This is a genomic window from Aeromonas sp. 55A (genome assembly GCF_051919665.1).
GTDB lineage: Bacteria > Pseudomonadota > Gammaproteobacteria > Enterobacterales > Aeromonadaceae > Aeromonas > Aeromonas veronii.
Genome location: NZ_JBQBEH010000008.1, coordinates 1,819,903 through 1,935,245 on the forward strand (window position 1 = coordinate 1,819,903; position 115,343 = coordinate 1,935,245).

A 115,343-nucleotide genomic window follows, 5' to 3' on the forward strand; every position below is an offset into this window, starting at 1 on the left:
ACTCGCGCAGCACCGCCTTCTCGTTGAAGTCGAGGAAGCCGATCATCTGGGCCAGCTGGTCCTGCTGACGGCGCGCCTGCCACTCTTCGCATGCCCACTCCCAGGCGATCAGGAAGCCCTGACTGCAGAAGTAGGAGATGGCGATCAGCATGCCGACCCCCAGCCAGGCCGCATGATCCGCAGCCCACTGGCTGACGGCCCCTTTCATCAGCCCGGCCGGAAACAGCAGAATGATGCTGCAGCAGAGCAACAACCAGACCATCAGCCAATTGAGGCGGTTCAGTTGATAGAAATGTTGGATCCACCGTTTCATTGTTCATCCTTCCCAAACTGTTGTGGATAGTGAACTACCTACAGCAATCGGTGTGCCAACAGCGCAATAGCGGTGGGGAGGGGGCGCTGGCGAGGTTACATTCCCTTACAACTTATTGAATGAGTTGTCATTAACTTGCCTTGTGAAGCGGCGGTCGAGTTGCTAAAACGTCCCCTCAGTCATTGGGGAGTAGCAACCCGCCCGAATTCCGGGCCGGGCCCATGTCAACACTCTTGGATCCTCGCATCCATGGCATGGGCGGCGATAGGCACTATCGCTCTGCAAGACCTTTGGCCTCGATATGCACGCCAGCCGGGCGAGCCATGTCGGGTCCATCGGTTATTCTGCTCGCCTGGCGGTATCTATTATGTTGATTACCCTGCTGTTATTTCTCGTCTCTGCGGTCACCATCTACCTTGCCTGCGAATACTTCGTCAACGGCATCGAGTGGACCGGCCACCACTTCAAACTCTCCCAAAGCGCGACCGGCTCGCTGCTGGCGGCGCTGGGCACGGCCCTGCCCGAGTGTATCGTGACCCTCACCGCCCTGCTGATGGGCAACACAACCGCCCAGCAGGAGATCGGCATCGGTGCCGCCCTTGGCGGGCCGCTGGTGCTGGCGACCATCGGCTATGCGGCAGTCGGCCTCACCCTGCTGCTTTGCATGGGGCGTACCGAACGGGCCATCGATGGCGAGGTGCAGCGCGAGATTGGCCGGGATCAGCGCTGGTTTATGGGCATCTTTCTGGTGGCGACCGCGCTGGGGCTGGTCGCCTTCACCGGCAAGAGCTGGCTGGCCCCGCTCTTCCTGCTGGTCTACCTCGTCTATGTAAGGCGCGAGTTGAAACAGAGTGACAGCCACGAGGTCGAATTGCCGGAGCCCCTCAAGCTGGCCCCAGATGCGGTGATCCCGCCCGTTGGCAAGGTGCTGTTGCAGACGCTGGCTGCGCTGGTAGTGGTGGCGCTGGCGGCCCAGCTGTTCGTTCATCAGCTGGAGAGCGTGGGCGAACTGTTTGGCCTCTCGCCGGTGCTGGCAGCCCTGCTGTTGAGTCCGGTGGCGACCGAGATGCCGGAGCTGATGAACGTGCTGATCTGGGTGCGACAGGGCAAGAATCGGCTGGCGCTGGCCAATATCTCCGGAGCCATGATGATCCAGGGCACTATCCCCAAGGCGTTCTGTCTGCTCTTTACCCCCTGGTTGCTGGATGGCGCCATGATGGCCTCCTCGCTGGTGACGCTGCTGGCGGTGGGGTTGCTCTGGTGGGGGTTCAGAAAGGGGGCCATGACCGCCGGGCGGTTGGCGCTGGTCGGTCTGCTCTATCTCGGTTTTTGCGGCTGGCTGCTGGTGAGCTGAAGCGGGAAGCGCGGATATGAAAAAGCCCCCTTGGCAGGGGGCTTTGTTGTATCGGTTGGGGCTGTGCTTACAGCGCGGCGATCTCGGCCTGCTGGGCTTCCAGCTTGGTCAGCTGGAGACGGTAATCTTCCAGCTTTTCGCGCTCTTTGGCGATGACAGCTTCCGGCGCCTTGGCGACGAAGGCTTCGTTGCCGAGTTTGCCTTCGATACGACCGCACTCACCCACCAGACGGGCAACCTCTTTGGCCAGACGGGCCAGTTCGGCATCCTTGTCGATGAGACCGGCCATCGGGATCATCAGCTCGGTAGCGCCGATCAGCTTCTTCACTGACAGCGGGGCAGTTTCACCGTCCGCCAGTACGCGAATGGATTCCAGACGGGCCAGCGACTTGAGGAAGGCCTCGTTGTCAGCAGCACGCTGGGCATCCTTGGCATCGCACTGGAGCAGCACGTTGAGGGGCACGCTCGGCGCCACGTTCATCTCGGCACGGATGTTGCGGATACTGACGATGAACTCCTTCACCCACTCCTGATCCGCCATCGCGGCTTCGTCCACCTTGGCGGCGTCGAACTCCGGGAAGGCCTGAATCATGATGGTGTCGGCGTGTACACCGGCCAGCGGAGCGACCGATTTCCAGATGGTCTCGGTGATGAACGGGATGATCGGGTGTGCCAGACGCAGCAGGGTTTCCAGCACGGTCACCAGGGTGTGGCGGGCAGCGCGCTGCTCGGCCTCGGAACCCTTGGTCAGCACCGGCTTGGTCAGCTCCAGATACCAGTCACAGAACTGGTTCCAGATAAATTCGTACAGCACGCCAGCCGCGATGTCGAAGCGGTAGGTATCGAGGGCGGTACGGAAGTCACGGATGGCCACTTGCAGCTGGGACTGGATCCAGCGATCCGCCAGACTGAACTGCATTTCGCCACCGTTGAAGCCACAATCCTGATCTTCGGTGTTCATCAGCACATAGCGGGAGGCGTTCCACAACTTGTTGCAGAAGTTGTTGTAGCCGTCCAGGCGCTTCATGTCCCAGTTGATGTCACGACCGGTAGAGGCCAGCGCCGCCAGCGTGAAGCGCAGGGCGTCGGTGCCGTGGGCATCGATCCCTTCCGGGAATTGCTTGGCGGTACGCTTGGCGATCTTCTCGGCCATCTGCGGCTGCATCATGTTGCCGGTGCGCTTCTCCAGCAGATCTTCCAGCGAGATGCCATCGATCATGTCGAGGGGGTCCAGCACGTTGCCCTTGGACTTGGACATCTTCTGGCCCTCTTCGTCACGGATTAGGCCGGTGATGTAGACGGTCTTGAACGGGACTTGTGGCTGGCCGTTTTCGTCCTTGATGAAGTGCATGGTCATCATGATCATCCGGGCAATCCAGAAGAAGATGATGTCGAAGCCGCTCATCAGCACGTCGGTCGGGTGGAAGGTCTTGAGCGCCTCTGTGTTGTTCGGCCAGCCCAGGGTGGAGAAGGTCCACAGGGCGGAGCTGAACCAGGTGTCGAGCACATCTTCGTCCTGACGCAGGGTAGTCACGGACGGGATGCTGTGCTTTGCGCGCACTTCATCTTCGCTGCGGCCCACGTAGACGTTGCCGGCGTCGTCATACCATGCAGGGATGCGGTGACCCCACCACAGCTGACGGGAGACGCACCAGTCCTGAATGTCGCGCATCCAGGAGAAGTACATGTTTTCGTACTGCTTTGGCACGAACTGGATGCGGCCATCTTCCACCGCCTCGATGGCGGTCTTGGCCATCGGTGCCACGCGTACGTACCACTGGTCGGTCAGCATCGGCTCGATGGGCACGCCACCGCGATCGCCGTAAGGCTGCTGCAGCACGTGATCCTTGATCTCGGCCAAGAGGCCCAGCTCGTCCAGCTTGGCCAGAATCGCTTTACGGGCGGCGAAGCGCTCCAGACCGGCGAACTCGGCCGGCAGGGCGGCATCGTAGGCGGTGCTCGGGTTGCCGTTGGTATCGACCACTTCGGCCTCGGCACGCACGTGAGCGTCCAGGGTGAAGATGTTGATCATCGGCAGGCTGTGGCGCTTGCCCACTTCGTTATCGTTGAAGTCGTGGGCCGGGGTGATCTTCACGCAACCGGTGCCCTTCTCCATGTCGGCGTGTTCGTCGGCGACGATGGGGATCAGACGGTTCACCAGCGGCAGCAGGATGTGCTGGCCGATCAGCGCCTTGTAGCGCGGGTCTTCCGGGTTCACGGCCACGGCGGTATCGCCCAGCATGGTCTCCGGACGGGTGGTGGCGACAATCAGGTAATCCTTGCCTTCGGCAGTCTTGGCGCCGTTGGCCAGCGGATAGCGCAGGTGCCACATGTGGCCCTTGATCTCGCGGTTCTCCACTTCCAGATCGGAGATGGCGGTGTTGAGTTTCGGATCCCAGTTCACCAGACGCTTGCCGCGGTACATCAGGCCATCTTCGTAGAGACGAACGAACACTTCCTGCACGGCGGCGGAGAGCCCCTCATCCATGGTGAAGCGCTCGCGCTCCCAATCCACGGAGTCGCCCAGACGGCGCATCTGGCGGGTGATGGTGCCACCGGACTCTTCTTTCCACTGCCAAATCTTGTCGATGAAGGCATCACGGCCGTAATCGTGGCGAGTCTTGCCCTCTTCTGCGGCGATCTTGCGCTCAACCACCATCTGGGTGGCGATACCGGCATGGTCGGTACCTGCCTGCCACAGGGTGTTTTTGCCCTGCATGCGGTTGTAGCGGATCAGGGTATCCATCAGGGTTTGCTGGAAGGCGTGACCCATGTGCAGGCTGCCGGTGACGTTCGGCGGCGGGATCATGATGCAGAAGGAGTCTTTGCTGGTGTCGCCGTGGGGCTTGAAGTAACCCTGTGCTTCCCAATGCTGATAGAGCGCCTGTTCGATGGCGTTGTGATTAAAAGTCTTTTCCATGGTCTCGCCGTAATCTGGATGGATGGAGTCTGGTGTTGATTCTTTATGGATCAATTGGTTGCAGTCAGGGCTGCGCCGGATCCGGTGCGGCAAGGACGGGCTGATCCCTCATTTCGAGGGCATGGCCTGCCTGGCGATAGTGCTTGTAGCGCTCGCGAGCTTGCTGCTTTTGTGTTTCGTCAGTGGGGACAAAATCTACCACTTGAGCGAAGTGTCCTGCAAACAAAGGTGTCGCAGTGGCCAGATTGATGAGGCGGGCGTAGCGCCGTTTCGGTGGCTGATAGCCGATCTCCACCGGGGCCATGCCACTTTCGCCTTGCAGCTGGTGCGGCACGAAGCGCTCCGGTGGCAGTTGCCACAACAGCTCGTCCAGACGCAGGGCCTGGGCCTCATCGTTGCAGAACAGGTAGATATGGCCCGTGCCCCACGACTCGGCCGCAAGAGTACAGGCCAGTCGCTCGACCGCAGAGGCCTGCGTGTCATCCTGTTCGCTCATCAGGTAAAAGGTCACTTGGCTCATCAGGTTGATCCCGTTTTGCGGTGACGGAGTGTTGACCGCCTCATGAGGCTGACGGGGCGTTTCCCGTCCGCAACTCACTGATTCAAGAATGAAACAAGGAAGAGGCGGGCCTCTTCCTTGTGGTTCAGGGTAACGCCAACCCTTCCGATGCAGCCATCGGCAGGGGCCGGAGAGTTACTCTTTCTCTTCGATATCCACGCCAGCCCGGTTCAGCAGGAACTGGGTCAGCAGGGGCACCGGACGACCGGTAGATCCTTTGTCCTTGCCACTCTTCCAGGCGGTCCCGGCGATATCCAGGTGGGCCCAGTTGTACTTCTTGGTGAAGCGTGACAAGAAGGCGGCCGCGGTGATGGTACCGGCCGGACGACCGCCGATGTTGGCCATGTCGGCGAACGGGCTGTCGATCTGCTCCTGATACTCGTCAAACAGCGGCAGACGCCAGGCGCGATCACCCGCCTGCTCGGAGGCGTTGAGCAGCTCGTGGGCCAGCGGGTTGTGGTTGGCCAGCAGACCCGAGGTGTGGTGGCCCAGCGCGATGACGCAGGCACCGGTCAGGGTCGCCACGTCGATCACGGTTTCCGGATCGAAGCGGTCCACATAGGTCAGCGCATCACACAGCACCAGACGACCTTCCGCATCGGTGTTGAGCACTTCGATGGTCTGGCCTGACATGGAGGTGAGGATGTCACCCGGGCGATAGGCGTTGCCACCCGGCATGTTCTCGCAGCCTGCCAGCACGCCGATGACGTTGATCGGCAGTTGCAGCTGGGCCAGCGCATGCATGGTACCGAGCACGGAGGCGGCGCCACCCATGTCGTACTTCATTTCGTCCATGCCGTCGGCCGGTTTGATGGAGATGCCGCCGGAGTCAAATGTCAGACCCTTGCCGACCAGCACGATGGGCTTGGCATCCGGATGACCCTTGTATTCGATGATGGCCATCATGGCTTCGTTGTCGGAGCCGCGGGCCACCGCCAGATAGGAGTTCATGCCGAGCTCGGCCATCTCCTGCTCGCCCACCACCTTGGTGGTGATGTTGTCGTAGGCATCGGCCAGACGACGGGCCTGGGAGGCCAGATAGGCCGGGTTGCAGACGTTGGGCGGCATGTTCGCCACGTCGCGGCAGACCCGCACACCCTTGGCCACGGCCAGACCGTGAGCGATGGCTTTTTCACCAATGGTCAGTTCCCGACGCGTCGGCACGTTGAATACCAGCTTGCGCAGCGGGCGACGTGGCTCGGCCTTGTTGGTCTTGAACTGATCGAAGCTGTAGAGGCCCGCCTTGGTGGTTTCTACCGCCTGGCGTACCTTCCAATAGGTATCCCGACCCTTGACGTGCAGCTCGGTGAGGAAGCAGACCGCTTCCATGGAGCCAGTTTCGTTCAGGGTGGTGATGGTCTTGTTGATGATCTGCTTGTACTGGCGTTCGTCGAGTTCCCGCTCCTTGCCGCATCCGACCAGCAGTACGCGCTCGCTGAGCACGCCCGGTACTTGATGCAGCAGCAGCATCTGGCCTGGTTTCCCTTCCAGGTCGCCACGGCGCAGCAGCGAACTGATATAGCCATCGCTGATCTTGTCCAGTTGTTCGGCAACCGGAGAGAGGCGACGAGGCTCAAATACGCCGACTACGACGCAGGCGCTCCGTTGCTTCTCTGGACTGCCACTCTTTACACTGAACTCCATGGAATCTCCTACATCCTAAAGACAAAAGGCACCTTTTATTGAATAATGCGGTGCTTGTTGGGGTATCAGAGGCGGAGCGAACAGCCACAGGCTCCGCAGTTCAAACTGGTAAAAATCCAATATACGGCCCTATTTTTCAGGCATTCGACTAAAAACACAAGTTTACTTGGGAATGACTGTGATCGTTTTCCGATATTTGTTCAGGGAAACCCTGAAAACCCAGCTGGCAGTGTTATTCGTATTGCTGCTTATCTTTGTCAGCCAACAATTTATCAAGATCATCGGTGACGCCGCCGATGGCGAGGTGCCGACACGTCTGGTCTCCACCCTGCTGCTGCTCAACTTGCCCAATATGGCGCTGTTGATGCTGCCTATCAGTCTCTTTTTAGCCATTTTGTTTGCCCATGGTCGCCTCTACGCCGAAAGCGAGATGACGGTGATGCATGCGGTCGGCTTCAGCCACCGTTTTGTGATGCGCAGCGCCATGTTGCTGGCCTTGCTGACGGCGGTGGTTGCGGCGTTCAACACTGGCTGGATCGCCCCGCAGGCCAAGGAGCGCGAGTATCAGGTGATCGACGAGTTCAAGTCGGATCCGGGTATCTCCTTCCTGCAGGCTGGCCGCTTTATGGAGCTCGACAAGGGGCGTCTGGTTGCCTATATCCAGGATTTGAACGACAACGGCTCAAAACTGCAAAAGATCTTCGTGCTGCAGCGGGCGGAGGGGAACAATCCTCCCTCGGTGGTGGTGGCGACCGAAGGGGTGGTGACGGTCGATGAGAACGGCCTGCAGTGGCTGACCCTGATGGATGGCTCCCGCTACGAGGGGAACTTCTCCGGCAAGCAGTTCCAGATCTCCGATTTTCGCGAATATGGTCTGGTTATCCGCCAGCAAGAGATGGAGCGTTCCAACCGCAAGGCGGCAGCCAAGCCGACCATGGAACTGTTCGGTACCCAGGACAACGCCATGATGGCGGAATTGCAGTGGCGTATCTCGCTGCCCCTCTCCATTCCGGTGCTGACCCTGCTGGTGGTACCGCTGGCGCGGGTCAACCCCCGTCAGGGGCGCTACGCCAAGCTGTTGCCGGCCATCATGCTCTATCTCTCCTACTTCCTGCTGCTCAGCGCCGCCCGTTCGGCCATCGACAGCGGTCGACTACCCTACTGGCCGGGGATGTTCCTGGTGCCGCTCGGTTACCTGCTGTTTATCGGCCTGCCCCTCAATCTGCAGGGCACCAGCTGGTGGAACGGGGTGAAAGGGCGCTATTTCAACAGAAAATCAGCATGATGCTGCAACATAGGAACTTCTGCTGATGTTTGGCATTCTCGATAGGTATATCGGTCGGGTCATCTTTATGTCGATCCTACTGTGTGAAATCACGCTCGTTGGTCTGGCGGGGCTCATCAAGTATGTAGAGCAGCTCAAGTCGGTCGGTGACGGCAACTACGACATGATCAACGCCCTCTACTATGTGCTGCTCTCCATGCCCAAGGAGGCGGTGCTCTTCTTCCCGCTGGCGGCGCTGCTGGGTGGCCTGATTGGTCTGGGTCAGCTGGCGACCAGCTCCGAGCTGGTGGTGATGCAGGCGGCGGGTCGCTCCAAGATCAGTATCGTGATGGCGGCGCTCAAGACGGCGATCCCGCTGATGATCATGGTGGGGTTGATGGGGGAGTATGTGGCCCCCATCGCCAAGCGGATGGCAGATGACATCAAGGCGGGCGCGCTGTCCGAAGGTCGTCTGACGGTTTCCGCCTACGGGGTGTGGGCTCGCGATGGCAACAACTTCGTCAATATCAACGGGGTGCGTAACGATGGCGCCCTCACCGGCATCACCCTCTATCGCTTCACCCCCGAGCGCAAGCTGATCGACGTGGTGCAGGCGCAGGAGGGTGTGTTCGAGCGTCACCACTGGCTGCTCAAGCAGACCCAGGTTACCCGCTTCGACGATCCCGCGCAGATCCGCAGCGAGCAGCATGACAAGATGGAGTGGAGCTCAGAGTTGACGCCCAAACAGCTGGGGGTGGTGAGTATCGACCCCGAGAACCTCTCGGTCTCCGGTCTGCTCGATTACATCGGCTATCTCGATGCCAACAAGCAGGATGCCGGTCGCTACAAGCTGGAGATGTGGCGCAAACTGCTGTCACCGCTCTCGGTGGTGGCGATGATCCTGCTGGCCTCCTCCTTCATCTTCGGCCCGCTACGCTCGGTGAGCATGGGGGCACGGATGCTGATGGGGATCATGACCGGTTTCGCCGTCTATGTGAGTGATCGGGTGTTTGGCCCCATCAGTCTGGTCTATGCGGTACCACCGATTCTGGCGGCTATCGCGCCCAGCTTGCTGTTTGGCGGTATCTCCTTCTACATCCTCAGCCGCAAGCAGTAATCCCCACGAGGTTATGAGGAAATGCAAAGAGGGCTCCTGTTGGTGCCCTCTTTCGTTATTGCATTGCTCCGGGATTACTTGTTCAACAATTCCAGATTTGCCTCTTTGCTCAGCACAATCACTTCGCACTCGGCCCAGATATCCTGAAACGCCCGCGGACGCTGGCGGTTGAACAGGCACATCAGGTTGCCCAGACCAAAGGCGGCGGTAGCGAGACGGATCAACGCCTGGGTAACGCGGATGTGGCTGCCATCCTCGTTCTGAATGCGCAGCCGCCAGGCGCGCATGCCGACGGTCTGGCCAGCGCGGGTCCAGAACCAGGTGTAGAAACCGCAGATGACGAAGGCGAGCCACAGGGTGTAGAGCAGGCTCAGGTGGTGGCGGGTCAGCAACCAGACGGTATCTTCACCCGCCGGTACGCTGGCCATGCCGGTGACCAGCAACAGCTTGGCGACACCCATGCCGATAAAGCCGGCGATGATCAGCAGCGAAGTCACCACCAGCGCATCATAGATTAGGGCGCCGAGGCGACGCAGCAGACCCGCTGACGGGTATGGCTGAGTGGCGGTAGAAGTGGATTTTTGTTGGACTTTTTTAGGCTTGGCCATCGTTTTTATTCCATTAAGATGATGGCGGCATTCTATGTAACTGGCCCCGCATCGGCAAGGCGTTGAATAAATGAACAAACGGGAGTGTTCAATCGAAAAACACCTTGCATGGCATCGCGCCATTCGTATAATCCCTCGCAGTTGCCCGGGTGGCGAAATCGGTAGACGCAGCGGATTCAAAATCCGCCGGTGAATAACCGTGTCGGTTCGAGTCCGACCCCGGGCACCATTCTTTTCCCTGTTTGGTCAACAGGTTACAGCGCTCAAGAGCGCTCCTGCTCAAAGTTTCTGCGGTTGATAACTCTCATTCATGTGCAAATATGTGCAAGAGGCTTCAACCAATGGCAAGCATCCAAGTTCTCACTCGAAAAACCGGCAAGTCCTATCGCGTTCAGTTCATGCGTAACGGCAACCGTGTATCCAAAGTTTTTACCCGCAAAAAAGACGCAGAGCAGTTCCTGGCTCAGATTACTGTATCTGACGAGCTGGCGGATGCCTTAACCAACGTCACCCTCACCAGTACCACCATTCAACAAGCTATCCATGAGTACCTTGAACAGCACAAGGGACGGGACAAATCTGTACCACAGCGTCTGGGCTGGTGGGCTGAACATCTCGGCGACAAGACGTTGAACAAGGTAAATCGCCAGCGGATCAAAAACGCCATCTCGATTTTGGAGGCAGAGGGGAAAGCTCCTGCGACCCTGAACCGCTACAAAGCAGCGTTGTCAGCAGTCTTTGCCTACATGTGTGATCGCTATGACCTCAAAGTGAACCCTTGCCTAGAAGTGAAACAGAAGAGGGAAGACAATGCTCGCACACGCTTTTTGTCGACAGATGAACTTGCTCGATTGATGAAGGCCACAAAGTCGAGCAAGTGGGAGCGACTTCATATGCTGGTTCATATGGCGTTGACCACTGGTGCACGGAGGGGCGAGTTGATTGGCCTCCAATGGTCAGACATTAATTTCAACACGCGCACAGCTCACTTGGCGGTGACCAAGAATGGTAGTCAGAGGGTTCTATCTCTGACCGCTGACTTGCTTACTGAGCTCTCCAAGTTTCGCGAGATTGGTGCCAGCTTTGTGTTCCCTCATCCCTCTGGCCTCAATCGACCGTTTACCGAGTTTGATTACCATTGGCAGGCCGCGAAGAAAGCTGCGTTGCTCTCTGATTTCCATTTTCATGACCTTCGGCACAGCTGTGCCAGCTTGTTGGCGATGAACGGTGCCAGCATTCTGGAGATCGCAGAGGTGTTAGGTCATAAGTCGATTACCATGACCCAACGATATTCCCATTTGTGCAATGCCCACAAAGCCAAACTCACTGATCGGGTATTTGGTAATCTCATGGGTGGTTAATCAATTAGGCTGTGCAGCTTAGATGTATTGAACATGTTAGCCTGAGCCCCTCGCATCTATGGATGCGGGGGGCTTTTGTTTGTCTGGGGATGTAGTAGATGAGTGACCAATATATAAACAGCGATTTTCTGGAGGGTTTGGTCGTATGGCAAAAATCACCAGATGATGAACCCATCATTGTTGATGGAGAGGAAGGAATTCCGTACTTCTCCCTAAATGGTCGTCCGAGGTTGGCCATTACAAAAGATGGTCAATTAATAGACTCCGTATCAATCGACATTACAGCCAAAAAAGTAACGTCTGATGATGAAGTCGAGCGCCAAAATGACCAATGCCATATTGGGAGCTGGGAAAATAAAACACCTCGTCTGACGATAAAGCGTGAAGTCGCCAAAGAGGCCATCAATTATAGCGCAAAGTTGCGGAAAATTGGGTGGACTGATGAGCTACTGAATTTTGAACTGAATGCGCTTGAGCTCCGCTGGGCTGACTCAGACATCACAGTACCGTCAGTTGCTACTATCCGAGCTAGAAATAGGCTCTCTCCTCATAGATATAAGATTCCAAGACTGGCTGTGGCTGCCTACATTGAATATCACAAGATTGGCTTCCAAAAGGGATTCATGGCTCAAGTAACAGGGAAAAGTGAAGAAGAAATATCGTACGCTCTTGTTAGATTAGCCTTGGATATCGCATTGCTAAACCCTTGCCTGGGGAAAGTATGGGGGAGAGGGTATACCCGACAAGGAATGCGCAACAAGGATCTACCTCTGTCAGATTCCGAGATTACCTTGGAGTACCTTGAGGATCTGATTCAACACTTACACGCTCAGACAGCGAGCGAAGGTGGTTTTGAGTCACTGTATATTGATGATATCGCTTCTTTAGAGAGATCGATCAAACTCATTAAAGAAGATACTGAGCTTCAGAATCAGATGAAAGAATCTCAACTTGATGCTGTACAGGCCGCAAAAGTACTTCTGACTGCATCAGGAATCCCATGCAGGACAAATAAAGAAGATGAGCCATGGGCTCGGTTTGTTGCTGAAGCATGGGGAGTTATCCCTTCATATATCGTTAGTGCAGCCAAGATATTGAAAAAGTCAAGAACAGAAGTGAGCTGACTTCTGTTCTAAAAGAAAACCTATCACATCGCGTTAAATACTCCCCGACCAAACCGCAGAACGTTATGAGCAACAGGAAAGGGAGTATAAGCAGTATGCAAGACCTCAATCTCATCGCAATCAGCCAAGATCTAAACAACTGGCTGCCTGTGACCGAAATCCCCAAGCACTACCCCCAATTTAACTATCCCACACTGAAGGCCATGTTCTGGAAGCGAGCCGAGAAGCCCGGCTTGGAACGTTGCTGCCGAATTGTCGGCAAGCGGATGTTTGTGAACACCAAACTATTCGGCTTGTGGATGGCTGGTGGACTGCCTGAACAACACCCGACGGATGATTAAACCGCAGGGAACCCATCTGTTATCGGATATAGGCAAACATGGTGTGCAAACCCATGGGGAAAACATGAAAAAAAGCCCTTACCTGCGACAGTAAGGGCATTTCGGATTACTCACTGACTCTGACAGTTTGGCGACCAAGGAGCCAGTGAGTGCGAGGTAATTTTAACATGAAAGTTCACTTATTAATCCATAAAGGTCATCAAGGCTTGCTGGCCGAGATCCATGCTCTTTCTTCTGATTCGGAGGGCAAGCGATGATCTATTTTGCATGGGCCGCTGATAGCCAGACTGAAACCTTCTATGGACCACCCAATCCCAGAACCTGCAAACGCTCCCGTGTCGGAGTATTGAGTGCCTTCACCAGCCGAAAAGCGAGATCCGTTTTTATAGAGCAAAGCCAAGGGGCCGCTGCTGTTGTAACTCGCCCCTATGCTCGCCAAATGAAGGCAGGCTTAGACGAGCGGGCATTCAATGAGTTGGTTGCCGCTCTAGTTGGGGGCGAGGTATGAGCACTGTAAGGTTTGTTTCTGATGTGGCCGCCGCAGCTGTAGGGTATTGGCCGGATTTGCTGGCGGGTCTTGGCCTTGACATTCCGCGTCATGGCAAGCATGGCCCCTGTCCTGCCTGTGGCGGCAAAGATCGCTTTCGACTCGATGACAAGGAAGGGCGAGGGACTTTCATCTGTAGCCAGTGCGGTGCTGGGGATGGGTTGGATCTGGTATGCCGGGTGATGAGCAAGAGCCCCATGGAGGCAGCCGAGTTGATAGCGCCTATGGTGGGGTTGGCTGCCGGTGGGCTAGATCCTGTCGAACGGGGGCGCATCCACCAGCAACAACAGGCCAAGGCCAAAGAGGAAACCCGAAAGCGGGAAGATGGCCACAGGAAAGCTGCTGCACGCGCCTGCCGCATCATGAATGCTCATTCGCGTGGTTGTGGTAGCGCCTACCTATCAAGGAAAGGTTTTGCGGAACACCAGAGCGCGATCAGCGGTACCAAAGAAACGATAAACGGTGAGGTGTTCCCTGTCGGTAGCGTGATTGTTCCCTTGCTCGATGGTGCAGGGAATCTGGTTAACGTGGAGCTAATTCGCAACGAAGATGGTTTGAAACACACCTTGGGTGGTGGCCGCAAGGCTGGTGTATATCATCGCATTGATGGTGGGGCGCTGGTGGCAGTGGTGGAAGGCTACGCCACCGGTCTATCAGTCCAGCTGGCGACAGGGGCAACAGTCTATTGCGCGATGACTGCCAACAATCTGATGAACGTGGCTGAGATTGCTAGAAGTCAGAACCCAGACGCCGAAATCATCATCTGTGGTGATCACGATTTGGATAACGCAACAGGCCAGCGTAATGACTCTACCAAGCACCAGACTGAGCAAGCAGCACAAGCAGTGGGCGGGCGTGCAATATTTCCACCAGAGGCCGGGGATTGGAACGATTACCACCAAGCTCATGGGCTGAGCAAGACACAAGAGGCCATCATGAGCGCCAGCACCAGACTGGCGACCAGCCAAAGCCAAAACGCCAGCCAGAAGGGAGAGGAATCCAGGAAGATCGAGGTGAATCAGCTCCAACGGGTGCATGAGCCACCAGCCACCATGATCGACAAAATGAGTGCTAGTCAGCGGGCTGCACTACTGGTCGAACGATTGGGGCAAGTTGCTATCAGCCTTGAGGCCGAGCGTGTCTATCGCTATGACGGTAGCCTATGGGCACCATGGACAGATACCGAACTGCGCCGCGAAATGGCCGCCATCTTTACCGAGTATGGAGTTCCGTTCAGTGACAAAGGTATTGCCGCCACAGTTTCCACGATGAAGCTGATGATCCCAACCATGGGCCAGCCAACCAAAGAGCTGATCGGCTTTGCTAATGGGGTTTATGACATGGCAACTCGCCAGTTTCGGCCACATACGCCCAGCGATGGGCTGCTCACGCACAACGGAATCAACTATGCTCCGCCACTCGTTGATGAATGTCTCGAGCGGGATGCCCCCAACTTCACTAGGTGGTTATGTCACGCTGTCGATAACAACGCCGCCAAGATGGCTCGCATCAATGCCGCCCTATATATGGTGTTGGCAAACCGTTATGACTGGCAGCTATTCCTTGAGGTTACCGGTGAGGGGGGCAGCGGCAAGAGCATCTTTGCCAATGTGGCAATCCTGTTAGCTGGTGGAAAACGGAACACTGGCTCCGGCAACATGGCCTCACTGGACCACGCAAAAAGTCGCTACCAGTTTGTCGATAAACGGCTGATTGTTCTGCCTGACCAGCCCAAATACATTGGTGATGGCAGTGGTATCAAGGCGATTACCGGGGGGGATTTGGTCGAGATCGATGGGAAGTATGAGAAACAATTTGCCACTGTCATCCAGGCTGTTGTGCTGGCCACCAATAACGAACCTATGGTCATCACTGAACGCAATGGAGGCATATCCCGACGCCGGGTGATCTTTACCTTTGACCGGGTTGTGGCCGAAGCGGATAAAGATCCGTTGCTTGGCGACAAGATTGCCGCCGAGTTGCCGGTGGTGATCCGCCATCTATTAGCCCAGTTCGCCGAACCTGAGCATGCCCGTCACTTATTGCTGGAACAGCGTAACTCCGATGATGCCTTGACCATCAAACGAGCCACCGACCCCGTGATCGACCTTTGCGGGATGGTGCTCTTTCTGGATGAACCCAAGGGATTGATGATGGGGGGTAATCCGGAGATCAAGCGGGAACCCCGGCGCTATCTCTATCATGCCTACCTTGCCTTCATGGAGTACCACGGCCTGGGGCGCCCGCTATCAGTTCAAAAGTTTAGCCGCGCGCTCAAGGCAGCAGCCAAAGAGTATGGCCGCCAATACTGCAGTCGGGTGATCAAGGGCAAATCGCAAACCAACATTATGTTGACCGAGGTAGCGGAGATGTTCTTACCCCAAGCTGTCAATGTCGATCAGTAATGACGACCCATTGATGACAGAATGATGAGCTTGGCCGCTGTACCTGAGGATGCGTGGGACTTTCATCTACAAACCCTACCCTCCCTACCTAGCACAGTTGAAAGCCTTGTCGGGCAAGGGATGCAAAGAGGTAGGGTGAGTATTCCCTAACCCTACCCAAACCCTACTGGTCATCTTTATCCCTACCGTCATGGCTGATGTGGCTTGGTTGCAAACCTACTCTGTTCTGATTAACCAAACGGATGGGATCTTGCTGCCGGGGGAGGGTATGGGTAGGGAATGAATGTTAAACCCTACACGTCTCAAGCCAGTCTTGGTAAGGCCTGCAACGGAGGTAGGCTAGGTAGGCGCAAAAAGCGGTAAAACAATTCAGGGGGATTAGCGGGCCACGCCAATGATGATCCACCAAGCCCAACGTGAAGCAGAAGCGAATGATCGACGAAGTTCTGAAAATGTATGCCAAAGAGATAGCGAAAGAGGAAAAGCAGCGGCTAAAGGAGCAAAAACGAGCAGAGCGCCAGCGCAAGCAGCTAGAACGATTGTGCAAGCCAGCACCGGGAGTCGAAGACATCTTTCGGTATCGTAATGCCTGGGCTCGGAATGTCGGGCAGTCTAACCGTCGATTGATGGAGCGGGCAGAGCGAAACCGTGCCATTTCCCAGCTCGGGCCGATTGATCACTTGGCCGCTCTTGTCGTTGCAATGGGGTGGCACCCGCACCATGCCTACATTCTGGTCGTAGCAACACATCCCGGTGTGACTTGTGAGGCGCTGACGGACTTCTATAACCTGAGTCATTCAAATCACAGGATGGTGTTTCGTCGCTTGAACATAGTGTTGAAGCAGTTGGGTTGGCGTTTCGCCTCATACCCCAGAGGCGCACCAAATGAACCATGGGGTTGGGAGTTGGAGAAAATCCTTAGGTGATCACCCCTAAAATGATCACTTTTTGTGTTACAGGCGATCATTATTGCCCTGTATGAGCATAGAATTGGCATAACCCAATAAGAATGAGGGCTACAGACCAGCTTACGTTACAGAATGCGGGAAAGTGATCACTTTTGGCAGAGTGGTTTTGGTGAAAAAACAGGATCGCTTACTCTCGGCAAAGATCGCAGTAACTAACAGTAAAATAAGGGTTTTTATTAAAAGTGATCGTTTTGCATAACGATCCTTTTTCTCTACTATTGGCGATCCCTTTTCTGGCTAGCCAGGATCGCTTTTTATGGTTAATTCCCCCCTTCTGAAGCCTCCAGGCCAGTTCTGGCAAGGGATTGCTGGTAGGGGCTAGCGCACACGCCTCTTCGACCGCCCCCGAAAAATGAAAAACCCTTTGTCCTGTTACGAGTGATCATTTGCAGAGTGCCCTTGAACTTCGCTGTATCGAAAAGTGGTAGTGGATGGCCTCCGGGTTGTTATCGGGCCGCGTTTAGGTAAATCGAGCTAACTGAGGAGGTGGTGATGATCTGAGCCCCGCAATCGCCTGCGAATCACTAGCGGTCTGTGAAGTGGTTGCAAAGGGGGCCATTAAAGTCACATTTTGCCTTGAGCTACTCTGGAAGGTGTGCGGCCGCCACAGGGCTGCAAGAAGAGTGAGGTGATGAGGTCTATCTGCGATGGAAAAGCGAGGGTGAAGGTTCGCGCTAAGCAAAGTTTGGGGGGGCTCGTAAGCCCCGCCCGCTACACGCTGTTTAAAGTTTACTCGTCAGGTGCCATCCCTCGCCATGGGGACATTCATACACTCGAAGTAATACCCCCTGTTCTCGTTCCAGAATGAGTGCACGTCGCACCGCTGCACTTTCTGAGGCATACGCCTGCTTCAAACAGTCACAGCAGTGATGCCCTGGCGTGTGCCGATCTGTCGGACACAAGTGCCAGGAGCAGCATCGGCCGCAATGGTAGGGCATCATGCGGTTGCCATATGATACGAGAGCATATCGCGCGCCTTCTTCGGCACATTGCTGATTTGGGTAGGCGCGACGAGGTTTTCCTTTGGCGCTGAGACAGATTGAGTTTTTGAACATCGCTTCAGCCCTCGATGTCCATGACTACTCGAAAAGAGACCTTGATATTTTTGTAGGCACCCCAGGACGTTGATCCTATGTCGCCCTCCCAAAAACGGCCGCTAATGTGGCCCTTTTCTTGGCACCATTCGTAGGCGTCCCACGCATCAATGAACTCGAGGCCCTGATGTTCTGTCCATGGGATCTGCTCTTCCCATGCCGCATGTGGAGGAAAGTCCTTGATCCAGATTTTGCGAACTCCACCGTTGATGGCTTTAGAACTGCTGACATCAATTCCGCTGGGATGTGGGAATTCAGCGACGTCAGGATTGGGCTCCAGAAACCTTGGCTCAGACCACTTGACGGCCGAAGGCACAGCTTGGCGGATAGCCTGTTCGCTTGCTTCTACCAGTGGACGAGGTGGCCAGTTTTCCCACGGAAAATCACCAAACGCCATCGATTCGTAGTGCTTGGAGTAAGCCGGGCGAATAGCGCGAAGCTCTTTCTGGGTGAGTAGCCTGAGGCTGACACCAAGTTGCCGTTCACGCCATGCGCAATAGGCTTGAGCATCAACCCATGATGCGCCGACAGGAGCATCATCAGAGGCGCCTTCATTGGCGCGATCCCAAGGCTCGCTACGCTCGCCCTGTCGTTCATGGAAGCCTGTTTCCTCCAGCATCTGCCGGAACGAAGCGAGGTCTATCAGATCGCTGATAGCCAGCTTGCGGCCTCCAATCTCGACGAGATGGAAGCCGTTTGGTAGCGGCCCAGCCCATTTTGCTCGCTCTGGTGATCGCCAAATGCCTTGCTCTGTCAGCCATGTGCGGCGCACATCGACGGACGTTGTGAGTTGCCGCTCCATCATGCTTCCGCCTCGGTCGTAGAAGGCTTGCTCCGCTTTGTGGGCTTCGTCTTCGTCCCAGAACTCTTGGCGGAAATGAATGGCTCGACGCAAGTCGCTTTCACTCATCAACTTTGATGGCAAATCTGCAATCGCCAATTTGTATGAATCGGCCAAATTGTCCGGCTTGGGCGGTTCATGTTCCCTGTAATCACGCCACAACAGGTCCCAGCAACCGTCATGAGCGCGTAGGACGGTGAGTCGGTTGTTGTAAGGAAGTACGTCAATCCATCCTTCGGGCTGAGCGTCAAAAACGGCGCGGAACGCACGGACTGCGGCAAAAGTCTTTGCATGTTGTGCCGTCCGGTCCTCGGGGCCGTACTTTAGTTCCCAGTAGCGTTTGTCGACTATGGTGCTAAGCGGGCCATCAACCAACTTGTTATCCAGAAAGCCCCACTGGCCCATCAGGTCGAGCCGTCGTGCAAACAGGTCTTTGCCAAGCTGGGCTGCCACTTCCGGCAACGCATTGATGGACTTGATTGCAGCGGCTGGGACTTGATGGCCATTCCCGTTATCCCAAGCGGACCAGTCCACGCCGTATCCAAGAAATACCCGACGAGGCCGCTGCTCTTGGGGGCCGAAGAAGATGCGGTCAGCCAACTCACGAGGGGTGGGGCCGCCATGTTCTGAAAAATAAAGATCTATGCAGCCGCCATGATCTACCGGAAAGGTGCCAACCTGCTTGGTACAGCGGTGCTTTTTGAGGAAGGCTTGAAACTCGGGCCAGCCATTATTTTGATAAGTCCCGAAGTCTCCGGCGAAGCCCAAGCGATCGACAATAGCGTTGAGCGTCTGTCTATGTTTCAAGGGGTCAGCATCGGGATGAAGCACGCGTGATTTCGCGCCTTCTTTAATGTCCGCTGGTGATATTCCGCGCAGAGGAATGGCGTGGCCATCGCGCAAAGGGAGGTAGCCGAGGCGACGCCCAGCAAATTTGAGGTTATCAGACACTATATTCTCCTAACAAAATCATCCCCCACCCCAAGGCCGCCAGTATGGGATCGTGATTAAGTTGAGTTGTTAGTGTTTTGATAACTTGTCGTTCTGATTTTCGAAACGAGGAGAACTTGCTTTCGGCGTTGGCGGCGCCGACGACCCGGCAGGGCGTCTCCGAGCCCTTGAGATGAAGGTTAAACTAATCGACCAACGAGAGTCAACGAGGCAAAGTTGATCTGGGCTCGACCTCTCCACTCTCATTGGCAAAGCCATGCTGACCATGTTGGCTGCTGTTGCAGAATTGGAACGTTCAAACATCAAGCTCCGGCAGATGGCTGGGATCGCCAAGGCGAAGGCAGAAGGTAAGGCGCTAGGGCGCGAGAAGACAATTAACGATGCTGCCGTTGCCATCTGGCGCAAAGAGAATTCAGCTAGCATCAAGCTGACGGCTGAACACTTCGGGATCTCGCCTGCCAGTGTGAAACGAGCATGTCGGTCTGCGTAATTAGCCATATGCGCAGGTGTTTATGCCTTTGATAACGCTTCAGGTATGTTCCTGTTCAAGTTTTGGACTCATAACTCTCCCACACACCCCCGTATTCATGAGAACATCAGCACCAGTCCTCTTTCAAACCGGAGTGCGCTGTGTCGCCCATCAACAAAGCAACCCTCACCGAAGCCGACATCATCTCGAAATACCTGTTGCCTGCTATCAAGGCTGCCGGGTGGGATGACCTGACCCAGGTCCGCCAAGAGGTGAAGCTGCGGGATGGCAAAGTGGTGGTGCGCGGCCAGATGGCAGCACGCAAAAAGGTAAAATCGGCCGATATCGTGCTCTATCACAAGATGGGCTTGCCACTGGCGGTGATCGAGGCCAAAGCCAACAAGCATGAGATTGGCAAGGGAATGCAGCAGGGGCTCGATTATGCCCGTCTGCTTGATGTGCCGTTCGTGTTTGCCAGCAACGGCGATGGTTTCGTGTTTCATGACAAGACCAATCCGGCCAAGCTGGAATCCGAGATTGCACTGGAGGATTTCCCCAGCCCGGGCCAGCTTTGGGACAAGCTCTGCACCTGGAAGGGCTACACCTTGGCCCAGCTGCCTGTCATCAGTCAGGACTATTACTCCGATGGCAGCGGCAAGTCTCCCCGCTACTATCAGCTGCAGGCCATCAACAAGACCGTAGAAGCCATATCGAAAGGTGAGGATCGGGTATTGCTGGTGATGGCCACCGGCACCGGCAAGACCTACACCGCGTTTCAGATCATCTGGCGACTTTGGAAGGCTGGAGCCAAGAAACGTATCCTGTTCCTAGCTGATCGCAATGTATTGGTGGATCAGACTCGCATCAACGATTTCCAGCCCTTTGGCTCGGCAATGACCAAAGTCACAGGGCGTACTATCGATCCGGCCTATGAGATTCACCTAGCCCTCTATCAAGCACTAACTGGGCCAGAAGAGGCACAGAAGGCTTTCAAGCTGGTATCCCCTGATTTCTTCGATCTGATTGTGGTGGATGAGTGTCATCGTGGCAGCGCCGCCGAAGACAGCGCCTGGCGCGAGATCCTCGAATACTTCTCGTCAGCCACCCAGATTGGTCTCACTGCCACGCCCAAAGAGACTGAAACAGTCTCTAACACCGACTACTTCGGCGATCCCGTCTACAGCTACTCGCTCAAAGAAGGGATTGAGGACGGCTTCCTCGCCCCTTACAAGGTGGTGCGGGTCGATATCGATGTAGACCTGCAGGGCTGGCGCCCAACCAAGGGTCAGCTCGATAAAAAGGGTAACCAGATTGAAGACCGCATCTATAACCAGAAGGATTTTGACCGTACCCTGGTGATCGATGAGCGTACCCAGCTGGTGGCCGAGACCATCACCAACTACCTCAAGAAAACCGACCCGATGGCCAAGACCATTGTCTTCTGCAATGACATCGATCATGCCGACAGGATGCGCTGGGCGCTGGTCAACCTCAATCCAGAACAGATGGCCAAAGATGAACGCTATGTGATGAAGATCACCGGCGATGATGACCTCGGCAAAGCCCAGCTCGACAACTTCATCAACCCGAAAAAGCCCTATCCGGTCATTGCCACTACTTCTGAGCTGATGACCACCGGCGTCGATGCCAAAACCTGCAAGTTGGTGGTGCTGGACCAAAACATCCAGTCCATGACTAAGTTCAAGCAGATCATCGGCCGTGGCACTCGCATCGACGACAAGTACGGCAAGCTCTGGTTCACCATTCTCGACTTCAAGAAGGCCACCGAGCTGTTTGCCGATCCCCGTTTCGACGGCGAACCGGAGCGCGTCATGGTGGTCAAACCGGCAGACATCAACAATCCGGATGAAGGCCTGAGCGATATCATCGACGGCGCAGATCCACTGCCAACCGATGAACCCGGCGATAATGACGATCCGTTTGCCCCCGGGGTTGATGAACAACCCGGCAGCTACACAACCGGTAGTGACTGTGGCCAGAGTGGCGCAGGGGGCCAGGGCGCAGGCCCGCTGGGTGGCCCCGAGCCCGGGGTCAGCAAGTATTATGTCAACGGCGTGGCGGTCAGCGTCATCGCCGAGCGGGTGCAGTATTACGATGGCGATGGCAAGTTGGTGACCGAATCCTTCAAGGACTACACCAAAAAGACCCTGCTCAAAGAGTTTGCCACCCTCGATGCGTTCACCAAACGCTGGCAAGCCGCCGAACGCAAGCAAGCCATTATGGATGAATTGGCTCAGGCGGGCGTGCTGTGGGAGGTGTTGGAGCAGGAAGTGGGCAAGGAGCTCGACCCGTTCGACCTTATCTGCCATGTGGTATACGATCAGCCGCCACTGACCCGCCGCGAGCGGGCCAACAACGTCAAAAAGCGCAACTACTTCACCAAGTACAACGACACCGCCCAGCTGGTTCTTACCAGACTGCTCGACAAGTATGCCGATCAGGGGGTGACCGAGATTGAGACCAAGGATGCGCTAAAAGTCGCTCCCTTTACCGAGTTGGGTCGCCCGCTGGAGTTGGCCAAGAAGGGTTTTGGTGGCCCCAAACAGTTCGAGCAGGCTATCACCGAACTGGAGCAAGAAATTTACCGTGAGCAGCAGAGCGCCTGACGGCCTGACTGCTTCTGAACTACCATGCGGCCATTCCAATGATGGCCGCTTGTTTGATCGATCTTCCTGACGCATTCGCCCCTGTATTCGTCACCATTTTTGTAAAAAGCAGAGAATCCCATGTCATCCATCAGCTCAGTCATCAAATCCATTCAGGACATCATGCGCAAGGACGCCGGTATTGACGGTGATGCCCAGCGCCTCGGCCAGCTCTCCTGGCTGCTGTTTTTGAAAGTGTTCGACGCCCAGGAAGAGGAGCTGGAGTTTGAGCAGGATAACTACCGCTGCCCCATCCCCGAGCGCTTCCTGTGGCGCAATTGGGCGGCCGATAGTGAAGGGCTGACCGGCGATGCCCTGCTCGATTTCGTCAACAATGACCTGTTCGACAGCCTGAAAAACCAGCCAGCCAATATCGATCTCAATCCCCGTGGCTATGTGGTGAAAGAGGCGTTCAGCGATGCCTTCAACTACATGAAGAACGGCACCCTGCTCAAGCAGGTGATCAACAAGCTCAACGAGATCGACTTTACCGACAGCAGCGAACGCCACCTGTTCGGCGACATCTACGAGCAGATCCTGCGTGACCTGCAAAGCGCCGGTAACGCGGGCGAGTTCTACACCCCCCGCGCCGTCACCCGCTTTATGGTGAACCGCATCGACCCCAAACTCGGCGAGCGGATCATGGACCCGGCCTGCGGTACCGGCGGCTTTCTCGCCTGCGCCTTCGACCATGTCAAAGAGCACTATGTCGAGACCTCAGCCGACCATCAGACTCTGCAGCAGCAGATCCTCGGGGTTGAGAAGAAGCAACTGCCTCACCTCCTCTGCACCACCAATATGATGCTCCACGGTATCGAGGTGCCGGTGCAGATCCGCCACGGCAACACCCTCGACAAACCGCTGTCGAGCTGGGATAGCGATATCGATGTGATCCTCACCAACCCGCCCTTTGGCGGCACCGAAGAGGATGGCATCGAGCAGAACTTCCCCGCCGATCTGCGTACCCGTGAGACCGCCGACCTGTTCCTGCAGCTGATTATCGAAGTCCTTGCCCCGGCAACAAATGGCAAGGGCGGTCGCGCTGCCGTGGTGCTGCCCGATGGCACCCTGTTTGGCGAAGGGGTCAAAACCAAGATAAAGCAACTGCTCACTGCTGAGTGCAACCTGCACACCATAGTGCGGCTGCCCAACGGCGTGTTTGCCCCCTATACCGGCATCAAGACCAATATCCTCTTCTTCACCAAGGGCCAGCCCACCAAGGATGTCTGGTTCTACGAGCACCCCTATCCGGCTGGGGTGAAGAGCTACAGCAAGACCAAGCCGATGAAGTTCGAGGAGTTTGAAGCCGAGATTGCCTGGTGGGGCGATGAGGCGGACGGCTTTGCTGCCCGGGTTGAGAACGAACAAGCCTGGAAGGTCAGTATCGACACCATTATTGAGCGCAACTTTAACCTCGATATCAAAAACCCCCATGTCGGCGAGCAGATAAGCCATAACCCCGACGAGCTGCTGGCGCGCTATGCCACAGAGCAGGCCGAGATCCAGACCCTGCGTGACCAGCTAAAAGCCATTCTTGGCGACGCCTTGGGCAAAGGTGCGGCCAAGCAAGGGGGGCAGGCATAATGGCGATCGAGAATCTGATTACCGACCACCTGGATCTCTGGACTGCGGCGGTGCGCCCCAAAAGCAGTGCCGGGCGCGGCAGCAACAGCAAGCTGGAACTGACCGGCATCAAAAAGCTGCGTGAGCTGATCCTGGAGCTGGCCGTGCGCGGCAAATTGGTGCCACAAGACCCCAGTGATGAACCGGCCTCCGTGCTGTTGGAACGGATTACCGCCGAAAAAGCGCAGTTGGTGAAAGAGGGCAAAATTAAAAAGCCCAAGGCATTACCGCAAGTTAGTGAGCAAGATAAGCCGTTTGAACTGCCGGAAGGGTGGGTAATTACCCGTTTGGGAGAGATTGGCATATGGGCTACTGGAAACGGATTTCCTACCAATGAGCAGGGCCTTGAAGATTTAGAAATTCTTTTTTGCAAGGTTAGCGATATGAATCTTGATGGAAACGAAAGATTCATTCTGAAAACCATGAATACAGTCAGTGAAGATACTGCACGTAGAATAAAGTTAAATTTACACAAGGCTGGCACTGTTATATTCCCAAAGATTGGCGGGGCAATTGCAACAAACAAAAGAAGAATAATAGTCAAAGCAACAGCAATAGATAACAATTGTTTGGGCATTACTCCTTATAGTGAAGTAGTATCCGATTATTTATTCTTGTTTTTAACATCTATTGATATGACCAAGTATCAAGTCGGAACATCTGTCCCTGCATTAAGTCAAGGCACTTTGGAACTGATCCCAATTGGAATTCCCTCCATAGATGAGCAACATCGTATCGTTGCCAAAGTGGATGAGCTAATGGCCCTCTGCGACCAGCTGGAACTGCGCAGCGAATCGCAGTTGGCGGCCCATCAGACGCTGGTGGAGACCCTGCTCGCTACACTGACAGACTCCTGCGATGCCGACGAGTTGGCGCAAAACTGGGCGCGGCTAAGCACTCACTTTGATACCCTCTTTACCACTGAGGCCAGCATCGACGCCTTGAAACAGACTATCCTGCAACTGGCGGTAATGGGCAAGCTGGTACCGCAAGACCCCAGCGATGAACCCGCCTCCGCCCTGCTGGAACGCATCGCCGCTGAAAAAGCCCGCTTGGTGAAAGAGAAGAGAATTAAAAAAGAGAAACTGCTACCTGCGATTAGCGAAGACGAAAAGCCGTTTGAGCTACCGCAGGGATGGGAGTGGTGCCATTTAAAAGACATCATAACCATAATGGATGCAGGTTGGAGTCCGGCTTGTCCTCCTGAATCCTCACCAGATATTGATACTTGGGGTGTCCTGAAGACAACAGCAGTACAAACCTTGGAGTATCGAGAGTATGAGAACAAAGTTCTTGATAAAACAAAGACTCCGAGACCCGAGTATGAAGTTATGGTTGGCGACATCCTAATTACTCGTGCTGGCCCTAAAAATAGAGTAGGAATTTCATGCTTGGTCGAAAAAACAAGACCAAAACTGATGATTTCTGACAAAATAATTCGATTTCACTTGGTTGAAGTTGGTTTGTCTGAGCGTTTTATATCTCTATGCTTAAATGCTGGTGCAACAGCTATCTATATTGATGATTCCAAATCTGGCATGGCTGAAAGCCAAATGAATATATCTCAAGATAAGCTTAAACTTGCTCCTATTCCGTTGGGTCCTATAAAGGAGCAAAACCATATTATGGATAGAGTGGATCAGTTAATGACCCTCTGCGATCAACTTAAATCCCGCCTACAAACCAACCAGCAGACCCAACTTGCCTTGGCCGAGTCGCTGGTGGAAGGAGCCCTTGCCTGATGCCCTACGCTCGCCCCTGGCTTAGCTATCAACAGCAACTGGATCAGCTGATTGAGCGCGGCATCACGGTTACCGACCGGGATGCCGCACTGAGCTATCTGGAGCGGATCGGCTACTACCGTTTAAGTGGCTACTGGTACCCGTTTCGCCGCTTTGAGCCCGCGGCTGAGGGGGAAAGCAAGCGGGAGACCCGAGCAACCGACCAGTTTTGCCCCGATACCCATCTGCTGGATGCGGTGGAGCTCTATCTGTTCGACAAGAAGCTGCGCCTGCTGGTAGTGGATGCGCTGGAGCGGATCGAGGTGGCCTTGCGGGTCGATCTTGCCTATCTCCTTGGCAAGCGAAATACCTTTGCTCACCTCGATCGCAGCTACTTCCACCCCAGCTTTATCCGGCAGCCCGCATTCAGGGGGAGTCACCAGACCCGCTTTGAGGCGTGGATGGAGAAATACCGGGGGTTGGTAAAGCGTTCCAAAGAGGATTTTGTGCGCCACTACCATCAGCGCCATGGTGAGGAACTGCCGATCTGGGTGGCGGTGGAGGTATTTGATTTTGGCGCCATCTCGCAGTTGATCGGCATGATGAAGGTGTCGGATCAGCAGCATATCGCCAGCAAATACGGTTTGGACTGGCAGGTGTTTGCCAGCTGGATCTACGGTCTCAGTTACCTGCGCAATATCTGCGCCCATCATAGCCGCCTCTGGAACCGCAACGTGACGACGCAGGTGAAGTTGCCCAAGCCCAGAGAGGTAGCGTGGTGCGATTTCTTGGCAAGAGACGATGAGCGGCTGGCCAAGCCATTCGTGTTGCTGGCCATCACACGGCATCTACTCAAGGTGATTTGCCCGAATACCCAGTGGCATCTGCGCCTGCGGGATCATCTGCTGACGTTCCCCACACAAAAGTCTGTGCGCAAGCTCGGGTTGGCAAATATGGGGTACATAGAGAACTGGCAGGAGTGGTGGTAAATCCACCAAATAAGAACCCCAGCGTAAGTTGCGAAGCAACCAAGAGGCCGGGGTCGTGTTGCGAAGAAGAATAGGGGGGAACCTCCATTCAGTCAAACTTTTTTACCCCATTTTGTGACGGATAGAGTGGTAGTCGACTGGGTATTAACGCAGGATCTCGAAGGCTCTTCAGCTACGTGAGAGCTTGCTTGAAATATCAACATTACAAGGAGTTGCAATGCTACATGCAATCCTGCATGGCAAGGCTGGGCGTATCGAGCGGGAAGGGGAATCCCTGCGCTGGCGCGACCTGTTTAAAGGCAGCGAAGATCTGCTGACCGCCACCTTCTTCGGCCGTCTGCCCCACCTCTCGGACGGTGCTCTGGGTGCCGTGCTGCGCTTTCTACTCGGTGACAATCCGCTAGACCCGGCCACCTTTCAACGGCTGGAGCTGTGGCCAAAACTGGTATCGCTGCAGGATCGCCGTTATGTCGAGCCCGATGTGCTGCTCCACTTTGACGACGCGCTGGTGGTTATCGAGGTGAAGCCCCCGTTCGGTGGTGACCAGTATCGGGAGCAGTGGCTGGCCCAGGTCAATGCTGTGGTCAGCGAAGCCGAGTTTGGTGACTATGAAGACCGGCTCTATTACGTGGCGCTTGGCAATATCCCTGTCGCCCCGCTGATTCGCCCAGAGCTGTCCGAACGCTTTGTCCAGATGACCTTGCGTGAATGGGAGCCACTGCGCCGCTATCTGCAAACTGCCTCCGAGTTTGAATCCTGCCGTCAGGATCGCGCCATCCGCGATGAGTGGCTGCAGGCGTTTGAGCTGTTTGGCATGGCCCCGGTGGTGCCTGAATGGGCGCCGTTGTTTGCCTACGCAGGGCAGCTGGACCTGGATTGTGGGGTGATGTCTGAGCGGGAAACTCCCCCACCGGTTGAACCTACTGGTTGGGCTGCTCTGCTCGACTATGCCGGGACATTGCACCTCTCTCGCCCCGATTTCTCTTTTTTGAATCACTGACTTTGGCTAAGGATGCCGTCATGCAACACGATCTTGAACAGACCACCCAGCTGGTTACCCAACTTCAACAAGCTCACCGACTCGCCGCCGGTTTCTACCAGCGTATCCTCCCACTATTCGATCAGATCGCCAGTCAGGCGCTGGACGCCGAGTTCTGGTTTTGGGAGCCCAGCGAAACGAGCCGCCCCTGTCGCTCGGGAACCCGCCCATCCAGCAGTTGGGCATGGGACTATCTGCCACTGTTTGCTTCTACCCATTGTTACCGTGATTGGGGTGGCGATACGGCCGAAAAGAACGATATCACTCTGGCTTTCCGCCTTTACATTGATAGCGATTTTCGCCATACCTCAGTGCTGCGGGCAGGAGTAAAAGGCCAGCCAGACCCTCTGCAACTTGATGGCCAAGCCATTGTTGAAGTGAGTCTTTTCCGTTGTCTGGAAGATAGCGACAAGCATTTCGATGAGCTGTGGCGCCCGGTGCCTTGGCCCCTTCATCAACCGGATTGGAAGCAAAGTGAGGAGTGCGGCCAGCTCGCCTTGTGCTCCAACCATCTGCCGCTCGCTCAGCTGCTTGCCGATCCTGATGGCATTGGCCGTTGGATCAAAGAGATGAGCCATCGTTGATCCTGTGGTTGGCAGGTAATAGTGCCACAAGCCAGGGGCATGCAATAATCTGATGTTTAAATGGCCATCACCACGGGCTTTGAGAGCGTATGTAATGACACAGACTAATCTTGAGTTGCCGAACAGAATCCATGATATCGGTTCTTTAGTTGTTCAGGCGAAGGAATGGAGCTCAAAACCCTCGGTTGAAGATCTCTGGATGGCCTATCTTCTTGCGCGCATTCCTGCAGAGCGAACGAATGATGAAATTCATGCTCTACAGTCATGGTTTTATCAAGAGGTTGAGGAGCAGGGGTATGATCTCCTACTCATGTAGCTCCCTTTGGCTATTTGTATATGGTGTGATGGGTGATGATAGAACAATGTTAGGATTTAATAGATGGAAGTAGATTTTCTCACTTATTTTTTTGAAAACCCAATATCGTACTTATAATACTTATGTAACCAATGGGCTCTACCTCTGAGGAGATTGAGCCCATTCTTTATGTCACGTGAAACCCGCTTCCAAAGCGGGTTTTTTTATGTCAGTCGTTTCCCATCCATCTGCATTGTTATGGAGGCGTGAAAGTCGTCACCATGATCAGCACGGCTAGTTGTTCAATCATGAAACCATCAACATCAGCTGTAACTTGGTGGGACAAAGAGTGTTTGGTCATGATTTGGAAGTAACCGGGTCAGATGAAAGAGAGCCGACAATGACTTGTAAAGTTGAAGTATCCGCCTGCATGGCGTAAATGCTCTTAAGGAGAGAATGTATGTTTGAACTACTGAAAACACTCGCTACCAACTCCCTCGCTACGAACCTTGGATTTATGGCTGCTGTATTGGCGTTAGGTTTCTTGCTCTTGGTTACGACTAGGTAATGTGTGGGGCCGCTGGCCCCACTTCCTACTATCGAGTTGGTTTATCCATTCCTGGGCAGGCTTACTTTTTTGTGGACTTGCTTGGCTTTAACGACGGGGTATTTCCCGGAGTATCTTTATTATCACGACGACGTTGATCTGGTTTCCCTGTCGATTGCGCGATTGGTTTCGGACCAGGTTTAAGACCCATAACAGTTCTCCTTTCACTGTTCAGAGGACGACCCTCTAACACGGAGATGTAGGCTGTTGTTGGAGTTATCAAGAGTGGTCGCGAGATTAATATGTATATGGGGGGATGTACTAAGTTGAAGCCCCATTTTGCTATCGGCCACCATGCTACATGGTCCATGTTTTACTCAGGGGATCTATGCCCGATAAAAAATCTATTAAACATCTAACCCTGTTGCAGGTGGATGCCCGATGGTGGCTATGTTGTGGACACTATGGGCGTATGAGTACGGTGGGTAAAAATGTGCAAAGTGTGCAAACCCACCTCACTCACAACAAACTGGAGATAACTCAAACCCTATTGATTCAAGGCGTTACGAGTCGTACTATCCCTAGGAAACCGCAGTTTCTGGATTCAAAATCCGCCGGTGAATAACCGTGTCGGTTCGAGTCCGACCCCGGGCACCATCAAATTCATGACAAAGGGCCATCAGCAATGATGGCCTTTTGTTTTTTAGCGTTCCTGCACATTGGAGCGTTACTGTGGAGCTGGCAGTACTTCCCGTTACCTCTTGGTATCCCTTCTCTTTCCCCTCTCTCCGTTATTTCCTTTTCTTGATATAGCCGCTGACGGCATCGCCGCCAGCGGCCTGTTTCTATTGCGGTTTTTTTCCAAACCTTGCTGCATCAGAACATGGTTGCCGTGCTATCCCAGCAGGGCAAACAGCAGGGTACCGAGGGTACCTGCGAGCGTCAGCACGATGATGGCTCTGGGTGTGCCGTGCAGCTTGGTCCACATAAACAGACTGGTGAGGGCCAGCAGCAGCAGAGCCAGGGCGGCGATATCGCCAAACAGCTGCCAGCCGAGGCCGGTACCCATGCCGCGGTGCAGCCGGTTGAGGCTGGCGGCAAAGTTGGCTTGCTGCAGGTCGGTACGTACCAGCAGGGTGCCCTCTACATAGCTGGCGGCCACGCTCTGGCTGAGGGTGACGCCGCGCATCTCCCACTTGGCGGGCAGGGTGAGCGAGCCGTTCGGAGTGGGCAGGGTCTGGGCCGGGGTGATCATGGTTCGTCCGTCGGCAAAGGTATCGGGATAGCGCTGTTGCAGCAGGCTTTTCAGCTGCTCCGGGCTGGCGAGTGGTGCCTTGAGCACTATCTCTTCACTCGATTTGTCGGTGTGGGGGCCGGGAATGGGCAACACGGCACGGTGTTGCAGCCAGAGGCCGGTGATGCCGTACATCAGCATCAGGGTGAGGGTAAAAAAACCGGCCCAGGCATGGAGGCGGCGTACCCATTTGTTGTTGTGAAGGGGAACTCTTCTGCGTTTCATCGTGGTTGCTTCATAAAAAAACTGGCCAGCAAGGGCTGGCCAGTCGGGGTGGTTGTCACAGAGATCAGAAACGGTAGGTTCCGGTCAGACTCAGCTGACGGGGCGTACCCGGCATGATCTGGTTGGCACTGGTGGCGCTGACGAAGTACTCGTGGTCAGTAAGGTTCTCGGCGCTCAGCTCGGCTTCCCACTGTTGCCAGCGATAACCGGCGCGCGCATCGAAGCGGGCGTAACCGGGCAGTGTGGTGGTGTTGGCGTTGTCGGCAAAGCGATCGCCCACCGCTGTCACACCGGTTTCACCGAACCAGCCCTGCTCACCACTCTTGTAGCCGAGATAGAACTGGCCATTCTGGCGGGAGACGTTCATCGGGCGCTTGCCCTGCAGATCCGCATCCGCCTTGACCTGCTCCGCATCCTGAATGGCAAAGCCGCCACGCAGATAGATCTCGTCGGTCAGCTCGGCGCGGGCGCTCAGTTCGACCCCTTCGGTACGCTGCAGGCCGGTGAGGATCACCTTGGTGGGATCCAGCGGATCCTTGGTGCGCTTGTTGTACATCTCCAGTCGATAGAGGGAGAGAGTGGTCGCCAGCTTGCCGTTCAGCCAGTCACTCTTCACCCCACCTTCGTAGAGGCGGGTGTGCTGGGGTTCCAGCCCGTTGTTTTTGTCGCCCGGGGTGATGCCGATCAGCTCGCCGCCCACCGGAGTGAAGGTCTTGCTGTAGGAGGTGTAGAAGGCGTGATCCTCAAGGGGATTCCACACCAGACCAAGGCGCGGGCTCAGGCTGTTGACCGAGACACTCTCCTCCTTGTTGAGGTCGTAGCGGCGACTGGTGACGGTGAAGTCGTCACGGCGCAGCCCGCCCACCAGATGCCAGTCACCCAGGCTGAGCTGATCCTGCAGATAGAGGCCATTGCCGCGCACCTTGTGTTTGGCGTCGCTGGAGAGCTTCATGGCGCCATTGTAGGTAGGCAGTGAGCCCGGGTCGTAGAGGTTGCCGGACGGGATGGCGGTGGCGTTCTGGTAGAGCTTGGGTGTGCGCTCCTGCCAGTTCTGCTCGAAGCCGGCCAGCAGGCGATGTTCCACCGGGCCGGTCTGGAACAGACCTTCGGCCTCGGTGTTGCTGATCAGGTTCTTCGCTTTCAGATCCTGCTGCCAGCGGGAGCGGGTCACCTGATCCCCTTTGACGCTGGTGACATAGGTGTTGTCAAACTGGCTGTCGAGGGTGGAGTACCCGAGCTGCTGGCGCAACTGCCACTGATCGTTGATATCCCAGGAGAGGCGGGAGCGGGTAGATTGCGCGACGTCATCGATGAAGTCGCGGCTGGTATCGCTGTAGACATACTCTCGCGGCACATCGGCCGGACGGCCATTGACCCCGGGAATGCCGCGATCCGGGGTGCGGTCATGTTCGTTGCGTTCGTACTGCACCAACCAGTTGAGGTTGTCGCTGATCTCCCAGTTGGCGGAAGGGGCCAGCAGGGTGCGCTTGCTCTTCACGCCGTTGCGGAAGCTATCTTTGTCCTCTTGCGCCATGTTGAGGCGCAGTTGCACCTGCTCACTCGCCTCGCCATTGAGGTCGGCGGCCAGCCGCTGGCTGTCAAAGCTGCCGACCCGGGCGGTGACGCTGGACTCCTGCCCTTTTTGCGGCTTTTTGCTGACCCGGTTGACGATGCCCCCCGTGCTACCGCGGCCGTAGAGCACGGCAGCCGGGCCCTTGAGCACTTCCACCCGCTCGATGTTGCCGAGATCCCGGGTGTACTGCATGTCGTCGCGGAACCCATCGAGATAGAAGTCGTTGCTGGCGCTGAAGCCGCGGATATTGACCCCGTCGAAGCGGGTATCACCGCTGGCATTGACCCCGGGAATGCCGCTCAGGGCTTCACTCAGCGTCGGTTGGCCGAAGGCGGTCAGCTCGCTGACCTTGACGCTGTCGATGGTCTGGGGCACCAGCTTGGCTGGCGTATTGGTACGGGTTGCGGTGGCAACTTCCTGATGCCGGGAGCGTTTGCCAACCACTGTCATGGTTTCATCGGTGGCCTGGGCAGTGAAGCCGGTGCCCAGCAGTGCCAGCGAGACCAGCGTTCTGCGAAAGTGAGGGTGCTGCATATTCAATATTGACTCTTTGGATGTCGACCTGACGGCTCGAACATATTGATTTAATTATAATTAGCCTGACCCGCTCAAGCGGGATGCCAATGATATTGATTTTCATTTGTCTGGCAAGGTGAAAATGGAGGGGGCTTTGGGTGCGTGTTGTGTGGTCGGCAGAGCTCGGCTGAAAAGCAGAGCCATTACAGCAAACCGCGAGAACGAAGCGAGGGAAAAGGGCGTAGCGGAAGAAAAAGGTGCGAAATGTGAAGCGATATCCGGCCCGATAGGACGGGCCGGATATCGGACTCAGCGAGTGCTCAGCAGTCGGCGGGTGAGGGGCGGGGCCGCCAACAGGTGATAGACCAGCAGAGACGATCCCAGCAGCAGCGGCACCTTGGCAATCTCCCACAGGATGGATGCGCCCTGCGGTCCAAACATGAAGAGCCAGACCACCAGCATCATGTGCAGGCAGTAGATCCCGAGCACTTTGGGGGCCTGGCGCTCAAGCCAGCTGCCCTTGCCCCAGTCGGGGTTGGCCAGCAGCAGGCCAAACAGGCCGATAGCCCAGGGAAGGGAGCCGAGCAGGAAGTCGTGGCGGGTGAGCGGCACTGCGGCGAAGTGCTGCAGCGCCCAAGCTTCACAGCCATAGAGCGCCACGCCCACCAGCAGCAATTGCCAGCCAGTGCGGGTATCCGGTTGCCACTGACGCTGGCGCAGCAGGGCTCCGAGCGCCACAAACAGCAGGGAGAAGAAGGGGCCGTTACGGGTGAGCAGTGGCCACTCGGCGCCCAGCAGCGGCTTGGCATAGGAGCCCCCCAGCAGCGCCAGCAGGTAAAGGCCAAGACCCAGCCAGAGAGCGAGCGCTGGTCTGCCAAGCCGGTAGCAGAGTGCCAGCAGGGTCACCGCCATGATCAGTGCTGGCAGGAACCAGAGGTGGATCATGCCGCCCACCAGCCAGCCATTGAGGGGGTCGCCGAGCTGGAATTGCCACTGCCCGCGCAGGGAGGCCAGATAGCCCTGTTGCACGGCATCAAGCGGATTGAACGGCACCAGCAGGTAGACCAGACTCCACACCAGCCAGAGCATCAGCAAGGGGCGGCAGTAGCGCCAGGCCACGGTCAGCGGCGCCTCGCGACTCAGTCTCGGCTGCAGAAAGTAACCGGCACAGAGGAAAAACAGCGGCACGGCAAAGCGGCATAACTGGTTGATGGTGCCGCTCAGCCAGAGCCAGGATCCACTTCCCCACAGGGCGGGATTGAACGGATTGGCGAAGGGGGATACGTGAATAGTCATCACGGCCAGAATGGCCAGTACCCGCCCGCACTCGATACTGGAAATACGCATGGTGGCTCGTCGTTACAGGGGTTGTGATGGCACGCTAAAATTCTTGCTGCCAGGTTACAACCAATTGATTCTATTAGTGTGAATCACGCGGTTGAGTAGTTACGTTTTGTAACGGGGTGGCGGAAGGTGTTACCTGTAACGGGAGCGGGCTCCCGTTTTTTGGGCGCGGTCACGCAGAAAAAAGCGAGGCGGGCGCCTCGCTTGGTTGGGGATGTCGAGCTTACTGATGAGTCAGCATGCTGCTCTGGTTGGCTGCCAGGGTGGTTCTGCCCGAGCTCTCCAGCCAGGTTTTGATCCGCTTGGCATCGGCGACCCGATCGTTGGTGGTTTCGGCATTGAGCAGCACCATGATCACCGGATCACGATTGACCTTGGTGCCCAGTACCAGACAGCGGCCCGCTTCGCGAATATAGCCGGTCTTGGAGAGAGTGAACTCCCATTGCCCTTCGCGGATCAGCCGGTTGGAGTTGAGGTAGTGCAGCTGACGCTTGTTGGTGCGCACATAACTCTGCTCGTCGGTGGAGTACTGGCGGATCAGCGGATAGGAGGCCGCTGCGGCGGCGAGTTTGGCGAGATCCTGCGCGGTGGAGACATTGCGCGGGTTGAGCCCTGTGCTGTCGGCGTAGCGGGTATTCCACATCCCCAGCATGCGGGCTTTGGCGTTCATCGCCTCGACAAAGGCACGCTGGCCGCCGGGATAGTGGCGGGCCAGCGCCGAGGCGGCGCGGTTTTCAGAGGACATCAGGGCGATATGGAGCATTTCGGCGCGGCTGAGCCTGGAGCCGATGGCCAGTCGTGAACCGGTTCCCTTGATGCGGTCGATGTCGGCATTGGTCACGGTGAGCATTTCGTTGAGGCGCAGGTTGGCATCCAGCACTACCAGCGCCGTCATCAGCTTGGTGAGTGAGGCGATGGGCATTACCCGGTTGCCGTTGCGCTCGGAGATCACCTCGCCGGTTCTGTGGTTGGCCACCACGAAGGCAGCCGAGCTGAGGTTGGGCACATCCCGTCGCTCGAGAAAGCCGCTGCTGCTCTTGCTGCTGGCGGAAAAGGGGTTGGCATTGGCACTGTCCATAGTGGCCGGCAGCATTACTGCGCCAAGCAACAGGGGAAGGAGGGAACGCATCATCATGATCAGCTCTACCGGACGAAGTACAGGGATATCTCGCTAAGTTATATGTCGTGAACTGGCGCTTCACAATCATTCTCACCTTGATATTGATAATTTACGGCGTTGAGCGTGCTCTGACGGCGAGGAGAGCGCAAAAGAGGTCTCTATGGAGTCTTTTTTGCATTGAAACTATGGACTGGCCGTGATGGCGAGCGGAAGCCGACGCTAAAAAGATCGGGACCAGAACGGTCCCGATTGGCATGGAGCATTGCTTATCGTTTAGTGGGCATCTTCCTGCTTGATCTTGAAGCGCATGGCGATCACCACGAACAGCAGCGGGCCAATGATGGTCCAGACGCCGGTGGAGATATCGCCGGAGATAAAGGGGGCGACCACGGTAAAGACGTTGCCGAAGGCGACCAGGATCAGGCTGATGATGGTAGCCAGCAGCACGGAACCCGCGCTCTTGAAGAAGATCAGGTCCTTGCCCAGCGCCGGGTTGTTGCGATAGCGATACCAGGCGTAGATGAGGAACATGTAGGGCAGGGTCATGCCGACGTTGGTCATGGTTATGATCAGCTCATAGAGGGCGGCGGCCCCTTCCGGGTTGATCAGGGTAAAGATGGACTTGGCGGCAATGAACAGACAGACCACCCAGGCTTGCACCTTGAGGGCTTCAATCCGCACGCCATTCTCGTTTTCGCGCTGGAAACGCTCCGGCCAGAAGTAGCTCGGGGTGCCGGTGATGAACTGGCGCAGCGGCGCGTATGAGAGGGCGATAAAGGCGCCCAGATAGCTCAGGAACATGCCAAGGCCAGCAAAGCGCATGAACACCTGTCCCAGCCACTCGCCACCGAGATGGCGCCCCAGCTCCAACATGATGATGAAGAGGGCGGAGAGAGAGGTGATCCCCTCGGCCGGGAAGTCGCTCCAGCGCATGATTGAGCCGACCGCCAGAAAGCCGATGATGTAGCAGAGTACGATGAAGGCGCCGGAGAGGAAGATGCCGCGCTTGAGGTCACGCTCGGGGTCTTCCAGCTCGTCAGCCACCCCGGCCATCGCCTCGACCCCGCCGTAGGCGAAGATGGCGAACACCATAAAGCCGAGGAAGGGGATGATGTCGTTGAAAGCGGCATTGGGAGAGGCAGTCAGCGATGCCTGGGTGAAGGGCTCCTGCAGAGTCATGCCGCTCACCGCGAAGGTGAAGACGCCACCGACCAGCAGCAACACGTTGAGTGCCACCACGGAGAGACCGCCGATGGCCGCCACTTTGGCGAAGCGGGCGCTACCCAGGGTGATGAGCTTGGTGACGGTGGCAACCAGCGCGATGGCGACCACTCCCAGAATAAAGGGGCCGAAGTCGATGCTGGTGCCCAGGGTGACCGGGATGACGGTGATGTCGCGGCCAAACAGCATGAAGGAGAGGGGCACCCACATAGAGAGCGCCTTGCCAAACATCCAGATGACGTAGGAGGCGAACCACATGGTCAGACCGATAAAGGCGAATCGGGTCGAGACCGAGTGGCGCATCCAGGTAAAGATGCCGCCCGCCTCTTTGCGAAAGCCGGTACCAAACTCAATCATCATCAAAATGAACGGGATGAAGAAAAACAGACCGCCGATCACGAACATCGGAATGGCGGCATATCCCATTCGGTAAAAACCGATCCCGATATTAGTGACGCCAAATACCGATGTTAATATCATCAATATAAAGGCGCCCAACTTCAGCTTTTTTGCCGACATATTAAAAACTCCCTGATGGTGCTGGATTTAAAATAATCAAAAATTAAACAGACGAAACCGGACCCATTAATAACGCGGTAGCGCCATGCCATCCTGCTGTGGCGGGCGCGATCGGGTCATCTCTGACCGGGCTGGCTTACCCGTCAGGCGGTCAATGAATGTATGGGCGGAGCGGCATGGTCTGTGCCATGCGCAGTATTGGTCAGCGTTGCCGAAAATTAACTGTGAACGATTTTATCATTAATGCTGCTTGGCAGGTAAGTTTCCCGAATGAAGCTGTGGTTGAAATAAACAGACCTGCCAGTTAATTGATACGTTGCGGATGTAAACATTTACGCCCGGGCCGACACTTATTTCCATTAGTTGGTATTCGGCATATTTGGCGGAGTGAATTACGCCATCCTGTCAGATAAATCTGCACCAATGGCGACAGCGCTTATCCTCCCAGCCGGGTCAGCAGCACGCCGCCGGTGATAATGGCCGCCGCCGTCAGCCGCATGCGCCCGAGCGGCTCTTTCAGCAGCCAGACCGAGAGCAGCATGGCAAACAGCACACTGCTTTCGCGCAGAGCCGCGACCACGCCAATGGGGGCTTGGGTCATGGCCCAGATAACAATCCCGTAGGCGAGCAGTGACATGGCACCTCCTGCAATTCCCGCCATCGCATGGCGACGGATCTGGCGCCATGCGTTGCGCTTTTGGTGGACGAGCAACACCAGCAGCATCGCCAGCCCGGTACAGGCAAAGAGCCAGAGGGTGTAGCGTACCGGTTCACCCCCTGCACGGGCGCCGGCCCCATCCGAGAGGGTATAGGTCGCCGTGAACATGGCCGTGATCAGTGCTGCCCGAACCGCTTTGCTGTCAAGGCGCTGCTGCCCACCTCGCCTGGCCATCAGCAAGACCCCCATGATCAGCACGCAGGCGCCGATGATGCCGCCGTAACCGGGGTAGTCCCCCAGCAATATGGCACTTAACGCCATGGCGAGCAGCGGGGCACTGCCACGGGCCAGCGGATAGATCTGGCCAAAATCGCCCTGATTGTAGGCATGGCTGAGAAACAGGCAGTAACCGATATGGAGCAGGACTGAGAGGCCGAGCCAGGGCAGCTCGGCAGCAGAGGGAAGCCCCATGGGCAGCAGCGCCACGGCGGCGATAAGCCCTGAAAAGATCGCCACCAGTGACACCCCCACCAGCCGCTCTTCGCCAATTTTGACCAGCGCATTCCAGCTGGCGTGAAGCAGGGCTGCCAGCAGAACGGCAAAAAAGACGGTGGTGCTCATGGGAAAAGGCTCTCGGGCTATGGGGGTCAACAGCATACCCGCCTGGAGCCTGATTGGCCGAGATCTTTATCAAGGCTTCGGTTTTTCGGGGTTCTTCTCCTGCTTGGTGGTGCTGCCCAGTTGCCCCAGCACCAGTTTGGGGTGGGGATCGGTCTGCAGCGGAATATCCTGCAACTGCGTTCCCTGCTGGTGGCGATGGATGATTACTGCGGCCATCTTGCCCAGCGCCTCGTAGCTGCTGATGGTGCCAACGCTGCAGCCGTGTTCGACGAACAGCTCGGCGCTGCAGATGGTAGGGATAGCAGCTGCGTTGAGTGCATTCAGCAAACGGGGGGCGATGGAGAGCAGATAGCTGTCTGCGGCCAGAAAGACGATGTCGTTTTTGGCATCCTGTTGCAGCCGCTTCAACTCGTTCTCCAGTCGCTTTGGATCCGGTGCTATACGCCAGGTTGCGACTTGCCATTGGTAACCTTTGGCCGCGTTGATCAGCATGTCGGCCACCAGCAGGGTGTTTTGCTCCCGCGGGTTGAAGGGTAGCAGCAGCCGCTTATCCGATGGGAGGTACTTGCTGGCATTGGCCAGTTGCAGCGCCATCGGCACCATATTGCTTACCCCGGCGACCATGCTGTTCTGAGCCTTGTCCTCAGAGAGAAAACCTGCCCCGACAGGATCTGAAACCACATTGAATATCATGGGCTTGCGATTGGCGACCAAACTCTTTGCCATGGTGGTGGCTGTGGTACCGAAGGTGTAGATGTAGTCGTATTCGGCCAGTTTCGGCAGCATCTGCTGACGTAGCATGGTCGCCAGCGCCGTGCGATCCTGATTGGCATTGTAGACGGTGATGGTGGTCTGATAGCCAAGTCGGGTCAGTTCGGCCCGAAAGCCCGCCTCGGCGGCGGTTTCGCCACGCCACAGTACCATGGCGATATTGAGGGCGTGAGCGGGAAGAGCCAGCAGCAAGAGCAGGACGAAAAGCAGCCTGACCATGATCATCTCTCCGGCGATACATCTACTCTTGAGCCTAGGCCAGTTTGTGGTTTTCTGAGCAACAGCGACGAAAAAGCGCGATGGCAAGCCATCGCGCTTTGGGTATCAGAAAACCTCGATTAGAAGTCGTAGCGAGCAGCCAGCTGGAAGTCATCCTTGTTGGCGGTCGCTTTGCCGGCAACGCTGTCCAGATTGTTGATGCGGTACTCGCCGATCACCCGCAGGTTCTTGTTGAACTTGTACTGGGCTCCCAGGGTGTAGTAATCCACATTGTCTTTCTTGGTGCCAGCCTTGTCCTGCTCCTGTTTGTTCCACAGCGCCATCAGACCGAAGCCATTCTCGAAGTTGTAGCCCAGCGCGGCTTCCCAACCGGTGTGATCGGTGCCGGTCGCCAGGAAGTCGCTGCCATCGGCATAACTGAGGGCGGCGTAGGCGGCCTTGTTGTCAAACTTGGCGGAGATCAGCCACAGTTTTGCATCTTCTTCACCGCTCTTGTCGCGCAGGCCGACGTTATAGGCAGTACCCAGCGACAGGTTGAAAGGGAAGGTATAGGCCACGGCTGCTCCGTAGGCCGCGTCGCTATCCTTGCTGGTAGTCTCTTCGGTGTCACCACCGTCGAACTTGTAGCTGGTGTCGAGCTGGAAGCCATTGAACAGGCCGGAGTATTTCAGTACGGAACCGGCGCGGTTGGTGGCGAAGGTGTCGGTCTTTGCACCCAGCGCTTCGTTACCGTAGCCGTCGGAGAGGGAGACATCAGTCCAGTCCGCCAGGAAACCCGGGGCACCTTTCTGGCGACCGAAGGTCACTGTACCCCAGTCAGCGCCCACACCGGCAAAGGCCAGACGGGTACGCAGGTTGTCGGAGCTCTCGCTGATGGTCTTCTCGCTGTCGTTGATGTACATCTGCACTTCGTACTGGGCCAGCGCCTTCAGACCGCTCTGGATCTGGGTTTCAGCCTTGGCACCGAAGCGGACAAACTGGTTAGCCCCTTGCTTGGCGCTGTAATCCTTGGTGCCATTCGGGTTGGCGGTATCGACGTTTTCTTTCTTGTCGCCGAAGAATTGACCGGCGTAGATGCGGCCATACAGGTCCAGCATGGCGGTATCATTTTTATACACCTCAACGGCTTGCGCCTGGAAGGCGGCGGTCAGAGCCAGTGCCACTACAGTCAGCTTTTTCATCTTAATCCCTTGTGTTGCAAGCTTTTGTTTTGAAGACGGGGCCATCCTAGGGAAGATGCATGACAGCGGGGTGACAACTGGATGAAGAGTCGATGGCAATTGGGTTGCAATTGGATGAATTGGCTACATTTATGCACCTGGCAGCTACTTTTGTGCGCAAAGGTTTGCCCTTGTGGTAGAATGCCGCCCGTTTTCGAGCTCCATAGGTTGGATATGCGATGAGACGTGAACTGGCAATCGAGTTTTCCCGAGTGACGGAAGCGGCTGCACTGGCTGGCTACAAGTGGCTCGGACGTGGTGACAAGAATATCGCTGATGGGGCGGCCGTAGCGGCCATGCGCCACATTCTCAACCAGATCGAGATCGATGGTGAGATTGTGATCGGCGAAGGTGAAATTGATGAAGCGCCGATGCTCTATATCGGCGAGAAGGTCGGTACCGGACACGGCGACGCGGTGGATATCGCGGTCGATCCCATCGAGGGTACCCGCATGACTGCCATGGGTCAGGCCAACGCGCTGGCCGTGCTGGCGGTGGGCGACAAGGGTTCTTTCCTGAAAGCGCCTGACATGTACATGGAAAAGCTGATCGTCGGGCCCAAGGCCAAAGGCGCCATCGACCTGGATCAGGCTCTCGAGCTGAACCTGAAGTCCGTGGCCAAGGCGCTGGGCAAGCCGCTCTCCCGTCTGACCGTCATTACCCTGGCCAAGCCGCGTCATGACAAGGCAATCAAGGAGATGCAGGGTCTGGGCGTGCGGGTGTTCGCCATTCCTGATGGTGACGTTGCCGCCTCCATCCTCACCTGTCTGCCGGACAGCGAAGTCGACATGCTGTATGGCATCGGCGGCGCACCGGAAGGGGTGATCTCCGCGGCGGTGATCCGCGCGCTGGATGGTGACATGCAGGCCCGTCTGGTGCCGCGTCACCGCGTCAAGGGCGACAGCCCGGAAGTGCGTGCGCTGGGCGAGCAGGAAATTGCCCGCTGCGAAGCGCTGGGCATCGATGTCAACAAGGTGCTCAAGCTGGAAGACATGGCGAAGAATGACAACGTCATCTTCTCCGCCACCGGCATCACCAAGGGTGATCTGCTGGACGGCATCACCAGCGATGGCGTGATGGCGACCACCGAGACTCTGTTGATCCGTGGTAAATCCCGTACCATTCGTCGTATCAAGTCGATCCATTACCTGGAGCGCAAAGACAGCGTGGTACGTGACATCATCCTGTGATGATGGCTCGCTGAACCGGCTGTGTTGTCTGAAGCCCGATCGCCCGTGCGGTCGGGCTTTTTGTTGTGCGCCAGCTACGTTTGTGCCGCCGCTTCGGCTATGGTGGCTCAGACCGTCCCAAAGGAGTGGAGTCTATGGAGTGTCGTAGCGGCTGCGCTGCCTGTTGCATCGCCCCCAGTATCAGCAGTGCCATTCCCGGTATGCCAGATGGCAAACCGGCTGGCGTCCCCTGTATCCAGCTCGATAGCGCCCTTGGCTGCAAGATCTTCGGTCAACCGGAGCGACCGGCGGTGTGCGGCGGTTTTCGCCCCATGATGGATGTGTGCGGCAGCCACCGTGCCGAGGCTATCTGGCTGATCGGCGAGCTGGAGCGGCTCACCACCTGACGAGGGCAGGGCGAAGAGATAAAAAAAGAGGCCGCAGCATGCGGCCTCTCGCGTTTCTGTTTGCCGGGGATCAGATCCCCGCCAGTTCCAGTGCCTGACGATAGTACTCGTTGGCCTTGTTGGTGAGGCGGCGTTTGTCCATCAGCTGGCCGAGAGCGTGATAGGCGGCGGCGCTCGGCGCCCGCTCCACCTCCTGCTCCAGCAGCTTCTGGGCATCGTCCAGCTGACCGGCCAGCAGATAGAGCTGGGCCAGTGCGGTGTCCACCTCCGGTTGCCCCTGCTGTTTTTGCAGCAGTGCCAGCAGCGGCTGGTAACTCTCGAGTTTCAGCTTGGGCAGGCGAGCCAGCAGCTGCGGCATCGGCTGTTTGCGCAGCGCCTCCTGCCACAGGGTGGCGGCCTCGCCATCGGCGCCCAGCTGGCGCAGCAGATCGCCGTAGCAGGCCAGCAGTTCCGGCTCGAGGCGCAGTTTGCGCGGCAGATCCTGCCATACCGCCTTGAGGGTCTCGAGGCTGCCGGCAGCCTGTTGCAGGCGACCACACCAGGCTTGTTGCAGCAGATCTTCTTCCTGTTTCGGGGTCAGCTTGCCCACCTTGTGCAGCGCCGGGATCAGGTCGCACAGGGCGCTCCAGTCCTGACGGGCCAGATGTACCTGACGCAGCTGATCCAGCACCATGGGATGGCGCGGGTTGAGGGCGTAGACCGACTCCAGCATCGCCAGTGCGGTATCGTACTGGCCCTGCTCGATCTGCAACTGGGTCTGGGTCAGAGTGAGCGCCAGCTCGGCTTTGGGATTCTCCTCCTGCGCTTTTTGCAGGTATTGATCCCGGCGGGCGTCGTCACCACGGGCCTGTGCCGCCTTGGCGGCGCTCAGGTAGTTGAGCAGCGGGGTGTCGCTGTTGCTGGCCCCCTTGATCATCAGCTTTTCAGCCTGACTGTAGTGCCCTTCGGCCATTGCCAGGGTGGCGGCGACGGTCTGTTGATTGGCCTTGCGGCGGCGGCGCGAGCCGTACCAGCCTAGGGTCTTGCGGCGCAGGCCGAATACCCGTCCCAGCAGCCACTCGACGATCAGCAGGGCGCCGTAGAACAGCACGGCCAGGATCACCGCGCTGGTGACGGAAGATTCGATGGTGTAATTGCCAAGGGCAATCAGCACATAGCCCTTGTTGCCGGAGGCTTGCGGGCCAAAGATCAGCCCTGCGACCATCACGGCGACCAGAATGATTATACGGATCATGGTGCCCTCCTCAGCTGCTGGCCAGAATGCGTTGCAGGCGTTCGGTCAGCACCTGCTCCAGCATCGCCTGGGTCTTGAACTGGGCCGGATAGTCGATCTGGATCTGCTCACCCTTGAGCTTGTCGATCTCGCCCTGCATGTAGCGGGTGGCGCTGTTGTCGGTGTCGAAATACTGGGTCAGCCAGCGCTGGGCCTTGTCCAGGCTGTCTTCGTAGAGCGCCTGCTGCTCGCGATAGACGGAGAGCTGGGCCTGCAACAGCTTGGTTTTGAGGTTTTCACGCAGGAAGATCTCCTGCTGCGGCGAGAGCAGCGCCTCGACCGCGCCATCGCGGCGACGGATGGTGACGAAGTTCTCGGTGAACTTGACCCAGTTCTTCTTCAGGTTGCTCTCCCACTCGTCGGGATTGGCGCTGACCGCCTGATCCGGCTCGGCCTTGGCTTCCGGCATGCTGACGGTGGAGAGGGGCAGCAGCTCGATCTGGTCGGAGAGCGCAGCCAGCTTGAGGGTCAGCCCCTCGCGGTCGATGCGCGGCATCCCCTTGAGCTTGGCGATATCCTCGGCCAGCGCCTTGCGGATCGGCATCAGGCTGGGGTCGTTGAGGGCGGCGATCCGCTCGTCGGCATTGCCGAGCAAGGTGATGGCGGAGACGAGGTCATGCTCCAGCCACAGCTTGCGGCCCGCCATCCGTACCAGATATTCGGATTCGGCCAGCATCCAGTCGTTGGGGCGCTTGTCATTCAGATCCAGTACCCGATTCTGCAGACCCTGCATCTCCCCTTGCAGCCGTTGCTGGGTTTGATCCAGTGCGGCCAGCTGCTCGGCATCCTTGCTGCTGGTCTGGTCGATCTTGCTCAGGGCGCTCGCCAGCTGCTGCTTGAGCTGGGCCAGTTCGGCCTGCTGGGCCACGGCGTTCTTGTGACCGTGCAGATAGAGACCGCCGGTCAGGCCAAGGGCCAGCAGGATGGCGACCCCTCCCAGTACGGCACCGGAGCGGCTCTTGCTGCCATTGACCACAGCGGTCGGCTGGGGTTTGACCTGGGATTCTTGTTGTTCTGTCATTCCATCTTCCTCAGTTCCAGTGCGGCCGTCAGGGCCTGGTTGGATGCACCTTGGGCAATCGTGATATGGATAAAGCCCGCAGCGCTGGCCATCTCGGCCACGCGCGGGCTGGGGACCACCAGCAGGCGGTCAAAAAGCCAGGGCCGCTGGTGGTCGGGAATCAGCTCCAGCAGCCGTTGCAGCAGTTCACCACTGGTAATGAGCAGGCTGTCCAGCCCCGCTGCTTGCCAGTGGTGGGTCAATCTGTCCCCGTCTAGCTCGGGGTAGTGGCGCTCATAGGCCGCACAATAGTGCACCAGAGCACCGCGTGAGGCCAGTGTGCTGGCGATGAGATCCCGCCCGCCATTGCCGCGCAGGATCAGTACCCGTTTGCCTGCTACCTGCTGCAGGGCGGGCAGGGCCAGCAGCCCTTCGCTGCGCGGGTCATCCGGGCAGATTGCAGTGATGCCGATGGCTGCAAACGCATCTGCGCTGGCCTGACCCACCGCAAAGTACTCAATATGTGGCCAGGTCTGACCAGTTTGCAACAGAAAATCGTGTGCAAAATGAACGGCATGGATGCTGACGGCGATAACCGCGTCAGCACTGCGCAACAGGTCGGGCAGGAGAGGGAGTTCGCTGCCCGCCACGGTTTCCAGCAGCGGGCAGCAGAGTGGTGCATGGCCGTGCTGGCGCAGCAACTGCACCAGCTCGGCGGCCTGGGCGGCTGGACGCACCACCAGCGGGATCATGTGCGGTAGACCTCGGCCAGGATCTCGTCGGCACCGGCGGCCAGCAGACGCTGGGCCAACTGCTCGCCGAGGGCCTCACCATCGGCCAGCGGACCGCGGATCTCGTCGCGGATCACCTGGGTGCCATCCGGGCTACCCACCAGACCGCGCAGCCAGATCTGCTCGCCTTCGACCAGTGCGTAGGCACCGATAGGCACCTGACATCCCCCTTGCAGGGCGCGATTCATGGCGCGCTCGGTCAGCACCCGGGCGCGGGTCTCGGCGTGCTCCAGCGGCGCCAGCAGAGCGTGCAGCTCAACGTCGTCGAGGCGGCATTCTATACCGACGGCGCCCTGACCGTTGGCCGGCAGGCTCTGCTCCGGCTCGATAAAGGCGGTGATGCGGTGCGCCATCTCCAGTCGTTTCAGACCGGCGGCGGCGAGGATGATGGCGTCGTATTCACCGGCATCCAGCTTGGCGAGGCGAGTGTTGACGTTGCCGCGCAGATCCCGGATCACCAGATCCGGGCGCGCCGCGCGCAGCTGGCACTGACGGCGCAGGCTGGAGGTGCCGACAACGGCCCCTTGCGGCAGTTCGGCAATGGCCTTGAAACGATTGGAGACGAAGGCATCGCGGGGATCTTCCCGTTCGCAGATGGTGTGCAGGCCGAGCCCCTCGGGGAACTCCACCGGCACATCTTTCATGGAGTGAACGGCGATATCGGCCCGTCCTTCCAGCATGGCGGTCTCCAGCTCCTTGACGAACAACCCCTTGCCACCGACCTTGGCCAGCGGGGTATCGAGGATCTTGTCACCCTGAGTGCTCATGGGCACCAGTTCGACCTGCAACTGCGGGTGCAGGGCTTCGAGCCGGTCTTTGACAAAGTTGGCCTGCCACAGGGCCAGCGGGCTCTTGCGAGTGGCAATTTTCAGGGTTCGGGCTGCCATATCAATCAGTTGTTTCATTTTTAGAAGGAAATCGATATTACCACCCTTTGCCCGGGCTTTCATGGCGGAGCCGGCAAAAGCGGGGCCAAGCTCAAAAATGCATGCTGAAAATGATTTTCATTAAGCAAGCGGTGTTGATTAATTCATTGAATGTATTGGAGTTTAATGATTTCCCCTGATACTTGATGTGGTCATACCAGAAATAATCTGACGTTTAGCTGAAGGCTTGTTTACCACCGCTGTTTGCATTGTTAACATGATCACACTTTTTTGACGTATCCCCCTTTTGGTGCGTCATTTTCACTTAGGTGATAGGCAGGGCATTGCAGGAACACATCGATACGCTGGTTGCGCGTTATGACGACATTACCCGTCTCAAGACGCAACGGGCGTTAGGCCTCATGAGTCGCTATGGGCAGCAGGTATTCCAACTGCTGCCTGTCATGCTGCACTTCAATCATCCCCTGCTGCCCGGTTATGTCTCCGGTGATGTCCCTCATGGCATCTGGAGCTTCAGCGCCAGCGCCGAGCAGCAAGCCTTTATCGATGACCTCTGCCGCAACGCCAACTGTCAGAGCGGTCTGGCAACCCATGATCGAGCCATTCAGGGGCTCTACTCCATGGGCAGCACCTCCTCCATCGGCCAGTGCTGTCACTCCGATCTCGATATCTGGGTCTGCCACGTGGCCGGTTTGTCGCAGGAGCGGCTCGATCTGCTGGAGCTGAAGTGCCAGCAACTCTCCAAGTGGGCCGAACAGCGCGGGGTCGATCTCAACTTCTTCCTGATCCCGGAAGATAAGTTCCGCCAGACCAACGATGCCCAGATGCAGGGGGAGAGCTGCGGCAGTGCCCAGCACCTGCTGTTGCTCGACGAGTTCTACCGCAGTGCCATGCGTATCGCGGGCAAACGCTTGATCTGGTATCTGGTGCCCACCGAGTGTGATGATCACTACGATGCGTATGTGAACGAGCTGTTCGAGAGTGGCAAGCTCAAGCAGGAAGACTGGCTCGATCTCGGCAGTTTTGACCGTATTCCGGCCGAAGAGTATTTCGGCTCGGCCCTGTGGCAGCTCTACAAGGGGATCGACTCCCCTTACAAGGCGGTGCTCAAGTCGGTGCTGATGGAAGCCTACTCCCACGAGTATCCCAATACCCGCCTGCTGTCGATGATTGGTCGCGACTGGTTCCAGCACAACGAGGGGATGCACTACCGGCTCGACAACTACTGTCTGATGCTGGACAAGGTGACCAACTACCTCAAGTCCATCGGCGATATGGCGCGGCTCGATCTGGTGCGCCGCTGCTTCTACCTCAAGGTGTGTGACGGTCTCAGCCATCCCAAGGATGATCACTCCCCCGAGTGGCGCCGCGAGCAGATGAGCCAGCTGGTCTCCTACTGGGGCTGGAGTCAGGACAAACTCTATCAGCTCGATCATCGCCACGAGTGGAAGATCGAAGAGGTGAAGATCGCCCACGCCGAGCTGCTGGAAGCCCTGATGCAGAGCTACCGCAACCTGATCCAGTTCGCTCGCCGCAACAACATCAGCGAGTCGATCAACCCGGAAGATATCGGCATTCTGTCGCGCAAACTCTACGCCGCGTTCGAGAGCCTGCCGGGCAAGGTGCAGCGCATCAACCTCAAGATCGCGCCGGATCTCAGCGAGCCGGATCTCAGCTTCGTGCAGGTGCCCCACGGTCGCCTCAATCGCGCCGGCTGGTATCTCTACAAACATTCGCTGGAGCCGGTGGACATCATTGGCCGCGCGCCGCTGGAGTTCAACGGTTACATCAGCAAGCTGGTCTCCTGGGCCTACTTCAACGATCTGTTGACGCCCCAGTCGCGGGTGCACCTGTTCAATCAGGGTTCGGATCTGCACATCGACAATCTGCACCAGTTCTGCCGCGATCTCTCCGGCTGCTTCCCCGAGAAGTACCCGCTGGCCACCAATCTGGCTCTCAGTCGGCCGTGCGAGATCCGTCAGCTCTCCATCTTCCTCAACCTGGAGATGGACCCGACCAGCCACTGGGTCGGTCAGGTGATCGAATTTGACGCCAATACAGTGGATGTCTTCTCGTTTGGTCGCAATCAGGAGTGTCTGGTCGGCTCGGTGGATCTGGTCTATCGCAACTCCTGGAGCGAGATCCGTACCCTGCACTTCCAGGGGGATGAAGCCGTGGTCGATGCCCTCACCACTATCCTCGGCAAGATGCATCAGGATGCTGCCGCCCCCGAGATGATCGAGGTGTTCTGCTACAGCCAGCACTTCCGTTCTCTGGTGCGCTCCCGTTTCCAGACGCTGGTGGCGGAGTGTATCGACCTGCGCCTTGCACGCGACAAACAGCAGCTGGTCAAGACCATGGCCCTTGGCCGCGAGAAGTACGGCATCTTCTTCGAGCGGCGCGGGGTGTCGGTGAAGAAGCTGGAAAACGCCATCGATTTTTACCGTCACATCTCCCACAACAAGCTGGATCACCTGCCGCTGCGGCTCGACAAGACCCACAGCCAGCATCTGCCGAGCATCGTCGATGCCTACGCCAGCGAAGGGTTGGTGCAGTTCTTCTTCGATACCCGTGATGCGGGCACCAACATCTATATCCTCGATGAGGCGAACCGGGTGGAGATCTACCAGCACTTTGCCGGCAACAAGGATGAGCTGGTGGCGGGGGTGAACCGCTTCTACACCTCCAATCACGAGCGGTTCAGCGATGATGGGCAGTTCATCAACTTCAACCTGCCGCAGTACTACGAGATAGTACAGGTGAATGGCGAGCTGGATGTGATCCCCTATCGCAGTCAGGGCACTCTGCGCGAACAGGTGCCGCCCGCTCGAGAAGTGGGCTGACCCGTCAGTTGGAATCGCCATAAAAAACGGCCTGCAGATGCAGGCCGTTTGCTATTGCGGTTGCTCAGGCGCCGAGGCGAGCCAGCAGCCAGCTGCGAATGTCGCCCAGCTGCGGGCGGCAGATCTCGTGACGCATCGGGTACTCGTGCCACTCGGGAGGGAGCCCGGCGCTTTCCAGCCGGTTCTTGGCATCCCAACCGAGCGACAGGCTCACCACATCGTCATAGATGCCGTGCATATAGCAGATGGGCAGGGTGCGAGCAGCCTCGCTCATCTCGCCGAGCAGCTTGTCGGGGGCGGCCAGATAGGTGGACATGCAGAGCAGGCCCGCCAGCTGTGCCTGATAGCGCAGCGCGGTGAAGGAGGCAATTACCCCGCCCTGTGAGAAACCTGCCAGCACGATATGCTCGGGGGCAAACCCGTCGGCCACCAGCTGATCGAGCAATGCGGCAATCTGGTCGGCTGATTCACGGACATGGGACTCCACGGCCCGCTCGGCGGGATCCTCGAAGCTCCTGATGTCGTACCAGCCGCGCATCTTGTAGCCCATGTTGATGGTGATGGGGCGCTCGGGGGCATCCGGCAGCAGGTGACGCACCGGCAGCTCGGCGGGCAGATCCAGCGCGTCCACCAGCGGGGCGAGACCGGCGCCGGAATCACCCAGCCCGTGTAGCCAGATCACCGTATGACGGGCGCCCTGCGGGTGCAGGTCAATCATGGGAACACCACCTCTTCGCCCGCCTGGGCGGAGCAGGATTGGCTCAGCAGCGCCTTGAGCTCGTTGCCGAAGCGGTTGTCGATCCAGGTGTCACCCTGCAGTTCGAAGTGGAAGCCGTTCTCGCGGGTGGCGACCCAAATCTGGTGCAGTGGCTCCTGCTTGTTGATGATGACCTTGGTCTTGTTCTCGAAAGAGAGGGTCAATACGCCACCGCTGCGTTCGCAGTCGATATCCGGATACCCCTCGTCGAGCGTGTCTTCCACATATTGGAAAAAGGCGTCGGTCAGGGCGTGATACTCGTGATCCTTCATCGGTTTATCCTGTTGCTTTTAACAATGTGAGTGCGATTATAGAGGGCCAAAAATTTTTTCGCAGCGAACCATTATGATCACCCAGTTCACCAAGTGTCTGCTTGCCACTCTTCTGTCCCTCGGGTTGGCCGCGTGCGGTCTGAAGGGGCCGCTCTATATGCCGTCCCCCGAGCAGCCACAGAGCCAGAGTACACCGCAAGCAGTACCGCCTGCGACCACTGAGGCTGCCACCGAGGCCGCGCCGCACTAATGCCGCACTCATTCTAGGAAGGAACCGCCCCCTTGGATCACTTTAACTACGACGCAGACGGCCAGCTTCAGGCCGAGCAAACCTCGCTGCAACAGCTTGCCGAGCAGTACGGTACCCCGCTTTACGTCTACTCCCGTGCGACCCTCGAGCGCCACTGGCACGCCTTTGACAAGGCCGCTGGCGATATTCCCCATCTGATCTGCTACGCGGTGAAGGCCAACTCCAACCTGGCGCTGCTCAACCTGCTGGCCCGACTGGGGTCAGGGTTTGACATCGTCTCTGGTGGCGAGCTGTCGCGGGTACTGGCGGCGGGCGGTGATCCGGCCAAGGTGGTCTTCTCCGGTGTTGCCAAGAGTGAAGCGGAGATGCGCCTCGCGCTGGATAAAGAGATCCTCTGCTTCAATCTGGAGTCGGAAGCCGAGCTGGAGCGCCTCAATCGGGTGGCGGGCAGCATGGGCAAGAAGGCTCGCGTCTCGGTGCGGGTCAATCCGGATATCGATGCCGGTACTCACCCCTATATTTCCACTGGCCTCAAACAGAACAAGTTCGGCATCCCCATCGAGCTGGCGCCAGCCATCTATCGCAAGGCGGCCGCGATGGCGAACATCGAGATCGTCGGGGTGGATTGCCATATCGGCTCGCAACTCACTGAATTAAATCCCTTTATGGAAGCGGCTGACAAGTTGCTGCGGCTGATCGACGGTCTGGCGGCGGAAGGGATTCATATCCACCATCTGGATGTGGGCGGCGGTCTGGGGGTCAACTACGGTTCCGAGCAGCCGCCTCATCCGACCGAGTACGCCGAAGCGCTGAAGCAGAAGCTGGCGGGCCGGGATCTGACCCTGCTGTTCGAGCCGGGCCGCGCCATCGTCGCCAATGCCGGCGTGCTGCTGACCCGGGTCGAGTACCTGAAGCCGGGCGAGACCCGCAACTTCGCGCTGATCGATGCCGGCATGAACGACATGCTGCGCCCTTCGCTCTACGGCGCCTGGATGAACATCATCGAGGTGGATAGCCGTGCCTGTCATGCTCCCGCGCTCTATGACGTGGTGGGCCCGGTGTGCGAGACCGGTGACTTCCTCGGCAAGGAGCGCACCCTGGCGATTGCCGAGGGGTCGCTGCTGGCGGTGCGTTCGGCCGGTGCCTACGGCTTTACCATGTCATCCAACTACAACACCCGTCCGCGCGCTGCCGAAGTGCTGGTGGATGGTGCCGAAGCACACCTGATCCGCGAGCGTGAGCAGTTGGCCGATCTCTGGCGCGGTGAGCACCTGCTGCCCTGATGGCGCAGGCTGGGACAATGATTTCATAACGGTTGACGGTGAGTTTTTACAGCCCTAACAGCACAGGAATGCACGATGTGGACAGACTGTTCCAGGATGCATGGGGCTTTGGACAACGACTTCATGGCGCTTGGCGACCCTTGGTTCGGTGAATTTTTACAGCCCTAACAGCACAGGAATGCACGATGTTGATAGATTTTTCCAAGATGCATGGCTTGGGCAACGACTTCATGGTGGTGGATGGCGTCACCCAGAAGGTATTTTTCAGCAATGACGTCATCAAGAAGCTGGCAGATCGCCACTTCGGGATCGGCTTTGACCAGCTGCTGCTGGTGGAGCCGCCCTATGACCCTGAACTCGACTTTCACTATCGCATTTTCAATGCCGATGGCAGCGAGGTGGAGCAGTGTGGCAACGGTGCCCGCTGTTTTGCCCGTTTCGTGCGTCTCAAGGGGCTGATCAACCGGGATCGCATCGCGGTCAGTACCGCCCGGGGTCGCATCGTGTTGCAGCTGGAGGGGGAGAATCAGGTCACGGTCAACATGGGTGTTCCCCAGTTTGAGCCGGGCAAGATCCCGTTCCGGGCCCAGAAGGCAGAGAAAACCTATCTGTTGCGGGCGCAGGAGCATACCGTGATGTGTGGCGTGGTCTCCATGGGCAATCCCCACTGCGTCATCGAGGTGCCTTCGGTCGCCGATGCGCCGGTCGAAACGCTGGGTGCCATCATGGAGCGCCACGAGCGTTTTCCCGAGCGGGTCAACGTCGGCTTCATGGAGATGGTCAATGCCACCGAGATCAAGCTGCGTGTATTCGAGCGGGGCTGTGGCGAGACCCTGGCCTGCGGCACCGGTGCCTGTGCGGCGGCGGTGATTGGCATCAGTCAGGGCAAGCTCAAGGAGCGGGTCACCGTCAGTCTGCCGGGCGGCAAGCTGACCATCGCCTGGAAGGGGCCGGGCCAGCCGGTCTATATGACAGGTCCCGCCGAGCATGTGTTTGACGGCCAGATAGAGGTTTAGCCGATAAAGGTTCAGGTACGGGGGGCGTTGGCCCCCTTTGCCCATGATGTCGGGGCCGCGAGTCCCATTTCTCTGATGGATCAACCAATTTATGAGCGAACTCAAACGGCAGGAGCAATCGGTGGATGAAGCCACTGTGCTGGAGTACCTGGCCCGTTATCCCGAGTTTTTCCAACGCCATGCCGCCGTGCTGGACAGGATCCGCATTCCCCATGAACGCAAAGGGTCGGTCTCGCTGGTCGAGCGCCAGCTGGAGCGCCAGCGCGAGCGGATCGAACAGCTGGAGCAGGAGATCACCGAATTGATGGGGATCGCCAGCGAGAACGAGCGCATATTCCGGGTCTATGCCGATCTCTACGGCGAGCTGTACGGCTGCCAGACCCTGTTCGAAGTGAGTGCCGTGATGGGCAAGGCCTTTGTCCAGCGGCTGCGCCTGACCGGGCTGCGGCTCTGGCTCAATCCCAAGAAGTTTACCCTGAGCGGGCCCGAGCAGCGCTTTCTGGCACAGGGCAAGCAGCTCGAATCCCTGCTGGGTCAGCGTCTGCCGGGGCAGGATTACTACTTTGGCCGCCTGAGCCAGAGCGAGAAGCAGGCGCTGTTTGGCCACGATGTGCTGGTCAACTCGGTGGCCCTGATGCGGCTTGGCGATCTCGGTGTGCTGGCCTTCGCCAGCTCGGATCCCGGCCACTTTACTCCCCACAACGACACCCTGCTGCTGGGCCAACTGGGGCGCCTGCTGCAACTGCGTCTGCCCGAGTTGACTCATGGCTAGAACACCGGCCAGGGCGCCCGCCAAAGCTCCCGTCGTCACACCGCCACTGCCCGCGGCACTGGCGGACGAGCTGGCGGCCTTTATCGAATACCTGAGGGTCGAGCGTCAGCTCAGCCCTCATACCCGCAATAACTATCAAGCCCATCTGGAGGCGATGACCGCCGAGCTGGTAGCCCTGGGGCTCACTGACTGGGGTCGGCTCGAGGCGAGTCAGGTGCGCACTCTGGTGACCCGGATGCACAAGGCGGGCCTTGCTCCTCGTTCCCTTTCCACCAAGGTCTCGGCCCTGCGCAGCTTTTGCGACTGGCAGGTGCGGCAGGGGCGACTGACCGCCAATCCGGCCCGTGGCATCGTCACCCCCAAACAGGGGAGGCCGCTGCCGAAAAACCTCGATGTGGACGAGATGCACCAGCTGCTCAACATCACCGACGAGCAGGATCCGCTGGCGGTGCGGGATCGCGCCATCATGGAGCTGATGTACTCTTCAGGGCTGCGTCTGGCCGAGCTGGTGGGGATCAATCTGGTGGATCTGAAGCTCGACGACCGCCAGCTCAAGGTGACCGGCAAGGGCTCGCGGGAGCGGGTGCTGCCCATCGGCCGGATGGCGGTCGAGTGGCTGCAGAAGTGGCTCAAGGTGCGCCCGCTGCTGGCTGGGGATGAGAGCGAGGCGCTGTTTGTCTCCAGCCGCAAGCAGCGGCTGTCGGCCCGCTCGGTGCAGGCTCGCCTCGATGGCTGGGGCAACAAGCAGGCGCTCAACGCCCACGTCCATCCCCACAAGCTGCGCCACAGCTTCGCCACCCATATGCTGGAGTCTTCCGGCGATCTGCGGGCGGTTCAGGAGCTGCTGGGACATGCCGACCTCTCCACCACCCAGATCTATACCCACCTCGACTTCCAGCATCTGGCCAAGGTCTACGACAGCGCTCACCCAAGGGCCAAGCGTGACCCGGATGCACAGGACGATGAATAACGGGCCCTGAGCCCCGTTGCAGAGGAGAGTCCATGCACTTCTATCGCCGCTGGCAGCCGGTTGCTGCCATCTCGTTTGACCTCGATGACACCCTCTATGACAACGGCCCCGCCATCGTGCGCGCCGAGCAGTGGATGCTGAACCATCTGCGCAGCGAATATCTGGCCACCGCCATGCTCGACAAGCCGCGCTGGCTGGAGCTCAAACGCGCTGTGTTGATGGCTCGGCCCGAGCTGCGCCACGATGTCAGCCTGGCGCGCCAGCAGACCATCCGTACCGCCATGGTCGAGGGGGGGATGGCCGACCAGCAGGCCAGCCGCGAGGCGGAGCAGGTGTTTGCTGCGTTTCTGGCAGAGCGCTCGAAGATCGAGGTGAGCGAGTCCACTCATCAGCTGCTGACCAGACTGGCCGAACGCTATCCGCTGGTGGTGATCACCAACGGCAATCTGGATCTGCTTCAGGCAGGGCTGGATCGCTACTTCACGCTGGTCTGCAAGGCGGGGGCGGGTGCCAGAATGAAACCGGCGCCGGATATGTTTGAGCAGACCCGCAGCGCCCTCAAGCTGCCAGCGGAGCGGATCCTCCATGTGGGGGATCATCCCGAGACCGATGTGCTGGGGGCCCGTTTGCACGGCTTTCGCGCCGCCTGGCTCAACGAACGGCAGCAACCGTGGCAACAGCTCCAACTGTTGCCGGACGTGGAGCTGACGGCTCTGGAGGATCTGGCTGAGCTGCTGCTCTGATGGCGCTGGCGGGTGGCCCGGCTCAGGCGGTAATGGCTGTCATCGAATAGCGATATATGGCAAGGGGTTACGCCCGCTATTTGCGACAAACCAGCCCGAGCAGGGTGTAGCGGTCGCGCTGGTTGACGCGGCAGTAACTGATGCCGACGGGCAGCGCCTGCTGCAGGGTGATGGCGCTGTTCTGATAGCGGCAGACCAGATAGAGTGGGCGTAGGCTGCCATCGAGCTGGCTCCAGTAGTGGATCTCGTCGCTGTCGCCATTATCCGGTTTGAGCTGAACCCGCTCATCGGGATTTCCGTCAAACAGGGAGAGACGATCCAGCCGATGGGTGAGGCGCTCGCCAGGTTTGCCGTTGTCGTTGCGGGTCACGGCCTGCCAGCCCTGCTGCGGGGTCAGCAGCTGCTGGCGAGTCTCGATGGTGGCAGGACAATCAAATTGCAGGCTGGCGGCAAGGGCCAGGGTTGTCAGTAACATGGCTGCTGTTCTCTCTTCACGTCCTCAACAAGATGCCATGCTACGTCATCTGCCCCCGAACAGCTTCATCAGTTTATCAAGCAGATCAAGCTGCTGTGGTGGCCGTTTCATTGACTCTGCCTCTCGTTCCAGCAGTGCCTGTTGCTCCTGCTGACGGTCACTCAGTACTCGATAGAGGGGCTCGACCAGTGACTCGCGCTGGGCGACCAGCTCCTGGAACATGCTCTGATTGATGCGATAGGTTTCGACGGTGGCCACCGCCCGCACGGTGAAGGTACTGGGTTCGCCGGTGAGCAGGCTCAGTTCCCCGAAGAAGTCACCTGCGCCGAGAGTGCCCAGTTTCAACTCTTTCCCTTCCAGATTAATCAGCATCTCGGCTTCACCTTTGACCAGTACGAACAGCCAGTTGGAGACCTCTCCCTGCTCAAGCATGATGTCACCGCTGACAAAGGGGGCAAACTTCACCTGGTCCGCCAGTCTGATCAGCTCATCCTCCTGCAACATGGCAAACAGAGGCAACTTGCGCAGGGTCGCGGTGCGTTCGACCGTGTGGCGTTTGTGGCGGGCATCCAGGTGCTGCTTCTCCTTGGCCATAAAGACATTGAAGATCGGTGGGGTAAGGCGGCGATCGTTGCGACGCAGGGCGGCATCGATCAGGCTGCGTACCATGGAGTCGGTCGGATCGTCGCGAGCCAGATCGGTCAGCCAGTAGCGCACTGCATAGCGGGCAATCCCCCCCTCGACATTCATCAGCAGACAGTCCGGTTGGGGATGCTTGGCGACGCAGGGGAGCTTGGTCTCTCGCAGGGATTTCTCGATCAGGGCGATGATCTGGGTCGGCAGGGTATCCAGGGTCAGATCGAACCAGACCCAGCGCCGCCACTGCAGCGGCTCGCCACGGCGACGCCCGAGCACGGTGAAGCGCTGTTTGAGCAGATGGCTGTTGGGGATGACGACGGTCTCCCAGTTGCGGGTCTCGATGGTGGTGGCACGCCAGTTGATCTCCACCACCCGGCCCTGGGTGGTGTCGACTTGCAGCCAGTCCCCGATGGCGATGGAGTTGTCGAGCTGGATGGAGACCCCGGCCAGCAGGTTGCCCAAAGTATCCTGCATGGCGAAGGCGATGACCGCGGTGATCACCGCCGAGGTGGTGACTATCTCCCCGAGCGCCATGCCGGAGGCGTAGAGGCGAAACAGACCCCAGCCGATATAGCCGATGGTGATGACGATATCGGCGATGATCCGCGGGATGCGGATCTGGCAGAGGGGCAGAAGAAATTCGAACAGCAGTATCCCCCACACTTTTACCAATATCAGGCCCGCCAGCAGGGTGGAGATCTCGATCAGCAATTGATGGGGCAGCGGCAGTTTGAACCAGCCCCCTTCCAACTGGATCAGCAGGATCACGACAGTGCTTATCATCACGAAGCTGAGCTCGGAGAGCAGCTCCCGTCGTTGCCCGGGGCGGCGCCAGAAGTGGAGCAGCATCAGAGAGAGTGTGAGCAGGGTCCAGAACGGGTGTTCGCGGATCCATATCAGTGTGGGTAGCGCAGTGAGGTTGTCGCTGAACATGACGGCCCCTTGTGATGGTTTTATTTCCAGCATAGCCGTTCCGGCACGGGGAAATGGTGCGTTGGGGCAGCAATTTATTTATCCTGTGCAGAACCGGGCAAAGGAGTGCGATTGAGTGAAATTTTCAAAGAAAATCATCTGTTTGATGGCCCTGTTGCCACTGGCTGGCTGCGATCTGCTGATCGAGAAGTATCGGGTCGAATTCCGGGATGGCTCCTGGCGTGAAATAGCTATTACCCCCTTCTCCAGCGAGGCGCGCTGGCGCGAGGGGTGTGCCACCGGCGAGGTGCTGAGCGATATGAAGGTGCCCATCAAACGGGGTGATACGGTCAATGGCCGCGAGCAGTTGCTGATCGGCGGCGAGAAGTTCGAGCTGGATGACAACAACCTCTACCGCAGCAACGGCATGGTGTTTGGCCATTCGCCTGATCATATCCAGCGTGGGCTCAAGGGGATGGATATTTGCCGTACCCTGCGCCCCGAGCGGGGCGGATTGCCCAAGCTCAAGGCGCGAGGATTTGGTGAATAAGCGTTAACGATTATCTCTCTGACGGCGTCGGCAGGCGTCACCAAAGGCCTGGAAGATCTTGATGGAGTGAGGATTCTCGCTGGCTTTCCACTCCGGGTGCCACTGTACTGCCAGCAGGAAAGGGGAGAGGGTAGGGGCATGGATGGCCTCGACCAGTCCATCTTCGGCATGGGCCAGCGGCTCTAGGCCATCACCAAGACGGTTTAGCCCCTGTCCATGCAGGGAGTTGACCGGTATCTGTTCAGCCCCCATCAGTTCGGCAAACCAGCTGCCCGGCAGCAGCTCAATCTGATGGCTTGGCCCATACTGTTCGTCGACCGGATCGTCGGCATCTTCCCGATGATCGTCATAACCCGGTTCGGTGTAGACCTTCTGGTGGATATCGCCGCCCAGTGCCACGTTGATCTCCTGCATGCCGCGGCAGATCCCGAGGATCGGCAAGCCACGGGCGAGCGCCCCCTTGATGAGGGGCAGATCGAACAGATCGCGATCCCTGTCCTGTTGTTTCTCCGGCGTGAGGTTCTCCTGGCCGTAGAGGGCCGGATCGATGTTGGAACCGGCGCCGCTCAGATAGACCCCATCGGCGAGATCCAGATACTGCTCCAGATCGGCGGTGCCGCAGCAGGTGGGTACCAGCAGCGGGACGCAGCCGCTTATCTCCACCAGCGGCATGATGTATTTGTGGGTCATCACCTGATAGGCGTGGCCGTTGCGGGGCTGGGCCCCCATGGTCATCAGCACGACGGGTTTACGGTTGGTGACGAGTATGGAATTTGGCATAGAACACCCTGATTATCCCTGGCGTTGAAGTCTCATCCTGCACCTTGGGCAGACCCTTGCACATCGGCTGGGCAAGGGCATGCCTCAAGGTATGGTCATGGGATCCCGCGTCTTACCGGGTGGCAGAATCGAATCGTCGGTCAGCCTCGGCAGCGACAGCCTGGATCCTCTCTTCAGTCTGCCAAGGCCGTTCAATATGTCAAACAAAATGATACTAAATTGTTAACGCGTCTGTTTTGATCTGCTCTGAAGCGGCGATTTAACGGGGCTGTTGAGATGGGCCGTAATGGCTGGGGTAGCAAAATGGTGGATATATTAAACGCGCAGGGATGTGGAGAGGAAAAGGCATCAATAGAAGCACGCCTCCCCGAGGGGAGGCGTGTTTCGGGGATCACAGCAGGTCTTCGATCTCGCCGCGCAGATACTGGTACATCTCGCGGTAGGCGACCGGCGGCTTGTTCAGCTCCCGCTCCTTGTTGGCGGAGCGGATCAGCTGGCGCAGCTTTTGGCGATCCAGCTCGTGGAACTGGGACATCAGCTCGTTGAGGGCGCTGTCACCTTCGGTGATCAGGCGCTCGCGCCACTGCTCCAGCCGATGCAGGCGTGCATTCACGGTGGAGTGACGGTTCTTGATGATGGAGAGTGCTTCGGCAATCGGCTCGATATCGCGGCTGCGCATCAGGCGGCCGATGAACTGCAGATGGCGACGGAAGGACTCATCCTTCTTCGGCTTGAGTTTGCGACCCAGCTCGACAGCTTCTGCAAGCTCTTCATCCAACGGGATTTTTTCCAGCTCACTGTGGCTGAGGGAGACGATCTCTTCCCCCATTTTCTGCAATGCTTCGGCATCGCGCTTGAGCTGGCTCTTGCTGGGGCCCCAGTCTTCGAACTCGTTGTCGTCTTGATATTGACTCATCGGTCTCTTGATTCCTGTCATTCACGTTTGGCGGATATGTTACCAGCTTCTCCCGCTGGGCGCAGGGGTCTGATATGCTTACCCCCCTTTCCTTCTTTCATACAGATGTGAGTTATGGATCAGCAAGACCAAATCCGCCAGGATCAAGCCCATCTCGAGGCCGTGGTTGCCGAAGCCCTGGAGATAGCCAAAGGACTGGGCGCCTCGCTGGCCGAAGTCTCCATCAGCAAGCAGACCGGGTTGTCGGTGAACACCCGGGGTTGTGAACTGGAAAGCATTGAATTCAATAAAGATGGCGCCCTCGGCATCGCTGTCTATCGCGATGGTTGCAAGGGATCCTCCTCGACCACCGATCTGAGCAAACCCGCCATTCGCGCCGCCGTTGAAGCGGCCATCGAGATTGCCCGCCACACCTCGGCCGATGATTGCGCCGGTCTGGCGGACGCCGAGCTGCTGGCCTGGGATGCCCCCGATCTACAACTGTGCCACCAAATCGAACTGGATCCCCAGCGCGGTATCGAACTGGCCATCGAGTGCGAACGGCTGGCGCTTGGTCGCGATGCCCGCATCAAGCACTCCGATGGTGCCGGTTTCTCCAGCCATCTTGGCATCAAGGTCTATGGCAACAGCCATGGCTTCGTCAAAGGCTACGCGGCGTCGCGCAACTCCCTGAGCTGCGTGCTGATCGGTGAGCAGGATGGCGATATGCAGCGTGATTACGGCTACTCCTCCAGCCGTACCCTCGATGGGCTCTGGAGCCCGCAGCGCATTGCCGATGAAGCCGTTGAGCGTACTGTCTCCCGCCTCGGCGCCCGCAAGATCTCTACCCGTCATGCGCCTGTGCTGTTCCACCCAGACACTGCCTCTGGCCTGTGGGGCCACTTGGTGATGGCCATCAGCGGCGGCAACCTCTATCGCAAGTCGAGCTTCCTGCTCGACAAATTGGGCAAGCAGATCCTGCCCGAGTGGCTCACCATTCAGGAGTTCCCCCACCTGCTGGGCGGGCTCGCCAGTACCCCGTTCGATGGGGAAGGGGTGCGTACCCGCGACATGGATATCATCCGAAATGGCGAGCTGATGAGCTGGCTGCTTACCTCCTACTCCGCTCGCAAGCTGGGGCTGACTACTACGGGTCACGCCGGTGGCATCCACAACTGGCAGGTCTCCAATACCGGCCAGGATTTTCAGGGCATGCTGAAAGAGATGGGCACCGGTCTGCTGGTGACCGAGTTGATGGGGCAGGGGGTCAATATCGTCAATGGTGACTACTCCCGCGGCGCTGCCGGTTTCTGGGTCGAGAATGGCGAAATAGCCTATCCGGTCGAGGAGATCACCATCGCCGGCAATCTGGCCGAGATGTTCAGTCATATCGTGGCGGTGGGTCGTGACGAGGATGAGCGTTCCAGTCTCAAGACCGGCTCGGTGCTGGTAGAGAATATGAAGCTGGCGGGTCACTGATCGCCGCTGCAGCGAGATCGATATCCATAAAAAGAGGGCCGCAATAGCGGCCCTCGGTCTCATCTGCCCGGTGGGTTAACCGGCCTTGACGCTGCGGCGACGCTGCAGCCAGACGATCGCCCCGAACAGCAGGAAGCCCGGGATCCACATCCACTCCTTGGTCCAGCGCTCGGTCGGCGCCTTGACGGTGAGGATCTCCTGATCGAACTCCAGCCCCATGGTGGCGGCCGGGCTGCCAAAGGCGACGTTGTCGATCAGCGTCTTGCCATCCTGCTCATAGAGGCTCAGCCCCAGATTGGCCAGCCGCTCTTCGCCATTTGCCCCATCCGGTACGGCGACCAGCAGGGTGAACTTGCGTGGCTTGCCCACTGCATCTTCACCGAGGATCCGCAGCCGCAGGGTGCTCTCCGCCTCCACTTCACCCATGGTTTGGGCCAGCTGGGCAGGCGGGGTCTCGCGATAGGGGTCGTGCACCATGTCCATCCAGAAACCCGGGCGGAACAGGGTAAAGGCGACCAGCAACAGCAGCACGCTCTCGTACCAGCGGCTCTTCACCAGGAACCAGCCCTGAGTGGCGGCGGCGAAGATCAGCATGGCGATGGTCGCCACGATGAAGATCAGCACGCCGTGGGCGAAGTCCACGTCGATCAGCAGCAGGTCGGTGTTGAAGATGAACAGGAACGGCAGCGCCGCGGTACGCAGGCTGTAGTAGAAGGCGGTGATCCCGGTCTTGATGGGATCGCCCTTGGAGACAGCGGCAGCCGCGAAGGAGGCCAGCCCCACCGGCGGCGTCACATCCGCCATGATGCCGAAGTAGAAGACGAACAGGTGCACCGCGATAAGCGGCACGATCAGCCCGTTTTGCTGCCCCAGCGTCACTACCACCGGTGCCAGCAGGCTGGAGACCACGATGTAGTTGGCAGTGGTCGGCAGCCCCATGCCGAGGATCAGGCTCAGCAGGGCGGTCAGCAGCAGCATCAGCAGCAGGTTACCCATGGAGAGGAACTCCACCAGATCCGCCAGCACCAGACCGACCCCGGTCTGGGAGACCGCACCCACGATAATCCCCGCGGTGGCGGTGGCAATGCCGATACCGATCATGTTGCGGGCACCGGCGACCAGCCCTTCCCGCAGATCCACCACGCCGTCAGCGACGGTGCCGTAGTCGTGCTTGCCGTCCTTGCGCAGCCATTTGAGCAGCGGGCGCTGGGTCAGCAGGATGATCACCAGCATCACGGTACCCCAGAAGGCCGACAGCCCCGGCGAGAGGCGTTCCACCATCAGGCACCATACCAGTACTACCACCGGCAGCAGGAAGTGCAGGCCGGAGAGCAGCACGGCGCGGGTGTTGGGCAACTCGGTGAGCGGCTTGTCGGGATCTTCGGCAGGCAGTGGTTCATTGCTGGCGGCGATCTTCAACAGGGCCACATAGGTGGCAGCCAGCAGTACCGAGATCCCCGGCAGTGCGTAGTCACCCAGCGCAGGTTTGAGCCAGCCGAGGCCATAGTAGACCGCCAGTGACAGGCCGCTGATGAGGGCCGCGCCAAAGGCAAAGCCGGTCAGGCGGCGCAGCCAGGGTTTGGGTTGATGGTTGCCGATGGGCTGCATGCCCAGTTTTAGCGCCTCCAGATGGACGATGTAGAGCAGCGCTATGTAGGAGATGGCGGCAGGCAGGAAGGCGTGCTTGATGATCTCCACATAGGGGATGCCCACGTATTCGACCATCAGGAAAGCCGCAGCCCCCATCACAGGTGGCATGATCTGGCCGTTGACCGAGGAGGCCACTTCCACTGCCCCCGCTTTCTCTGAACTGAAGCCCACCTTCTTCATCATCGGGATGGTGAAGGTGCCGGTGGTCACCACGTTGGCAATCGACGAGCCGGAAATCAGACCGGTCAGGCCGGAGGCGACCACTGCTGCCTTGGCCGGGCCGCCGCGCAGGTGACCGAGCAGGCTGAAGGCGAGCTGGATAAAGTAGTGACCTGCGCCGGCCCGCTCCAGCAGGGCGCCGAACAGCACGAACAGAAACACGAAGCTGGTGGAGACGCCAAGGGCGATGCCGAACACCCCTTCGGTGGTGATCCACTGGTGGTTGGCCAGCGCGGTAAAGCCTACTCCGCGGTGTGCCAGCAGTCCCGGCATCCAGGGGCCCGCCAGGCTGTAGACCAGAAAGACGATGGCGATGACCGCCAGTGCCGGCCCCAGGGCGCGGCGCGCCGCTTCCAGTAGCAGCGGAATGCCGATGCAGGCGGTCACCAGATCGGCGGTGGTGAGGGTGCCGGGACGCAGCGCCAGTGCTTCATACATCACGAACAGGTAAGACGCGGCGCCAGCAGCGATAAGACCGAGGGCGATATCGCCGAGGGGAACCCGATCCCGTGGCGAGGAGCGAAATGCCGGGAACACCAGAAAAGCGAGCAACAGGGCAAAGGTGAGGTGAATGGAGCGGGTTTCGGTGTCATTGAGTACGCCAAACCCCACCATGAAGGGGAGTGGCGAGGCGATCCAGAGCTGGAACAGGGACCAGGCCAGCGCCAGCGCTGTGATGAGCCAGCCCATGATGCCCAGCGGCAGGCGAGCGCCCACATCCTGGGCGATCAGTTCCTCGGTAGAGAGTTGTTTATCTTGCATAGGGTTAACTTGTGCCAACGAGTACAACAAGAGCGACACCCGCCCCCGCAATCAGGCGGCAGACGGGTGTCGAAGAGAGTGACAAAGGCCCCGGGGCCTTCAATCAGAGCCAGCCGCGCTCTTTGTAGTAGCGGGCAGCCCCTTCATGCAGCGGTGCAGAGAGACCTACCTTGATCATGTCGGCCTCTTTCAGGTCGGCAAAGGCAGGGTGCAGGCGCTTGAAGCGATCCAGGTTGTCGAACACCGACTTGACCAGCTGATAGACCACTTCCGGATCGGTTTTGGCGCTGGTGGAGAGCACCGCTTTGCCACCGATGGAGGGAGTCGGCTTGTCGCTGCCCTTGTAGATGCCGCCCGGGATCTCGGCCTTGCTGTAGTAGCTCTTCTCGGCCAGCAGCTTGTCGATGTCGGCGCCGGTCACAGGTACCAGTACTGCATCTGTGGTGGTGGAGGCTTCCTGAATGGCACCGTTCGGGTGACCGACGAAGTAGCTCATGGCGTCGATGTTGTTGTCACCGAGGGCGGAAGCCTGTTCGGCCGGTTTCAGCTCGGAGACCAGACCGAAGTCACCCTTCTTCCAGCCTTTGACTGCCATGATCTCTTCCATGGTGTCACGCTGGCCGGAGCCCGGGTTGCCGATGTTGACGCGCTTGCCCTTCAGGTCGTCGAAGCTGGCGATTTTGGCATCGCGGCGAGCCAGGATGGTGAACACCTCGCTCTGCAGGGAGAAGACGGCGCGCATATCGTCCATGGCCCCTTCGGCCTGGAACGGTGGCAGCCCCTTCATCGCCTTGAACTGGTGGTCGGATTGCATGATACCGAAGTTGAATTCACCGCTGCGGATGCCGTTGACGTTGGCAACACCACCGCCACTGGCCGGGGCGTTGCACTTGATCTGGTGATCGGCGGCGCCGCGATTGAGGAAGCGGCAGATGGACTGGCCTGCGACATAGTAGACGCCGGTCTGACCGCCGGTGCCTATGGTCACGAAGCGCTCCTGCGCTTGTACCGGACCACCGAATGAAACACCGACCAGAGCCGCCGACAGGGCGCATGCCAAAGTTAATCCTTTCATTTTTTCTCCCTTTTCTTTGATTTTGTTTATCCGATCCCCGGATAAATTGATGGCAATCCCGTTCTGCGCCGGGCTTGCCCGCTCTTCTCATTGCGCGAAAGCGGGGGAGTTGATCACCCCCTTTCCAGCAGTCACCCTCATCCTGTGGTGAGGCTACCGACCTCCTGTCGGTCGAAGATAAATTGGCCCCTGAGGGGCCAAATAAAAAGTTGCAAGCACTCCGATTAAGCACATTCACCCAACATAAATCAAACGAAATGGCAAAATAGCGGAGTTAAATCTTGAGAAACATGACCTCGATCATTCATTTTCTTGCCGAAGATTAATTTGATATGGAGGGAAATGGAAGAGGGAAAAACTACGAGAGGATTCTTATGCGGCCCTTGTGTAACAAGGGCCGGGGTCATACTGGATCAGTTGGCCGGGGTGGCCAGATCCAGGATAAAGGCGTATTCCAGCGCGATATCCTCGTAGGCTTTGAAGCGGCCCGACTTGCCGCCGTGGCCGGCGTCCATGTCGGTGTTCAGTAACAACTTGTTATCATCCGTCTTCAGCTCGCGCAGCTTGGCGACCCACTTGGCGGGCTCCCAATACTGCACTTGCGAGTCGTGCAGCCCGGTGGTGACCAGCAGGTTGGGGTAGGCTTGTGCCTTGACCTGATCGTAGGGGCTGTAGCTCTTCATGTAGTCGTAGTAGCGCTTCTGGTTCGGGTTGCCCCACTCGTCATACTCCCCGGTGGTGAGGGGGATCGACTCGTCCAGCATGGAGGTGACCACATCGACGAACGGCACCTGCGCCACCACGCCGCGATAGAGTTCGGGCGCCTGATTGATGACGGCCCCCATCAACAGGCCGCCGGCGCTGCCGCCCATGGCGTAGACCTGATCCTTGGCACCGTAGCCTTGCTCCACCAGCGCCTTGGTGACATCGATAAAGTCATTGAAGGTATTCTGTTTTTTCAGCAACTTGCCATCTTCGTACCAGTGACGGCCCAGCTCTTCACCACCCCGGATATGGGCGATGGCGTAGACGAAGCCTCTGTCCAGCAGGCTCAGGCGCGAGCTGCTGAAGTCGGGATCCATGCTGGCGCCGTAGGAGCCGTAGCCATAGACCAGCAACGGATTCTTGGGCGCATCGGCCTGCTCTTTCTTGAACTTGTCCTTGCGATAGACCAGCGACACCGGCACCGATACGCCGTCGCGGGCGGTCACCCAGAGCCGCTCGCTGGCGTACTGGTCGGCCTTGAAGCCTGCCACCGGCTGCTGCTTGAGCAGGGTGCGCTTGCCGCTCGCCATATCCAGCTCATAGGTAGAGGCGGGGGTGGTCATGGAGGAGTAGCCATAGCGCAGGGCGCTGGTATCCGGCTCCGGGTTGTAGGCGAGCCAGGTAACGTAAGCGGGATCGTCGAAGGCGATCTCCTTCTCGTCACCGCTCTGCCAGTTGATCTGGCGCAGTCGGGTCAGCCCCTTGTTGCGCTCTTCCAGTACCAGCCAATCCTTGAACAGGGCGTAGCTCTCCAGCAGTACCTCCGGATTGGGGGCAATCACCGCTTTCCAGCGATCGACCGGGCTCTCTTTGGTCTCGTAGAGGCCGAAGTTCTTGCCATCCTTGTTGGAGCGCACATAGAAGCGGCCGCGGTAGTGATCCAGGCTGTATTCGTGATCCACCTGACGGGGCAGGAACAGGCGTGGGGCGTGCTCCGGCTGGTTGGCATCGATCAGCCGTGCTTCGCCGGTGGTGGTGCTGGAGAGGGCGATGACGATGAAATCTTCCGAGGTGGTGGCGTAGAGGCTGATGTAGAAGGAGTCATCCTTCTCCTCGTAGACCAGCTTGTCCGTGGCCGGATCCGTCCCTAGCGTATGGCGATAGACCTGATAGGGCAGCAGGGTCTGCGGGTGCTTGCGTACATAGAAGACGGTCTTGTTGTCGTTGGCCCACACCAGATTGCCGGAGGTATTTTCCAGTTTGTCGGTGGCCCACTGGCCGCTCTCCAGATCGAGGAACTGGATCTGGTACTGACGGCGGGAGAGGAAATCTTCCGCCACCGCCAGCCAGCGGTTGTTGCGGCTCACCTCAAGGGCGCCGAGGGCATAGAACTCGTGCCCCTCGGCTCGCAGGTTGCTGTCGAGCAGCAGGCTCGCCTGCTCTTCACCGAGCTTGGTGCGCGAGTAGATCCCGTACTCCTTGCCCGGCTCATAGCGGGTCTGGTAGCGGTAGCCGTTCTTCACATAGGGTACCGACTCATCCTGCTGGGGGATGCGGGCGACCATCTCTTTATAGAGTTGTTCGCGCAGGGGTTGGGTCGGCTTGAGCATGGCCTCGGTATAGGCGTTCTCGGCCTCGAGGTATTGCAGTACTTCCGGCGCCTGACGCTGGTCGTCGCGCAGCCAGTAGTAGTTGTCGATGCGGGTATCCCCGTGTTTTTTCAGGGTGCGGGGATGTTTGGCGGCCACGGGCGGCTGGATTGGATGTTCGCTTGTCAGCATGGCGGGCTCTTCATTGGCATAAGTGGGGGGGAGAACTGTCAGAAAGGCTAGCAGCAGAACTCCTCGGGAAAAGGTAAACATGTCGCATCCTTGGCGCTGGAAAGGGTTGGTAGACCTGAGCATCGGCTCCATGAATTGGCGTTAAATCTGCCCCTTGTTGCCGGTGGTTGCAAGCAATCCCTTGTTATTGCAGGAAATGTAATCAAAAAAAGCCGCTATCTCGCGATAGCGGCCCTCTTTCTGGCCATGAGCGGCAAGAGTCCGCTCAGGTGTGCCTCACATGATATGGGAGTGCCCTCTCATGACCAGTTTTCGTCAGCCTGGGTAGCTCGACCAGCGGTTGGTCGCACCCTCGTTGCTGATACTCAGTACCTCATAGGGATGGCCCGGAATATCCATGCCCGGCGCACTCTGGGGCATGCCCGGAATGGTCAGGCCACGGATCGCCGGTTTTTCCCTGAGCAGCTTCTGCACATCGGCGGCCGGTACATGCCCCTCGATCACATAGCCATTTACGATACCGGTATGGCAAGAAGCCAGTTCCGGCGCGATACCGTATTGCTGCTTCACTGCGCCGAGCTGCTCGGTTTCGATGACGTCCAGTTCGAAGCCATTCTGCTCCATGTGCTCGTTCCAGCTTTGGCAGCAGCCACAATATTTGGATTTGTAAACGGTCATCTTCTCGGCCGCGAGGGCCGAAAAGCTGACGGTACCGGCCAGCATGGCCAGTAACAGGGGTTTGTACATCACTCACCTCAGATTGAAAGAAAAGATGCCCGATACGGGATGGGTTTCAGATCCGGGGGCGTGGGGGACGTTCGAGCCGCTCGCACGGGGCGTCCGGCATAAAGAGAGAGGGGGAGGCGAAGTCGGGGGTATCCGGTTCCAGTACGGCGACCGTCAGGCTGTCGCTGCCTACCAGTGTCATCGAGAGGGCGGTGGTAAAGCTGCCGCAGGGCATCGCTTTTTCCAGGGTACGCTCGCTCTGGCTGCAGTGGGTGGTCAGGGTACAGAGGTCGGTTGCGGCCCGGCTGCCAAACGACATCAACACCAGCACCAGACTCCACAAGGGGAGCCAGCGACGGGCGTGAGCGAGTTGGCGACGGGTGAGAACCATGGAATGACTCGAAAATAACAAGGGGCACATGTTAACCCTGTGCCCTGGGGGAGGGTCAAGCCCTCCCCATGGTGTCAGTCAGCCAGGATTAAGGTTGCTGACGGGTCGCTGCCAGCACGATCTCGCGCACGCAGACGTTGGCAGGCTGATTCCAGGCGTAGAGCACGGCATCGGCGATCACTTCCGGCGCAATGACGCCACCCATCTGATCTTTCCAGTCGTGGTAACCGGCCTTGATGCTCTCGTCAGTGGTGTGGCTGAGCAGCTCGGTCTCGACCGCACCCGGGGCAATGGTCACCATACGCACGCCGACATCGGCCACCTCTTCCCGGATGTTTTCGGTCAGGGCGTGCACGGCGAACTTGGTGGCGCAGTAGGCAGCATGGTTCGGGAAGGTCTTGCGACCGGCGATGGAGCTGATGTTGATGATGGTGCCGCTGCGGCGCTCCTTCATGCCTGCCAGCACTGCGTGGACGCCGTTCAGCACCCCCATCACGTTGATGTTGAGCATCTGCTGCCACTCGGCGGGATCCTGCACATCGGCCTGACCCAGCAGCATGACACCGGCGTTGTTGACCATGCAGCCGACCGGGCCAAATTTGGCTTCTGCCTGCTGGACGGCGGCTTTCATGGCGGCGGTGTCGGTGACATCGACCCCGATGCAGAGGGTATCGGGCAGGTTCAGCGCCTGCATCGGCTCGACCCGGCGCGCCAGCAGTAGCAGCGGATGACCGGCGGCAGAGAAGGCACGGGCGATGGCGGCACCGATCCCGGCGGAGGCACCGGTGATCACGACGAGAGATTTGGACATGGGTCTTTCCTTCTGATTCAAGAGTCGGTTTGAGCAAACAGGTGGCTGGCCAGCACGGAACCCAATCACTATAGTCACTGCATCTATAAGTGATAAATATTGTTTTCCGCTGGTTATCATCTGAAAAAACTATGGTTGGTTTATGCTGGACTTGAGATTGCTGCGTTTCTTCATCGCCATCTATGAAGAGAAGAACATCACGGCGGCGGCCGAGCGCTGCCACGTCAGCCAGCCCTCCCTCTCGGCGGGGCTGCGCCAGCTGGAAGAGGCGCTCGGTGACAGCCTGTTTGTCCGGGGCAAGAAGGGGGTGGTGGCGAAAGATCCGGCCCACTATCTCTATCCTCACGCGGTCAAGCTGGTGGAGGAGGCGCGCCGTCTGCCGGAGCTGTTTCGCCAGAAAGCGACGCGTGCGAGGCTCAATATCGCCATCATGCCGGACTTGAGTCGCCGTCGGGTGGCCGGGCTGTTGCAGCAAGTGCAGGGCGTGCTGCCGCAGCTGGATCTCACCCTTTCCGACTACACCACACCCGCCGACTGCCGCTTGACGCTGGATGCCTTGCGCCGGGAGGACGAGATCTTTCTGCCGCTGTGGGAGGAGGATTACGTGCTCTGCGTGCCGGTCGACCATCCCCTTGCCAGTCGCGAAAGGATCGAGCTGGCCGAGCTGCAACATTATGATTTTATTGAGTGCCCGCCCTGCGAAGCCCATCAGCAGACTATCGGCCTGCTGGCCTGTGACCGCCTTACCCTCAATCTGGTGGCCAAGGCCGAGAGCAAGGGGCTGGTGATGGCGCTGGTGCTGGCGGGGGGCGGCATCAGTTTTCTGCCGGACGGGCTGGTCGAGGATGAGGCGGGGCTCTGTACCCTGCCGGTGAGCGGGCCGCGGATGTTTCGCCGGATTGGGCTCTGCTATCCCGCCCACCAGACCCTCAATCCGGCGCTGCGGGAGCTGATCCCCGAGTTGGCAGGCTATGGCGCTTCCTGATAAGGTCGCTCTCCTGTGCACCTTTACGATGCAGCTCCCCAGACTCCCCTTTTCTGTTTACCTCGCCTTGCACCGCAAGGCTTTGTTCGGGTGATGTGGTCATGAAACGCATTCTGGTTATTTTTTCCCATCCCGCGTTGCAGAGCTCGCGGGCCAACAAGCAGCTGTTGCAGGCGATTGAGGGGTTGGAGGGGGTCACTGTTCACGACCTTTACCAGCACTATCCCGACATGTTCATCGATGTGAAGCGGGAGCAGGCGCTGCTCTGTGAGCACGACATCATCGTCTTCCAGCACCCGTTTTACTGGTACTCCTGCCCGGCCATCATGAAAGAGTGGATGGATCTGGTGCTGGAGTATGGCTACGCCTACGGCCCCGAAGCCCACGCCCTCAAGGGCAAGCAGTGGTTGAGCGCCATCACCACCGGCGGGGCGCCGGAGTCCTACTGCAGCGAGGGGTACAACAGCCGACCGCTGCTCGATTTTCTGCTGCCATTTCAGCAGGCGGCCACCTTGTGCGGCATGAACTGGTTGCCGCCTTTTGTGCTCCACTCGTTCCACAAGATCAAGGATCCCGCCGCCCTGCGCCGCTGCGGGCAGGACTACCGCCAGCTGCTTTGCGCCTTGCGTGACGATCAGCTGACCCCGGAGCAACTGGCCGGGCGCCCTTATCTGCGCGACTTGCTGGAGGTGCTCTGATGAAACACTGGCAGCTTGCTGGCCGAGCTTATGAGCCGGATCTGATGTTCACACGGAGGGCTGACTGATGGGCCACGGGATCCTGTTTGATGCCTTTATCTACCTCTCCGCCGCCGTTATCGCGGTGCCGCTGGCCAAGCGCTGGGGGCTGGGCTCGGTGCTCGGCTACCTGCTGGCGGGGATCATCATAGGCCCCTTTCTGCTGGGGCTGGTGGGGGAGCAGAAGGACGTGATGCACTTCGCCGAGTTTGGCGTGGTACTGATGCTGTTTCTGGTTGGGCTGGAGTTGCGTCCGGCCCTCTTGTGGCAGCTGAAGGGGCCGATCCTCGGCACCGGTGGCCTGCAGGTGCTGCTCACTACGGCGGCACTGACCGGCGTGGCGCACCTGATCGGTCTGCCGCTGCAACAGGGGCTGGCCATCGGCCTCATTCTGGCGCTCTCCTCCACCGCCATCGTGTTGCAGAGCCTGCAGGAGCGTAAATTGATGCAGAGCGAGAGCGGTCGCTCCGCCTTTGCGGTGCTGCTGTTTCAGGATATTGCGGTCATTCCGATCCTGGCGATCCTGCCGCTGCTGGCCATGGCGCCGGTCGCCAGCAATGGTGGCTCCGAGCTGGCGGGTTGGCAGCATGGTCTGCTGGTGGTCGCGGCCATCTCCGGCATCGTGCTGGGTGGCCACTACCTGATGCGGCCGGTATTTCGTGCCATCGCCCAGTCCCACATGCGGGAGATCTTCGTCGCCGCCGCCCTGCTGCTGGTGATCGCCATCGCTGTGTTGATGGAGTCGGTGGGGCTTTCGCCTGCACTTGGCTCCTTCCTCGCCGGTGTGGTGCTGGCCGACAGCGAATATCGCCACGAGCTGGAGGCAGACATTGAGCCGTTCAAGGGCTTGCTGCTCGGCCTGTTCTTTATGTCGGTGGGGGCTGGCATCAACTTCGGCCTGTTTGCCGAACATCCTTTTCTCATCCCGACGCTGGTGGTGGGGCTGATGGTGCTCAAATGGCTGGTGTTGATGGCACTCGGCTTCATCATCCGCATCTCGCCGAGTCAACGCTGGACCTTCGCGCTGGCGCTCGCACAGGGCGGTGAGTTTGCCTTCGTGCTCTTCTCGTTTGCCGCCCAGAACCGGGTGCTGCCCGGCGAGACCATCTCGTTGCTGACGCTGGTGGTAGCGCTCTCCATGGCGCTCACCCCACTGCTGCTGATCCTCAACGATCGGGTGATCCAGCCCTGGTTCGATTACCGTAACCAGAGCGACGCACCGCAGCATGAGCAACCTGAGCTGGTGGAGCATCCGGTGATCATCGCGGGCTTCGGCCGCTTCGGCCAGATCGTGGGGCGTCTGCTGCATGGTCACGGCATCGGTACCACTATCCTCGAGCAGGATGCCAGCCAGATAGAGACCCTGCGCAAGTACGGCTATCAGGTCTTCTATGGCGATGCCAGCCGGATCGATCTGCTCCATGCCGCCGGGGCGCACAAGGCGAAGCTGCTGGTGCTCTCCATCAACGATCCGGCTACCTCGCTGGCGGTGATCGAGATGGTGCAGAAGCACTTCCCGCACCTGAAGATCCTGGCGCGAGCGCTGGATCGACCCCATGCCCACGAGATCCTGCGCCACGGGGTCGAGAGCGTGCACCGGGAAACCTTGGGCTCGGCGGTCGATCTGGGGGTGGAAGCCCTGACCCAGCTTGGGTTTAGGGCCAACCAGGCCTGGCGGGCGGGGCAGACATTCAAGCAGCACGATAACTGGCTGTTGCGCGAGCAGGTCAACTATCTGGATGACGAACACACTTATATCAACAAGAGCCTGCAATACCGGGAGATCCTCTCCGATCTGTTGCAAGACGACGAGGAGGGGCAGGAGCGTATCCATGCCCATAACTGGAACAGCGGGCTACCCGACGACGACAAGGAAGCAAAATGATTGCCTATTACCCCATGTTCAAACACCTGCATATGACGCTGGCGCTGGTCAGTCTGTTGCTCTTTATCTATCGCTGGAGTCTGGCGCTGGCCGGCAGCGATCGGTTGCAGCAGAGGTGGCTGAAGATCCTGCCGCATATCAACGACACCTTCCTGCTGCTGTTTGGTGTGTTGCTGGCGGTGGCCTTGCAGTTGAGCCCCGGCCAACAACCCTGGCTGATGGCCAAGCTGATTGCACTGGTGCTCTATATCGGTCTGGGTGTGATGGCACTCAAGCGCCCGGCCCGCGGTCAGAAGCTGGTGGCCGGTGTGGCAGCGCTTGCGGTGTTTGGCTACATGGTCGGTGCGGCCATCACCAAGTCAGCCTGGGCGTGGCTGATGTGAGCAAAAGGGGAGAGTCATGCTCTCCCCTGAAATCATATTCTGTGATGAATTAATTAATCGGAGTTTTATGCTAACAAAAAATCGCAAGATAGAACTTTCATTTGAGGGATTTTTGGCTAATTTTAGCCTCTAGTGGCTCCTTTTTTGAGTGCGTTGTCTTTATAAATCAACTACTTAGTGTGTTTTGTATGAAAATGGCGACAGTTGTCGCAGCAAAACTTGCGACATAGACTGTCGCAAGTTGCGACTAGCATACAGTCAACGCTAAACCAGTGAAGGCATGCACCATGAGTAAGAAGCTGTTACGACAACTGACCTTGGCGCGTTGCATCCCGCACCGCCCTTACAAGCTGACCGCCAGCCAACTTCAGGTAAAACTGGAAGAGGAAGGCATCCATGTCAGTCTGCGTACCGTGCAACGGGACCTGGAGGAGATGTCCGGCATGGGACTGTTCGACCTCACCTCGGACGAGCGCAGCAAACCCCATGGCTGGTGCTTCGAGCGCCACGGCCTCAACGACTTTGCCAATATCATGCCGCTCTCGCTGGCGGTGGCCCTGAAAACCTGGAGTGATCAGGCGAGCCAACTGTTGCCGGCGAGTGTACTGACTGAATTGAATCCGCTGGTCGACAAGGCGAGCCAGGTGATCCGCGACAGCCAGAGTGAACTGGCCGAACGCTGGCTGGAGAGTGTCCACCAGTCACCGCGCCCGTTTGCCGGCAACCCGGAGATCCGTCGCAGCACCCTGATCCGCGATGCGCTCTGGCGTGGTCGCAAGTTCAGTGCCGAGATCCAGCGCGTGATCAAAGAGCGCACCGTGTGGCTCTGCTACGACCGTATCAACCCGCTCGGCATTCTCAATCAGCCGGACGGGCCGATCCTGCTCTGCACACTATCCGAGCTGGATCCCAAGGTTTACGGCATCCCGTTTGACCATATCAAGAACGTGGAGCTGACCAACTTCAGCGCCACCCAGCCGAAGGATTTCAATATCCAGAAGCTGATCCGCGATCAGGGCTATCAGGATGTGAGCGGCCCGATCCGCTTCGTCGGCCGGATCGATGCCAACAGCCAGTCGCTGGTGGATAACCAGATCCCCGGCAACAATCCACGCATGACCCGCTATGACAAGCGCAGCGTGGTGGTGGAGACCGAAGTGCAGGACACCCCGGAGTTTCGCAGCTGGTTGAACAACATCGGCGGTGAACTGGAGGTGCTGGCACCGGAATCGTTGCGCAAGGCCTATCTCAATCCGGCCAACCGCTTGAGCTGATTAAAAAATTGGAATGTTGAAGAGTCGAGCCTAGTCTCGGCTCTTTTTTTGCGGTTTTTTTAAGCATATTTATTCAACTAATTTTTAAGTCTTAACGTCAGGATTGAACCGTTTTCCTGCCCCGTTTTTGGGGGGCGAAACCCGTGTAAGAGATCTGCCATAGCGACTGTAAGAGGCTGGCGCTTTGAGCCGTACGCGAAGCCATGCCAGAATGATCGAACTTTCCCGTGAAACTAAATAAATAACTGATATTAAAGGGTTAGTTTTTAAGTTTGTTTTTTGGGATGAGAGCTGCATCGGATCTTTATCATCGGATGGCCCTTGTTCGGGGGGCGCATTTCCTTAGTATGGGTCTCACAAGGACGGAGCTGGTCCGGCAGGATGCAGGGCAGCGCATAAAGATGGAATAGTCCGCAGGATGTGGACAAGGGACACCTCAGGATGAGCTCGATAATCAGGATGATTATCGTCACGGATGAATAAAGGAACACCGCGGGATGCGGCAGGACACTCTCGGGATGGGAGTAGAACGAACGGAACCTCGTTCTTCAGGATGAACAGGACCTCGCCGGATGCGAGAGGAATACTTCAGGATGAAGTGAGATAACCCGGATGGTTATCTGTCAGGAAGACGCAAGGAACCCCACAGGACGTGGTAATGGACACCTCCAGGATGGAGACAGGGAAGCAGTTCAGGATGAATTGCCAGGCCAGGAACGCCGCAGGACACGCCAACGGATTGGAAAGGGGATATTCCAAAGGATTAGGATAACGTCAGGGATTGCAGGGAGCATTGCAGTTCTACGGACAGGACGACACGACTCTAGGGGACGGCTACCGCCGTCCCCTTTTCTTTTATGATTTGTCCGAGAGATTGCCGCGCTGGGCGGCGTTGACGATCTCTTGCAGGCGCTGACGAATGTCGACCATGCCAAACACACCAAAGATCAGCACAGTGACAAATTCGGCCTTGGTGACAGCGAAGTAGCGTTTGCAAGCCGCCTTGATCATGCTGGCCTGCAGCCAGTGCAGCAGGGCGACGATCACGCCGCAGACCGGCAGAAAGCCGTTGAGTTTGCCGGGCAGCGGGGCAATCAGGCTCACCAGCACGCCAAACCAGAAGAACAATATCAGCCCCATCGCCAACAGATTAAAGACTCGCTTCATTGTTTACCTCTCTTAGATAGAGTTGATAGCAGACCTGACCGGCCTGTTTGTCCTTGAGTAGTTGCCAGCTGGCGGGCAGCGCTAGATCGGCCATCTCTTTTTCCCGTTCCAGATAGATGAGGGCGTCCGGTGCCAGCCAGCCGCGCTGCTCCAGCAGTTCGCACACTTGCGGCAGCAGCTCGCGGCGAAACGGTGGATCGAGGAAGACCAGATCGAAGGGAGTGGCGGGGCCTTGCAGCCAGCTCACTGCATCTGACTGGATCACCTGACCCTGACTGCTGCCGAGGGCGGCCAGGTTCTTCTTGATCTGGTCGGCGGCCCCTTTGTCCATCTCGATCAGGGTCACCTGCTCGGCATAGCGCGACAGCGCCTCCAGTCCGAGTCCGCCGCTGCCGGCAAACAGATCCAGGCAGCGGGTGCCGCGAATATGGGGGGCCAGCCAGTTGAAGATGGTCTCCTTGACGCGATCCGTGGTGGGTCTGAGCCCCTCCACATCCTTGACCGGCAATTTGCGGCCTCGCCACTGGCCGCTGATGATTCTTACAAAGCCCGATTTTCCTTGCGGGGCGGGACTCTTGCTCGGGTTGCTACGGCTGGATTTCACTCTGGGCATCGCGTTTCATCGTCAGAAAATAAAGTGGTAGTATAAGGCGGTTCATTTTTATGCCGACCCGCCAAGGGACGGCTATCTTAGCAGTCAGCCTTTGATGTGAGTATTTTTAGATGGCAAAAGGTTTGTTTTCCTGGCTGGGTTTCGGCCGCAAGAAAGAAGAGGCTGAGGCTGTCCAACCACAGACACCCCAAGCCACCCCCGTTACCGTTGAGCCCGAGGTCACTGCTACCCCCGCTCCCGTTTCCGATACCACTGTTTCCGATAGTACGCCGGCTGTTGCCCCCGAAGTGCCTGCCAGCGCACAGAATCCCGTTTTGCAAGATGATTGCTGCCTGCCGACCGAGCTGGACGATCACGGCCCGCTGGTGGTGGAGGAGTGCGCTTCCGATCTGGAGCCGGTGATCGTCAACGAAGCGCTGATCGCCGAAGAGGAGCGTGCCGCTGAAGCCGCTCGCACTGCCGCAGAAGCACAAGCTGCTGAAGCGGCTCGTATTGCCGCCGAGGCTCGCGCTGCAGAGGAGGCTCGTATCGCTGCCGAAGCTCGCGCCGCGGAAGAATCTCGCATTGCCGCCGAAGCCCGCGCCGCGGAAGAGGCTCGTATCGCTGCCGAAGCCCGCGCTGCAGAAGATGCTCGTATCGCCGCCGAGGCTCGCGCCGCAGAAGAGGCCCGCATCGCCGCCGAAGCTCGTGCTGCGGAAGAGGCTCGCATTGCTGCCGAAGCTCGTGCTGCGGAAGAGACTCGCATCGCTGCCGAAGCTCGCGCTGCGGAGGAGGCTCGCATGGCTGCCGAAGCTCGTGCTGCGGAAGAGACTCGCATTGCTGCCGAAGCTCGCGCCGCGGAAGAAGCTCGCATTGCCGCCGAAGCTCAGGCTGCGGAAGAAGCCCGTATCGCCAAAGAGGCCCAGCGCGCGGAAGATATGCGCCTGGTCGCCGCGATGGAGGCTGAGGCTGCCGCCCTGGCCGCTCTGCCGCTGGCCGCCAAGGTAGACGACGACACCCAGGACAAACCGCAGCGGGAGGGCTTCTTTGCTCGCCTCAAGCGCAGTCTGGTGCGCACCAAGGAGAATATCGGCTCCGGTTTCTTCGGCCTGTTCCGTGGCAAGAAGATCGACGACGAGCTGTTTGAAGAGCTGGAAACCCAGTTGCTGACCGCCGATCTCGGCGTCGACACCACCACCCGCATCATCGAGGGGTTGGTGCAGCACGCGGATCGCAAGCAGCTCAAGGATGCCGAGGCGCTCTACGGCCTGCTCAAGCAGGACATGGGCGAGATGCTGGCCAAGGTCGAACAGCCGCTGGTGATCGACACCAGCAAGAAGCCTTATGTGATCCTGATGGTCGGCGTGAACGGCGTCGGCAAGACCACTACCATCGGCAAGTTGGCCAAGCAGTTCCAGGCCGAGGGTAAGAGCGTGATGCTGGCGGCGGGTGATACTTTCCGTGCCGCTGCGGTCGAACAGTTGCAGGTTTGGGGTCAGCGCAACAACATTCCGGTGATTGCCCAGCACACCGGCGCCGATTCCGCTTCTGTCATTTATGACGCCATCGAGGCCGCCCGCTCCCGCGGGGCTGACGTGCTGATCGCCGACACCGCCGGTCGCCTGCAGAACAAGAGCAACCTGATGGAAGAGCTCAAGAAGGTGGTGCGGGTGATGAAGAAGCTGGATGAAGAGGCCCCCCACGAGATCATGCTGACGCTGGATGCCGGCACCGGCCAGAACGCCCTGAGCCAGGCCAAGCTGTTCAGCGAGGCGGTTGGCCTGACCGGCATCACCCTCACCAAGCTGGATGGCACGGCCAAGGGCGGCGTCATCTTCGCGGTGGCCGACAAGTTCCAGATCCCGATCCGCTATATCGGGGTGGGCGAGGGGATCGACGATCTGCGTCCCTTCGTTGCCAACGACTTCATCGAGGCGCTCTTCAGCCGCGATGAATAAGTCCGGCCGTGATGAGTCAGCTCAGCCGTGATGAGTAAGTGTTCCATGCCCCGACTCCGGTCGGGGTTTGTCAATTTCAGGGAACCGTTATGATTCGTTTTGACAAGGTCAGCAAGGTATACAGCGGCGGCCATCAGGCGCTGCAAAAGGTCAGCTTTCACCTGCGCAAGGGAGAGATGGCCTTTCTGACCGGGCACTCGGGGGCGGGCAAGAGTACCCTCCTCAAACTGATCAGCGTGATGGAGCGTCCGACCGATGGTCGCGTCTTCTTTCATGGTGATGATGTCAGCCATATCCAGCGCAGCCAGATCCCCTATGTTCGCCGCCAGATCGGGATGATCTTTCAGGATCACCGCCTGCTGATGGACAGAACCGTGTTCGACAACGTGGCGCTGCCGCTGGTGATCGATGGTTATAGCCATGCGGACATCAACAAGCGGGTGGCGGCGGCGCTGGACAAGGTGGGGCTGCTTGGCAAGGAGCGTTACCAGCCGCGCATGCTCTCCGGTGGTGAACAGCAGCGGGTCGGTATCGCCCGCGCCATCGTCAACAAGCCGCCGTTGCTGCTGGCGGATGAACCGACCGGCAACCTGGACCCCCAGCTCTCCATGGACATCATGCGGTTATTTCAGGAGTTCAACAATTTTGGGGTCTCGGTACTGATTGCCACCCACGATCTGGGGCTGATCGCTCGCATGCGCTATCGCACCCTGACCCTCAAGGCGGGTCGCATGTATTCGGCCGGGGAGGAGCTCTGATGGCTATCGTTCGTCATAAACAACCGCCGCTGCGCCGTCTGATGATGTACGGGGTTGATCATGTGCGGCAGGCGTTTGCCAGTCTCGGGGAGCTGTGGCGCAATCCGCTCGCCTCCCTGATGACGCTGGCGGTGCTCGGCGTCAGCTTGGCACTGCCTTCCTGTTTCCATGTGCTGCTGAAAAACGCCGAGGTGGTGGAGGGGAGCTGGCAGAGCAGTTCCCAGATCTCCCTTTACCTGCGCAAGGATCTGCCGGAGCAGAGCATTCTCGATCTGCAGCACAGGATCCTGCTCTATCCCGAGGTGGATTCGGTCACCTACCTGAGCCGTGACGATGCGTTGCGGGAGTTTCGCGAGATCTCCGGCTTCGGCGATGCCCTCGATTATCTGGACAGCAACCCGTTACCGCCTGTGCTGAGCGTGATCCCGGATCCACGCTGGCAGAACCCGGAAGGGGCCGCCGAGCTGCTCAGCAAGCTCAACAACGAGGTGGGGGTCGAACAGGGCAAACTGGATCTGCAGTGGCTGACTCGGCTGCAGGGGATCATGAACCTGCTGCGCCACACCATTACCGGTATTGCGGTGCTGCTGCTCTCCGCCGTGTTGCTGATCGTCGGCAATACCCTGCGTCTCAACATCCTCAACCAGCGTTCCGAGATTGAAGTGCTCAAGCTGGTGGGGGCGACCGATTCCTTTATTCATCGTCCTTTCCTCTATACCGGAATCTGGTTCGGGGTGATCGGCGGCATGCTGGCCTGGTGGCTGACCGAAGTGATGGTGATCTGGAGCGAAGGGGTGGTGAAGGAGCTGGCGGGCTTGTATAACAGTAACTTCCGGCTGGTTGGCATGGGAGCGGTAGACGGGATCAATCTGATCTTGCTGGGCGCCCTGCTGGGGCTGATTGCCTCCTGGTTCTCGGTCCATCGCCACATTCGTGACATCGAACCATCCTGATTACTTTGTCATCAAAGTAAATCGCTGGATTTTGAGAGGCGGATCAAGTAAAAGAGGGGCCGTTTCTGGCTTGGCCCCCATAGTCAGAGTATTCTGAATAACAATGATCTTCCGGATCTTCGCTAGATCCAGTGAACCTTCTGATTTATAAACAGTCTATTAAAGCTGAAGCATTTATACGGGTGTGGCCCCTCTGCCTTGCTCGTCAGACTTGGCAAGCATGTGAAGGTTGCGAGCTCCGCAACAATGGACTTAGCATGCTACTTTTCGGGGGTCCTTCATTGTGACCCCCTTTTTTTGACTGTTCATTCATGATTCATCCTGCAGGCTTAAGATAAGCCGGTCTAAAACTGGGCATGTTCTTTGATACACGCCGCAGAATGGCATCCGGTCAGTAGACAGACCCTCTCAGGGTGTTAGACTGATTCGATTGAAAAGTAAGAGGTAACAGATGGGAACTTCATTGCAGCGCACTATGGCTCTGATTCCGCAAGGTAGTCTGGAAGGCTATATCCAGGCAGTAAACTCGATTCCTGTGCTGAGCGCAGAGGAAGAGCGTGAACTGGCTGAGCGTTTGCAGCAGGATGGCGATCTCGAGGCTGCTCGTCAGCTGGTTATGTCGCATCTGCGCTTTGTCGTTCATGTCGCCAAGAGTTATGCCGGTTACGGTCTGCCTCAGGCCGATCTGGTTCAGGAAGGCAACATCGGCCTGATGAAGGCGGTCAAGCGCTTCGACCCGACGGTCGGCGTGCGTCTGGTCTCCTTTGCCGTGCACTGGATCAAGGCCGAAATCCACGAATATGTCCTGCGCAACTGGCGCATGGTCAAGGTGGCGACCACCAAGGCCCAGCGCAAGCTCTTCTTCAACCTGCGCAAATCCAAAAAGCGTCTGGGCTGGCTGAACCACGAAGAGGTTCAGGCCGTGGCGGCCGATCTCGGCGTTTCTGCCGCTGATGTGACCGAAATGGAAGCGCGGATGGCCAACTACGATCAGGCGTTCGATCTGGTGGGTGACGATGAGGAAGAGGGCGGTTTCGCTCCGGTTCACTATCTGGAGGACAAATCCTCCGATCTGGCAGCGACCATCGAGAATGACAACTGGGACGATCACGCGACCCGTCGTCTGAGCTCGGCCCTCGCCACTCTGGATGAGCGCAGCCAGCACATCATCCGCGCCCGCTGGCTCGATGATGACAGCAAGACCACTCTGCAGGAGCTGGCCGATACCTACGGCGTCTCTGCCGAGCGTGTGCGTCAGCTTGAGAAAAACGCACTCAAGAAGCTGAAAGATGCCATGGAAGCCTGATGCTTCCTCTCATAAAAACAGGGCCTGATGGCCCTGTTTTTGTTTCGCAGGGATCTGGTCGGCCTTGCTTTGGTTACCCTTGAGTGTGTTATGTTGCCGCCACTGCCACATTAGGGAGAGCAGAAGTGAAACTGTTGAACGACCTGTTTACCAACAACCGTGAGTGGGCCGAACGGATCAAGGCCGAAGATCCCGCTTTCTTTGCCACTCTTTCTGCCCAGCAGGCCCCCGAATACCTCTGGATCGGTTGTTCCGACAGCCGGGTCCCCGCCAACCAGCTGATGGGCTTGCTGCCGGGGGACGTCTTCGTCCACCGCAACGTCGCCAATCTGGTGGTACATACCGATTTCAACTGCCTCTCCGTGCTGCAATACGCGGTAGAAGTGCTCAAGGTGAAGCACATCATCGTCTGCGGTCACTATGGCTGCGGCGGCGTCAAGGCCGCGATGCAGAATCAGGAGCTGGGTCTCATCGACAACTGGCTGCGCAACATCAAGGATGTCTACTTCAAATATGGTGAAGAGCTCGAGGCCATCGAGGATGAGCACGAGCGCTTCGACTACCTGTGCGAGCTGAACGTGGCCGAGCAGGTCGCCAACGTCTGCCACACCACCATCATCCAGAACGCCTGGCGCAAGGGGCAGGAGCTGGCGGTGCATGGCTGGATCTACGGGATCAAGGATGGTCTGCTGCACGATCTCGATCTCTGCATCAGCGGCCCGGATCAGATCCCCGACGTCTACCGCGCCTGGCCGGATATGCGTCCGCCCCACCGTCGGCGCTAGGGAGCTTCATGGTGGCGCCAGCTCTCTATCTGCAGATCAAGCAGCACATTCTGGACGGGATCCGCGAACGCCACTATCAGGCGGGGGACAGGATCCCGACCGAAGCTGCCCTGTGCGAGCAGTTCACCGTGAGCCGGATGACGGTCAACCGGGCGTTGCGGGAACTGGTGGCGGAAGGGTGGCTGGTGCGTACCGCAGGTTCCGGCAGCTTCGTGGCGGACAGGCGTACCGAATCGCCGCTGCTGGCTATTCGCAATATTGCCGACGAGATCGCCGAGCGTGGCGGCGAGTACAGCGCCCGGGTGATCCGGCTGCAGCGACTGGCCGCCGACGAGAAGGTGGCGGTACAGCTGGGACTGCGGGTTGGCGCCCCCATCTTTCACAGCTTGATCGTCCATCAGGCCGATGGGGAGCCGTTGCAATTGGAGGAGCGCTTCGTCGATGCCGGGCGCTTGCCTAGCTATGGCGAGCAGGATTTTACCCAACAGACCCCCAACCGCTATCTGATGGATGTCTGCCCCCTCTCCGAGATGGAGCACGTGGTGGAAGCCGTGCTGCCCAGCGCTGGTGAGGCGGGATTGTTGCAGATCCGTGTAGATTCCCCCTGCCTGTTGTTGCACCGGCGTACCTGGTCGGAGGGGCATCTGGTCTCCTACGCCCGTTTGCTTTCCCCGGGTTCCCGATACAAGCTAAGCTCCAAGACTCAGCTGGAGTAAATGTCTATACAACTCGATTTTGCAAAGCCCACCTCCTGGTGGGCTTTTTTGTGCTTAAACTCTAAGTTTGATGCTGTTATCAGGATGTGAACTTCGCTCTTTCTTTCGTCATAGAGATCGACTATAAGAATATGTATATACATTTGAGGTCGCTATGAACAAAGAACTGTTGAACTGCGAGCGGGTCTGGCTCAACGTGACGCTCGCTACCCTGAATGATGAGCTGGCCGACTACGGCCTGCTGCCGCTCTGGGCCATCGGCGTGAAGGATGGCAAGATCCACGCGCTGGTGCCGATGGCCGAGCTTAAGGGGCCCCATCCTGCTCACTGGCAGGATATGCAGGGCAAGCTGGTCACTCCTGGCCTTATCGATTGCCACACCCATCTGGTCTTTGCCGGCAGCCGTGCCGAAGAGTTCGAGCTGCGTCAGCAGGGTGTGCCCTATGCCGAGATCGCCCGTCGGGGCGGCGGCATCATCAGCACGGTGCGTGCGACCCGTGCCGCCAGCGAAGAGCAACTGTTCGATCTGGCGTTGCCGAGGGTGAAATCCCTGATCCGCGAAGGGGTCACCACGGTGGAGATCAAGTCCGGCTATGGCCTGACGCTGGATGACGAACTCAAGATGCTGCGGGTGGCCCGTCGACTGGGAGAGGCGTTGCCGATCCGGGTCAAGACCACTCTGCTGGCGGCCCATGCGGTGCCGCCGGAGTATCGCGACGATCCCGACAGCTGGGTCGAGACCATCTGTCAGGAGATCATCCCGGCCGCCGCCGAGGCGGGTCTGGCCGATGCGGTAGATGTCTTCTGCGAGCATATCGGCTTCTCGCTGGCCCAGACCGAGCAGGTCTATCTGGCGGCGGATCAATACGGCCTGCCGGTGAAGGGGCATATGGATCAGCTCTCCAATCTCGGTGGCAGCACCCTCGCTGCCAACTTTGGCGCCCTCTCGGTGGATCATCTGGAGTATCTGGATCCGGAAGGGATCCTGGCGCTGGCCCACCGTGGCGTGGTCGCCACCCTGCTGCCCACCGCCTTCTACTTCCTCAAAGAGACCAAGCTGCCGCCGGTTGCCACCCTGCGCAAGGCGGGGGTGGCGATGGCGGTCTCCTCCGATATCAACCCGGGTACCGCACCCATCGTCTCGCTGCGGATGGCGATGAACATGGCTTGTACCCTGTTTGGTCTGACGCCGGTGGAGGCCATGGTCGGGGTGACCCGCCACGCCGCCAAAGCGCTTGGCGAGCAGGAGCACCTTGGCCAGCTCAGGCTGGGGATGGCGGCCGATTTCCTGTTCTGGCACTGCGCCCATCCGGCCGAGTTGAGCTACATGGTCGGCGTCGATCAGTTGGCAGGCCGCATCTTCAACGGCGAGGAGACCCTCCATGGATAAGCTAAACCCGATCGACATGTCGCTTTGGCAGGGACGACAGGATCCGGAAGATGGCGAACTGGCCCTGCGTTGGCACGACAAAGTTCTGCCTTGGCAAGAGGCGCAGCCTAGGCAAGCCGACAGCGAGCCCGGCGTGGTGCTGCTTGGTTTTGCCTGTGACGAAGGGGTGCTCCGCAATAAGGGGCGTGTGGGCGCCGCCGGTGCGCCGCTGGCGGTGCGCAAGCTGCTGGCCAACACCGCTTGGCACCTGAATCGACCTGTCTACGATGGCGGGGATGTGAGTTGTACCGATGGGGATCTCGATGCCGCCCACGGCCGTCTGGCCGAGCGGGTCGCTGCTGCGCTCGAACTGGGCCATTTCCCGCTGGTGCTGGGGGGCGGCCACGAGGTGGCCTTCGGCAGCTGGAGCGGCCTCAACTTGCATCTGGCGGGTCAGGGGCGAGTCGGCATTATCAATTTTGACGCCCACTTCGACCTGCGCATGAAGCAGGAATTGGCAAGCTCCGGCACCCCCTTCTTCCAGATCGCCGAGCAGTGCGCCGCTCAGGGCTCGCCGTTTCACTACGCCTGCCTCGGGGTGGCCGAGACCGCCAATACCCAAGCCCTGTTTGCCCGTGCCAAGGCGCTGGGAGTGTGGCATGTGCTGGATGAGGCGATGACTCAGACCGGGCTGCCAGCCTTGCTAAGCGGACTGGACGCCTTTATCGCCGATTGTGATCACCTCTATCTGACCATCGATCTTGACGTGCTGCCCGGCAACCTGATGCCGGGAGTGAGTGCTCCCGCCGCCCGTGGCGTGGAGCTGGCGGTGATCGAACCACTGATCGCCCATATCCGGGCCAGCGGCAAGCTGAGGCTCGCCGATCTGGCCGAGTACAACCCGACGCTGGATCAGGATAATCGCAGCGCCCGCGTGGTCGCTCGACTGGTTCATCGGTTGACCCGTTAACCCTTTGGCCGCATATCGCCGAAGGCACCCTATTGATACAACAAGGAGTGTGTATGTCTGTGCAACAGCAGGATCCCCGTCATGATCCGAACCGCGTGATCCGTGCCCCGCGCGGTACCGAGCTGACCGCCAAGAGCTGGCTCACCGAGGCGCCGCTGCGGATGCTGATGAACAACCTGGATCCCGAGGTGGCCGAGCATCCCCAGTCGCTGGGGGTGTATGGCGGCATCGGTCGCGCTGCCCGCAACTGGGCCTGCTTCGACAAGATCGTCGAGGTGCTGACCCGGCTGGAGGAGGATCAGACCCTGCTGGTGCAATCCGGCAAGCCGGTCGGGGTGTTCCAGACCCACAAGGATGCGCCGCGGGTGCTGATCGCCAACTCCAACCTGGTGCCCCACTGGGCCAACTGGGAGCACTTCAACGAGCTCGATAAGAAGGGCCTGATGATGTACGGCCAGATGACTGCGGGTTCGTGGATCTATATCGGCACCCAGGGGATCGTGCAGGGCACCTACGAGACCTTCTTCGCGGTGGCCAATCAGCACTTCAACGGTGAGCCCAAGGGCCGCTGGATCCTGACCGGTGGTCTCGGCGGCATGGGCGGTGCCCAGCCGCTGGCCGCCACCATGGCCGGCTTCTCGATGATCGCAGTGGAGTGCGACGAAACCCGCATCGATTTTCGTCTGCGCACCCGTTATGTGGACAAGAAGGCCCACAGTCTGGATGAGGCGCTGGCCATGGTCGAGGAGGCCAAACAGAGCGGCAGCGCTATCTCCATCGGCCTACTCGGCAACGCCGCTGACGTGTTCGCCGAACTGGTGGCTCGTGGCATCACCCCGGATGTGGTGACCGACCAGACCTCCGCCCACGACCCGGTTCACGGCTACCTGCCGCAGGGTTGGAGCGTGGCAAAGTGGCGCGAGCTGCAACAGAGTGCCCCGCAGGAGGTGAATCTGGCTGCTCGTCGCTCCATGGCCCGTCAGGTGGAGGCGATGCTGACCCTGCAAGAGCGCGGCGCGGCGACTCTGGATTACGGCAACAACATCCGCCAGATGGCGCTGGAGGAGGGGGTGGCGAACGCCTTCGACTTCCCCGGCTTCGTCCCCGCCTATATCCGCCCGCTGTTCTGCGAGGGGATAGGCCCGTTCCGCTGGGTGGCCCTCTCCGGCGATCCGGAAGATATCTACAAGACCGATCAGAAGGTGAAAGAGCTGATCCCCGACGATCCTCACCTGCACAACTGGCTCGACATGGCCCGCGAGCGCATCGCGTTTCAGGGACTGCCGGCGCGGATCTGCTGGGTCGGGGTCAAGGAGCGGGTGCGCCTCGGTCTGGCCTTCAACGAGATGGTGAAAAACGGCGAGCTGAAAGCCCCCATCGTCATTGGCCGCGACCATCTGGATTCCGGCTCGGTGGCGAGCCCGAACCGCGAGACCGAGTCGATGATGGATGGCTCCGATGCCGTCTCCGACTGGCCGCTGCTCAACGCCCTGCTCAACACTGCTGGCGGCGCGACCTGGGTCTCCCTGCACCACGGCGGCGGTGTGGGGATGGGCTTCTCCCAGCACTCCGGCGTGGTGATCGTCTGTGATGGCACCGATGATGCTGCCAAGCGGGTCGGTCGGGTGCTGCGCAACGACCCGGCCACCGGCGTGATGCGCCATGCGGATGCGGGTTACGAGATTGCCATCAACTGTGCCCATGAGGCGAAACTGGATCTGCCGATGATTGACGGCGCCAACGGTGTCAAAGGAAAGGTGTAACACCATGTTTGAATTGACTATTACCCCGGGCGAGCTGGATCTTGCCACCCTGCGCCGCGTCAGCCGCGAGCCGGTACATGTTTCACTGGATCCGGCCGCCCTGCCGGGGATCCACGCCTCCGCAGCTGTGGTTACCAAGGTGATCGAGCAGAACCGGGTGGTGTATGGCATCAACACCGGCTTTGGGCTGTTAGCCAACACCCGCATTCCGGTGGAGCAGCTGGACGAGCTGCAGCGCTCCATCGTGCTTTCCCATGCGGCAGGGATTGGCGAGTACATGGATGACGCCACCGTACGGCTGATGATGGTGCTCAAGCTCAACTCGCTGGCGCGCGGCTTCTCCGGCATCCGGCTGACGGTGCTTGAGGCCTTGATGACCCTCATCAACGCCGAAGTCTATCCGGTAGTGCCGAAGAAGGGATCCGTCGGTGCCTCCGGCGATCTGGCGCCGCTGGCTCATATGAGCTGCCTGCTGATCGGCGAGGGCAAGGCTCGTCACGACGGGCGCGAGATCGATGCGAGCGAAGCGCTGCGGATCGCCGGGCTTGAGCCCATCGCGCTGGCACCGAAAGAGGGGCTGGCGCTGCTCAACGGCACCCAGGCGAGCACCGCCTTCGCGCTGGAGGGGCTGTTCCACGCCGAGGATCTGTTCGCCGGCGCCATCACCATCGGAGCCATGAGCGTGGAGGCGGCCCTTGGCAGCCGCCGCCCGTTCGATGCCCGCATTCACGCGGTACGCGGTCAGCGTGGCCAGATCGATGCGGCTACCTGCTATCGCCATCTGCTGGGGGATCTCAGCGAGATCGGCATGTCCCACCACAACTGCGAGAAGGTGCAGGATCCCTACTCATTGCGCTGCCAGCCGCAGGTGATGGGGGCCTGCCTGACCCAGATCCGTCAGGCCGCCGAGGTGCTGGTGTGCGAGGCCAACGCGGTCTCCGACAACCCGCTGGTGTTTGCCGAGGATGAAGACATCCTCTCCGGCGGCAACTTCCACGCAGAACCTGTTGCCTTCGCCGCCGATAATCTGGCGCTGGCCATCGCCGAGATAGGTTCCCTCTCCGAGCGGCGAATGGCACTGCTGATCGACTCGCGGATGTCCGGTCTGCCGGCGTTTCTGGTCAACAACGGCGGAGTGAATTCGGGCTTTATGATCGCTCAGGTCACCTCGGCGGCGCTCGCCTCCGAGAACAAGACCCTGGCCCATCCCGCCTCGGTGGATAGTTTGCCCACTTCCGCCAATCAGGAGGATCACGTCTCCATGGCGACCTTCGCTGGCCGCCGGCTGGCAGACATGGCGGAGAATACCCGCGGCATTCTGGCAGTCGAACTGCTGGCGGCGGCACAGGGGCTCGATTTTCGCGCGCCGCTGCGCAGTACCGAGCTGATCGAGCTGGCCAAGGGACGACTGCGGGCAGAGGTGAGCTTCTACGACAAGGACAGGTACTTCGCGCCGGATATCGAAGCGGCCGCCGCCCTGCTGGGCCGTGCCAGCTACAACGACCTGATCCCGGCCGGGGTGCTGCCCAGCCTGTAAGCCTTGATCACCCTTCTCCCCTGGCGGGAGAAGGGTGGGGGATGAGGTGGAAGCCGCTTCACAGGCGCCGGTGAGAGCCGGGAGCAGATGACAAAAGACCGCCCAATCGGGCGGTCTTTGCGTGTCTGACGTTGGTTGAACGCAGTTATTCGTGTTCGAACATCAGGAACAGATAGACCACAAACAACACCAGATGGGTCGCACCATGGAGCACATTGGTGCGGCCGCTGCTGAAGGTCACTTTACAGACCATCAAGGTCGTGACCAGCAGCACCATATCGGCGGGGGAGAGGCCGAGGCGCACCTCCTGATCCAGCATGGAGCCGATAAAGAGCACGGCAGGCACGGTGAGGGCGATGGTGGCCAGCACGGAGCCGAAGTAGAGGTTCATTGCCCGCTGCAGCTGGTTGTTGAAGGCGGCCTTGATGGCACCGACTGCTTCGGGGGCCAGCACGATGCAGGCCACGATAAAGCCGCCCAGTGCGGCGGGTGCTTCCATGACATGCACCCCGTAGTTGATGGGGATGGCCAGGGTCTTGGCCAGCAAGATCACCACCAGCAGGTAGGCGAGCAGCAGGATGGTGTGATAGACGTTGCTCTGCAGCGGGCCGTGGTGCTCCTCATAATCCTCGTGATCGCTGTCGACGAAGAAGTGGCTGTGGCTGCGGGTCTGGATCAGCAGAAAGACCCCGTAGAGCAGGATCGAGATGATGATCAGCATCCACGACATGGCGCGCGACATACTGCCGATTGCACCGCCCTCGGTGAAGTTGGGCAGCACCAGACAGAGCAGGGCCAGCGGGATGATGGCCACCAGATAGGATTTGACCCCGTCCAGATTGAAGCTCTGGGTGTGGTAGCGCCAGCCGCCAAACAGCAGGGTGAAGCCCACCAGACCGGTACTCACCAGCATCACTACCGCAAACATGGTATCGCGGGCCATGGTGGGGTTGGGCTCGCCGGTCAGCATCACCGAGGAGATCATCACCACCTCCAGCGAGATGACCGAGAGGGTGAGGATCAGGGTGCCGAAGGGCTCGCCCAGCTTGATGGCGAGGGCATCGGAGTGGCGCACCACCGAGAAGATGGCCCAGGTGACGATGGCTAGTAATGCCGCCGAAACCGGAAGATAGATCCCGAGCGGAGTTGTCTCTGTCAGCAGGTCACTGCCCAGGGTCTTGAAAAAGAGCAGGGTCAGCAGGCCAACGGGCAGGGCAATCTCTTGCCGGATAACTGTCTTCATAGGCAATGGTTCTCTATTGGGGGTCTGGACGACCGGATGACATAAACAGGCTGCACGGTTATCGGTTGCGCAATAACCGGCTCCTTATGATAAAGGTTGTTATCCCCGTCAGGGCAGATCATTTTGTTGCTGAATGTAAATAAGGGGTGGCAGGAGGTGGTTCGACTTCACCACTGAGCCGGGCTTGGGCCTGCAGGGGGATTTACCCGCCTGATGGCCGGGCTGGGTTACGGCGCTACCGCCAGCATCAACCTGATGATGTCGAGCCGCTGGCCAAACTGTTTCGTGGCCAAATCCTGCCATCTCTGTGTTAGCTGGCCTTCTGGTGTTGCCACTGCCACTCCCGTTGCCAGTGGGTCAGTATCTTCAGCGGCATGGGTTTGCCGAAGAAGTAGCCCTGGATCAGATAGACACCGTGCTGGCTCAGATAGTCGACCTGCAGCTGGCTCTCGACCCCCTCGGCGATCATCTCCATGCCCGATTCCCGACCGAAGACGATGATGGCATCCAGTACGCTGCGCTTGAGGTCGTTGGTGCCTATGGTATCGACGAACATCTTGTCGATCTTGATCTGGCGGATCCCCAGGCTCTGCAGGTAGGCAAAGCCGCCGTAGCCGGTACCAAAATCATCCAGCTTGAAGTGATACCCCATCTGTTGCAGCAGGGTGATCTCCTCGGTGGCCGCCTTGATGTCGAGGATCGGCTTGCGCTCCGTCAGCTCGAAGGTGAGCCGGGTGGGTGAGGGGTTTTGGCTGTGAGCGAGCAAGGTGCGCAGCAGGGGCTGCTCGATATGGGCCGCCACCAGATTGACGCTGACCCACTGCTCCGGTGCCAGCTGCGGCAGGTCAGTGATCACCTGCTCCAGCAACTGTTCGGTCATCGGCAGGATCAGTCCCTGCTCCTCTGCATATTCGATAAAGGTGCCCGGGGGGATCAGCTCGTTTCCCCGCTGCCAGCGCAGCAGCGCCTCGAATCCCACCACTTGGTGGGTACGGGCATCCACTATCGGCTGGTACAGGGGAATAAATTCCCTGCGTATCAATCCTGTTTGCAGCAGTCCCTTGAGGGAGCGCCGATAGCTGCGCAGCAGCCAGTATGTGACGCTTAACAGGGCGCCGAGCGCGATACCGAACCAGAGACCGTAGTGATTGAGTTGGTCATGGGCATATTGCTCCAGCGCTTTTCCCGCCCAGACCGTCTGTTTGGTGAGTTCATTGGGATCGAAGAAACTGAGGCTGATATTGCTCTCTTCCTGTTTGATCTCCTTGTCGCCACGGGGAAAGTGGACTGTGCTTGCATCGTTATCCTGTCGGCTGAACTCCAGATAGAAGCAGTGGCTGCAGGGGTGTTGCAGCAGGTCGTGGCTCCAGCTGTTATCCAGCACCCAGTAGGCGAGGTTGCCGCCGGATCGGTAAAAGGCCACCAGCTCCTGCTCGGTATTATATTTGGCCACGGTGGCGGTGATCCCCAGCTTGCCAAACTTCTGCCCGCTGTTCTGGAGCTCTTTGATCAGCGGGATCTCCACCCCCAGGCTGGAGCAGCTGTTGCCGGAGGCGAGCTCCAGCCCTTGCAGGCGGATATGAGCGCTGTAGAAGCGCGGATCGCGCAGCAGCTCCATGTCTTTGGCGCCGCAGTTGAACTCAAATTGTGCCAGTTGTTTGTTGATGGCGGCATCCAGCTCCCGGTGGCGTACGGCCATGGCTCCCTTGAGCTCGGCAACCTTCTCTTCCAGCAGATGAAAGGCCATCGGCTTGGCAAACCACAGGCCGAGAAACTGGCTGCCCACGACAGGCAGGACGAACAGCAACAGAGCGATCCAGACGGGTGATTTACGCAAAGGAAGTACCTGCCAGTTTCATGAGACACAAATGGACTTAGCCATCATAGAGCATTAGTGCAATCAATTTGAGTCCGAGTTGTCACACTTGTTGATTTATTTTTTAACTACATGATTTTAAATGTGTTTATTATTAACTTTGGCTAGATTCAATCGCTGACCTGTCATAAATGACAATTGCTCAGCTTATCCGAACTGCATTAGAGTAGCCCTGCGGTTTGACTCACCGTGTGTTCAATACTCCTGTATCTGTTTTTTGTCAGTAGCACAGAGTGTTAGTTTTGATATGAGTGTTCCTTTTGGTCCCCTTTGAGGGACCATTTTTCTGTCTGTCATCCCGCCCTTTCCCGCGTCTGCAGCCCGTCATCCTTGGTATTCTCCCTCTGCTTTGGGTTATGCTTGCCCGCTTAAATTGCAGAAGCGGGATCTTCATCCATAGCTGTGGCCCGATCGCCGCTGCTACCATGAGGCGACATGGATGATGCTGGGCATACGGAAAGGCGCATGAAACTCACTACACAGCTTGTCTCATTTATCACCCTTTGCGTGATCGCAGCCATGGCGACCGTGCTGATTGGCGGGGTGTTCAGCTTTCGCGAGCTGGGCATGGAGTTGCAGCAAAAGAAGGTCGATGCGTTGGTCGAAGTGATCGACAAGCAGCTCGATGTTGCTCACGACATGGAGGATATGAGCCACTGGCTGCCCACCCTGCTGCGGGCTGCCCATGTGGTAGAGCTGGAGGTGCGCCAGAATAACCAGCGGGTCTACTGGTTCCGCGATGTGCGCAATCCGGTCGACGAGCAGCTGCTGGTGCCATACAGCCACCCGCTGCCTCATCAGGCCGGCATGCAGGCCAACTTCAAACTGGAGCGCCCCTTCAAGGAAGCGGAATACTCCATCAAGGCGATGTCCGGCATATCGCTGGGCATCTTTATCGTGGTGTTCGGTCTCTGGTACTCCATCCGCTGGCTACGCCAGCAGCTGCGCGGAGCCGAGCTGCTGGGCATTCGTGCCCAGCTGATCCTCGATGACAAACTCTCCAAACTGAGTCATGACCCCGCCGAAGAGTGGCCGGTGGCCGCCAGTCAGGCCCTCGATCATCTGCTCGCCGAGCTGGCTGATGCCCGCAAGGAGCGCAGCCGCTTCGACAACTTCATTCGCAGCAACGCTTTCGTCGACAAGATGACCGGCATCGGCAACCGGCTGTTTTTCGACAACCGGCTGGAGAGCGCCATCATGGAGGCGAGCGTGATGAGCGGCGGCGTGCTGCTGATCGATCTTGCCTGTCTGGAGGAGCTGGAGGCCGATCAGTTCGAGCTGCTGGGGCACGATTTGATGATGGAGGCGAGCGCCACCATAGGTGCCTTCGTGCGCAAACATAACGGCGCCCTGCAGGCCCGCTACGCCGGTCAGGTTTTTGCGGTGTTGCTGCCCAATATGTCCGAGAGCGAGATGGTGGATAGCGCCAGCCAGCTGCTCAAGAGCCTGCAACGGCTGCACTGGCCGCAGGAGGTCAATCCGGAGACAGCGGTCTATCTCGGCGCCGTCTGTTATCAGGCACAAGACAGCCTGCTCAAGGTGCAGGAGGAGGCTGAGCTGGCCCTCAAGAGCGCTCGGCTGCAGGGGCACAACGGCTGGTTCCTCTACGAGAAGCAGCTGGATGAGGAGCAGAGCAGCAAGGGTACGGTACGCTGGCGCACCCTCATCAGTCGCCGTCTCGAAGAGCACGGCATCGAATTTTACACCCAGCCGATCCAGCAGGATCGGGGGCAGGTGGTGCTGCAGCAGGAGCTGCTCACCTATCTGCACGACGAGCAGGGGCGGGCTTTGCAGGCGGGGATCTTCATGCCGATGGCGGAGAAGGTGGGCTTGTTGCTGCAACTGGATCGGCTGGTGGCGGAGCAGACCCTCGCCCTGCTGCGCCAGCGCTCCGAGCAGAGCTGCCCCATCAGCCTGACCCTCAGTGCCCAGAGCCTGCTCAACCGCGAGTTTCAGCGCTGGCTCTTCTTCGCCCTGTTCCAGCTGCCGCGCAGCACCAACGAGCGGCTGATCCTGCAACTCTCCGAATCCCAGGTGACCCGCCACTTCGAGGCGCTCAAGCGGCCGCTGCGCTCCTTGCGGATGCTGGGCTGCCAGCTGGCCATCGATCATGCCGGTCAGGATGTGGTGAGCACCCAGTACATCAAGGAGTTCGAGATCAACTTCCTCAAGCTGCACCCCAGCTTGGTGCGGGAGATCCATGCCCGTCAGGTCAACCAGATGGCGGTGCGCAGTCTGGTCGGGGGCTGCGCCAATACCCGCACCCGGGTGCTGGCAGTGGGGGTGGAGAGTGGTGACGAGTGGAAGATGCTGCGCCACCTCGGGGTGCATGCAGGGCAGGGGCCCTGGTTTGCCGAGCCCCAGCGGCTGGTGCTGGAACCGGCTGGTGATTGAGATAAACAACAGAGGGTCGCCTTGGGGCGACCCTCTGTTGTTTGCGATGCTGTTTGCGGTTGCCGTCAGGCGGGGATCACAGTCGCCCCTGCTCCCGCAGCCCGGCGAGCCCTTGCATGCCGCCAGTGTGGATAAAGACAATCTTGCTGCCGGGGGCGATGCGGCCCGCCGCCAGTTCGCGAAACAGCCCCCACATCGCCTTGCCGCTGTAGATAGGCTCAAGGGGCAGATCGGTCGTGGCGCTGAAATTCTGCACCCACTGCCAGAGGGCCGGGCTGAATTTGGCGTAGCCACCATCGTGGTGATCGAGCGCGATGCGCCAGCCGGGGATATTGGCAGCCGCGGGATGGAGGCGACACACCTCGTCAGCGATAAAGCCACCTCCTTTCAGTACCGCAATGGCGAGGATCTGCTCCCGATCCCGTTTGCTGGCGATCAGGCCCGCTAGAGTGCCGCCGCTGGCGCAGGGCAGTACCCAGAGATCCGGCGAGAAGGGCACTTCGCCGACCAGTTCTGCCACGCCGGGGATGGCCAGCGGGCTGCTACCCCCTTCCGGCACGATCAGGGTATCGGGTGCATCGAATTGGGCCAGCCAGTCGGGATCCTGCCGTCGCCGGTAACTCTGGCGGTCGACGAAAACGAGATCCATGCCCCAGCGCCGGGCATCCCGCAGGGTAGAGTTACTGACGGCGTCATATTCGCCCCGTATGATACCGGTAGTACGAAGACCAGATTGGCACCCCGCTGCCGCCAGCGCGTGGATATGATTGGAGTAGGCGCCACCAAACGAGAGCAGGTGCCGTTTGCCGTGCTCTTTGGCATGCAGCAGGTGGTATTTGAGCTTGCGCCACTTGTTGCCGGAGATGGCCGGATGGATCAGATCATCCCGCTTGCACCACAGCTCGACGCCATAGCAGGTCAGCAACGGATGGTGGAGGCGTTGCAGGGGGAAGGGAGGATGGCTTGACCCTCTGGCTCGGCGGAAAGGCTGGCTTGCAATGGTGAGTCCGTCTTTTAATCTGGAGGCTAATCTGCTGTTTATGTTAATATTTCATACATTTAATCACTATTGATGGGCGGGCTTACATGAAACAACTGTTCAGACGGTCGACGCCAAGCCGCCAGGTCGGGCTCTTGCTGGCCAATGACAGGATCATGCTGGCTGCGGTGGGCAATCCCCCCGTCTTCGCGACGCGCACCATCAACGGCCCACAGGAGTGGGCAGTGGCCATGAACGAGCTGTTCAGCCGTCATGGGCTGGCCAAGTCTACGGTGCGGGTGGCCCTCGCCGCCAGCCTTTATCAACAGATCCAGATCGACAAGCCTGCCGTGCCTGACGCCGAGATGGCGGGGGCGCTTCCCTGGGCCATCAAGGATTATGTCAGCGAACCCGTGCTGCAACTGGCGATGGATTATGTGGACTTGCCCACCCCGCCTGCCGGTCGTCCGCGCATCAATGTGATCTGCCTGCCCAAGAGCCGGGTGCAACAGCTGGCCGATGCCATCAACGGCATCGCGACCCTGCAATCCATCATCAGCGACGAATTGGCGCTGACCTCTCTCTATGACGCTGACGAGACGGTGCGCATGCTGCTGTGGCAGCCCAAGGGGCAGGATCTGCAACTGCTGGTCTTCCATCAGGGCGGGCTCTGCTTCTCCCGCCAGTTGCGCGGTTTCACTAGCCTGACTGGCGAACATGAGCCGGACAGCATGCTGCTCGATTCACTGGCGCTGGAGATCCAGCGCTCCCTCGACTATCTGGCGGGCCAGCTGAAATTGCCCGAGCTGGGGCAGATGCAGTTCGCCGTAGCCTCGCCTTTTATCGGTACCCTGGTGCGCCACATGGAGCAGACCTTCGGCTTTGCCGTCTCCGCCATGGCCAACAAGGCAGTCCTGGCCGGCGTTGAGTACCTTTCTGCCTACGCAGCCGCCATCGGGGAGGATGCGTGATGAAACGTCAGATAAACCTCTATGGCGCCGAGTTTCGCCCCAAGCGGCAGTGGGCCAGCCTCAATCAGATGGCGCTGGTATGGGGCTTTGCGCTGCTGCTGATCCTGTTGACGGGTGTCGGTTACAGCTGGCAGCAGCAGCAGGTCAGCCGTGCGCTGGCGCAGCGCTCTGCCGAGCTGGAGATCAAACGCAGCGAGGCGCAGCGGCTCGACGCCGAGCTGGCGCGCCATCAGGCAGATCCCCGGCTGCAACAGCAACTGGTCAACATGCAGGATGAGCTGACAGCCAAGCAGGGGCTGATGCGCCAATTGGGCAGCTTGACCCTGCAAAAATCCCAGGGCTACGCCAGCGTGATGGCGGATCTCTCCCGCATTCGCAACAGCAACCTCTCGTTGCAGCGCATCGAGATCAACGAAGGGCGGATCAACCTCTCCGGCTTTGCCGGACGCAGTCAGGATGTGCCGGCCTGGGTCAACCGCTTCAAGCAGACCCCGAGTCTGGTGGGCAAGGAGTTTGGTGAACTGACCCTCGGCCGTGACAAGGAGGGTCGTCTGACCTTCCAGTTGAGCGGCATTGCGCGGGAGAAACCCTGATGAACCTGAAAGCACAATGGCAGGTATGGGGCCAGCGTATCGCCCTGTTGAGCCAGCGGGAGCGGGTGTTGATCCTGCTGACTGGTCTGGTACTGCTGGGCGCGGCTGGCATTTACGGCTGGCTCGATGGCGCCGATACCCGCCTGCAGCAGGATCGTATGGCCCTGAGCGCCGCCGAGCGCGACCTCGAGATCATGGAGCTGGAAAACCTCGGCAAACAGACCCGGCTCAAGCGGGATCCCAATCAGGGAGTTCGCGATCAGCTGGCGCAGGTTGAAGCGGATCTGGCCCGGATCGACGATGAGTTGAAGGCCCAGACCGTCGATCTGATCCCGGCGCACGAGATGCCGCTGGTGCTGGAGGCGCTGCTCTCCCGCTCCGCCAACCTTCACATGCTGGCCCTCAGTTCGCTGGAGCCGACCCCGCTGATGGCGGGAGAGCAGAAGGTCAATCTCTACAAGCATGGTATCCGGCTTCAGCTTGAAGGCGGCTATTTCGATGTGTATCAATATCTTAAAGCGCTGGAAGCCTTGCCGCGCCACTTCTACTGGAAGCAGTTCGACTATCAGGTCAAAGCCTATCCCGGCGCGGTGGTGGAGATGGAGATCTACACCCTGAGTACCAGCAAGGAGTTTATCCGTGGCTAGAGTATTTGCGTTGTGCTGTTGCCTGTTCAGCTTGCTGGTACAGGCGGAGCAGGTCGAGGTATTGCAGGATCCCACCGCGCCACTGGCGGATGTGGCGGTTGGCGCCCGTGCGACCGGCGAGAGCAATGCCGGTTTGCCGAAGCTGCAGAGTGTCGTGCTGGGCAATGGTCCGGCACTGGCGGTACTCAATGGCAAGAGTTATCGGGTCGGGCAACAGGTGGACGGCTATACGCTGGTGGCCATCAATACCGATGCCGTGGTGCTGGAAAAGGCGGGAAAACGCCATGCGGTAACACTGTTTGCCAGCAAGATCCGGGTTTGAGTCGTGCTTGCCTCTCGAGAGGTGAATCGGCTTTATCGAGTTTAATTGCAAGTCAGGGTGCCCTAATTACATGAAAAAACACCGTCTCTGTCTGATCACCGTGGCCATGATGGCTGCAGGCTGTACCACGTATCAGCACCCCGAGCCGACCCAGGCGAAGGATGCCCTCAAACAGGCCATGAACGAACAGCAGAAACAGGCTGCCCCTCTGACCGCGTTGCCCAAATCGGTGCAAAGTGAATTGCTGCAGCTGAACCGGCCGCAGATACCGGTCGGCATGCCGGAGAAGCGGCTGCGTATCGCGGCTCACGACGTGGAGGCGGTAGAGTTTTTCGGTTCCCTGTTCAAGGGCTCCCGCTACAGCGTGGCGGTTCACCCCGGGGTGGCAGGGCTGGTCTCCGTCGAGCTCAAGGATGTGACTCTGCCGGAAGTGCTGGCGGTGGTGGGCGACATGTACGGCTTCGACGTGCAGCGCAAGGGCAATGTCTTCCATATCTATCCGGCGGGTCTGCGCACCGAAACCATCCCGGTCAACTACCTGATGATGTCCCGTCGTGGCCTCTCCCGCACCTCGGTCAGCACCGGCGGGGTGACGGCCAATGACAGCAATAACAGCAGCGACAGCAGTTTTGACAGTGCATCGAACAACAACAGCACCAACAACTCCTCCGGCAACAACTCGAACGGCAACAGCAGCAATGGCACCCGTATCGAGACCGATACCAACAGCGACTACTGGACCGATCTGCGCGACTCTCTGCAGACCCTGATTGGCACGGGTGATGGTCGCGCGGTGATCACCAGCCCGCAGGCGGGTCTGGTCACCATTCGCGCCTACCCGAAAGAGCTCAAGGCAGTGCGTGAATTCCTGAATCAATCCGATAGTCACCTCAAGCGGCAGGTGGTGCTGGAGGCGCGGATCATCGAAGTTGCCCTCAACGAAGGGTATGAGCAGGGAGTGGACTGGAGCGGTCTCTCCGCCAGCTGGGATGGCAACAAGGGGATTACCGGTGGCGGTTCACTGGCCAATACCCAGTTACCCACCACCCCCAACCAGATCTTCACTGCACTGGGTGGCGGCGCCGGTTTCAAGGTCTCTGACGGCAACTTTAATGTAGCGGTCAACCTGCTCAAGACTCAGGGCGATGTGAATACCCTCTCCAGCCCCCGTGTCACCGCGACCAACAACCAGAAGGCGGTGATCAAGGTGGGGACGGACGAATATTTCGTCACCAATGCATCGACAACAACCGTGAGCACGACGAGCGGTGATCGAACAACGCCCAATGTAGAGTTGACCCCTTTCTTCTCAGGTATTTCTTTGGATGTAACACCACAGATCGATGAAGAGGGGAAGGTGCTGCTGCATATCCATCCCTCCGTTATCGATACTGAAGAGCAAACCAAGACCATAAAGGTGACAGACAGCGATACGCTGGTGTTGCCGTTGGCGAAAAGCTCGATACGCGAATCCGATACCGTGGTGCAGGCCAATAACGGTGACATCATCGTTATCGGCGGCCTGATGAAGACCGACAAGCAGGAGATCGTCAGCAAGGTGCCGCTGCTGGGGGATATTCCCTGGGTGGGTGAAGCCTTTACCAACCGCCGCGAGAGCACCAAGAAGGTGGAGCTGGTGATCATGCTCAAACCGACCGTGGTGGAGAAAGATACCTGGCAAAACGAGCTGCAACGCTCCTCCGAGCTGCTCGACAAGTGGTATCCGGCCAAGGGCTGACCCATGACACCAGATGCAGTCACCCTTATCCCGAACGGCCTGTGCTGCCTTGCCAGCACAGGCTGCTTGCTTGCCGTGGCAGGTGAGGTCTCATGTACCTGACCCACTTCGGCCTGCAGGAGGCACCGTTCAGCCTCACTCCCAATACCGGCTTCTACTACGGCCTGCCGCCTCACGAAGAGGCGCTGCAGGTGCTGAACTGGGCGCTGGCGCAGGGGGAGGGCTTTATCAAGGTGACCGGCGAGGTGGGTACCGGCAAGACCCTGCTCTGTCGCAAGCTGCTCAGCGAGCTGGGTTCGGAAGCGCGTCCGGTGCGGCTTGCCTGGTTGCCCAATCCCCACCTCACTCCGGCCGAGCTGCGCATCGCGCTGGCGCTGGAGCTGGGGGTGGCGGTACGGGATCAGAGCGAGCTGGATCTGACCGATCGTATCCATCGTCACCTGATCAGCCTGCACCAGCAGGGCAGCCGGGTGGTGGTGCTGATCGACGAGGCGCAAGCGCTGCCGGACGAGACGCTGGAGGCGGTCCGCCTGTTCGGCAATCTCGAGACCGAATCGAGCAAGCTGCTGCAGATCGTGCTGTTCGGCCAGCCGGAGCTGGATGCCAGACTGGCCAAGCCGCATCTGCGCCAACTGCGCCAGCGGATTGGCTTCTCCTACAACCTGCGGCCGCTGCGTTTTGACGAGACCCGCGCCTATCTGGAGCACAGATTGCAGGTCTCCGGTTACCGCGGGGCACCGCTGTTTGCAGGTCGAGCCATGCGTCTGTTGTGGCGCGCATCGCGAGGGATCCCGAGACTTATCAATATCCTGGCGCAGAAGTGCCTGATGCTGGCCTATGGTCAGGGTGTGCGTCAGGTCGATAGCCGTCTGGTACGGCTCGCCATTCGCGATACCGACGATGCCCGCCGCTTTGCGCCACGGCGCTGGTGGCCCCTGTTACTGTTGCTGGGGTGCGCCCTGGCTTATGGAGTCTGGCCATGAGCGTTATCAACCAGATGCTGAAAGATCTGGACCGGCGCCAGCAAGGATCCGAAGGTGCTGCTGTCTATATTGCCCCTGCGCGCCAGCAGGGATGGTGGATGTTGCTGCTGACCCTGATCTGCGGTCTGGCACTGGGGATCCTTGGTTGGCGAACCTGGATCTACTGGCAGCAGACCCATATCGTCTCGGCTGCCAGCGAAGTGCTAGCTCCCGATGCGGTGACTCCCGATGTGGTGGCAAGGGCCGCCGCGCCAGTCAGCCAGGTCGAGCCGGTCGAGGTTGCGGCCTCGCTGCCGTTGCCAAGCCAGGATGCGGTGAATGATGAGGCAGGCGAGAGTGACTCGGACAGCATGGCCGACGGTGCGCCCTTTGATGCCTCCAGCGATGTTGACGAGTCCGGGCCGACCGATGAAGAGCTGCAGCCCGAGCTTTACGCCGAACTGGCGGCAGAGCAGCAGGCAGTTGCCAGCGCGCCGCGCAAACCGAGCGTATTGAAGATCGAGACGGTGGTGCTGTCGGCCAAGGAGCTGGCGGCACTGGCGGAGCGCAAGGCGACTACCGCCATGGCCAAGGGAAGCCTGCGGGATGCGCAGGACAACTACTATCAGGTGCTGGCCCACGATCCCTACAATCAGGGAGCGCGCGAGCAGCTGGCGGGGCTGCTCTACGGCGAGGGCCGCCTGACCGAGGCGCGTCAGCTGCTGGAGGAGGGGATCCGGCTCGATCCCCAACAGGCCGATTTTCGTCTGCTGCTGGCCCGCCTTGCCATCAGCGAGGGGCAACAGCAGCAGGCGCTTGGCTGGTTGTCCGGTTATCAGCCGGATCTCGCCAGCAACATGGACTATTACGCGACCTGGGCCGGGCTGACTCAGGAGCTGGGCCAGAATGCCGATGCGGCGGCGCTCTATGTGAAGCTGCTGCGTCAGCAGCCGGATCAGGGCCGCTGGTGGCTTGGCCTCGGCGTGGCCGAGGATGGTCAGGGCCACAGCCAGCGGGCGCTCGATGCCTATCGCAACGCCTTGCTGCACGGCAACCTCGGCGAGGCGTCGACCAACTGGCTGGAACAACGAATTGGTCAACTAACCCCTTGATAAACAGCAGGTTCGATTAGCTAAGCCTAATCGGATGCGGCAACGGGTGTGAAGTAACAGAGATCGGAGCAAACATGGCACAACCCAGACTGAAAATGCGCCTCGGCGACCTGCTGGTACAAGAGCAGATCATCTCTGATGATCAGCTGCAGCTTGCCCTGCAGCAGCAGCGTCAGACCGGCCGCAAGCTGGGCACCACCCTCATCGACCTCGGCTTTATCAGCGAGGTGCAGCTGTTGCAGTTCCTCGCCCGCCAGCTGGATGTGCCCTTCTTCGATCTCAACAACCTCACCATCGACGCCGCCGCGGTGCCGCTGCTGCCCGAAGTGCAGGCGCGCCGTTATCGGGCGCTGGCGGTCAACCTTACCGACGACAAGGTGACGGTGGCCATGTCGGATCCGGCAGATCTGAGCGCACTGGATGCCATCGCCGCCCTGCTCAGCCCGCGCATCATGGTGCTGGCGGTGGCGCGGGAAGGGCAGCTGCTGGAGTATTTCGACCGCCTCTATCGCCGGACCCGCGAGATTGAGAGTTTCGCCGAACAGCTGCAAGAGGAGTATCAGGACTCCGGCTTCGAGCTGGGCTCCAGCAATCTGGGGGCCAACGACGAGGGAGAGGCGACGGTGGCCAAGCTGCTGCGCTCCCTGTTCGAGGATGCGGTGCAGGTAGGTGCGTCGGATATCCACATCGAACCGGACGAGAAGGTGCTGCGCATTCGCCAGCGGATCGACGGCATCCTCCACGAGAACATCCTCAACGAGGTGCGCATCGCCCAGGCGCTGGTGCTACGCCTCAAGCTGGTGGCGGGGCTCGATATCTCCGAGAAGCGCTTGCCGCAGGATGGCCGTTTCAATATGAAGGTGCGCGGTCGCGATGTGGATGTGCGGATGTCCACCATGCCGGTGCAGTATGGCGAGTCTGTGGTGATGCGTCTGCTGGATCAATCCTCCGGCATCCTGTCGTTGACCGAGACTGGGATGCCGCCGGAGATCCTGACCCGTTTCCGTCGCCAGCTCAAACGCCCGCACGGCATGATCCTGGTGACCGGCCCGACCGGTAGCGGCAAGACCACCACCCTCTATGGCGCCCTCTCCGAGCTCAACCAGTCCAGCAACAAGATCATCACGGTAGAAGACCCGGTGGAGTATCGTCTTTCCCGCGTCAATCAGGTGCAGGTCAACCCCAAGATCGGCCTCACCTTCTCCAACGTGCTGCGCTCCACCCTGCGTCAGGATCCGGACATCCTGCTGGTGGGTGAGATGCGTGACAACGAGACGGTAGAGATCGGTCTGCGTGGCGCCATCACAGGTCACCTGGTGCTGACCACCTTGCACACCAACGATGCGGTGACCAGTGCCTTGCGCCTTATCGACATGGGGGCGCCCGGCTATCTGGTGGCGAGCGCCCTGCGGGCGGTGGTCGCCCAGCGGCTGGTGCGGCGGGTATGTGAGCACTGCGTCGAGGAGAAGGCGCCCGACGAAGGGCAGGCCACCTGGCTCACGGTGCTCTCCGGCGAGGCGCCTGGGCAGCATACCTATCACAAGGGCCGGGGTTGCCAGAGCTGCAACTTTACCGGTTATTCCGGCCGGATCGGGGTCTACGAGCTGCTGGAGCTGGATCAGCCGATGATGGATGCCCTGCGCCGCAACGATGCGGAAGGGTTCGCCAAAGCGGCCCGGCAACATGAACACTACCGGCCGCTGGCCCTCACAGCCCTCGATTATGCCCGTCAGGGGATCACCTCGGTGGACGAGGTGCTGCGACTGGCCGAGGATTTGGGGTAAGCGATGGCTAACTTTGCCTACAAGGGGCGTGACAGCCAGGGCAACGCCACCAGTGGCGTGGTAGAAGCGGCCAACGAGATGGCGGCCGCCGAGCAGCTGATGCGCCGTGGCGTGATGCCCACCGAGCTCAAACCGGGCAAGGCCAAGTCCGCCGCCATCGACTGGTCACTGTTGCTGGAAGGGGGCGTCAAGCTGGACGAGCTGGTGATCTTCAGCCGCCAGATGTATGCCCTGACCCGGGCCGGGATCCCGATCCTGCGCGCCATCGCCGGGCTGGAGGAGAGCACTCACAGCAAGCCGCTCAAGCGGGCGCTTCACTCGCTGGGGGAAGATCTCGGCAACGGTCGTCCGCTGTCGAGCTCGATGCAGGCGCACCCCAAGGTATTCAGCAGCCTGTTTGTCGCCATCATCCATGTGGGTGAGAACACAGGTCAGCTGGAAGAGTCCTTTTTGCAGCTCGCGAACTATTTCGAGCTAGAGCTGGAGACCCGCAAGCGGATCAAGACCGCCATGCGCTACCCCAGCTTCGTGATGATCGCCATCGGTATCGCCATGGTGATCCTCAATATCATGGTGATCCCGGTGTTTGCCGGCATGTTCGCCAAATTCGGGGTGGAATTGCCGCTGGCTACCCGCATTCTGCTCGCCACCTCGCACTTTTTTGTCAACTATTGGTGGCTGCTGCTCGCCATTCTGGCTGGGATGGTGTTCGGTTGGCGCCGCTGGGTCGCCACCACCAAGGGCAAGCTGACCTGGCACCGCTGGCAGCTCAAGTTGCCGATCGTCGGCACCATCATAGAGCGCTCCCTGCTGGCCCGTTTTGCCCGTAGTTTTTCCATGATGCTCAAGGCAGGGGTGCCGCTGAACACGGCGCTGACCCTGGTGGCCGATGCGGTGGATAACGCTTATATGGCGGGGCGGGTGCGGGATATGCGCGCCGGTATCGAGCGGGGCGAGAGCCTGCTGCGCACCGCCAGCAGCAGCGGCCTGTTCACTCCGCTGGTGATGCAGATGATCGCCGTGGGGGAGGAGACCGGTCAGGTCGATGACCTGCTGCACGAAGCGGCCGAGTATTACGAGCGGGAGGTGGATTATGACCTCAAGAGTCTCACCGCCCGCATCGAGCCGATCCTGATCGGGATCGTGGCGGTGATGGTACTGATCCTGGCACTGGGTATCTTCACCCCCATGTGGGACATGATGCGCGCAGTTCGCGGCAAGTAACTCGGCATCTTCAAGCTTGAATGGTGGGACATGATGAGAGCCGTAAGAGGCAAGTGAGCGGTGGAGTCGAGGGCTGGATGAACAGACAGACGCAGCAAGATGACCGCTGGCTGACCGGATATCGGCAGATCGCCGTGATCATCCTGTTGATGGTGATTGTTGCTACGTTGGTGCGTAGCTATCAGGGCCACCGGGAAGAGGCGCAGCAGCTCACTCTCACTTTGCTGGGGGAGCAATTTGCCGAGCGGGCACAGCGTTTGCACGGCATTTGGCTCGATGAGCGGCGCCCGCAGACACTGCATGTCGCCGGCAAGGGGTGGCAGTTTGATGCCCGAGGGTGGCCCTTGGGGCTGGTGCCACTGCAATCTCCTTCGGAAAATTGCCGTCAGTTGTGGCTGGCACTGATGGGTGAGACGAAGGGGGGCGTGCCTCCCCTGCAGGTTCTGGCCCGTCCCGATGGCAGTGGTTGCGAGATGGGGTGGGATGGTTATTGGCTGGTTTATCAGTTTTCTGACGGGCGGGTGATGAAAAAGCCTTGAATGAAACCAATCATATGACCCAACTACATGATTTTTTTGGGCCTGCATGAAATAATGCGGGGCATTACGGAGGGAGCATGACAATGAAACCAATGGCACCAACAATGCCGGAAAACGGGATGAGAAGACGGTCTGTCGGCTTTTCCCTCATTGAGCTGGTGATCGTTATCGTGATCCTGGGGATCCTGGCGGTGACTGCACTGCCGCGCTTTCTCGATGTGACTGACGAAGCGAAAAAGGCCAGCGTGGAAGGGGTCTCTGGCGGTTTTGCTACCGGCGTTTCACTGGTTCGGGCGCAATGGGAGGCGGAAGGTCGCGCCAAACAGGACAGCCTCAATACTGTGCTCTATGACGGTAGTCGCTTCTATCTGACCACTCCGACCGAGACCCAGATCAGCAATGGCGAGCTATCGCCCGGCTATCCCATGGATACCGTTGCAAGCGGTAATCCCGATGTGGATCCGGCCAATCTGACCGCCGAACGTTGTCTCAATATTTGGGAGGGGTTACTGCAAAACCCGCCCAAGGCTACGGCCAGCTTCAATGAAGTGCGCGGTAGCGGCAATGACCTGAAATACTATGCCACAGTAAGCAGTAATGGACTGGATTCGGTCTGCCGTTACTATCTGGTCAATAGTCTGAGTAAGGGCAGTGATGGCAAGTATCAGGATCCGCAAGGCAAGACTGATGCATTTATGAGTTTCAGTTACCGTCCGGCGTCCGGTCAGGTGACCACAAATATTAATTAACAGAGGAAAGTGAAATGAAAAAACAGGCGGGTTTTACCCTGATCGAACTGGTTATCGTGATCATCATTCTGGGTATTCTGGCGGTCACCGCTGCACCCAAGTTCCTGAATCTGCAGGATGATGCAAAAACGGCAGCGGCAAGCGGAGTACTGGCTGCAGTACAGAGCTCTTCTCAACTGGTATACAGCAAAGCTGCGTTGGAAGGGTTGGAAACTGCGTCTTCTGGTGCTGTATCGAGCTCTGATGGCACAACTATTCAAGTTGTGTATGGTTATCCCAAGGCATCTGCAGACGGTATTGAACAAGCTGTGACTATTGATGGTTCCTGGAAAGGCGTGTCAGCTTCTTCTTCCACATTCCGTTTTGCACCAAACGATGCGAAAGAAAAGTCTGATTGTGTTCTTTACACTCAAGCCACCTCTACTACACCCGCTAAAGCGGAATTGGGTAAATTCGACGCAACCAATGCATGTGTTGTAACCCCATAATCCATAATGTTAAAGCGAGGCTTGGGCCTCGCTTTCTTCTTTCCACCTATGAGAAAAACCATGCCTGCAACCAAGGGCTTTACCCTGATTGAACTGGTACTGGTGATCCTGTTACTCGGGATTCTGGCCGCCTTTGCCGTGCCCAAATGGCTGGGCAAAGGCGGCTTTGAAATTCAAACCGTGCGTGACGAGCTGCTGACCCGCCTACGGTTGGTACAGACCGTCAATATGCATGAGCCAGCCAACCGTTGTACCCAGCTGGTGGTTGCCTCTCCCCGTTTTGCCCACCGTACTTATGCGGCGTGTCCCGCCAGCGATGACCTGGATACCAGTAGTGGCTGGACTCCCCCGTTGGAGACCCGTGGTCGACTGGTTACGCCCTCTGCCGGTATCTCCATCTCCCTTGATAACAACAACCGCTTCGTGCTGCGTTTCGATCAGATGGGCAGACCGCTAGGCAGCTGCGCCACCGGTTGTACCTTGCTGGTGAGTGATGGTCGCGAAACCAGCCGTATCCAGATTGAGTCAGAGGGATATATCCATGAGATCCCTTAAGCGTGGTTTCACCCTGATTGAGCTGATCGTTGGCATAGTGCTCCTGGCGGTGGCTTTGACCGGCATTTTGGGGTTGCTTATCAATCAGGCGCCGCAGGCGGTAGACCCGGTGCAGCAGGTACGCGCCGCCCAGCTGGCCCAGCGCCTCTCCGGCGAGATCTTGCAAAAGTCGTTTGATGAACATTCGGATCATAACGGTGGTCGTTATCGTTGTGGCGAGCAGGTGGCAGGGGTGACCATCTCTTCCTGCTCCACCAGTTATGGCCCGGATGGCGAGCCCGCATCCTATGCCTATAACGATGTGGATGATTTCGATACCGCAGGTAACTGGGTGGATGCCAACACCCTGACCCAGACTGCGGCGGGAGTCAGCAGCGAGGAGTATCGCAACTATCAGGTGAAAATTGCGGTGAGCGGTTCCGATTTCAGCGATGGCACCTTCAGGAGTTGTGCCGCGCCCTGCTCTGTGGGCAAGCGTATTGATCTGCAGATCAAGCTACCGGATCAGAGCGTGCTCGACTTCTCCTTCTACCGGGGGAACTACTGATGGATCGCTCCGCTGTCGAGTGTTGCCTGTCTGCCAGAATATCAGCGCCCCTAGCCAACTCCGGCGCCAGATTACGCCTGGCGGCCAATCGAACCTACCGCAAACCTCGGGGTAACCGTGGCTTTACCCTGGTCGAGCTGGTGATGGTCATCCTGCTGCTCGGGATAATGGCGACCTTTACCAGCCAGTTTATCGGTATCGGTACTCAGATTTATGGCGATGCCAGCAGCCGTGAGCAGCTGATGAGCGATGCCCGCTTCGCCATGGAGCGGCTTAACCGCGAACTGCGCGATGCGGTGCCGGGATCGGAGCGGATCGAGACGACTGGCGGGGCATGGGTCGACTCCGGTGCCTGTCTGCGGTTTTGGCCCATCAGCACCTCCAGCCGCTATCTGGCGCTTAACCGTGCTATGTCGGGGAGCACGGCCACCCTTGAGCTGGTGATGGCGACCCCGGCTTCTGCTGCCAACCCACTGGATGTGGATGCCACCGCCGTCAAAAAAAATGATCAGCTGATCGTCTTCCCTGTGCCGGACAAAAATGCCGGTTCGCTCACGGCTGGCTGCGATTATGGCCGCTGCGTAGCCAGGGTCACGGATGTGCTGACGCCCGTATCCGGAGCGCAAACCATCCGCTATACCAGTGCCGAGAGCCTGGCTGGTCTCTCTCCGGGCAGCCGGGTCTACTTTGCCAACCAGCAGGTACGTTACTGTGTGGAAGGAAACACGCTGATCCGTGCCACTGCCCCCATTGGAGCATCCTTACCTGCACAAGGCGTATTGATGGCCGATTCCCTTCGTATTGGAACCTTCTATCGGGAAACCTCGGCGTTTAACGCCGAAGGGGAGTTTGGCATGCGCTTTGTCTTCGAGCGCAAGGGGGAGTCGGTCACCTTCAACCACAAGATAGAGGTGTTCAATGTGCCCTGATCCACAGGCTTTCGGACGGATGCGAGGCAGCGCCTTGATGATCGCCCTGTTTGTGATTGTGGTGATGGCACTGCTGGCGGCTGCCATGGGCCGTTTTCTGGTCGATAGCGGCGAGAAAAATACGGTGGAGGTGCACAGCGTGCGTGCCCTGCTGGCCGCCCAGAGCGGTCTGGAAGTGGCACTCTATCGGTTGTTCCCCAAGCGCACTCTTGCCCAACCGAACCCACCTGCGGTCTGCCTGGCAAGCAGCCCACTGAGCTTTGCCAGCAATCCAGGGCTGACCAACTGTCAGGCTGTGGTTCGTTGCGCCACGGTGCCGGTGACCTATAACGGATCTGTGACCAATGGCTATCGTCTCGAGAGTGTCGGAACCTGTGGCAGCTCGGACCTTAACAGTGCCAACCCTGATTTTGCCGTGAGCCGAACCCTGATGGTCGAAGCTTATGATGGAGGAACTCCCTGATGCGCAATTTATTTCTGATCATTTGCTTATACATCATGGTTTCACCAGTTTGGGCTGCAATTGATTGCAACAGCATTTTCCCCGGACCAATTCAAAGCTATTCGAATACCGGTGAGCTTTATATGCAAAACAATGCAAAGGTCGAAAATTATAACAGTCTTGATGTGTGCTTTAAATCGGTAAAAGGATATGAGTGGGAAATGAATCCTCAGGCCTGTGGTGCTGGTAAATGTGAAATAACAAAAAAACCAAGTTTATCAAGAACACAGCCGACTTTGCTTGTAAGCTCTGATGCAAAAAATTATAAGATAGCTCCTGAAACTGTGCCTGATGTAGTACTTGGAAATACTGTCGGTTATGGAAAGTCGGCAGGGGCAGGTAGGTGGGATCTAGGTAGTGTCACTCTTAATAAAGGTTCCATGAGTGTTTCAGATACATATTCAACCTATGCTATTAAAGGTATGATTTTATATGAGAACTCAACGGTAACATTAAAAGCTGGAAAGTCATACATTATAGACGGTGACCTCTATATAAATTCTGGCTCGGTTTTTATCGCGGGTGTAGAGGCAACTACGTTATACATTAATGGTCGTTTGACTATTGAAAACGCATCAATGTTGTCTGGGTTAACCTCTCTTGATGTATATGTAAAAGAAAATATTATATTGAAAGGAGATGCCCAAGCACAAGGAAGCTATTATGTCGCAGGAGATGCGGTGTTGCAGGAGCAAGTTGTATTAACTGGGCGTCTTAGTGCAAAAAATGTTACAATGCAAAGTAGTAGTAAAGTTATATATGATGATGGTCAGCCAAAACTGCAATGCTTCAATGATAATTTTGATTCATCATCACTCAAACCAGAATGGGTGGTAAAAACCAGTAAAGGGTCATTTTCCCCCTCAATTAAAGAGGGGCGTTTGCGTTTAACTGAAAATAAGAATGACCAAGCTACCTCATTGACTTACCTTAAGTTATTTCCTGCTGCTAATAACTTGGTGACGGTAGAGTTCGATCATTCCGCTTATGGTGGCACTGGTGCAGATGGTATTGCCATGGTGTTGTCAGACGCCAAGATAACCCCTCAACCGGGGGCATTTGGTGGACCGCTGGGGTATGGCCATAAAGGCAGTGCTGCACCCGGATTCGCAGGTGGCTGGTTGGGTGTCGGCATTGACGAATTTGGTAACTTTTCTGCAGAAGGCGGTAGTAATAATCAACCTCGCCGAAATAATTCAATTGCTATTCGAGGTTCTGGCTCTGCTACAACTGGATATCGCTATCTTTATGGTTCACCGACCTTGAACCCGTCGATCCACAATGGCAATAATTACCCTAATCCCCCCCATCGCTACCGTTTGACTGTAGATTCCCGTTCGGGAAATAAAACCATGGTGTCAATAGATCGAAATACTGGTGCTGGTTATGCAGCAGTGCCTGGGATACCTACATTTGATGCTACCGCTAATGGTTTAGGTCAGTCACCTATACCAGAAAACTTTTACCTTTCGTTCACCGGCTCAACAGGTGGCTCAAACAATATACATGATATTGATAACGTAAAAATATGTGCATTGAAAGTGAATCCGGTTGGGGTTCAAGTACATCATTTCGAATTCGCTCATTCAGGGCAGGCAATCACCTGCCAGCCTGAAGAGATCACAATTAAAGCTTGTGCCAATGAGGATTGTTCACAACTAATGTCGGGTACTGTTACGGCAGCGTTCACTCCTAACCCCTTTACGAATGGTGGTTGGTCGTCAGGTAGTGGTTTAAATAACGTGAGTAATGGTGTTGTCACTATAACTGGCGGCACCACTAAGGTGATGCTAAGTAATTATTCGGCCAGTTCCATCACTATGGGCGTGTCCAGCTCGACTCCGCCACTGCGGCCGCAGAGTGATACCTTATGTCGGTCCGGTTCATTGGGGCCTGCTAAACAATATTGCACGCTCCCGTTTGCCGATGCTGCACTGCGTTTCAATGTCCCCACCTTCTATGCCGGTACCTCGGGAGTCACCTCGATCCGCGCCATCAAATCAAACGATGTGGGGGCGACCAAGGTATGCGTGCCCTTACTGACTGGTGATCAGACTCTCCAATTTACCTCGAGCAAGGTCGTCTCTGAGAGCAGCACTGCCGTGCCGACGGTCAATAGCACCACGCTCGCGCCATCAGGAAACGTTAAGGTCGCGTTTAACAGTGATGGGGTGGGTCAACTGACCGTACAGTACCCGGATGCGGGTGTGTTGCGACTGGATGCTACTTTCCAGAAGAATGATGTCACCGGCACCCTCAAGCTGACCGGTAGTGATACGGTTGCTGTGATTCCTAAAGCGATCGCACTCCAGGCACAAGGACAAAGTGGCTGCTCGGGCAGTAACGACAACACATATGCAGCATGCCCTGTCTATCGTAAAGCGGGCGAGTCCTTTACTCTGCAAGCGCGAGCCCTGAATGAGCAGGATCAGCTAACCCCTGGCTTTGCGACCAGTAATAAGGCGATCTCTTGGGCGCTGTTAGCACCGGCAGCTGGCGGCACCGGAACATTTTCGCCGACAGCGATCACGTTGGCGAGCGGGGTAGCAAACGTGACGGCGAATTGGTCTGAGGTCGGGGTGATCCGGTTAGGCGTCAGCAACTTTGTGCCTTATCCCACTTATCAGGATGAATCTCCCCAACTTGAGACAATGCAACGTTTGAGCTCGCCCATCGGTCGTTTTGTCCCTTGGGATTACAGTTTGAGTAATGGCTTTATCACGCCTGCCTGCAATGCCTTTACATATATGAGCCAGCCCTTTGCCAGCGGTTTTGTCCTCACTGCACGCAATCTGCAGAAAGGGACGACAGAAAACTATAAGGGGGCGTTCGCTAAAGGGGTTGCTGAGATGGTGGCTGCCAATGCTCTGGATGGGGTTGCGCGTGACAAGCGTATTACACTATCTCCCTCGCTCAGCTGGGCAAGTGGTATTGCGAGCGTTAATCAGCAGTCACCTTTGGGGCTGAATACCCGCTTTGATCGTGCAGCGAGTCCAGAAGCACCTTTCGCCACGTTGAGCTTTGGTCTCAAAGTCGATGATAAGGATGGCGGCAATACACTGTTGGCTAATCCAAATATGAATACTGCTGTCGCTGGGACATGTTCCGGATCGGGGTGTAATGCGGTGCTGCTGGGTACTCAAAAGCTGTTGTACGGCCGCCTGCAGGCGGGCACGGCGGCGGGTCTTGCCTCGGCGCCGCTGGCCATTCCACTGCAGATGCAATATTACGAAGCGGGCAACTGGCTGCAAAACAAGGAAGATCAATGTACCCAGCTCTCTTTGGCCAATCAGGGGTTCACTTTCCTCAATCCGAGCCACACCTTTGATGCGGCGACTCGCGAGCTGAATCTGGGGGCGGGTCGCAAGATAAAGTTGGGGTTGGGCAGTTCTGCACCAGGTGGGGATGCTGCACTGGCGAAAGACGGGGAGATCCTGTTCCACTTTGCCAAGCCGGACATCTCGGTGCGCATCCCCTACAAGGTCGAATTGGCAAAACAGCCGTCGCAGCCCCTCTGGTTGTCTGACCCAACGAGTGCCAATGACGGCAACCTGCAAGGTGAGGCCATTTTCGGCTCCAGCCGGGGTAATGACAGAATTATTTATCGGCGCGAAGTATTGCATTGAATGAAGTGAAAGGGGGGTTGGCTCAACAGCATCCCCCTAAATCCTTGTTTATTAGTGTTTGCAAGCGTGTGCGAGTGAGTGATGACTCGCATTTTTGTCGCGCCTGATTGATTGGCGACAGTTTGAGCGCTTGCCCATTGGGGTGGGCATTGGTAAAGTTAGCCGGTTTTCTGCACCTCCAAATTCTTAGGATTTCCCGTAGCCATGTTCAAAAAGCTCAGAGGCGTCTTTTCCAACGATCTGTCGATCGATTTGGGAACTGCCAACACCCTGATCTATGTAAAAGATCAAGGGATCGTCCTTAACGAACCCTCAGTTGTCGCCATTCGCCAAGAGCGCGGGAACGCCAAATCGGTCGCTGCTGTCGGTCATGCCGCCAAGCAGATGCTGGGCCGTACCCCGGGCAACATTTCCGCAATCCGCCCGATGAAAGACGGCGTGATCGCCGATTTCTACGTGACCGAGAAGATGCTGCAGCACTTCATCAAACAGGTTCACGACAACAACTATTTCCGCCCCAGCCCGCGTGTGCTGGTGTGTGTACCGTGCGGTTCAACTCAGGTTGAGCGTCGCGCCATCAAGGAGTCCGCACTGGGCGCCGGTGCCCGCGAGGTCTACCTGATCGACGAGCCTATGGCTGCTGCCATCGGTGCCGGCCTGCCGGTGTCCGAAGCGACCGGTTCCATGGTGGTCGATATCGGTGGTGGTACCACTGAAGTGGCCATCATCTCCCTGAACGGTGTGGTCTACTCCCAGTCCGTCCGTATCGGTGGCGACAAGTTTGACGAGGCGATCATCAGCTACGTCCGTCGCAACTACGGCAGCCTGATCGGTGAAGCGACTGCCGAGCGCATCAAGCACGAGATCGGCTCCGCCTATCCGGGCGAAGAGGTGCGCGAGATTGAAGTCCGTGGTCGCAACCTGGCCGAAGGTGTACCGCGCAGCTTCACCCTCAACTCCAACGAAATCCTGGAAGCGCTGCAAGAGCCGTTGTCCGGTATCGTGGCTGCCGTCATGGTGGCGTTGGAGCAGTCTCCGCCGGAACTGGCTTCCGACATCTCCGAGCGCGGCATGGTGCTGACCGGTGGTGGCGCACTGCTGAAAGATATCGACCGTCTGCTGATGGAAGAGACCGGCATTCCTGTCGTCGTGGCCGAAGATCCCCTCACCTGTGTGGCCCGTGGCGGCGGCAAGGCGCTGGAGCTGATCGATATGCACGGTGGCGATCTGTTCCACTACGAATAAGACCCAAAGCCGGCCAGCGTGCCGGCTCTTTTTTGACGACCCATGAAACCCATTTTTGGTAGAGGCCCTTCGCTTCAGTTACGGTTGTTTCTCGCCGTCATCATCTCCATCGCTGCCATCGTCGCGGATTCCCGCTTCGGTGTGTTTACCCATGTTCGCGTCTACCTCAGTTCGTTAGTCAGTCCGCTGCAATACATGGCCAATGCGCCGGGTACCCTGCTCGACACCATGTCGACCCAGGTGCAGACCCGCGCCGATCTCATCGAGCAGACCAAGCAGCAGGAGCAGCAACTGTTCACTCTGCGGGCCCGTCTGCTCAAAATGGATCAGCTGGAACACGAGAACCAGCGGCTGCGTGAGCTGCTCGGTTCGCCGGTGCACAAGGAGTCCCGCAAGATGGTGGCCGAGCTGCTGTCGGTGGATTCCGACCCCTTCAGCCATCAGGTGCTGATCAACAAGGGGGCGCTGGATGGCGTCTACAACGGTCAGGCGGTGATCAACGATCAGGGTGTGATTGGTCAGGTGCTCCACGTGGGCTCCACCACCAGTCGCGTGCTGCTGATCACCGACTCCAGCCACGGTATTCCGGTGCGGGTGCTGCGCAACGACTTGCGCGCCATTGCCTCCGGCAGTGGCGAGCTCGACAAGTTGGAGCTGCGCAACCTGCCGCGCAATACCGATATTCAGGTGGGTGATCTGCTGGTCACCTCGGGCCTTGGTGGTCGTTTCCCGGAAGGCTATCCGGTGGCGACTGTGACCCGCTCCGAGTATGTGGAGGGCAAGCCCTTTGCCCAGGTCGAGGCCAAGCCGCTGGTGGAGCTGGACAGACTGCGCTATCTGCTGCTGCTGTGGACCGACAAGAAGCCTGAAGTACATGATGAGGATGGCGAACGGGCGGCTCCCGCTGCGTCCGCCGCAGGAGCCACCCGCTAATGCTAGAACCCGCCAGCGGCAGGATCTGGATCTGGATCTCGATCCTGCTGGCCTTGAGCCTGTCGATCCTGCCGCTTCCTTTCGAATTTGACCCCTTCCGTCCGGACTGGCTGGCTATGGTGCTCATCTACTGGGCACTGGCTTTGCCGCACCGGACCAACGTCGGCACCGCCTGGGTGGCGGGCCTGCTGCTGGATGTGCTGCTTGGCAGCACCCTCGGCGTGCGGGCGATGGCGATGGCCATCACCACCTATCTGGCGGCCTTCCAGTTCCAGAAGATCCGCAACTTCTCCCTCTGGCAGCAGGCACTGATCATCGGTGGCCTCTCGCTGGTGGGTAAAATGACGGTATTCTGGGCCGAGCATCTGTTCAGCCAGGCCAGTCTCAACTTCTCCTACTTTTGGTCGACGTTGACGACGATGCTAATATGGCCCTGGGTGTTTCTGGTGCTGCGCAAGGTGCGGCGCCGCTTCAATATCAGGTAAATATGAACAAGAACAACGAACCACAACTCTATCTCGCCTCGGCTTCTCCCCGTCGCCGTGAACTGCTGACCCAGATTGGCTACCGCTTCGAGGTGCTGAAACTGGATGTGCCCGAGCAGCGGGAAGAGGGTGAAAAGGCGCAGGATTACGTCTGCCGCCTCGCCCGTGACAAGGCGATGGCGGGTGTGGCGTGTGCGCCGACAGCGTTGCCGGTGCTGGGTGCCGACACCATAGTAGTGCTGGGGGATAGGGTGCTGGAGAAACCGTCCGATCTGCTGGATGCCAAAGATATGTTGGAGTCCCTCTCCGGCAAGGTGCATCAGGTGATGACGGCGGTAGCGCTGGCCAGCAAGGATCGTTGTGACGTGCGTCTGGTCACAACCAACGTGGCGTTTCGCAAGCTGGACGAGGCCGAGATCGAGGCCTACTGGCAGACCGGTGAGCCCTGTGACAAGGCCGGGGCTTATGGCATTCAGGGTATTGCCGGCAAGTTTGTCAGCCGCATCGAAGGGAGCTATAGCGCCGTGGTCGGCCTGCCCCTGCTGGAGACAGACCTGCTGATCAAGCATCATCTGGAACAGCTCAAATAATTTCCCGTCAGCTGTGCTCTGCTGCGTTTCTCCCTTGCGCGCGTTGTACCGGATTGGCTCTATAGAATTCAAAACTGGAACAGGCAAGGTTACTTATGTCGGTAGAACTGCTGGTTAACGTTACCCCCTCCGAAACCCGGGTCGCTCTGGTCGAAAACGGTCTGCTGCAGGAAGTGCATGTAGAACGTCAGGCCAAACGCGGCATTGTCGGCAATATCTACAAAGGCAAGATCAGTCGGGTGCT

99 protein-coding genes, 1 tRNA gene, 1 pseudogene and 1 riboswitch (2 of these 102 only partly in view) are annotated in these 115,343 nt (G+C 58.5%); of the genes and pseudogenes, 66 read left to right on the forward strand and 35 right to left on the reverse strand.

The window, feature by feature from the left end; translation table 11 throughout:
- On the reverse strand, positions 1 to 313 hold the 5' portion of the coding sequence (locus ACTG2G_RS12520) for a superinfection exclusion B family protein (RefSeq protein WP_005336432.1). It extends 275 nt beyond the left edge of the window; only the first 313 of its 588 coding nucleotides appear in the window; the start codon lies at positions 311 to 313; the stop codon falls past the left edge of the window.
- 172 nt (positions 314 to 485) lie between these two features.
- A riboswitch (yybP-ykoY riboswitch) is annotated at positions 486 to 593 on the forward strand.
- A gap of 87 nt (positions 594 to 680) precedes the next feature.
- Between ACTG2G_RS12520 and ACTG2G_RS12525 the strand changes: the two genes are divergently transcribed.
- Positions 681 to 1,667: a sodium:calcium antiporter gene (locus ACTG2G_RS12525; protein ID WP_421386524.1), complete on the forward strand. Its 987-nt coding sequence runs from the start codon at positions 681 to 683 to the stop codon at positions 1,665 to 1,667.
- Between the two features lie 67 nt (positions 1,668 to 1,734).
- Here the strand turns inward: ACTG2G_RS12525 and ACTG2G_RS12530 are convergent, their stop codons facing one another.
- The 3 genes from ACTG2G_RS12530 to pepA all read right to left on the reverse strand — a co-directional run bounded on the left by ACTG2G_RS12530 (position 1,735) and on the right by pepA (position 6,790).
- Positions 1,735 to 4,587: a valine--tRNA ligase gene (locus ACTG2G_RS12530; protein WP_439985486.1), complete on the reverse strand. Its 2,853-nt coding sequence runs from the start codon at positions 4,585 to 4,587 to the stop codon at positions 1,735 to 1,737.
- Positions 4,588 to 4,651: 64 nt separating this feature from the next.
- The gene (locus tag ACTG2G_RS12535) at positions 4,652 to 5,107 is read right to left on the reverse strand and encodes a DNA polymerase III subunit chi (protein ID WP_100644885.1); all 456 of its coding nucleotides are present in this window, start codon (positions 5,105 to 5,107) and stop codon (positions 4,652 to 4,654) included.
- A gap of 174 nt (positions 5,108 to 5,281) precedes the next feature.
- Positions 5,282 to 6,790: a leucyl aminopeptidase gene (gene pepA / locus ACTG2G_RS12540; protein WP_005336423.1), complete on the reverse strand. Its 1,509-nt coding sequence runs from the start codon at positions 6,788 to 6,790 to the stop codon at positions 5,282 to 5,284.
- A 172-nt stretch (positions 6,791 to 6,962) separates the two neighbouring features.
- On the opposite strand from pepA, the gene lptF reads away from it, so the two are divergent.
- Together lptF and lptG are read left to right on the forward strand one after the other, a co-directional pair.
- Entirely contained in the window at positions 6,963 to 8,075 is a 1,113-nt protein-coding gene (gene lptF / locus ACTG2G_RS12545; RefSeq protein ID WP_005356742.1) for an LPS export ABC transporter permease LptF, read from the forward strand.
- Between the two features lie 25 nt (positions 8,076 to 8,100).
- Positions 8,101 to 9,171, forward strand: coding sequence for an LPS export ABC transporter permease LptG (lptG, locus tag ACTG2G_RS12550; protein ID WP_005355217.1), 1,071 nt, complete (start codon positions 8,101 to 8,103; stop codon positions 9,169 to 9,171).
- Between the two features lie 74 nt (positions 9,172 to 9,245).
- Here the strand turns inward: lptG and ACTG2G_RS12555 are convergent, their stop codons facing one another.
- Positions 9,246 to 9,779, reverse strand: a complete 534-nt coding sequence (locus ACTG2G_RS12555; RefSeq protein ID WP_421386528.1) for an RDD family protein — start codon at positions 9,777 to 9,779, stop codon at positions 9,246 to 9,248.
- Positions 9,780 to 9,922: 143 nt separating this feature from the next.
- Between ACTG2G_RS12555 and ACTG2G_RS12560 the strand changes: the two genes are divergently transcribed.
- The 6 genes from ACTG2G_RS12560 (at position 9,923) to ACTG2G_RS12585 (ending at position 16,483) form a co-directional block, all read left to right on the forward strand.
- Positions 9,923 to 10,008, forward strand: a tRNA-Leu gene (locus tag ACTG2G_RS12560).
- 112 nt (positions 10,009 to 10,120) lie between these two features.
- A complete protein-coding gene (locus ACTG2G_RS12565; RefSeq protein ID WP_439985487.1) occupies positions 10,121 to 11,140 on the forward strand; it encodes a tyrosine-type recombinase/integrase in 1,020 nt (339 codons plus the stop codon).
- A 98-nt stretch (positions 11,141 to 11,238) separates the two neighbouring features.
- The gene (locus ACTG2G_RS12570; protein ID WP_429103903.1) at positions 11,239 to 12,264 is read left to right on the forward strand and encodes a hypothetical protein; all 1,026 of its coding nucleotides are present in this window, start codon (positions 11,239 to 11,241) and stop codon (positions 12,262 to 12,264) included.
- Positions 12,265 to 12,359: 95 nt separating this feature from the next.
- Positions 12,360 to 12,605 carry a hypothetical protein gene (locus ACTG2G_RS12575; protein ID WP_047438419.1) on the forward strand — a complete coding sequence of 82 codons (246 nt, stop codon included), beginning with the start codon at positions 12,360 to 12,362 and terminating at the stop codon, positions 12,603 to 12,605.
- Between the two features lie 504 nt (positions 12,606 to 13,109).
- The gene (locus ACTG2G_RS12580) at positions 13,110 to 15,557 is read left to right on the forward strand and encodes a primase-helicase zinc-binding domain-containing protein (RefSeq protein WP_439985488.1); all 2,448 of its coding nucleotides are present in this window, start codon (positions 13,110 to 13,112) and stop codon (positions 15,555 to 15,557) included.
- A gap of 431 nt (positions 15,558 to 15,988) precedes the next feature.
- On the forward strand, positions 15,989 to 16,483 hold the full coding sequence (locus tag ACTG2G_RS12585) for a hypothetical protein (protein WP_439985489.1): 495 nt from the start codon (positions 15,989 to 15,991) through the stop codon (positions 16,481 to 16,483).
- A 1,101-nt stretch (positions 16,484 to 17,584) separates the two neighbouring features.
- On the opposite strand, the gene ACTG2G_RS12590 is transcribed toward ACTG2G_RS12585, so the two are convergent.
- Positions 17,585 to 19,411 carry a hypothetical protein gene (locus tag ACTG2G_RS12590; RefSeq protein ID WP_439985490.1) on the reverse strand — a complete coding sequence of 609 codons (1,827 nt, stop codon included), beginning with the start codon at positions 19,409 to 19,411 and terminating at the stop codon, positions 17,585 to 17,587.
- Between the two features lie 238 nt (positions 19,412 to 19,649).
- Between ACTG2G_RS12590 and ACTG2G_RS12595 the strand changes: the two are divergent.
- The 8 genes and pseudogenes from ACTG2G_RS12595 to ACTG2G_RS12630 all read left to right on the forward strand — a co-directional run.
- Positions 19,650 to 19,901, forward strand: a pseudogene (locus ACTG2G_RS12595) (recombinase family protein); the annotation flags it as partial.
- 140 nt (positions 19,902 to 20,041) lie between these two features.
- On the forward strand, positions 20,042 to 22,507 hold the full coding sequence (gene hsdR, locus ACTG2G_RS12600) for an EcoAI/FtnUII family type I restriction enzme subunit R (RefSeq protein WP_439985491.1): 2,466 nt from the start codon (positions 20,042 to 20,044) through the stop codon (positions 22,505 to 22,507).
- A gap of 120 nt (positions 22,508 to 22,627) precedes the next feature.
- Complete coding sequence (locus ACTG2G_RS12605; protein ID WP_270809083.1) at positions 22,628 to 24,130, forward strand: N-6 DNA methylase; 1,503 nt, start codon at positions 22,628 to 22,630, stop codon at positions 24,128 to 24,130.
- The gene (locus tag ACTG2G_RS12610) at positions 24,130 to 25,911 is read left to right on the forward strand and encodes a restriction endonuclease subunit S (RefSeq protein ID WP_439985492.1); all 1,782 of its coding nucleotides are present in this window, start codon (positions 24,130 to 24,132) and stop codon (positions 25,909 to 25,911) included. The genes ACTG2G_RS12605 and ACTG2G_RS12610 overlap by 1 nt, the downstream gene beginning before the upstream one ends.
- Positions 25,911 to 26,879, forward strand: a complete 969-nt coding sequence (locus tag ACTG2G_RS12615) for an Abi family protein (protein WP_439985493.1) — start codon at positions 25,911 to 25,913, stop codon at positions 26,877 to 26,879. Before ACTG2G_RS12610 ends, ACTG2G_RS12615 begins: the two co-directional genes overlap by 1 nt.
- A gap of 217 nt (positions 26,880 to 27,096) precedes the next feature.
- The gene (locus tag ACTG2G_RS12620; protein WP_439985494.1) at positions 27,097 to 27,879 is read left to right on the forward strand and encodes a hypothetical protein; all 783 of its coding nucleotides are present in this window, start codon (positions 27,097 to 27,099) and stop codon (positions 27,877 to 27,879) included.
- 20 nt (positions 27,880 to 27,899) lie between these two features.
- Positions 27,900 to 28,502 (forward strand): hypothetical protein, encoded by a 603-nt coding sequence (locus tag ACTG2G_RS12625; RefSeq protein ID WP_439985495.1) that lies wholly within the window; start codon positions 27,900 to 27,902, stop codon positions 28,500 to 28,502.
- A gap of 94 nt (positions 28,503 to 28,596) precedes the next feature.
- On the forward strand, positions 28,597 to 28,818 hold the full coding sequence (locus ACTG2G_RS12630; RefSeq protein ID WP_439985496.1) for a hypothetical protein: 222 nt from the start codon (positions 28,597 to 28,599) through the stop codon (positions 28,816 to 28,818).
- Between the two features lie 1,421 nt (positions 28,819 to 30,239).
- Here ACTG2G_RS12630 and ACTG2G_RS12635 read toward each other — a convergent pair.
- The 8 genes from ACTG2G_RS12635 to ACTG2G_RS12670 form a co-directional block, all read right to left on the reverse strand.
- The gene (locus ACTG2G_RS12635; RefSeq protein ID WP_439985497.1) at positions 30,240 to 30,863 is read right to left on the reverse strand and encodes a PepSY-associated TM helix domain-containing protein; all 624 of its coding nucleotides are present in this window, start codon (positions 30,861 to 30,863) and stop codon (positions 30,240 to 30,242) included.
- A 64-nt stretch (positions 30,864 to 30,927) separates the two neighbouring features.
- Entirely contained in the window at positions 30,928 to 32,970 is a 2,043-nt protein-coding gene (locus tag ACTG2G_RS12640; protein WP_421386530.1) for a TonB-dependent receptor, read from the reverse strand.
- A gap of 291 nt (positions 32,971 to 33,261) precedes the next feature.
- Positions 33,262 to 34,299, reverse strand: coding sequence for an acyltransferase (locus tag ACTG2G_RS12645; RefSeq protein ID WP_421386532.1), 1,038 nt, complete (start codon positions 34,297 to 34,299; stop codon positions 33,262 to 33,264).
- Between the two features lie 220 nt (positions 34,300 to 34,519).
- Positions 34,520 to 35,431 (reverse strand): D-alanyl-D-alanine endopeptidase, encoded by a 912-nt coding sequence (gene pbpG / locus ACTG2G_RS12650; RefSeq protein ID WP_429204654.1) that lies wholly within the window; start codon positions 35,429 to 35,431, stop codon positions 34,520 to 34,522.
- 258 nt (positions 35,432 to 35,689) lie between these two features.
- Complete coding sequence (gene yjeM / locus ACTG2G_RS12655) at positions 35,690 to 37,156, reverse strand: glutamate/gamma-aminobutyrate family transporter YjeM (protein ID WP_108611884.1); 1,467 nt, start codon at positions 37,154 to 37,156, stop codon at positions 35,690 to 35,692.
- A 436-nt stretch (positions 37,157 to 37,592) separates the two neighbouring features.
- Positions 37,593 to 38,471 carry an EamA family transporter gene (locus ACTG2G_RS12660; RefSeq protein ID WP_421255063.1) on the reverse strand — a complete coding sequence of 293 codons (879 nt, stop codon included), beginning with the start codon at positions 38,469 to 38,471 and terminating at the stop codon, positions 37,593 to 37,595.
- A gap of 33 nt (positions 38,472 to 38,504) precedes the next feature.
- Positions 38,505 to 39,425 carry an ABC transporter substrate-binding protein gene (locus ACTG2G_RS12665; protein ID WP_421255064.1) on the reverse strand — a complete coding sequence of 307 codons (921 nt, stop codon included), beginning with the start codon at positions 39,423 to 39,425 and terminating at the stop codon, positions 38,505 to 38,507.
- Positions 39,426 to 39,544: 119 nt separating this feature from the next.
- Complete coding sequence (locus ACTG2G_RS12670; protein ID WP_216952723.1) at positions 39,545 to 40,606, reverse strand: porin; 1,062 nt, start codon at positions 40,604 to 40,606, stop codon at positions 39,545 to 39,547.
- 218 nt (positions 40,607 to 40,824) lie between these two features.
- On the opposite strand from ACTG2G_RS12670, the gene glpX reads away from it, so the two are divergent.
- The gene (gene glpX, locus ACTG2G_RS12675) at positions 40,825 to 41,835 is read left to right on the forward strand and encodes a class II fructose-bisphosphatase (protein ID WP_005336386.1); all 1,011 of its coding nucleotides are present in this window, start codon (positions 40,825 to 40,827) and stop codon (positions 41,833 to 41,835) included.
- A gap of 134 nt (positions 41,836 to 41,969) precedes the next feature.
- Complete coding sequence (locus ACTG2G_RS12680; protein WP_005336384.1) at positions 41,970 to 42,221, forward strand: YkgJ family cysteine cluster protein; 252 nt, start codon at positions 41,970 to 41,972, stop codon at positions 42,219 to 42,221.
- A gap of 70 nt (positions 42,222 to 42,291) precedes the next feature.
- Here ACTG2G_RS12680 and ACTG2G_RS12685 read toward each other — a convergent pair whose 3' ends face one another.
- The 4 genes from ACTG2G_RS12685 to hemC are packed head-to-tail and all read right to left on the reverse strand — an operon-like array spanning position 42,292 to position 46,172.
- Positions 42,292 to 43,455 carry a heme biosynthesis HemY N-terminal domain-containing protein gene (locus tag ACTG2G_RS12685; protein ID WP_421330353.1) on the reverse strand — a complete coding sequence of 388 codons (1,164 nt, stop codon included), beginning with the start codon at positions 43,453 to 43,455 and terminating at the stop codon, positions 42,292 to 42,294.
- A gap of 10 nt (positions 43,456 to 43,465) precedes the next feature.
- Positions 43,466 to 44,515 carry a uroporphyrinogen-III C-methyltransferase gene (locus ACTG2G_RS12690; RefSeq protein WP_005356708.1) on the reverse strand — a complete coding sequence of 350 codons (1,050 nt, stop codon included), beginning with the start codon at positions 44,513 to 44,515 and terminating at the stop codon, positions 43,466 to 43,468.
- Positions 44,512 to 45,246, reverse strand: coding sequence for a uroporphyrinogen-III synthase (locus ACTG2G_RS12695; protein ID WP_236353305.1), 735 nt, complete (start codon positions 45,244 to 45,246; stop codon positions 44,512 to 44,514). Before ACTG2G_RS12695 ends, ACTG2G_RS12690 begins: the two co-directional genes overlap by 4 nt.
- Positions 45,243 to 46,172, reverse strand: coding sequence for a hydroxymethylbilane synthase (gene hemC / locus ACTG2G_RS12700; RefSeq protein WP_236353365.1), 930 nt, complete (start codon positions 46,170 to 46,172; stop codon positions 45,243 to 45,245). Before hemC ends, ACTG2G_RS12695 begins: the two co-directional genes overlap by 4 nt.
- 323 nt (positions 46,173 to 46,495) lie before the next feature.
- On the opposite strand from hemC, the gene ACTG2G_RS12705 reads away from it, so the two are divergent.
- Complete coding sequence (locus ACTG2G_RS12705; RefSeq protein ID WP_330124694.1) at positions 46,496 to 49,015, forward strand: class I adenylate cyclase; 2,520 nt, start codon at positions 46,496 to 46,498, stop codon at positions 49,013 to 49,015.
- A 64-nt stretch (positions 49,016 to 49,079) separates the two neighbouring features.
- Here ACTG2G_RS12705 and ACTG2G_RS12710 read toward each other — a convergent pair whose 3' ends face one another.
- Both ACTG2G_RS12710 and cyaY read right to left on the reverse strand, forming a co-directional pair.
- Positions 49,080 to 49,733 carry an alpha/beta hydrolase gene (locus tag ACTG2G_RS12710; protein ID WP_421386536.1) on the reverse strand — a complete coding sequence of 218 codons (654 nt, stop codon included), beginning with the start codon at positions 49,731 to 49,733 and terminating at the stop codon, positions 49,080 to 49,082.
- On the reverse strand, positions 49,730 to 50,044 hold the full coding sequence (gene cyaY / locus ACTG2G_RS12715) for an iron donor protein CyaY (RefSeq protein WP_421386537.1): 315 nt from the start codon (positions 50,042 to 50,044) through the stop codon (positions 49,730 to 49,732). The genes ACTG2G_RS12710 and cyaY overlap by 4 nt, the downstream gene beginning before the upstream one ends.
- 73 nt (positions 50,045 to 50,117) lie before the next feature.
- On the opposite strand from cyaY, the gene lptM reads away from it, so the two are divergent.
- From lptM to ACTG2G_RS12745, 6 genes are all read left to right on the forward strand, one after another.
- Entirely contained in the window at positions 50,118 to 50,294 is a 177-nt protein-coding gene (gene lptM, locus ACTG2G_RS12720; RefSeq protein ID WP_421386539.1) for an LPS translocon maturation chaperone LptM, read from the forward strand.
- 32 nt (positions 50,295 to 50,326) lie between these two features.
- Positions 50,327 to 51,577 (forward strand): diaminopimelate decarboxylase, encoded by a 1,251-nt coding sequence (gene lysA, locus ACTG2G_RS12725; protein ID WP_421386541.1) that lies wholly within the window; start codon positions 50,327 to 50,329, stop codon positions 51,575 to 51,577.
- Between the two features lie 185 nt (positions 51,578 to 51,762).
- A complete protein-coding gene (gene dapF / locus ACTG2G_RS12730) occupies positions 51,763 to 52,593 on the forward strand; it encodes a diaminopimelate epimerase (RefSeq protein ID WP_005336371.1) in 831 nt (276 codons plus the stop codon).
- Between the two features lie 91 nt (positions 52,594 to 52,684).
- Positions 52,685 to 53,365: a DUF484 family protein gene (locus ACTG2G_RS12735; protein WP_043821859.1), complete on the forward strand. Its 681-nt coding sequence runs from the start codon at positions 52,685 to 52,687 to the stop codon at positions 53,363 to 53,365.
- A complete protein-coding gene (xerC, locus tag ACTG2G_RS12740) occupies positions 53,358 to 54,335 on the forward strand; it encodes a tyrosine recombinase XerC (protein WP_227341541.1) in 978 nt (325 codons plus the stop codon). The genes ACTG2G_RS12735 and xerC overlap by 8 nt, the downstream gene beginning before the upstream one ends.
- Before the next feature lie 32 nt (positions 54,336 to 54,367).
- Positions 54,368 to 55,078: an HAD-IA family hydrolase gene (locus ACTG2G_RS12745; RefSeq protein ID WP_158113318.1), complete on the forward strand. Its 711-nt coding sequence runs from the start codon at positions 54,368 to 54,370 to the stop codon at positions 55,076 to 55,078.
- 76 nt (positions 55,079 to 55,154) lie between these two features.
- Here the strand turns inward: ACTG2G_RS12745 and ACTG2G_RS12750 are convergent, their stop codons facing one another.
- Both ACTG2G_RS12750 and ACTG2G_RS12755 read right to left on the reverse strand, forming a co-directional pair.
- Positions 55,155 to 55,553, reverse strand: coding sequence for an STY0301 family protein (locus tag ACTG2G_RS12750; RefSeq protein ID WP_227341539.1), 399 nt, complete (start codon positions 55,551 to 55,553; stop codon positions 55,155 to 55,157).
- 45 nt (positions 55,554 to 55,598) lie between these two features.
- Entirely contained in the window at positions 55,599 to 57,125 is a 1,527-nt protein-coding gene (locus ACTG2G_RS12755; protein WP_216954494.1) for a mechanosensitive ion channel family protein, read from the reverse strand.
- Between the two features lie 145 nt (positions 57,126 to 57,270).
- Between ACTG2G_RS12755 and ACTG2G_RS12760 the strand changes: the two genes are divergently transcribed.
- Positions 57,271 to 57,654 carry a hypothetical protein gene (locus ACTG2G_RS12760; RefSeq protein WP_421386599.1) on the forward strand — a complete coding sequence of 128 codons (384 nt, stop codon included), beginning with the start codon at positions 57,271 to 57,273 and terminating at the stop codon, positions 57,652 to 57,654.
- 3 nt (positions 57,655 to 57,657) lie between these two features.
- Here the strand turns inward: ACTG2G_RS12760 and ACTG2G_RS12765 are convergent, their stop codons facing one another.
- Both ACTG2G_RS12765 and yjgA read right to left on the reverse strand, forming a co-directional pair.
- Positions 57,658 to 58,434 carry a gamma-glutamyl-gamma-aminobutyrate hydrolase family protein gene (locus tag ACTG2G_RS12765; protein ID WP_421386543.1) on the reverse strand — a complete coding sequence of 259 codons (777 nt, stop codon included), beginning with the start codon at positions 58,432 to 58,434 and terminating at the stop codon, positions 57,658 to 57,660.
- Between the two features lie 391 nt (positions 58,435 to 58,825).
- Positions 58,826 to 59,350 (reverse strand): ribosome biogenesis factor YjgA, encoded by a 525-nt coding sequence (yjgA, locus tag ACTG2G_RS12770; protein ID WP_005336359.1) that lies wholly within the window; start codon positions 59,348 to 59,350, stop codon positions 58,826 to 58,828.
- A 114-nt stretch (positions 59,351 to 59,464) separates the two neighbouring features.
- On the opposite strand from yjgA, the gene pmbA reads away from it, so the two are divergent.
- Positions 59,465 to 60,808 (forward strand): metalloprotease PmbA, encoded by a 1,344-nt coding sequence (gene pmbA, locus ACTG2G_RS12775; protein WP_040068810.1) that lies wholly within the window; start codon positions 59,465 to 59,467, stop codon positions 60,806 to 60,808.
- A gap of 75 nt (positions 60,809 to 60,883) precedes the next feature.
- Here the strand turns inward: pmbA and ACTG2G_RS12780 are convergent, their stop codons facing one another.
- The 6 genes from ACTG2G_RS12780 to ACTG2G_RS12805 all read right to left on the reverse strand — a co-directional run bounded on the left by ACTG2G_RS12780 (position 60,884) and on the right by ACTG2G_RS12805 (position 68,928).
- A complete protein-coding gene (locus ACTG2G_RS12780; RefSeq protein WP_429204666.1) occupies positions 60,884 to 63,439 on the reverse strand; it encodes a TRAP transporter permease in 2,556 nt (851 codons plus the stop codon).
- A gap of 103 nt (positions 63,440 to 63,542) precedes the next feature.
- A complete protein-coding gene (locus ACTG2G_RS12785) occupies positions 63,543 to 64,514 on the reverse strand; it encodes a TAXI family TRAP transporter solute-binding subunit (protein ID WP_005339950.1) in 972 nt (323 codons plus the stop codon).
- A 413-nt stretch (positions 64,515 to 64,927) separates the two neighbouring features.
- Complete coding sequence (locus ACTG2G_RS12790) at positions 64,928 to 67,081, reverse strand: S9 family peptidase (RefSeq protein WP_421386545.1); 2,154 nt, start codon at positions 67,079 to 67,081, stop codon at positions 64,928 to 64,930.
- A gap of 234 nt (positions 67,082 to 67,315) precedes the next feature.
- Positions 67,316 to 67,747 carry a DUF411 domain-containing protein gene (locus tag ACTG2G_RS12795; protein WP_005348551.1) on the reverse strand — a complete coding sequence of 144 codons (432 nt, stop codon included), beginning with the start codon at positions 67,745 to 67,747 and terminating at the stop codon, positions 67,316 to 67,318.
- A gap of 46 nt (positions 67,748 to 67,793) precedes the next feature.
- Positions 67,794 to 68,117, reverse strand: a complete 324-nt coding sequence (locus ACTG2G_RS12800; protein WP_005348554.1) for a hypothetical protein — start codon at positions 68,115 to 68,117, stop codon at positions 67,794 to 67,796.
- Between the two features lie 88 nt (positions 68,118 to 68,205).
- On the reverse strand, positions 68,206 to 68,928 hold the full coding sequence (locus tag ACTG2G_RS12805) for an SDR family oxidoreductase (protein ID WP_005348556.1): 723 nt from the start codon (positions 68,926 to 68,928) through the stop codon (positions 68,206 to 68,208).
- 142 nt (positions 68,929 to 69,070) lie between these two features.
- Here ACTG2G_RS12805 and ACTG2G_RS12810 point away from each other — a divergent pair, with 142 nt between their 5' ends.
- From ACTG2G_RS12810 to ACTG2G_RS12830, 5 genes are all read left to right on the forward strand, one after another.
- A complete protein-coding gene (locus ACTG2G_RS12810; RefSeq protein ID WP_439985498.1) occupies positions 69,071 to 69,913 on the forward strand; it encodes a LysR family transcriptional regulator in 843 nt (280 codons plus the stop codon).
- A 101-nt stretch (positions 69,914 to 70,014) separates the two neighbouring features.
- A complete protein-coding gene (gene kefF, locus ACTG2G_RS12815) occupies positions 70,015 to 70,611 on the forward strand; it encodes a glutathione-regulated potassium-efflux system oxidoreductase KefF (RefSeq protein ID WP_005339958.1) in 597 nt (198 codons plus the stop codon).
- A gap of 67 nt (positions 70,612 to 70,678) precedes the next feature.
- Positions 70,679 to 72,535, forward strand: coding sequence for a monovalent cation:proton antiporter-2 (CPA2) family protein (locus ACTG2G_RS12820; protein ID WP_139443089.1), 1,857 nt, complete (start codon positions 70,679 to 70,681; stop codon positions 72,533 to 72,535).
- Positions 72,532 to 72,918, forward strand: a complete 387-nt coding sequence (locus tag ACTG2G_RS12825) for a SirB2 family protein (protein WP_439985499.1) — start codon at positions 72,532 to 72,534, stop codon at positions 72,916 to 72,918. Before ACTG2G_RS12820 ends, ACTG2G_RS12825 begins: the two co-directional genes overlap by 4 nt.
- 287 nt (positions 72,919 to 73,205) lie before the next feature.
- Entirely contained in the window at positions 73,206 to 74,192 is a 987-nt protein-coding gene (locus ACTG2G_RS12830; RefSeq protein ID WP_005339987.1) for a helix-turn-helix transcriptional regulator, read from the forward strand.
- 855 nt (positions 74,193 to 75,047) lie between these two features.
- Here ACTG2G_RS12830 and ACTG2G_RS12835 read toward each other — a convergent pair.
- Positions 75,048 to 75,359: a DUF1145 domain-containing protein gene (locus ACTG2G_RS12835; RefSeq protein ID WP_227341533.1), complete on the reverse strand. Its 312-nt coding sequence runs from the start codon at positions 75,357 to 75,359 to the stop codon at positions 75,048 to 75,050.
- Positions 75,343 to 75,972, reverse strand: a complete 630-nt coding sequence (gene rsmD / locus ACTG2G_RS12840) for a 16S rRNA (guanine(966)-N(2))-methyltransferase RsmD (RefSeq protein WP_075112753.1) — start codon at positions 75,970 to 75,972, stop codon at positions 75,343 to 75,345. The genes ACTG2G_RS12835 and rsmD overlap by 17 nt, the downstream gene beginning before the upstream one ends.
- Before the next feature lie 110 nt (positions 75,973 to 76,082).
- On the opposite strand from rsmD, the gene ftsY reads away from it, so the two are divergent.
- The 10 genes from ftsY to hutH all read left to right on the forward strand — a co-directional run bounded on the left by ftsY (position 76,083) and on the right by hutH (position 88,066).
- A complete protein-coding gene (ftsY, locus tag ACTG2G_RS12845) occupies positions 76,083 to 77,909 on the forward strand; it encodes a signal recognition particle-docking protein FtsY (RefSeq protein ID WP_439985500.1) in 1,827 nt (608 codons plus the stop codon).
- A gap of 89 nt (positions 77,910 to 77,998) precedes the next feature.
- Positions 77,999 to 78,667, forward strand: coding sequence for a cell division ATP-binding protein FtsE (gene ftsE, locus ACTG2G_RS12850; protein ID WP_005339995.1), 669 nt, complete (start codon positions 77,999 to 78,001; stop codon positions 78,665 to 78,667).
- Positions 78,667 to 79,620: a permease-like cell division protein FtsX gene (gene ftsX, locus ACTG2G_RS12855; RefSeq protein ID WP_005339996.1), complete on the forward strand. Its 954-nt coding sequence runs from the start codon at positions 78,667 to 78,669 to the stop codon at positions 79,618 to 79,620. The genes ftsE and ftsX overlap by 1 nt, the downstream gene beginning before the upstream one ends.
- Positions 79,621 to 80,071: 451 nt before the next feature.
- Positions 80,072 to 80,926: an RNA polymerase sigma factor RpoH gene (rpoH, locus tag ACTG2G_RS12860; RefSeq protein WP_005339997.1), complete on the forward strand. Its 855-nt coding sequence runs from the start codon at positions 80,072 to 80,074 to the stop codon at positions 80,924 to 80,926.
- A 125-nt stretch (positions 80,927 to 81,051) separates the two neighbouring features.
- Positions 81,052 to 81,711: a carbonate dehydratase gene (gene can / locus ACTG2G_RS12865; protein WP_005339998.1), complete on the forward strand. Its 660-nt coding sequence runs from the start codon at positions 81,052 to 81,054 to the stop codon at positions 81,709 to 81,711.
- 11 nt (positions 81,712 to 81,722) lie between these two features.
- A complete protein-coding gene (hutC, locus tag ACTG2G_RS12870; protein WP_040069547.1) occupies positions 81,723 to 82,427 on the forward strand; it encodes a histidine utilization repressor in 705 nt (234 codons plus the stop codon).
- 154 nt (positions 82,428 to 82,581) lie between these two features.
- Positions 82,582 to 83,817 (forward strand): imidazolonepropionase, encoded by a 1,236-nt coding sequence (hutI, locus tag ACTG2G_RS12875; RefSeq protein ID WP_439985501.1) that lies wholly within the window; start codon positions 82,582 to 82,584, stop codon positions 83,815 to 83,817.
- Entirely contained in the window at positions 83,810 to 84,766 is a 957-nt protein-coding gene (gene hutG, locus ACTG2G_RS12880) for a formimidoylglutamase (RefSeq protein ID WP_439985502.1), read from the forward strand. Before hutI ends, hutG begins: the two co-directional genes overlap by 8 nt.
- A 53-nt stretch (positions 84,767 to 84,819) precedes the next feature.
- The gene (gene hutU / locus ACTG2G_RS12885) at positions 84,820 to 86,529 is read left to right on the forward strand and encodes a urocanate hydratase (protein WP_439985503.1); all 1,710 of its coding nucleotides are present in this window, start codon (positions 84,820 to 84,822) and stop codon (positions 86,527 to 86,529) included.
- 4 nt (positions 86,530 to 86,533) lie between these two features.
- On the forward strand, positions 86,534 to 88,066 hold the full coding sequence (gene hutH / locus ACTG2G_RS12890) for a histidine ammonia-lyase (RefSeq protein WP_439985504.1): 1,533 nt from the start codon (positions 86,534 to 86,536) through the stop codon (positions 88,064 to 88,066).
- Positions 88,067 to 88,211: 145 nt separating this feature from the next.
- Here the strand turns inward: hutH and ACTG2G_RS12895 are convergent, their stop codons facing one another.
- Positions 88,212 to 89,309: a calcium:proton antiporter gene (locus tag ACTG2G_RS12895; protein ID WP_005348596.1), complete on the reverse strand. Its 1,098-nt coding sequence runs from the start codon at positions 89,307 to 89,309 to the stop codon at positions 88,212 to 88,214.
- 310 nt (positions 89,310 to 89,619) lie between these two features.
- On the reverse strand, positions 89,620 to 91,146 hold the full coding sequence (locus ACTG2G_RS12900; RefSeq protein WP_439985505.1) for an EAL domain-containing protein: 1,527 nt from the start codon (positions 91,144 to 91,146) through the stop codon (positions 89,620 to 89,622).
- A gap of 504 nt (positions 91,147 to 91,650) precedes the next feature.
- Here ACTG2G_RS12900 and ACTG2G_RS12905 point away from each other — a divergent pair.
- Positions 91,651 to 93,579 (forward strand): EAL domain-containing protein, encoded by a 1,929-nt coding sequence (locus ACTG2G_RS12905; protein ID WP_042081406.1) that lies wholly within the window; start codon positions 91,651 to 91,653, stop codon positions 93,577 to 93,579.
- Between the two features lie 76 nt (positions 93,580 to 93,655).
- Here the strand turns inward: ACTG2G_RS12905 and ACTG2G_RS12910 are convergent, their stop codons facing one another.
- On the reverse strand, positions 93,656 to 94,579 hold the full coding sequence (locus ACTG2G_RS12910) for a 1-aminocyclopropane-1-carboxylate deaminase/D-cysteine desulfhydrase (protein WP_439985896.1): 924 nt from the start codon (positions 94,577 to 94,579) through the stop codon (positions 93,656 to 93,658).
- 86 nt (positions 94,580 to 94,665) lie between these two features.
- On the opposite strand from ACTG2G_RS12910, the gene ACTG2G_RS12915 reads away from it, so the two are divergent.
- The 22 genes from ACTG2G_RS12915 to rng all read left to right on the forward strand — a co-directional run.
- Positions 94,666 to 95,529, forward strand: a complete 864-nt coding sequence (locus tag ACTG2G_RS12915; protein ID WP_005340015.1) for a hypothetical protein — start codon at positions 94,666 to 94,668, stop codon at positions 95,527 to 95,529.
- The gene (locus tag ACTG2G_RS12920) at positions 95,529 to 96,122 is read left to right on the forward strand and encodes a PilN domain-containing protein (protein WP_279463946.1); all 594 of its coding nucleotides are present in this window, start codon (positions 95,529 to 95,531) and stop codon (positions 96,120 to 96,122) included. The genes ACTG2G_RS12915 and ACTG2G_RS12920 overlap by 1 nt, the downstream gene beginning before the upstream one ends.
- The gene (locus ACTG2G_RS12925) at positions 96,122 to 96,769 is read left to right on the forward strand and encodes an MSHA biogenesis protein MshJ (protein WP_421348398.1); all 648 of its coding nucleotides are present in this window, start codon (positions 96,122 to 96,124) and stop codon (positions 96,767 to 96,769) included. Before ACTG2G_RS12920 ends, ACTG2G_RS12925 begins: the two co-directional genes overlap by 1 nt.
- Positions 96,762 to 97,091, forward strand: a complete 330-nt coding sequence (locus tag ACTG2G_RS12930; RefSeq protein WP_421348397.1) for a SctD/MshK family protein — start codon at positions 96,762 to 96,764, stop codon at positions 97,089 to 97,091. The genes ACTG2G_RS12925 and ACTG2G_RS12930 overlap by 8 nt, the downstream gene beginning before the upstream one ends.
- Before the next feature lie 70 nt (positions 97,092 to 97,161).
- On the forward strand, positions 97,162 to 98,829 hold the full coding sequence (mshL, locus tag ACTG2G_RS12935; RefSeq protein WP_139405092.1) for a pilus (MSHA type) biogenesis protein MshL: 1,668 nt from the start codon (positions 97,162 to 97,164) through the stop codon (positions 98,827 to 98,829).
- 92 nt (positions 98,830 to 98,921) lie between these two features.
- On the forward strand, positions 98,922 to 99,812 hold the full coding sequence (locus ACTG2G_RS12940; protein ID WP_439985506.1) for an ExeA family protein: 891 nt from the start codon (positions 98,922 to 98,924) through the stop codon (positions 99,810 to 99,812).
- Positions 99,809 to 100,903: a tetratricopeptide repeat protein gene (locus ACTG2G_RS12945; RefSeq protein ID WP_439985507.1), complete on the forward strand. Its 1,095-nt coding sequence runs from the start codon at positions 99,809 to 99,811 to the stop codon at positions 100,901 to 100,903. Before ACTG2G_RS12940 ends, ACTG2G_RS12945 begins: the two co-directional genes overlap by 4 nt.
- Positions 100,904 to 100,977: 74 nt before the next feature.
- Positions 100,978 to 102,687: an MSHA fimbrial ATPase MshE gene (gene mshE / locus ACTG2G_RS12950; protein WP_005340025.1), complete on the forward strand. Its 1,710-nt coding sequence runs from the start codon at positions 100,978 to 100,980 to the stop codon at positions 102,685 to 102,687.
- A gap of 3 nt (positions 102,688 to 102,690) precedes the next feature.
- Complete coding sequence (locus ACTG2G_RS12955; RefSeq protein ID WP_005340027.1) at positions 102,691 to 103,911, forward strand: type II secretion system F family protein; 1,221 nt, start codon at positions 102,691 to 102,693, stop codon at positions 103,909 to 103,911.
- Between the two features lie 77 nt (positions 103,912 to 103,988).
- Positions 103,989 to 104,450: a hypothetical protein gene (locus ACTG2G_RS12960; RefSeq protein WP_167573665.1), complete on the forward strand. Its 462-nt coding sequence runs from the start codon at positions 103,989 to 103,991 to the stop codon at positions 104,448 to 104,450.
- Between the two features lie 77 nt (positions 104,451 to 104,527).
- Positions 104,528 to 105,199 (forward strand): type II secretion system protein, encoded by a 672-nt coding sequence (locus ACTG2G_RS12965; RefSeq protein ID WP_439984496.1) that lies wholly within the window; start codon positions 104,528 to 104,530, stop codon positions 105,197 to 105,199.
- A gap of 14 nt (positions 105,200 to 105,213) precedes the next feature.
- Entirely contained in the window at positions 105,214 to 105,687 is a 474-nt protein-coding gene (locus ACTG2G_RS12970) for a prepilin-type N-terminal cleavage/methylation domain-containing protein (protein ID WP_100654690.1), read from the forward strand.
- Between the two features lie 60 nt (positions 105,688 to 105,747).
- The gene (locus tag ACTG2G_RS12975) at positions 105,748 to 106,242 is read left to right on the forward strand and encodes a prepilin-type N-terminal cleavage/methylation domain-containing protein (protein WP_257687246.1); all 495 of its coding nucleotides are present in this window, start codon (positions 105,748 to 105,750) and stop codon (positions 106,240 to 106,242) included.
- Positions 106,229 to 106,789 carry a prepilin-type N-terminal cleavage/methylation domain-containing protein gene (locus ACTG2G_RS12980; protein ID WP_257687245.1) on the forward strand — a complete coding sequence of 187 codons (561 nt, stop codon included), beginning with the start codon at positions 106,229 to 106,231 and terminating at the stop codon, positions 106,787 to 106,789. The genes ACTG2G_RS12975 and ACTG2G_RS12980 overlap by 14 nt, the downstream gene beginning before the upstream one ends.
- Entirely contained in the window at positions 106,789 to 107,718 is a 930-nt protein-coding gene (locus ACTG2G_RS12985; protein ID WP_257687244.1) for a PilW family protein, read from the forward strand. The genes ACTG2G_RS12980 and ACTG2G_RS12985 overlap by 1 nt, the downstream gene beginning before the upstream one ends.
- A 37-nt stretch (positions 107,719 to 107,755) precedes the next feature.
- Positions 107,756 to 108,181 (forward strand): MSHA biogenesis protein MshP, encoded by a 426-nt coding sequence (locus ACTG2G_RS12990; RefSeq protein WP_439985508.1) that lies wholly within the window; start codon positions 107,756 to 107,758, stop codon positions 108,179 to 108,181.
- Entirely contained in the window at positions 108,181 to 111,846 is a 3,666-nt protein-coding gene (locus ACTG2G_RS12995) for a DUF6701 domain-containing protein (protein WP_439985509.1), read from the forward strand. The genes ACTG2G_RS12990 and ACTG2G_RS12995 overlap by 1 nt, the downstream gene beginning before the upstream one ends.
- 204 nt (positions 111,847 to 112,050) lie before the next feature.
- Positions 112,051 to 113,091, forward strand: coding sequence for a rod shape-determining protein (locus tag ACTG2G_RS13000; RefSeq protein WP_005340051.1), 1,041 nt, complete (start codon positions 112,051 to 112,053; stop codon positions 113,089 to 113,091).
- A gap of 42 nt (positions 113,092 to 113,133) precedes the next feature.
- Positions 113,134 to 114,024, forward strand: a complete 891-nt coding sequence (mreC, locus tag ACTG2G_RS13005) for a rod shape-determining protein MreC (RefSeq protein WP_005340053.1) — start codon at positions 113,134 to 113,136, stop codon at positions 114,022 to 114,024.
- Positions 114,024 to 114,509 carry a rod shape-determining protein MreD gene (mreD, locus tag ACTG2G_RS13010; RefSeq protein WP_005340054.1) on the forward strand — a complete coding sequence of 162 codons (486 nt, stop codon included), beginning with the start codon at positions 114,024 to 114,026 and terminating at the stop codon, positions 114,507 to 114,509. The genes mreC and mreD overlap by 1 nt, the downstream gene beginning before the upstream one ends.
- A 2-nt stretch (positions 114,510 to 114,511) precedes the next feature.
- A complete protein-coding gene (locus ACTG2G_RS13015; protein WP_005340055.1) occupies positions 114,512 to 115,099 on the forward strand; it encodes a Maf family protein in 588 nt (195 codons plus the stop codon).
- Between the two features lie 95 nt (positions 115,100 to 115,194).
- A protein-coding gene (gene rng, locus ACTG2G_RS13020; RefSeq protein ID WP_005340056.1) for a ribonuclease G crosses the window boundary here: on the forward strand, positions 115,195 to 115,343 show its start. The gene runs 1,321 nt beyond the window's last position; 149 of the gene's 1,470 nt are visible here — the first part of the coding sequence; its start codon is at positions 115,195 to 115,197; its stop codon lies beyond the right edge, outside the window.

Bases quoted from the DNA above. Each gene is read 5' to 3' on its own strand.
- ACTG2G_RS12525 (WP_421386524.1), top strand. From the start codon at position 681: ATGTTGATTACCCTGCTGTTATTTCTCGTCTCTGCGGTCACCATCTAC.
- ACTG2G_RS12530 (WP_439985486.1), bottom strand. From the start codon at position 4,587: ATGGAAAAGACTTTTAATCACAACGCCATCGAACAGGCGCTCTATCAG.
- ACTG2G_RS12535 (WP_100644885.1), bottom strand. From the start codon at position 5,107: ATGAGCCAAGTGACCTTTTACCTGATGAGCGAACAGGATGACACGCAG.
- pepA (WP_005336423.1), bottom strand. From the start codon at position 6,790: ATGGAGTTCAGTGTAAAGAGTGGCAGTCCAGAGAAGCAACGGAGCGCC.
- lptF (WP_005356742.1), top strand. From the start codon at position 6,963: ATGACTGTGATCGTTTTCCGATATTTGTTCAGGGAAACCCTGAAAACC.
- lptG (WP_005355217.1), top strand. From the start codon at position 8,101: ATGTTTGGCATTCTCGATAGGTATATCGGTCGGGTCATCTTTATGTCG.
- ACTG2G_RS12555 (WP_421386528.1), bottom strand. From the start codon at position 9,779: ATGGCCAAGCCTAAAAAAGTCCAACAAAAATCCACTTCTACCGCCACT.
- ACTG2G_RS12565 (WP_439985487.1), top strand. From the start codon at position 10,121: ATGGCAAGCATCCAAGTTCTCACTCGAAAAACCGGCAAGTCCTATCGC.
- ACTG2G_RS12570 (WP_429103903.1), top strand. From the start codon at position 11,239: ATGAGTGACCAATATATAAACAGCGATTTTCTGGAGGGTTTGGTCGTA.
- ACTG2G_RS12575 (WP_047438419.1), top strand. From the start codon at position 12,360: ATGCAAGACCTCAATCTCATCGCAATCAGCCAAGATCTAAACAACTGG.
- ACTG2G_RS12580 (WP_439985488.1), top strand. From the start codon at position 13,110: ATGAGCACTGTAAGGTTTGTTTCTGATGTGGCCGCCGCAGCTGTAGGG.
- ACTG2G_RS12585 (WP_439985489.1), top strand. From the start codon at position 15,989: ATGATCGACGAAGTTCTGAAAATGTATGCCAAAGAGATAGCGAAAGAG.
- ACTG2G_RS12605 (WP_270809083.1), top strand. From the start codon at position 22,628: ATGTCATCCATCAGCTCAGTCATCAAATCCATTCAGGACATCATGCGC.
- ACTG2G_RS12610 (WP_439985492.1), top strand. From the start codon at position 24,130: ATGGCGATCGAGAATCTGATTACCGACCACCTGGATCTCTGGACTGCG.
- ACTG2G_RS12615 (WP_439985493.1), top strand. From the start codon at position 25,911: ATGCCCTACGCTCGCCCCTGGCTTAGCTATCAACAGCAACTGGATCAG.
- ACTG2G_RS12620 (WP_439985494.1), top strand. From the start codon at position 27,097: ATGCTACATGCAATCCTGCATGGCAAGGCTGGGCGTATCGAGCGGGAA.
- ACTG2G_RS12625 (WP_439985495.1), top strand. From the start codon at position 27,900: ATGCAACACGATCTTGAACAGACCACCCAGCTGGTTACCCAACTTCAA.
- ACTG2G_RS12630 (WP_439985496.1), top strand. From the start codon at position 28,597: ATGACACAGACTAATCTTGAGTTGCCGAACAGAATCCATGATATCGGT.
- ACTG2G_RS12635 (WP_439985497.1), bottom strand. From the start codon at position 30,863: ATGAAACGCAGAAGAGTTCCCCTTCACAACAACAAATGGGTACGCCGC.
- ACTG2G_RS12640 (WP_421386530.1), bottom strand. From the start codon at position 32,970: ATGCAGCACCCTCACTTTCGCAGAACGCTGGTCTCGCTGGCACTGCTG.
- ACTG2G_RS12645 (WP_421386532.1), bottom strand. From the start codon at position 34,299: ATGCGTATTTCCAGTATCGAGTGCGGGCGGGTACTGGCCATTCTGGCC.
- pbpG (WP_429204654.1), bottom strand. From the start codon at position 35,431: ATGATGATGCGTTCCCTCCTTCCCCTGTTGCTTGGCGCAGTAATGCTG.
- yjeM (WP_108611884.1), bottom strand. From the start codon at position 37,156: ATGTCGGCAAAAAAGCTGAAGTTGGGCGCCTTTATATTGATGATATTA.
- ACTG2G_RS12660 (WP_421255063.1), bottom strand. From the start codon at position 38,471: ATGCTGTTGACCCCCATAGCCCGAGAGCCTTTTCCCATGAGCACCACC.
- ACTG2G_RS12665 (WP_421255064.1), bottom strand. From the start codon at position 39,425: ATGGTCAGGCTGCTTTTCGTCCTGCTCTTGCTGCTGGCTCTTCCCGCT.
- ACTG2G_RS12670 (WP_216952723.1), bottom strand. From the start codon at position 40,606: ATGAAAAAGCTGACTGTAGTGGCACTGGCTCTGACCGCCGCCTTCCAG.
- glpX (WP_005336386.1), top strand. From the start codon at position 40,825: ATGAGACGTGAACTGGCAATCGAGTTTTCCCGAGTGACGGAAGCGGCT.
- ACTG2G_RS12680 (WP_005336384.1), top strand. From the start codon at position 41,970: ATGGAGTGTCGTAGCGGCTGCGCTGCCTGTTGCATCGCCCCCAGTATC.
- ACTG2G_RS12685 (WP_421330353.1), bottom strand. From the start codon at position 43,455: ATGATCCGTATAATCATTCTGGTCGCCGTGATGGTCGCAGGGCTGATC.
- ACTG2G_RS12690 (WP_005356708.1), bottom strand. From the start codon at position 44,515: ATGACAGAACAACAAGAATCCCAGGTCAAACCCCAGCCGACCGCTGTG.
- ACTG2G_RS12695 (WP_236353305.1), bottom strand. From the start codon at position 45,246: ATGATCCCGCTGGTGGTGCGTCCAGCCGCCCAGGCCGCCGAGCTGGTG.
- hemC (WP_236353365.1), bottom strand. From the start codon at position 46,172: ATGGCAGCCCGAACCCTGAAAATTGCCACTCGCAAGAGCCCGCTGGCC.
- ACTG2G_RS12710 (WP_421386536.1), bottom strand. From the start codon at position 49,733: ATGATTGACCTGCACCCGCAGGGCGCCCGTCATACGGTGATCTGGCTA.
- cyaY (WP_421386537.1), bottom strand. From the start codon at position 50,044: ATGAAGGATCACGAGTATCACGCCCTGACCGACGCCTTTTTCCAATAT.
- lptM (WP_421386539.1), top strand. From the start codon at position 50,118: ATGATCACCCAGTTCACCAAGTGTCTGCTTGCCACTCTTCTGTCCCTC.
- dapF (WP_005336371.1), top strand. From the start codon at position 51,763: ATGTTGATAGATTTTTCCAAGATGCATGGCTTGGGCAACGACTTCATG.
- ACTG2G_RS12735 (WP_043821859.1), top strand. From the start codon at position 52,685: ATGAGCGAACTCAAACGGCAGGAGCAATCGGTGGATGAAGCCACTGTG.
- xerC (WP_227341541.1), top strand. From the start codon at position 53,358: ATGGCTAGAACACCGGCCAGGGCGCCCGCCAAAGCTCCCGTCGTCACA.
- ACTG2G_RS12745 (WP_158113318.1), top strand. From the start codon at position 54,368: ATGCACTTCTATCGCCGCTGGCAGCCGGTTGCTGCCATCTCGTTTGAC.
- ACTG2G_RS12750 (WP_227341539.1), bottom strand. From the start codon at position 55,553: ATGTTACTGACAACCCTGGCCCTTGCCGCCAGCCTGCAATTTGATTGT.
- ACTG2G_RS12755 (WP_216954494.1), bottom strand. From the start codon at position 57,125: ATGTTCAGCGACAACCTCACTGCGCTACCCACACTGATATGGATCCGC.
- ACTG2G_RS12760 (WP_421386599.1), top strand. From the start codon at position 57,271: ATGGCCCTGTTGCCACTGGCTGGCTGCGATCTGCTGATCGAGAAGTAT.
- ACTG2G_RS12765 (WP_421386543.1), bottom strand. From the start codon at position 58,434: ATGCCAAATTCCATACTCGTCACCAACCGTAAACCCGTCGTGCTGATG.
- yjgA (WP_005336359.1), bottom strand. From the start codon at position 59,350: ATGAGTCAATATCAAGACGACAACGAGTTCGAAGACTGGGGCCCCAGC.
- pmbA (WP_040068810.1), top strand. From the start codon at position 59,465: ATGGATCAGCAAGACCAAATCCGCCAGGATCAAGCCCATCTCGAGGCC.
- ACTG2G_RS12780 (WP_429204666.1), bottom strand. From the start codon at position 63,439: ATGCAAGATAAACAACTCTCTACCGAGGAACTGATCGCCCAGGATGTG.
- ACTG2G_RS12785 (WP_005339950.1), bottom strand. From the start codon at position 64,514: ATGAAAGGATTAACTTTGGCATGCGCCCTGTCGGCGGCTCTGGTCGGT.
- ACTG2G_RS12790 (WP_421386545.1), bottom strand. From the start codon at position 67,081: ATGTTTACCTTTTCCCGAGGAGTTCTGCTGCTAGCCTTTCTGACAGTT.
- ACTG2G_RS12795 (WP_005348551.1), bottom strand. From the start codon at position 67,747: ATGTACAAACCCCTGTTACTGGCCATGCTGGCCGGTACCGTCAGCTTT.
- ACTG2G_RS12800 (WP_005348554.1), bottom strand. From the start codon at position 68,117: ATGGTTCTCACCCGTCGCCAACTCGCTCACGCCCGTCGCTGGCTCCCC.
- ACTG2G_RS12805 (WP_005348556.1), bottom strand. From the start codon at position 68,928: ATGTCCAAATCTCTCGTCGTGATCACCGGTGCCTCCGCCGGGATCGGT.
- ACTG2G_RS12810 (WP_439985498.1), top strand. From the start codon at position 69,071: ATGCTGGACTTGAGATTGCTGCGTTTCTTCATCGCCATCTATGAAGAG.
- kefF (WP_005339958.1), top strand. From the start codon at position 70,015: ATGAAACGCATTCTGGTTATTTTTTCCCATCCCGCGTTGCAGAGCTCG.
- ACTG2G_RS12820 (WP_139443089.1), top strand. From the start codon at position 70,679: ATGGGCCACGGGATCCTGTTTGATGCCTTTATCTACCTCTCCGCCGCC.
- ACTG2G_RS12825 (WP_439985499.1), top strand. From the start codon at position 72,532: ATGATTGCCTATTACCCCATGTTCAAACACCTGCATATGACGCTGGCG.
- ACTG2G_RS12830 (WP_005339987.1), top strand. From the start codon at position 73,206: ATGAGTAAGAAGCTGTTACGACAACTGACCTTGGCGCGTTGCATCCCG.
- ACTG2G_RS12835 (WP_227341533.1), bottom strand. From the start codon at position 75,359: ATGAAGCGAGTCTTTAATCTGTTGGCGATGGGGCTGATATTGTTCTTC.
- rsmD (WP_075112753.1), bottom strand. From the start codon at position 75,972: ATGCCCAGAGTGAAATCCAGCCGTAGCAACCCGAGCAAGAGTCCCGCC.
- ftsY (WP_439985500.1), top strand. From the start codon at position 76,083: ATGGCAAAAGGTTTGTTTTCCTGGCTGGGTTTCGGCCGCAAGAAAGAA.
- ftsE (WP_005339995.1), top strand. From the start codon at position 77,999: ATGATTCGTTTTGACAAGGTCAGCAAGGTATACAGCGGCGGCCATCAG.
- ftsX (WP_005339996.1), top strand. From the start codon at position 78,667: ATGGCTATCGTTCGTCATAAACAACCGCCGCTGCGCCGTCTGATGATG.
- rpoH (WP_005339997.1), top strand. From the start codon at position 80,072: ATGGGAACTTCATTGCAGCGCACTATGGCTCTGATTCCGCAAGGTAGT.
- hutI (WP_439985501.1), top strand. From the start codon at position 82,582: ATGAACAAAGAACTGTTGAACTGCGAGCGGGTCTGGCTCAACGTGACG.
- hutG (WP_439985502.1), top strand. From the start codon at position 83,810: ATGGATAAGCTAAACCCGATCGACATGTCGCTTTGGCAGGGACGACAG.
- hutU (WP_439985503.1), top strand. From the start codon at position 84,820: ATGTCTGTGCAACAGCAGGATCCCCGTCATGATCCGAACCGCGTGATC.
- hutH (WP_439985504.1), top strand. From the start codon at position 86,534: ATGTTTGAATTGACTATTACCCCGGGCGAGCTGGATCTTGCCACCCTG.
- ACTG2G_RS12895 (WP_005348596.1), bottom strand. From the start codon at position 89,309: ATGAAGACAGTTATCCGGCAAGAGATTGCCCTGCCCGTTGGCCTGCTG.
- ACTG2G_RS12905 (WP_042081406.1), top strand. From the start codon at position 91,651: ATGAAACTCACTACACAGCTTGTCTCATTTATCACCCTTTGCGTGATC.
- ACTG2G_RS12915 (WP_005340015.1), top strand. From the start codon at position 94,666: ATGAAACAACTGTTCAGACGGTCGACGCCAAGCCGCCAGGTCGGGCTC.
- ACTG2G_RS12920 (WP_279463946.1), top strand. From the start codon at position 95,529: ATGAAACGTCAGATAAACCTCTATGGCGCCGAGTTTCGCCCCAAGCGG.
- ACTG2G_RS12925 (WP_421348398.1), top strand. From the start codon at position 96,122: ATGAACCTGAAAGCACAATGGCAGGTATGGGGCCAGCGTATCGCCCTG.
- mshL (WP_139405092.1), top strand. From the start codon at position 97,162: ATGAAAAAACACCGTCTCTGTCTGATCACCGTGGCCATGATGGCTGCA.
- ACTG2G_RS12940 (WP_439985506.1), top strand. From the start codon at position 98,922: ATGTACCTGACCCACTTCGGCCTGCAGGAGGCACCGTTCAGCCTCACT.
- ACTG2G_RS12945 (WP_439985507.1), top strand. From the start codon at position 99,809: ATGAGCGTTATCAACCAGATGCTGAAAGATCTGGACCGGCGCCAGCAA.
- mshE (WP_005340025.1), top strand. From the start codon at position 100,978: ATGGCACAACCCAGACTGAAAATGCGCCTCGGCGACCTGCTGGTACAA.
- ACTG2G_RS12955 (WP_005340027.1), top strand. From the start codon at position 102,691: ATGGCTAACTTTGCCTACAAGGGGCGTGACAGCCAGGGCAACGCCACC.
- ACTG2G_RS12960 (WP_167573665.1), top strand. From the start codon at position 103,989: ATGAACAGACAGACGCAGCAAGATGACCGCTGGCTGACCGGATATCGG.
- ACTG2G_RS12965 (WP_439984496.1), top strand. From the start codon at position 104,528: ATGACAATGAAACCAATGGCACCAACAATGCCGGAAAACGGGATGAGA.
- ACTG2G_RS12970 (WP_100654690.1), top strand. From the start codon at position 105,214: ATGAAAAAACAGGCGGGTTTTACCCTGATCGAACTGGTTATCGTGATC.
- ACTG2G_RS12975 (WP_257687246.1), top strand. From the start codon at position 105,748: ATGCCTGCAACCAAGGGCTTTACCCTGATTGAACTGGTACTGGTGATC.
- ACTG2G_RS12980 (WP_257687245.1), top strand. From the start codon at position 106,229: ATGAGATCCCTTAAGCGTGGTTTCACCCTGATTGAGCTGATCGTTGGC.
- ACTG2G_RS12985 (WP_257687244.1), top strand. From the start codon at position 106,789: ATGGATCGCTCCGCTGTCGAGTGTTGCCTGTCTGCCAGAATATCAGCG.
- ACTG2G_RS12990 (WP_439985508.1), top strand. From the start codon at position 107,756: ATGATCGCCCTGTTTGTGATTGTGGTGATGGCACTGCTGGCGGCTGCC.
- ACTG2G_RS12995 (WP_439985509.1), top strand. From the start codon at position 108,181: ATGCGCAATTTATTTCTGATCATTTGCTTATACATCATGGTTTCACCA.
- ACTG2G_RS13000 (WP_005340051.1), top strand. From the start codon at position 112,051: ATGTTCAAAAAGCTCAGAGGCGTCTTTTCCAACGATCTGTCGATCGAT.
- mreC (WP_005340053.1), top strand. From the start codon at position 113,134: ATGAAACCCATTTTTGGTAGAGGCCCTTCGCTTCAGTTACGGTTGTTT.
- mreD (WP_005340054.1), top strand. From the start codon at position 114,024: ATGCTAGAACCCGCCAGCGGCAGGATCTGGATCTGGATCTCGATCCTG.
- ACTG2G_RS13015 (WP_005340055.1), top strand. From the start codon at position 114,512: ATGAACAAGAACAACGAACCACAACTCTATCTCGCCTCGGCTTCTCCC.